The 115343-nt window shown below is 59.2% G+C and carries 105 protein-coding genes, 7 tRNA genes and 1 pseudogene (2 of these 113 cut by a window edge); 41 read left to right on the forward strand and 72 right to left on the reverse strand.

What is annotated here, in order from left to right; genetic code table 11:
* Positions 1 to 410, reverse strand: the 5' portion of a protein-coding gene (locus AC1DX3_RS01325; RefSeq protein WP_476987429.1) for a hypothetical protein. The gene continues 292 nt to the left of window position 1, outside the view; only the first 410 of its 702 coding nucleotides appear in the window; it begins with the start codon at positions 408 to 410; its stop codon lies beyond the left edge, outside the window.
* On the opposite strand from AC1DX3_RS01325, the gene AC1DX3_RS01330 reads away from it, so the two are divergent.
* Both AC1DX3_RS01330 and AC1DX3_RS01335 read left to right on the forward strand, forming a co-directional pair.
* The gene (locus AC1DX3_RS01330) at positions 409 to 666 is read left to right on the forward strand and encodes a sulfurtransferase TusA family protein (protein WP_476987430.1); all 258 of its coding nucleotides are present in this window, start codon (positions 409 to 411) and stop codon (positions 664 to 666) included. The two genes, AC1DX3_RS01325 and AC1DX3_RS01330, sit on opposite strands and share 2 nt — an antisense overlap.
* Positions 667 to 813: 147 nt before the next feature.
* Positions 814 to 2142: a diguanylate cyclase domain-containing protein gene (locus tag AC1DX3_RS01335; RefSeq protein ID WP_476987431.1), complete on the forward strand. Its 1329-nt coding sequence runs from the start codon at positions 814 to 816 to the stop codon at positions 2140 to 2142.
* Here the strand turns inward: AC1DX3_RS01335 and mfd are convergent.
* Positions 2139 to 5624 carry a transcription-repair coupling factor gene (mfd, locus tag AC1DX3_RS01340; protein WP_476987432.1) on the reverse strand — a complete coding sequence of 1162 codons (3486 nt, stop codon included), beginning with the start codon at positions 5622 to 5624 and terminating at the stop codon, positions 2139 to 2141. The two genes, AC1DX3_RS01335 and mfd, sit on opposite strands and share 4 nt — an antisense overlap.
* Positions 5621 to 5905 carry an FAD assembly factor SdhE gene (locus tag AC1DX3_RS01345; RefSeq protein WP_476987433.1) on the reverse strand — a complete coding sequence of 95 codons (285 nt, stop codon included), beginning with the start codon at positions 5903 to 5905 and terminating at the stop codon, positions 5621 to 5623. The genes mfd and AC1DX3_RS01345 overlap by 4 nt, the downstream gene beginning before the upstream one ends.
* Before the next feature lie 65 nt (positions 5906 to 5970).
* On the opposite strand from AC1DX3_RS01345, the gene recG reads away from it, so the two are divergent.
* Complete coding sequence (gene recG / locus AC1DX3_RS01350; RefSeq protein WP_476987434.1) at positions 5971 to 8037, forward strand: ATP-dependent DNA helicase RecG; 2067 nt, start codon at positions 5971 to 5973, stop codon at positions 8035 to 8037.
* Here the strand turns inward: recG and AC1DX3_RS01355 are convergent.
* The 3 genes from AC1DX3_RS01355 to AC1DX3_RS01365 all read right to left on the reverse strand — a co-directional run bounded on the left by AC1DX3_RS01355 (position 8034) and on the right by AC1DX3_RS01365 (position 10963).
* Positions 8034 to 9158, reverse strand: coding sequence for a DUF3089 domain-containing protein (locus AC1DX3_RS01355; RefSeq protein ID WP_476987435.1), 1125 nt, complete (start codon positions 9156 to 9158; stop codon positions 8034 to 8036). The genes recG and AC1DX3_RS01355 overlap by 4 nt on opposite strands.
* A gap of 108 nt (positions 9159 to 9266) precedes the next feature.
* A complete protein-coding gene (locus AC1DX3_RS01360) occupies positions 9267 to 10184 on the reverse strand; it encodes a lysophospholipid acyltransferase family protein (protein WP_476987436.1) in 918 nt (305 codons plus the stop codon).
* Positions 10185 to 10186: 2 nt separating this feature from the next.
* A complete protein-coding gene (locus tag AC1DX3_RS01365; protein WP_476987437.1) occupies positions 10187 to 10963 on the reverse strand; it encodes a glycosyltransferase family 2 protein in 777 nt (258 codons plus the stop codon).
* Positions 10964 to 11028: 65 nt separating this feature from the next.
* Between AC1DX3_RS01365 and AC1DX3_RS01370 the strand changes: the two are divergent.
* The 3 genes and pseudogenes from AC1DX3_RS01370 to sseA all read left to right on the forward strand — a co-directional run.
* A pseudogene (locus tag AC1DX3_RS01370) lies at positions 11029 to 11523 on the forward strand (deoxyribodipyrimidine photo-lyase); the annotation flags it as partial.
* 384 nt (positions 11524 to 11907) lie between these two features.
* The gene (locus tag AC1DX3_RS01375; RefSeq protein WP_476988019.1) at positions 11908 to 12444 is read left to right on the forward strand and encodes an FAD-binding domain-containing protein; all 537 of its coding nucleotides are present in this window, start codon (positions 11908 to 11910) and stop codon (positions 12442 to 12444) included.
* Positions 12428 to 13300 carry a 3-mercaptopyruvate sulfurtransferase gene (gene sseA / locus AC1DX3_RS01380; protein ID WP_476987438.1) on the forward strand — a complete coding sequence of 291 codons (873 nt, stop codon included), beginning with the start codon at positions 12428 to 12430 and terminating at the stop codon, positions 13298 to 13300. Before AC1DX3_RS01375 ends, sseA begins: the two co-directional genes overlap by 17 nt.
* A 61-nt stretch (positions 13301 to 13361) precedes the next feature.
* Here sseA and AC1DX3_RS01385 read toward each other — a convergent pair.
* From AC1DX3_RS01385 to AC1DX3_RS01395, 3 genes are all read right to left on the reverse strand, one after another.
* A tRNA-Arg gene (locus AC1DX3_RS01385) sits at positions 13362 to 13438 on the reverse strand.
* A gap of 13 nt (positions 13439 to 13451) precedes the next feature.
* Complete coding sequence (locus AC1DX3_RS01390; protein WP_476987439.1) at positions 13452 to 13757, reverse strand: ETC complex I subunit; 306 nt, start codon at positions 13755 to 13757, stop codon at positions 13452 to 13454.
* 297 nt (positions 13758 to 14054) lie between these two features.
* Positions 14055 to 14131 (reverse strand) — tRNA-Pro (locus AC1DX3_RS01395).
* A gap of 117 nt (positions 14132 to 14248) precedes the next feature.
* Here AC1DX3_RS01395 and AC1DX3_RS01400 point away from each other — a divergent pair.
* Complete coding sequence (locus AC1DX3_RS01400) at positions 14249 to 14707, forward strand: YaiI/YqxD family protein (RefSeq protein ID WP_476987440.1); 459 nt, start codon at positions 14249 to 14251, stop codon at positions 14705 to 14707.
* Positions 14708 to 14773: 66 nt separating this feature from the next.
* Here the strand turns inward: AC1DX3_RS01400 and AC1DX3_RS01405 are convergent.
* From AC1DX3_RS01405 to AC1DX3_RS01435, 7 genes are all read right to left on the reverse strand, one after another.
* A tRNA-Pro gene (locus AC1DX3_RS01405) sits at positions 14774 to 14850 on the reverse strand.
* Between the two features lie 377 nt (positions 14851 to 15227).
* Entirely contained in the window at positions 15228 to 15716 is a 489-nt protein-coding gene (locus AC1DX3_RS01410; RefSeq protein WP_476987441.1) for a DUF192 domain-containing protein, read from the reverse strand.
* Between the two features lie 123 nt (positions 15717 to 15839).
* On the reverse strand, positions 15840 to 16406 hold the full coding sequence (locus AC1DX3_RS01415; protein WP_476987442.1) for a cold-shock protein: 567 nt from the start codon (positions 16404 to 16406) through the stop codon (positions 15840 to 15842).
* Between the two features lie 260 nt (positions 16407 to 16666).
* Positions 16667 to 16741: transfer RNA gene (locus tag AC1DX3_RS01420), tRNA-Glu, on the reverse strand.
* Positions 16742 to 16816: 75 nt separating this feature from the next.
* Positions 16817 to 18676 carry a single-stranded-DNA-specific exonuclease RecJ gene (gene recJ / locus AC1DX3_RS01425; protein ID WP_476987443.1) on the reverse strand — a complete coding sequence of 620 codons (1860 nt, stop codon included), beginning with the start codon at positions 18674 to 18676 and terminating at the stop codon, positions 16817 to 16819.
* A gap of 1 nt (position 18677) precedes the next feature.
* Positions 18678 to 19652 carry a class II fructose-bisphosphatase gene (gene glpX / locus AC1DX3_RS01430; RefSeq protein ID WP_476988020.1) on the reverse strand — a complete coding sequence of 325 codons (975 nt, stop codon included), beginning with the start codon at positions 19650 to 19652 and terminating at the stop codon, positions 18678 to 18680.
* A 188-nt stretch (positions 19653 to 19840) separates the two neighbouring features.
* On the reverse strand, positions 19841 to 20338 hold the full coding sequence (locus tag AC1DX3_RS01435) for a hypothetical protein (protein WP_476987444.1): 498 nt from the start codon (positions 20336 to 20338) through the stop codon (positions 19841 to 19843).
* 155 nt (positions 20339 to 20493) lie between these two features.
* Between AC1DX3_RS01435 and phaC the strand changes: the two genes are divergently transcribed.
* Complete coding sequence (phaC, locus tag AC1DX3_RS01440; protein ID WP_476987445.1) at positions 20494 to 22392, forward strand: class I poly(R)-hydroxyalkanoic acid synthase; 1899 nt, start codon at positions 20494 to 20496, stop codon at positions 22390 to 22392.
* Positions 22393 to 22750: 358 nt separating this feature from the next.
* Here phaC and AC1DX3_RS01445 read toward each other — a convergent pair whose 3' ends face one another.
* The 20 genes from AC1DX3_RS01445 to AC1DX3_RS01540 all read right to left on the reverse strand — a co-directional run bounded on the left by AC1DX3_RS01445 (position 22751) and on the right by AC1DX3_RS01540 (position 41753).
* Positions 22751 to 24421, reverse strand: coding sequence for a ribonuclease J (locus AC1DX3_RS01445; RefSeq protein WP_476987446.1), 1671 nt, complete (start codon positions 24419 to 24421; stop codon positions 22751 to 22753).
* A gap of 3 nt (positions 24422 to 24424) precedes the next feature.
* Complete coding sequence (locus AC1DX3_RS01450) at positions 24425 to 25198, reverse strand: type III pantothenate kinase (protein WP_476987447.1); 774 nt, start codon at positions 25196 to 25198, stop codon at positions 24425 to 24427.
* A complete protein-coding gene (locus AC1DX3_RS01455) occupies positions 25182 to 25943 on the reverse strand; it encodes a biotin--[acetyl-CoA-carboxylase] ligase (protein WP_476987448.1) in 762 nt (253 codons plus the stop codon). The genes AC1DX3_RS01450 and AC1DX3_RS01455 overlap by 17 nt, the downstream gene beginning before the upstream one ends.
* 6 nt (positions 25944 to 25949) lie before the next feature.
* On the reverse strand, positions 25950 to 27383 hold the full coding sequence (gene nuoN / locus AC1DX3_RS01460) for an NADH-quinone oxidoreductase subunit NuoN (RefSeq protein ID WP_476987449.1): 1434 nt from the start codon (positions 27381 to 27383) through the stop codon (positions 25950 to 25952).
* An 11-nt stretch (positions 27384 to 27394) separates the two neighbouring features.
* Positions 27395 to 28897: an NADH-quinone oxidoreductase subunit M gene (locus tag AC1DX3_RS01465; protein ID WP_476987450.1), complete on the reverse strand. Its 1503-nt coding sequence runs from the start codon at positions 28895 to 28897 to the stop codon at positions 27395 to 27397.
* Between the two features lie 18 nt (positions 28898 to 28915).
* The gene (nuoL, locus tag AC1DX3_RS01470) at positions 28916 to 30994 is read right to left on the reverse strand and encodes an NADH-quinone oxidoreductase subunit L (RefSeq protein WP_476988021.1); all 2079 of its coding nucleotides are present in this window, start codon (positions 30992 to 30994) and stop codon (positions 28916 to 28918) included.
* Between the two features lie 17 nt (positions 30995 to 31011).
* Positions 31012 to 31320 carry an NADH-quinone oxidoreductase subunit NuoK gene (gene nuoK, locus AC1DX3_RS01475; RefSeq protein WP_476987451.1) on the reverse strand — a complete coding sequence of 103 codons (309 nt, stop codon included), beginning with the start codon at positions 31318 to 31320 and terminating at the stop codon, positions 31012 to 31014.
* The gene (locus AC1DX3_RS01480) at positions 31317 to 31931 is read right to left on the reverse strand and encodes an NADH-quinone oxidoreductase subunit J (RefSeq protein ID WP_476987452.1); all 615 of its coding nucleotides are present in this window, start codon (positions 31929 to 31931) and stop codon (positions 31317 to 31319) included. Before AC1DX3_RS01480 ends, nuoK begins: the two co-directional genes overlap by 4 nt.
* A gap of 11 nt (positions 31932 to 31942) precedes the next feature.
* Positions 31943 to 32434 carry an NADH-quinone oxidoreductase subunit NuoI gene (nuoI, locus tag AC1DX3_RS01485; RefSeq protein ID WP_476987453.1) on the reverse strand — a complete coding sequence of 164 codons (492 nt, stop codon included), beginning with the start codon at positions 32432 to 32434 and terminating at the stop codon, positions 31943 to 31945.
* On the reverse strand, positions 32431 to 33486 hold the full coding sequence (nuoH, locus tag AC1DX3_RS01490) for an NADH-quinone oxidoreductase subunit NuoH (protein ID WP_476987454.1): 1056 nt from the start codon (positions 33484 to 33486) through the stop codon (positions 32431 to 32433). Before nuoH ends, nuoI begins: the two co-directional genes overlap by 4 nt.
* A gap of 13 nt (positions 33487 to 33499) precedes the next feature.
* Positions 33500 to 35560 (reverse strand): NADH-quinone oxidoreductase subunit NuoG, encoded by a 2061-nt coding sequence (gene nuoG, locus AC1DX3_RS01495; protein WP_476987455.1) that lies wholly within the window; start codon positions 35558 to 35560, stop codon positions 33500 to 33502.
* 54 nt (positions 35561 to 35614) lie between these two features.
* A complete protein-coding gene (locus AC1DX3_RS01500) occupies positions 35615 to 36049 on the reverse strand; it encodes a TM2 domain-containing protein (protein ID WP_476987456.1) in 435 nt (144 codons plus the stop codon).
* A gap of 7 nt (positions 36050 to 36056) precedes the next feature.
* On the reverse strand, positions 36057 to 37370 hold the full coding sequence (gene nuoF, locus AC1DX3_RS01505) for an NADH-quinone oxidoreductase subunit NuoF (RefSeq protein ID WP_476987457.1): 1314 nt from the start codon (positions 37368 to 37370) through the stop codon (positions 36057 to 36059).
* Positions 37370 to 38050 carry an NADH-quinone oxidoreductase subunit NuoE gene (nuoE, locus tag AC1DX3_RS01510; RefSeq protein WP_476987458.1) on the reverse strand — a complete coding sequence of 227 codons (681 nt, stop codon included), beginning with the start codon at positions 38048 to 38050 and terminating at the stop codon, positions 37370 to 37372. The genes nuoF and nuoE overlap by 1 nt, the downstream gene beginning before the upstream one ends.
* Before the next feature lie 86 nt (positions 38051 to 38136).
* The gene (locus tag AC1DX3_RS01515; protein ID WP_476987459.1) at positions 38137 to 38559 is read right to left on the reverse strand and encodes a hypothetical protein; all 423 of its coding nucleotides are present in this window, start codon (positions 38557 to 38559) and stop codon (positions 38137 to 38139) included.
* The gene (locus tag AC1DX3_RS01520) at positions 38556 to 39770 is read right to left on the reverse strand and encodes an NADH-quinone oxidoreductase subunit D (protein WP_476987460.1); all 1215 of its coding nucleotides are present in this window, start codon (positions 39768 to 39770) and stop codon (positions 38556 to 38558) included. Before AC1DX3_RS01520 ends, AC1DX3_RS01515 begins: the two co-directional genes overlap by 4 nt.
* A gap of 12 nt (positions 39771 to 39782) precedes the next feature.
* On the reverse strand, positions 39783 to 40181 hold the full coding sequence (locus tag AC1DX3_RS01525) for a hypothetical protein (RefSeq protein WP_476987461.1): 399 nt from the start codon (positions 40179 to 40181) through the stop codon (positions 39783 to 39785).
* Between the two features lie 29 nt (positions 40182 to 40210).
* On the reverse strand, positions 40211 to 40813 hold the full coding sequence (locus tag AC1DX3_RS01530; RefSeq protein ID WP_476987462.1) for an NADH-quinone oxidoreductase subunit C: 603 nt from the start codon (positions 40811 to 40813) through the stop codon (positions 40211 to 40213).
* An 11-nt stretch (positions 40814 to 40824) separates the two neighbouring features.
* Positions 40825 to 41385, reverse strand: a complete 561-nt coding sequence (locus AC1DX3_RS01535; protein ID WP_476987463.1) for a NuoB/complex I 20 kDa subunit family protein — start codon at positions 41383 to 41385, stop codon at positions 40825 to 40827.
* Positions 41376 to 41753, reverse strand: a complete 378-nt coding sequence (locus tag AC1DX3_RS01540) for an NADH-quinone oxidoreductase subunit A (protein WP_476987464.1) — start codon at positions 41751 to 41753, stop codon at positions 41376 to 41378. Before AC1DX3_RS01540 ends, AC1DX3_RS01535 begins: the two co-directional genes overlap by 10 nt.
* Positions 41754 to 42062: 309 nt before the next feature.
* Here AC1DX3_RS01540 and AC1DX3_RS01545 point away from each other — a divergent pair.
* The 3 genes from AC1DX3_RS01545 (at position 42063) to AC1DX3_RS01555 (ending at position 46764) form a co-directional block, all read left to right on the forward strand.
* A tRNA-Asp gene (locus tag AC1DX3_RS01545) sits at positions 42063 to 42139 on the forward strand.
* Positions 42140 to 42519: 380 nt separating this feature from the next.
* On the forward strand, positions 42520 to 45777 hold the full coding sequence (locus tag AC1DX3_RS01550) for an autotransporter outer membrane beta-barrel domain-containing protein (RefSeq protein ID WP_476987465.1): 3258 nt from the start codon (positions 42520 to 42522) through the stop codon (positions 45775 to 45777).
* 84 nt (positions 45778 to 45861) lie between these two features.
* The gene (locus AC1DX3_RS01555) at positions 45862 to 46764 is read left to right on the forward strand and encodes an endonuclease/exonuclease/phosphatase family protein (protein WP_476987466.1); all 903 of its coding nucleotides are present in this window, start codon (positions 45862 to 45864) and stop codon (positions 46762 to 46764) included.
* Here AC1DX3_RS01555 and AC1DX3_RS01560 read toward each other — a convergent pair.
* From AC1DX3_RS01560 to clpX, 5 genes are all read right to left on the reverse strand, one after another.
* Positions 46761 to 47093: a GIY-YIG nuclease family protein gene (locus AC1DX3_RS01560; protein WP_476987467.1), complete on the reverse strand. Its 333-nt coding sequence runs from the start codon at positions 47091 to 47093 to the stop codon at positions 46761 to 46763. The genes AC1DX3_RS01555 and AC1DX3_RS01560 overlap by 4 nt on opposite strands.
* Positions 47094 to 47207: 114 nt before the next feature.
* A tRNA-Val gene (locus AC1DX3_RS01565) sits at positions 47208 to 47283 on the reverse strand.
* Positions 47284 to 47417: 134 nt separating this feature from the next.
* On the reverse strand, positions 47418 to 47693 hold the full coding sequence (locus AC1DX3_RS01570) for an HU family DNA-binding protein (RefSeq protein WP_476987468.1): 276 nt from the start codon (positions 47691 to 47693) through the stop codon (positions 47418 to 47420).
* A gap of 329 nt (positions 47694 to 48022) precedes the next feature.
* Positions 48023 to 50419, reverse strand: coding sequence for an endopeptidase La (gene lon / locus AC1DX3_RS01575; RefSeq protein ID WP_476987469.1), 2397 nt, complete (start codon positions 50417 to 50419; stop codon positions 48023 to 48025).
* A gap of 340 nt (positions 50420 to 50759) precedes the next feature.
* Positions 50760 to 52019, reverse strand: a complete 1260-nt coding sequence (clpX, locus tag AC1DX3_RS01580; RefSeq protein WP_476987470.1) for an ATP-dependent Clp protease ATP-binding subunit ClpX — start codon at positions 52017 to 52019, stop codon at positions 50760 to 50762.
* A 145-nt stretch (positions 52020 to 52164) separates the two neighbouring features.
* On the opposite strand from clpX, the gene AC1DX3_RS01585 reads away from it, so the two are divergent.
* Complete coding sequence (locus AC1DX3_RS01585; RefSeq protein ID WP_476987471.1) at positions 52165 to 52959, forward strand: HAD-IB family hydrolase; 795 nt, start codon at positions 52165 to 52167, stop codon at positions 52957 to 52959.
* On the opposite strand, the gene AC1DX3_RS01590 is transcribed toward AC1DX3_RS01585, so the two are convergent.
* Both AC1DX3_RS01590 and AC1DX3_RS01595 read right to left on the reverse strand, forming a co-directional pair.
* Positions 52946 to 53584, reverse strand: coding sequence for an ATP-dependent Clp protease proteolytic subunit (locus AC1DX3_RS01590; RefSeq protein WP_476987472.1), 639 nt, complete (start codon positions 53582 to 53584; stop codon positions 52946 to 52948). The genes AC1DX3_RS01585 and AC1DX3_RS01590 overlap by 14 nt on opposite strands.
* A gap of 129 nt (positions 53585 to 53713) precedes the next feature.
* Positions 53714 to 53902: a hypothetical protein gene (locus AC1DX3_RS01595; RefSeq protein ID WP_476987473.1), complete on the reverse strand. Its 189-nt coding sequence runs from the start codon at positions 53900 to 53902 to the stop codon at positions 53714 to 53716.
* Between the two features lie 122 nt (positions 53903 to 54024).
* Here AC1DX3_RS01595 and AC1DX3_RS01600 point away from each other — a divergent pair, with 122 nt between their 5' ends.
* Genes AC1DX3_RS01600 through AC1DX3_RS01615 form a run of 4 tightly spaced genes read left to right on the forward strand, consistent with a single transcriptional unit; the run spans position 54025 to position 55813 of the window.
* Entirely contained in the window at positions 54025 to 54366 is a 342-nt protein-coding gene (locus tag AC1DX3_RS01600; RefSeq protein WP_476987474.1) for an ArsR/SmtB family transcription factor, read from the forward strand.
* Complete coding sequence (locus tag AC1DX3_RS01605) at positions 54363 to 54839, forward strand: SRPBCC family protein (RefSeq protein ID WP_476987475.1); 477 nt, start codon at positions 54363 to 54365, stop codon at positions 54837 to 54839. The genes AC1DX3_RS01600 and AC1DX3_RS01605 overlap by 4 nt, the downstream gene beginning before the upstream one ends.
* A gap of 11 nt (positions 54840 to 54850) precedes the next feature.
* A complete protein-coding gene (locus AC1DX3_RS01610) occupies positions 54851 to 55315 on the forward strand; it encodes a GyrI-like domain-containing protein (protein ID WP_476987476.1) in 465 nt (154 codons plus the stop codon).
* A 3-nt stretch (positions 55316 to 55318) separates the two neighbouring features.
* Positions 55319 to 55813: an SRPBCC family protein gene (locus AC1DX3_RS01615; protein ID WP_476987477.1), complete on the forward strand. Its 495-nt coding sequence runs from the start codon at positions 55319 to 55321 to the stop codon at positions 55811 to 55813.
* 35 nt (positions 55814 to 55848) lie between these two features.
* On the opposite strand, the gene tig is transcribed toward AC1DX3_RS01615, so the two are convergent.
* A complete protein-coding gene (gene tig, locus AC1DX3_RS01620; RefSeq protein ID WP_476987478.1) occupies positions 55849 to 57189 on the reverse strand; it encodes a trigger factor in 1341 nt (446 codons plus the stop codon).
* Positions 57190 to 57451: 262 nt separating this feature from the next.
* Here tig and AC1DX3_RS01625 point away from each other — a divergent pair, with 262 nt between their 5' ends.
* The gene (locus AC1DX3_RS01625; RefSeq protein ID WP_476987479.1) at positions 57452 to 58246 is read left to right on the forward strand and encodes a hypothetical protein; all 795 of its coding nucleotides are present in this window, start codon (positions 57452 to 57454) and stop codon (positions 58244 to 58246) included.
* A 366-nt stretch (positions 58247 to 58612) separates the two neighbouring features.
* Here the strand turns inward: AC1DX3_RS01625 and AC1DX3_RS01630 are convergent, their stop codons facing one another.
* The 5 genes from AC1DX3_RS01630 to AC1DX3_RS01650 form a co-directional block, all read right to left on the reverse strand.
* Complete coding sequence (locus tag AC1DX3_RS01630) at positions 58613 to 59857, reverse strand: dicarboxylate/amino acid:cation symporter (RefSeq protein WP_476987480.1); 1245 nt, start codon at positions 59855 to 59857, stop codon at positions 58613 to 58615.
* A gap of 64 nt (positions 59858 to 59921) precedes the next feature.
* Positions 59922 to 61151: an NHL repeat-containing protein gene (locus AC1DX3_RS01635; protein WP_476987481.1), complete on the reverse strand. Its 1230-nt coding sequence runs from the start codon at positions 61149 to 61151 to the stop codon at positions 59922 to 59924.
* Positions 61148 to 61945: a DoxX family protein gene (locus AC1DX3_RS01640; protein ID WP_476987482.1), complete on the reverse strand. Its 798-nt coding sequence runs from the start codon at positions 61943 to 61945 to the stop codon at positions 61148 to 61150. The genes AC1DX3_RS01635 and AC1DX3_RS01640 overlap by 4 nt, the downstream gene beginning before the upstream one ends.
* A gap of 76 nt (positions 61946 to 62021) precedes the next feature.
* Positions 62022 to 62783, reverse strand: coding sequence for a GyrI-like domain-containing protein (locus AC1DX3_RS01645; RefSeq protein ID WP_476987483.1), 762 nt, complete (start codon positions 62781 to 62783; stop codon positions 62022 to 62024).
* A 196-nt stretch (positions 62784 to 62979) separates the two neighbouring features.
* Positions 62980 to 63064: transfer RNA gene (locus tag AC1DX3_RS01650), tRNA-Leu, on the reverse strand.
* A 496-nt stretch (positions 63065 to 63560) separates the two neighbouring features.
* Here AC1DX3_RS01650 and AC1DX3_RS01655 point away from each other — a divergent pair.
* Entirely contained in the window at positions 63561 to 64031 is a 471-nt protein-coding gene (locus AC1DX3_RS01655; protein WP_476987484.1) for a terminase small subunit-like protein, read from the forward strand.
* A 77-nt stretch (positions 64032 to 64108) separates the two neighbouring features.
* On the opposite strand, the gene AC1DX3_RS01660 is transcribed toward AC1DX3_RS01655, so the two are convergent.
* Positions 64109 to 64531 (reverse strand): hypothetical protein, encoded by a 423-nt coding sequence (locus tag AC1DX3_RS01660; RefSeq protein WP_476987485.1) that lies wholly within the window; start codon positions 64529 to 64531, stop codon positions 64109 to 64111.
* Between the two features lie 258 nt (positions 64532 to 64789).
* On the opposite strand from AC1DX3_RS01660, the gene AC1DX3_RS01665 reads away from it, so the two are divergent.
* Positions 64790 to 67123 carry a beta-L-arabinofuranosidase domain-containing protein gene (locus tag AC1DX3_RS01665; protein WP_476987486.1) on the forward strand — a complete coding sequence of 778 codons (2334 nt, stop codon included), beginning with the start codon at positions 64790 to 64792 and terminating at the stop codon, positions 67121 to 67123.
* A gap of 325 nt (positions 67124 to 67448) precedes the next feature.
* Here AC1DX3_RS01665 and AC1DX3_RS01670 read toward each other — a convergent pair whose 3' ends face one another.
* Positions 67449 to 68033, reverse strand: a complete 585-nt coding sequence (locus AC1DX3_RS01670; RefSeq protein WP_476987487.1) for a dihydrofolate reductase family protein — start codon at positions 68031 to 68033, stop codon at positions 67449 to 67451.
* A gap of 104 nt (positions 68034 to 68137) precedes the next feature.
* A complete protein-coding gene (locus AC1DX3_RS01675) occupies positions 68138 to 68719 on the reverse strand; it encodes a dihydrofolate reductase family protein (protein ID WP_476987488.1) in 582 nt (193 codons plus the stop codon).
* 214 nt (positions 68720 to 68933) lie between these two features.
* Here AC1DX3_RS01675 and pdxR point away from each other — a divergent pair, with 214 nt between their 5' ends.
* Positions 68934 to 70379, forward strand: a complete 1446-nt coding sequence (gene pdxR, locus AC1DX3_RS01680) for a MocR-like pyridoxine biosynthesis transcription factor PdxR (RefSeq protein WP_476987489.1) — start codon at positions 68934 to 68936, stop codon at positions 70377 to 70379.
* Between the two features lie 34 nt (positions 70380 to 70413).
* Here the strand turns inward: pdxR and AC1DX3_RS01685 are convergent, their stop codons facing one another.
* Together AC1DX3_RS01685 and AC1DX3_RS01690 are read right to left on the reverse strand one after the other, a co-directional pair.
* Entirely contained in the window at positions 70414 to 72066 is a 1653-nt protein-coding gene (locus AC1DX3_RS01685; protein WP_476987490.1) for a glycoside hydrolase family 9 protein, read from the reverse strand.
* Positions 72067 to 72078: 12 nt separating this feature from the next.
* Positions 72079 to 73770, reverse strand: coding sequence for a serine hydrolase (locus AC1DX3_RS01690; protein WP_476987491.1), 1692 nt, complete (start codon positions 73768 to 73770; stop codon positions 72079 to 72081).
* A 424-nt stretch (positions 73771 to 74194) separates the two neighbouring features.
* Between AC1DX3_RS01690 and AC1DX3_RS01695 the strand changes: the two genes are divergently transcribed.
* Together AC1DX3_RS01695 and AC1DX3_RS01700 are read left to right on the forward strand one after the other, a co-directional pair.
* Positions 74195 to 75574, forward strand: coding sequence for a hypothetical protein (locus AC1DX3_RS01695; protein WP_476987492.1), 1380 nt, complete (start codon positions 74195 to 74197; stop codon positions 75572 to 75574).
* Positions 75571 to 76896, forward strand: coding sequence for a glycoside hydrolase family protein (locus AC1DX3_RS01700; RefSeq protein WP_476987493.1), 1326 nt, complete (start codon positions 75571 to 75573; stop codon positions 76894 to 76896). The genes AC1DX3_RS01695 and AC1DX3_RS01700 overlap by 4 nt, the downstream gene beginning before the upstream one ends.
* Positions 76897 to 77060: 164 nt before the next feature.
* Here AC1DX3_RS01700 and AC1DX3_RS01705 read toward each other — a convergent pair whose 3' ends face one another.
* Both AC1DX3_RS01705 and AC1DX3_RS01710 read right to left on the reverse strand, forming a co-directional pair.
* The gene (locus AC1DX3_RS01705; protein ID WP_476987494.1) at positions 77061 to 78236 is read right to left on the reverse strand and encodes an alpha/beta hydrolase family protein; all 1176 of its coding nucleotides are present in this window, start codon (positions 78234 to 78236) and stop codon (positions 77061 to 77063) included.
* Between the two features lie 168 nt (positions 78237 to 78404).
* Positions 78405 to 80000 carry an amidohydrolase family protein gene (locus AC1DX3_RS01710; RefSeq protein ID WP_476987495.1) on the reverse strand — a complete coding sequence of 532 codons (1596 nt, stop codon included), beginning with the start codon at positions 79998 to 80000 and terminating at the stop codon, positions 78405 to 78407.
* Between the two features lie 75 nt (positions 80001 to 80075).
* Between AC1DX3_RS01710 and AC1DX3_RS01715 the strand changes: the two genes are divergently transcribed.
* Positions 80076 to 80537, forward strand: coding sequence for an Lrp/AsnC family transcriptional regulator (locus AC1DX3_RS01715; RefSeq protein ID WP_476987496.1), 462 nt, complete (start codon positions 80076 to 80078; stop codon positions 80535 to 80537).
* A gap of 149 nt (positions 80538 to 80686) precedes the next feature.
* Entirely contained in the window at positions 80687 to 82258 is a 1572-nt protein-coding gene (locus tag AC1DX3_RS01720; protein WP_476987497.1) for an SEL1-like repeat protein, read from the forward strand.
* Between the two features lie 10 nt (positions 82259 to 82268).
* On the opposite strand, the gene AC1DX3_RS01725 is transcribed toward AC1DX3_RS01720, so the two are convergent.
* Genes AC1DX3_RS01725 through AC1DX3_RS01735 form a run of 3 tightly spaced genes read right to left on the reverse strand, consistent with a single transcriptional unit; the run spans position 82269 to position 83594 of the window.
* The gene (locus tag AC1DX3_RS01725) at positions 82269 to 82676 is read right to left on the reverse strand and encodes a DoxX family protein (protein ID WP_476987498.1); all 408 of its coding nucleotides are present in this window, start codon (positions 82674 to 82676) and stop codon (positions 82269 to 82271) included.
* A 22-nt stretch (positions 82677 to 82698) separates the two neighbouring features.
* A complete protein-coding gene (locus tag AC1DX3_RS01730) occupies positions 82699 to 83238 on the reverse strand; it encodes an SRPBCC domain-containing protein (protein WP_476987499.1) in 540 nt (179 codons plus the stop codon).
* Positions 83235 to 83594 carry an ArsR/SmtB family transcription factor gene (locus AC1DX3_RS01735; RefSeq protein ID WP_476987500.1) on the reverse strand — a complete coding sequence of 120 codons (360 nt, stop codon included), beginning with the start codon at positions 83592 to 83594 and terminating at the stop codon, positions 83235 to 83237. The genes AC1DX3_RS01730 and AC1DX3_RS01735 overlap by 4 nt, the downstream gene beginning before the upstream one ends.
* A gap of 377 nt (positions 83595 to 83971) precedes the next feature.
* Here AC1DX3_RS01735 and AC1DX3_RS01740 point away from each other — a divergent pair, with 377 nt between their 5' ends.
* The 11 genes from AC1DX3_RS01740 to AC1DX3_RS01790 all read left to right on the forward strand — a co-directional run bounded on the left by AC1DX3_RS01740 (position 83972) and on the right by AC1DX3_RS01790 (position 96610).
* On the forward strand, positions 83972 to 84310 hold the full coding sequence (locus AC1DX3_RS01740; RefSeq protein ID WP_476987501.1) for a P-II family nitrogen regulator: 339 nt from the start codon (positions 83972 to 83974) through the stop codon (positions 84308 to 84310).
* Positions 84311 to 84375: 65 nt separating this feature from the next.
* Positions 84376 to 85782, forward strand: coding sequence for a type I glutamate--ammonia ligase (gene glnA, locus AC1DX3_RS01745; RefSeq protein ID WP_476987502.1), 1407 nt, complete (start codon positions 84376 to 84378; stop codon positions 85780 to 85782).
* 467 nt (positions 85783 to 86249) lie between these two features.
* On the forward strand, positions 86250 to 87650 hold the full coding sequence (locus tag AC1DX3_RS01750) for an ammonium transporter (protein WP_476988022.1): 1401 nt from the start codon (positions 86250 to 86252) through the stop codon (positions 87648 to 87650).
* A 270-nt stretch (positions 87651 to 87920) separates the two neighbouring features.
* Positions 87921 to 88574, forward strand: coding sequence for a TorF family putative porin (locus AC1DX3_RS01755; protein ID WP_476987503.1), 654 nt, complete (start codon positions 87921 to 87923; stop codon positions 88572 to 88574).
* A 367-nt stretch (positions 88575 to 88941) separates the two neighbouring features.
* A complete protein-coding gene (locus tag AC1DX3_RS01760) occupies positions 88942 to 89631 on the forward strand; it encodes a TorF family putative porin (RefSeq protein ID WP_476987504.1) in 690 nt (229 codons plus the stop codon).
* 133 nt (positions 89632 to 89764) lie between these two features.
* Entirely contained in the window at positions 89765 to 91891 is a 2127-nt protein-coding gene (parE, locus tag AC1DX3_RS01765; protein WP_476987505.1) for a DNA topoisomerase IV subunit B, read from the forward strand.
* 228 nt (positions 91892 to 92119) lie between these two features.
* On the forward strand, positions 92120 to 93631 hold the full coding sequence (locus AC1DX3_RS01770; RefSeq protein WP_476987506.1) for a DEAD/DEAH box helicase: 1512 nt from the start codon (positions 92120 to 92122) through the stop codon (positions 93629 to 93631).
* Between the two features lie 186 nt (positions 93632 to 93817).
* Positions 93818 to 94876, forward strand: a complete 1059-nt coding sequence (locus AC1DX3_RS01775; RefSeq protein WP_476987507.1) for a GGDEF domain-containing protein — start codon at positions 93818 to 93820, stop codon at positions 94874 to 94876.
* A gap of 143 nt (positions 94877 to 95019) precedes the next feature.
* Positions 95020 to 95763, forward strand: coding sequence for a lysophospholipid acyltransferase family protein (locus AC1DX3_RS01780; RefSeq protein ID WP_476987508.1), 744 nt, complete (start codon positions 95020 to 95022; stop codon positions 95761 to 95763).
* A 66-nt stretch (positions 95764 to 95829) separates the two neighbouring features.
* Positions 95830 to 96228 carry an STAS/SEC14 domain-containing protein gene (locus AC1DX3_RS01785; protein ID WP_476987509.1) on the forward strand — a complete coding sequence of 133 codons (399 nt, stop codon included), beginning with the start codon at positions 95830 to 95832 and terminating at the stop codon, positions 96226 to 96228.
* A gap of 1 nt (position 96229) precedes the next feature.
* Positions 96230 to 96610: a hypothetical protein gene (locus AC1DX3_RS01790; RefSeq protein ID WP_476987510.1), complete on the forward strand. Its 381-nt coding sequence runs from the start codon at positions 96230 to 96232 to the stop codon at positions 96608 to 96610.
* On the opposite strand, the gene AC1DX3_RS01795 is transcribed toward AC1DX3_RS01790, so the two are convergent.
* The 9 genes from AC1DX3_RS01795 to AC1DX3_RS01835 form a co-directional block, all read right to left on the reverse strand.
* A complete protein-coding gene (locus AC1DX3_RS01795) occupies positions 96607 to 97035 on the reverse strand; it encodes a Rid family hydrolase (RefSeq protein WP_476987511.1) in 429 nt (142 codons plus the stop codon). The genes AC1DX3_RS01790 and AC1DX3_RS01795 overlap by 4 nt on opposite strands.
* A gap of 19 nt (positions 97036 to 97054) precedes the next feature.
* Positions 97055 to 97444, reverse strand: coding sequence for a HesB/IscA family protein (locus AC1DX3_RS01800; protein WP_476987512.1), 390 nt, complete (start codon positions 97442 to 97444; stop codon positions 97055 to 97057).
* Between the two features lie 13 nt (positions 97445 to 97457).
* Positions 97458 to 97802 carry an SUF system Fe-S cluster assembly protein gene (locus AC1DX3_RS01805; RefSeq protein ID WP_476988023.1) on the reverse strand — a complete coding sequence of 115 codons (345 nt, stop codon included), beginning with the start codon at positions 97800 to 97802 and terminating at the stop codon, positions 97458 to 97460.
* Positions 97803 to 97864: 62 nt separating this feature from the next.
* Positions 97865 to 99079: an aminotransferase class V-fold PLP-dependent enzyme gene (locus AC1DX3_RS01810; RefSeq protein ID WP_476987513.1), complete on the reverse strand. Its 1215-nt coding sequence runs from the start codon at positions 99077 to 99079 to the stop codon at positions 97865 to 97867.
* On the reverse strand, positions 99069 to 100055 hold the full coding sequence (gene sufD / locus AC1DX3_RS01815; RefSeq protein ID WP_476987514.1) for a Fe-S cluster assembly protein SufD: 987 nt from the start codon (positions 100053 to 100055) through the stop codon (positions 99069 to 99071). The genes AC1DX3_RS01810 and sufD overlap by 11 nt, the downstream gene beginning before the upstream one ends.
* Entirely contained in the window at positions 100052 to 100801 is a 750-nt protein-coding gene (sufC, locus tag AC1DX3_RS01820) for a Fe-S cluster assembly ATPase SufC (RefSeq protein WP_476987515.1), read from the reverse strand. The genes sufD and sufC overlap by 4 nt, the downstream gene beginning before the upstream one ends.
* Positions 100802 to 100814: 13 nt before the next feature.
* Positions 100815 to 102281 (reverse strand): Fe-S cluster assembly protein SufB, encoded by a 1467-nt coding sequence (sufB, locus tag AC1DX3_RS01825; RefSeq protein ID WP_476987516.1) that lies wholly within the window; start codon positions 102279 to 102281, stop codon positions 100815 to 100817.
* Positions 102281 to 103375, reverse strand: coding sequence for a cysteine desulfurase family protein (locus tag AC1DX3_RS01830; RefSeq protein ID WP_476987517.1), 1095 nt, complete (start codon positions 103373 to 103375; stop codon positions 102281 to 102283). Before AC1DX3_RS01830 ends, sufB begins: the two co-directional genes overlap by 1 nt.
* Before the next feature lie 3 nt (positions 103376 to 103378).
* Entirely contained in the window at positions 103379 to 103882 is a 504-nt protein-coding gene (locus AC1DX3_RS01835) for an Rrf2 family transcriptional regulator (RefSeq protein WP_476987518.1), read from the reverse strand.
* A gap of 170 nt (positions 103883 to 104052) precedes the next feature.
* Here AC1DX3_RS01835 and AC1DX3_RS01840 point away from each other — a divergent pair, with 170 nt between their 5' ends.
* Positions 104053 to 104700, forward strand: a complete 648-nt coding sequence (locus AC1DX3_RS01840) for an alpha/beta hydrolase (protein ID WP_476987519.1) — start codon at positions 104053 to 104055, stop codon at positions 104698 to 104700.
* Positions 104701 to 104722: 22 nt separating this feature from the next.
* A complete protein-coding gene (locus AC1DX3_RS01845; RefSeq protein ID WP_476987520.1) occupies positions 104723 to 105214 on the forward strand; it encodes a hypothetical protein in 492 nt (163 codons plus the stop codon).
* Between the two features lie 79 nt (positions 105215 to 105293).
* Here AC1DX3_RS01845 and AC1DX3_RS01850 read toward each other — a convergent pair whose 3' ends face one another.
* A complete protein-coding gene (locus AC1DX3_RS01850) occupies positions 105294 to 105866 on the reverse strand; it encodes a hypothetical protein (protein ID WP_476987521.1) in 573 nt (190 codons plus the stop codon).
* A gap of 529 nt (positions 105867 to 106395) precedes the next feature.
* Here AC1DX3_RS01850 and AC1DX3_RS01855 point away from each other — a divergent pair.
* Entirely contained in the window at positions 106396 to 106917 is a 522-nt protein-coding gene (locus AC1DX3_RS01855) for a hypothetical protein (protein WP_476987522.1), read from the forward strand.
* Positions 106918 to 106924: 7 nt separating this feature from the next.
* Here AC1DX3_RS01855 and AC1DX3_RS01860 read toward each other — a convergent pair whose 3' ends face one another.
* Positions 106925 to 108061 carry an anhydro-N-acetylmuramic acid kinase gene (locus AC1DX3_RS01860; protein WP_476988024.1) on the reverse strand — a complete coding sequence of 379 codons (1137 nt, stop codon included), beginning with the start codon at positions 108059 to 108061 and terminating at the stop codon, positions 106925 to 106927.
* Positions 108062 to 108146: 85 nt separating this feature from the next.
* Between AC1DX3_RS01860 and tyrS the strand changes: the two genes are divergently transcribed.
* On the forward strand, positions 108147 to 109406 hold the full coding sequence (gene tyrS, locus AC1DX3_RS01865) for a tyrosine--tRNA ligase (protein ID WP_476987523.1): 1260 nt from the start codon (positions 108147 to 108149) through the stop codon (positions 109404 to 109406).
* 104 nt (positions 109407 to 109510) lie between these two features.
* On the opposite strand, the gene AC1DX3_RS01870 is transcribed toward tyrS, so the two are convergent.
* The gene (locus AC1DX3_RS01870; RefSeq protein WP_476987524.1) at positions 109511 to 109954 is read right to left on the reverse strand and encodes a hypothetical protein; all 444 of its coding nucleotides are present in this window, start codon (positions 109952 to 109954) and stop codon (positions 109511 to 109513) included.
* 27 nt (positions 109955 to 109981) lie between these two features.
* Positions 109982 to 114169, reverse strand: coding sequence for a YhdP family protein (locus AC1DX3_RS01875; RefSeq protein WP_476987525.1), 4188 nt, complete (start codon positions 114167 to 114169; stop codon positions 109982 to 109984).
* 197 nt (positions 114170 to 114366) lie between these two features.
* On the opposite strand from AC1DX3_RS01875, the gene AC1DX3_RS01880 reads away from it, so the two are divergent.
* Together AC1DX3_RS01880 and AC1DX3_RS01885 are read left to right on the forward strand one after the other, a co-directional pair.
* Positions 114367 to 114870: a peroxiredoxin gene (locus tag AC1DX3_RS01880; protein ID WP_476987526.1), complete on the forward strand. Its 504-nt coding sequence runs from the start codon at positions 114367 to 114369 to the stop codon at positions 114868 to 114870.
* Between the two features lie 234 nt (positions 114871 to 115104).
* Positions 115105 to 115343, forward strand: the 5' end (the start) of a protein-coding gene (locus tag AC1DX3_RS01885) for a M23 family metallopeptidase (protein ID WP_476987527.1). The gene runs 907 nt beyond the window's last position; 239 of the gene's 1146 nt are visible here — the first part of the coding sequence; the start codon lies at positions 115105 to 115107; the stop codon falls past the right edge of the window.

A 115343-nucleotide genomic window follows, 5' to 3' on the forward strand; every position in this document is an offset into this window, starting at 1 on the left:
AGGGTCGCTGAATTGGTCATGACGGATAGGTCGACCGGCAACGGGATGATGCCATCGGCGCGATCGAGCGGAAACACCAGGGCGACCCGGTTTTGCCCGGTCGCCGTCATGGTGATCAGAACCCCCTTTTCACGATCGGCGATGAAAGTTTGCAAGACGCCGCCTGTCGTCACGTCGAGGCGAATTTTCGCTCCGGATTGCCGCAGTTCCATCGGCGTAGCAAAGCCAGCGACCTGAATACGGGCGTAGAGATCGACGTGGCCGGCGGTGCCGGCGTTAACGAACGTCTGGGCGCTTGCGCCCGACGCTGCCAGGATCGCGGCCATGACTACCAAGCCGAAATAACGCGCTATCGCCACCAACACTTTCGGACTCCCATATTCGCGGCCGTTATGCCAAGATTCGGACATGACGCCTAATGATACCAAGAGCTCGCCGGAGAACACCGTCCTGATCGATGCCCGCGGCCATCGCTGCCCGGTGCCGACGCTCAGGCTGCGCAGGGCCATGGAAAATGCGCCGACCGGCACGGTGTGGCAATTGTGGGCCGACGATCCGATGGCGCAAATCGATGTCCCGCATTTCTGCAATCAAAACAGATACCTGCTTCTGTCTTCTGAAGTGCGTGACGCCGCTTGGATCTTCACTGTCCGCCGTATGCTGTGACGGCATTTCCCTATTACAACTATCTTTACTGTTCCTGCTTAAGAATCGCCTATAAAACGCGTCCAGCTCACGCCCAAAAAACCACACGAAAATCACAGATACCATAATGATAGTAACAGCCCGGGCGTTGACAAAGGAGCGGACATCTTGACCCTTCATGCGCGTCTGTTGTTGCTGTCCGCAGACGATATGTGGCTGCAGGGCTGGGGTGAAAGCCTCGATCGCCTGGGTTTGCGTACACTTGCCGCGTTGTCGTCCGATTCCGCCTGCGCCGCCCTTGCCGATCTGCAAATCGAAGCCGTCCTGGTCGACGATGCCTGTCACGAGCTGACTCCCGATCTGGTGAAAGACCTGCGCGTGGCATGTTGGCCGCGCCGCCTGCCGGTCATCATGATGCGTCATGACGACAACTACGCCATCCCAGCCGGCTGGGACATGGTGTTCACCCGGGACGCCCATCCCCAGCAGATTTTGCTCAATATCGAGCATATGGTGCGTGCCTGCGTAGCCGAAGAAGAATACGATACGCGCTGCGAAACCTTCAAGAGCGGCATGCAACCGCTTGACAAATTGATGGAAAGCCAACCGCCGCTGAGTATCTTGTCGGTTGGTCAGCCCGATCCGGAATATTTGGCCCTCACCCATACGCTGCGCGGCCAAGGTGTCGAGGTTTTTGCGGCTCTGTCGTCCTATTCCGCCTTCGATTATCTGCACGACAAGACATTCGATGCTGTCTTGCTGTGGGGTGGTGCGCAACCAGCCGAGGCATTGGCAATCGCAGCTGGCATGCGCCGCAATACACGGCTTTATCATACACCGGTTCTTTTGCGCCTGAACAAGCTGGTTGAACTCGATCTCGGCGACGCCTTTATGCGTGGCGTCAACGATATCGCCAATCCCAAGGCGTCGGTTGCCGAAATCAGCGACCGTCTGATCCGGTTGGCCGGCGTGCACCGCCGCCATCTGACGATCCGCAAGACGCTGGAATCGATGCGCCACAATCCGCAGATGGACAAGACGACCGGCCTGTTCGGCCGCGACCTGTTCGCCGCCCATCTGGCCCGCCTGTCGAAGGCCGCCAGCGACCGCAATCGCCCCTTGAGCATTTGTGTTTTGAAGATCGCCGAGACGCCGGACATCATCCGTGCCCGCCAGCGCAAGATGCTTGAGCGCGCCGTGCCGCAGATCGGTTCGATGATCGCGCGCCTGGTGCGCGCCGAAGATACCGGCGGTCGGTTGTCCAACGACGTCTTCGCCTTGGCCCTGCCGGCGACGCAACTGGAATCGGCGCGCAACGTTGGAGAACGTATATCGGCGGTGATCGGCTGTACGGCGTTCGATTCCGGCGGTGGCAAGCCACCCTATGTCGTCGAATTCGATGTCGGCGTCGCCCAGATGTTGGAAGGCGAGCCGGCCGGTGTCGCCCTGACCCGTGCGGCGGCGTCGATCAACAAGCAGAACCAGGAAGCGGTTTAAGCAGGCTCCATCGCCGCCAAGCGCGCCAGGTCGCGCATGACGCGTTCGGCTGCCGCCAGGCGTTCACCGGCATCCGGCCATTCACCCTTGACCATCAATTTCTGATCCGGACGCAGCCGCCAATCGGGCCGCGTAGGAATGAAACCGATCAAGGCCATCGGATTGGCGAAGCTGTCATTGCGGAAGGTGATGACGGCGCCTTTGGGCCCGATGTCGAGTTTCGAGACATTAGCCTGACGGCACAAGCCCTTGATTCCGACTACTTTTAGCAACTGTTCAGCTTCTTCTGGGATCGGCCCGAAGCGATCGATCAGTTCGGAGGCCAGGGCTTCGCGATCGTCGAGTTTTTCGGCTTCGGAGACGCGGCGATAGAGCGACAGGCGGATGTTGAGGTCGGGGATATAGCTTTCCGGGATCATGACGGCGACACCGGCATTGATCTGGGGCGACCAGCTGCGAGCATCGCTGGCGTCGGTGTTGAGGCGCAGTTCGGCGACGGCGTCCTCCAACATCTGCTGATAAAGCTCGACGCCGATTTCGCGGATGTGGCCCGACTGTTCATGGCCGAGGAGATTGCCGCCACCGCGGATGTCAAGATCGTGGCTGGCCAACTGGAAGCCGGCGCCGAGATTGTCGAGCGATTGCAAGACCTTGAGACGCTTTTCCGAGGCGATGCTCAAGGTCTTGTGCTGCGGCGTCGTCAGATAAGCATAGGCGCGGGTTTTCGAGCGGCCGACACGGCCGCGGATCTGATAGAGCTGAGCCAGGCCGAACATGTCGGCGCGGTGGACGATCAGGGTGTTGGCGGTCGGCACGTCGAGACCGGATTCGACGATGGTCGTCGACAGCAGAACATCGTATTGGCCTTCATAGAAGGCGTTCATAACGTCTTCGAGAGCGGTCGGCGCCAGTTGGCCGTGGCCGATGACGAACTTGACCTCAGGCACCTGGACACGAAGGAAATCAGCCACATCCGGCAGATCGCTGAGACGCGGCACAACGTAATAGACCTGGCCGCCGCGATACTTTTCACGCAGCAATGCCTCACGGAGAGCCACGGGATCATAGGGCAGTACATAGGTTCGAACGGCGATGCGGTCGACCGGCGGTGTGGCGATGATCGACATGTCGCGAATGCCCGACAGCGCCATTTGCAGGGTACGCGGGATCGGCGTCGCCGACAGAGCCAGCATGTGGACGTCGGCGCGGAAAGTCTTGAGCTTTTCCTTGTGTTTGACGCCGAAATGCTGCTCTTCATCAACGATTACAAGGCCCAAGTCCTTGAAGCTCACCTGCTCGGACAGCAGGGCGTGGGTGCCGATAACCACTTCGATCTCGCCCTTTTTCAAGCCTTCGCGGGTTTCGTCGGCGTCCTTACGCGGCACCAGCCGGGACAATTGGCGGACACGGATTGGCCAGCCCTGGAAGCGTTGGCTGAAGGTCTTGAAATGTTGGCGCGCCAGCAAGGTGGTCGGGCAGACGATCGCGACCTGTTCGCCGGACATGGCGACGACGAAGGCGGCGCGCAGGGCGACTTCGGTCTTGCCGAAACCGACATCGCCGCAGATGAGACGGTCCATCGGCTGGCCCCTGGCGAGGTCTTCGAGAACATCGGCGATGGCGTTCAGTTGGTCGTCGGTTTCTTCGTAGGGGAACTGGGCGCAGAACTCGTCATAGAGGCCAGCCGGCGGATCAATCGTCTGGCCTTGCTTCATGGCGCGCGCGGCCGCCAATTGGATCAGACCGTCAGCCATGGCGCGCAGGCGTTCCTTGGCCTTGGCCTTGCGGCCCTGCCAGGCGGCGGAACCCAGGCGGTCGAGTTGTGCGCTGTCACTGTCGGCGCCGTAGCGCGTCAGGAGGTCGATGTTTTCGACCGGCAGGTAAAGCTTAGCGTCGGCAGCATATTGCAGATCGAGACAATCGTGTGGTGCGCCGTTGACATCGAGGGTCTTGAGGCCGTCGTAACGGCCGATGCCGTGTTCGATATGGACGACAAGGTCGCCGGGCGACAGGGCCGAGGCTTCGGCGAGGAAGTTTTGCGCCCGGCGCCGTTTGCGTGGGCGCGCCAGGCGGTCACCCAGGATATCGGTTTCGGAGATGACAGCCAGGGATTCGGTTTCGAAGCCATGGTCGAGCGGCAGGACGGCGCGCTGGATCGGCTTGACCTTCGTGCCGGCGACGCCGAAATCCTGGGCGTCCTTCCATGAGGCCGCCAAGCGCAGGGCGCCGAGGCCGTGATCCGCCAGCATGATACCCAGACGATCCGAGGAGCCATCGGTCCATGAAGCGAAGATGACGCGCTTGCCTTGCTTGGCCAGCGCCTTGGCGTGGTCGGTGACGGCGGCGAAGAGATTGACGCTGTCGAGCAGGCGTTCCTGCGAGAAGTTGCGCCCCAAGCGCCCGCCGAGATCGACGACGTTGGCACCTTCGCGTTCGAACGGCTCGAAACGACGAACGCGTTGGCCAGACAGTGCGGCCTTCCAATGGGCTTCATCGAGATAAAGCCGCTGCGGCGGCAGGGCGCGATAGGCCGAGCCGCCCTTTTCTTTTGCCGCTTCGGCACGCAGGGCATAGGCATCGTCGACCGTGGCGGCGCGCTCGGCAAAGGCATTGTCGGCCAGAGCGTCGAGCATGATCAGGGTCTTGGCCGGCAGATAATCGAAGATACTGTCCAGGCCATCATAGAAGAGCGGCAGCAGGTGCTCGATGCCCTGGCGGCGGATGCCGGCCGACAGGGCGGTATAGAGCGGATCATCGCCGGCGGCGCCGAAGGTTTCGAGATAGTTCTGGCGAAAGCGTTTGATGCTGTCGGCATCCATGCGGACTTCGGAGACCGAAGTGAATTCCAGGCTCTGGATTTGTTTCAACGAGCGCTGGGTTTCTGGATCGAAACTGCGGATCGATTCCAAACTGTCGCCGAAGAAGTCGAGCCGCATGGGCTCGTCATGACTAGGCGAAAAGACATCGAGCAGCCCGCCGCGGACGGCGAATTCGCCGCGCTCGGCGACGGTGGAGACACGGGTATAGCCGTGATTCGCGAAATAGGTGTCGAGGTCGGCAATGTCCATGGTCATGCCGGGGCGCAGGCTAAGGCGCCCTTCGTTGATGACCTTTTGCGGCGGCACTTTCTGCATCATGGCCGAGGCCGTGGTCAGCATGAGGACCGGTGTCGCCGGCTTTTGCACCTTATAGGCCGCCAGGCGCGACAGGGCGTACATGCGTTGTGCCACGATGCCTGGCGTCGGGCTCATGCGGTCATAGGGCAGGCAATCCCAGGCCGGCAGGCTGAGGATCTCAAGTTCGGGCGCGAAGAATTTCAGCGCCTCGATGACGGCGTTCATGCGGGCAAAGTCACGCGCCACGAAGACGCTTAAACCGCCCGCTTTGGCGAGTTCGGCGGCGATCAGGCTTTCAAAGCCTTCCGGCGCGCCGCTGAGTGTGAGGGCGTGGTCGGCGCGGGCAAGATCAGGCAGGGATGTCATGTCAATTTCGTATGAGCAATTTTATAGAAGACATTGAGCTGCTTCATGATTTCCGACTGGAACTCCGGCGGAGTGGGGTCGCGCTCGATGATCCACCCATATAGGTCCTGATCAGGCACTTCCAACAGCACTTCGAAAATATCTAGGTCGGCATCGCTCATGGTCGGGAGATAGTCGTCGGCGAAATGGCCCAAGACGATATCGGCTTCCTTGAAACCGCGCCGCCACGCCCGAAACGACAGTTTGCGCAAGCGTGCTTCCCTTATCTCGTCCTTGCTCACAGCATTCACCTCATCAATCGCACGCCGGCCCTTCTCATAAAGCATTTTTGGTGCTTGATAAGCCCATGCGCCCAGAAATTTTGTTTCCCTATTTCGCCGATGTCACCAGCGTCAAAGGCGTCGGCCCGAAAATCGCGCCGATCCTTGCGCAGCATACGGGAACGCATCTCCGCGACCTGGCGTTTTTTCTGCCGACGGGGGTGATCAAACGGCCGCTGGTGCCGTTATCACGCGCGCGAATCGGTGAGATCCAGACCGTGGCCGTGACCATCGGCGGATACCCGCCCGCGCCGTCCAAGGGGCCGCAGCGCATCGAGACCTTCGACGACCATGATCGGCTGACCCTGGTTTATTTCCATCGCATCCGTGGTTTCGAGAACCAGCATCCTGTCGGCTCCAGGCGCTTGATCAGCGGGCGTGTCGAAGCGTTCAATCATAATCTGCAAATGGCGCATCCGGACTATATCGTCGCCGAAGACAATGCCGGCGATATTCCCGCGTGCGAGCCGGTCTATCCGGCGACACTCGATCTCGGTTCCCGGACGATCCGGAAGCTGGCGCAGACGGCTCTTCACGTCCTGCCCGAACTGCCGGAGTGGCACGACAAGGCGATCATCGACAAGTACGGCTGGGTGACGTTCCATCAGGCGCTTGAGATGGGGCATAATCCCCAGAGCGAGTATGAGTTGGCGCCGGAAGCGCCGGCGCGGCAACGCCTGGCCTATGACGAGGCCCTGGCGCATCAACTGGCGCTGAAAGGTCGTAAACAGTACCGTCATGATTCACCGGCGCGGGTAATCGATTTTCGTGCCTTGGCCGACAAGGCCCTGACCGCCCTTCCCTTCGGTTTGACCGGCGCTCAGGTTCGGGCGCTCGACGATATTCGCGGCGATTTGCGGTCGGGCCATCGCATGAATCGGCTGATTCAGGGCGATGTCGGCGCCGGCAAGACACTGGTCGCGCTTCTCGCCATGATCGACCTGGCGGAAGGTAACTTTCAGAGCGTCATGATGGCGCCGACGGAAATTCTGGCGCGCCAGCATTTTGAAAAATCCCTGGCGATTCTGGAGCCTCTGGGTATTTCCTCACTGATCATGACTGGGCGCGACAAGGGCCAGATCCGTGAACGCAAGCGCGCCATGGTCGCTTCCGGCGAAGCGCAGATCATATTCGGCACGCACGCGGTGTTTCAGGAAGGTGTCGATTTCCACGCCCTGCAATTGGCCGTTATCGACGAGCAGCACCGCTTCGGTGTCGGTCAACGTCAGAAGCTGTTTAACAAGGGCGACGCCGTCCATTACCTGTCGATGTCGGCGACTCCGATCCCGCGCACCCTCGCCCTCACCCAATATGGTGAGGCCGATCTCAGTGTGCTGGACGAAAAGCCGCCCGGGCGTCAGCCGATCCACACGGCCGTCATTCCGCGGCAACGCCTACCCGATGTGATGGCGCGACTAGCGACGGCTTTGGCCAGCGGATCGCAGGCCTATTGGATATGTCCTCTGGTCGAAGACACGGCCGAATCCGATTTGATCGCCGTCGAGCTGCGTCATAGCGAATTGCAGGACGCCTTGGGCATCGAGATCGGTCTGGTGCACGGTCGTATGGCGTCGGAGGACAAGGATTCGGTCATCAGTCGTTTTGCCGCCGGCGAGTTGAAGATTCTGTGCGCCACGACGGTCGTCGAGGTCGGCATAGATGTGCCGACGGCGTCGATCATCATCATCGAACAAGCCGAGCGCTTCGGCCTGGCGCAACTGCATCAATTGCGCGGCCGGGTCGGGCGAGGTCGCGACAAGAGCGCCTGTATCCTGCTTTACGATACGCCGTTGTCGAACAATGCCAAGACGCGCTTGGAACTGCTGCGCGACACCGAAGACGGCTTCAAGATCGCCGAAATGGACTGGAAACTGCGTGGTGAAGGCGATATTTTGGGGGCTCGGCAATCCGGCTTTCCCGATTATCGCTTCGTCGATCCGGTCGCTCACACCCATCTCATCGCCATGGCGGCGCGCGATGCTGTCTATATTCTGACCCATGGCGAGGCCCTGCCGGAAACCAGGCGCAAGGCGATCGAGATATTGAGACAGCTGTTCGACTGGCGCGCCGACCACGTCGACAAACAGGATTAGCTTGGCTTGGCTGCTTGAAAGGCCTGCCAGCGCGTCTGGACATCGGCCTGAAGATCCCCGTAGAACAGGTTGTAGGGATTGACTTTTCTCTGATCTTCCCAGGTGCCGCCGTCGCGGAAGGACGGTGACGATGGCTTGTCGACAAATAGCAGTCCGCCCAGGCAGCGCGCCGATACCTTACGGGCCATCAAGGCGGGTTCCGTGCCCCATTCCAGGCCGGTAGCGTTGGTGGCGCCCAGCGATTTCTTGGCCTCGATCTCGCCGGCATCGGCACCGCCGCTCAACGGGTTAACGCAGACCGCTTTTTGTGTGCCCAGAGCCTGGAGATTGTCGCCATCCCAATAGACGGCCTTCTGCAGGACCTGCAGCGCCAGGTCCGGGCGGCCGGAATCGACCGTGACATAGGCGACGACACAGCCGATCTGTTGCCGCGACAGACAGGCCGGCGCTATGACCGCAGGATTGCCGAACTGGCTTTCCGGCACCCGCGTTTCGAGCATATAGGCTGCGACCAGTTGCGCCTTCAGCTCCGGGTCCGGCACCACGACGTCGCGGATCAGACGTTCGGCCAGCAGACCGCCCTGCTCGACCCCGACAATGACGAAACCGCGCCCGCCGCGCCGCGTCTTGAGAAAACGCTGAAACGCCGCCAAGGCATCCGTATAGGCAAATTGCCGGGCTTCGCGCGCATCGTCGCGCAGGGTCAACTGGGTATAAAGGCTGGCCTGGCGGTATTTCGGCGCATAGATATTGCCCATGATGCTGAACGGCGCGGCATAGTTAGGTAATTGTTGACGTTGGACTTCGTTTGCCACCGCATTACTGTCCGTCGCCCCGAGCCAGGCCTTGCCACCATCATAGCTGGTGGCATGGAGGAAAAAGACGTCGACCTTGCGCGGGTCGGCATAGTAGCGGGCAATCGCCGGGTTGAGGTACCAGGCGTCAGCCTTGGTATAGTCGGGCGCCTCGGGCGGGCGGTAGACTTGGAACGGTATCTTGGGGTCGAGATAGTTGAGGTGGATGTCGTTTTGTAGATAGAGAAACGCCAGGGTCAGGAACGCCCCAATGGCAAAGCCGATGGCAATGCTCAGCTTGCGTTTCTGTAAGATCTGTTTCCACATCGACAAGGGTATTTCCTTAAGCGCGATAACCTAAGGGCACACACGCCGGATGCAAAGGCCCACGGTGTGGCGCGGCTTCACTTTTTGTGACCCAACATAACAGCCAAGTCAGATGTCCAACGCCTTGTAAACTTCATTGGGCCAGCGTTTATGCACCCAGAACCATTCTTCCGGATTGTCGCGCACGGCCTGCTCGATGAAAGCGCTGATCTTACATACGGTCGTTTCGATATCGTGGGCCTTATGGCCGGTGTCGTCGACCGTGATCGGTTCATGCACCGTCACCTTGAAACGCGCCTTGTGGAGACGGCGAATGGTGAGCGGCTGCAGAACCGTTCCGAAGCGCTGGGCCAGGCGGGTCGGTCCCGGCGCGGTTTCGGCGATATGGCCGAAGAACGGGGTCGGGACGCCGCGATTGAACTTTTGATCGTTCATCAGGCCTACGGATTCACCCTTTTGCAGAGCGATCAACAGCTCCTTGGCGCCGTCGCTGCCCTTGGGTGCGAACATGCTGACGCCATAGGCGGCGCGGCCGGCCTTAATGCGAGCGTCGACATAAGGATTATTCGCAGCACGGTAGGTGATGAGATAGGGCACTTTCGCCGACAGGATAGCGGCGTTCATGACCTCCCAGTTCGACAGGTGACCGGAAATGAAGATGACGGGTTTGCCGCTGGCAGCTATCTCTTCGAGGCGCGCGAGATTTTCGATCTCGACGCGCGTGGGATCAAAGACGATGCGATCCATGATGGGGAATTCGGCGGTGGTGCGGCCGGTGTTTTCCCATTGGCGTATGATTAGTGCGCGGCGCGAGGCCTCATCCATGTCGGGAAAGGCCAGTTTCAAATTCCGCGTCACCGTCTTTTGCGTCGAGGTCAAAGGCCCAAACGTGCGAAAAAACCAGCAACCGAGATCCGAAGCCGTGTCGACCGGTAGGGCTCGCATCAAGGCGACGATGGCGTCGTAGGCCAGGGCTTCGCAGCGCCACCCGAAATCCTGCCAAAAGGACGGTTTGGTATCGGTCATGATCAGGCGGCTTTGGCAGTCTTCTGGGCGTCAAGGATTTTGACCAGGCGTTTGACCCGGGCTTCCGCCGCCAGATGGCTACTGTAGAGACCGTCCCAACCGCCAGTGAAATGACAGCGAAACAGAAAATAGCGCGTGAAGACGAAGGGATATTCGAACGGCAAGCGCAGCCATATCGACCAGGCCGGCTTGGTCAGGACCTTCGCCTGGAGATTGGTGTAGGAATCCAGCTTGGAACGGATATGAGCATAGGAGCGCGCTGAGAAGTGCATGACAGCGCCATCCAACTGGCCGACCGCCTCGTCCCTGGTGTCGACCGTGTCGTGGACCAGGCTTTCGCGGAAACGCACAACGCGACGATCATAGAGACGGACATAGTTGTGATAATCGGCCCACAGCCGCGGCTTGGTTTTGCCGGGATAGACATTGCGAATCTTGAAACGATAAGCGTTCAATTTCGGCCCCGAACGCATCAATGCGCTGATCTCTTTGTAGAGTTCGGGCGTAACAATCTCATCGGCATCGAGATTGAGGATCCAGTCATGTATAGCACAGTCTTCGCTGTACCGCTTTTGTGGTCCGTAGCCCGGCCAATCGTGATGAATAACGCGGGCACCCAGGCTTTCCGCGACCGCGACCGTATCATCGGTTGAACCGCTGTCGACGACGACGACTTCGTCGACCAGGCCAGCCACCGCACGGATACAGTCGCCAATACGATCGGCTTCGTTCCGGGCGATGATACAGCAGCTTAGAGGTGTCGAATGTGGCTCGTCCATGCTAGCCTTTGTGCCGAAGACGCCTTGATCAAGCAAGATTTTTTAACAAATATATTATGAATATAATGCCACGCCCCGACCAAAACGACGACCGCGCCTCGCCTGTGATCCTATGGTTTCGTAACGATTTACGTTTACGTGACCATGCCGGTGTTGCCGCGGCCCTGGCCACAAAACGGCCGATTTTGCCTGTTTTTATATGGGATGAGCAGGCTGGCACACGCGCGCTGGGCGCCGCTTCAAAGTGGTGGCTACATCGCTCTCTTCATGTTTTGGATGAGGAGCTCGGAAAATTTGAATCAAGATTGATTGTAGCGCGCGGCCGATCTCAGGTCATCCTGGCATCTATTGCAATAAAAAATCATGTAAAAACAATTATATGTTCCCATACATTTGACCCTGTTACTGAGGAATTTGACCGAGGCTTAGCGGACGAGCTGCGCCATCTCGGAATCAAGCTCGAACGACATAATACGACCTTATTAAGTGAGCCAGGCTCGCTGAGGACCAAGGACGATAAGCCATTCCGCGTATTTACGCCGTTTTACAAGGCCCTGCAAACATCGGGAAGGCTTCATGTTGATTCCCCGATTCCGCTGTCAACCCGGGTCTGGCCCAGACCCCCATCATGGCCGCAATCCCTGGCGATCGACGACCTTGGCCTCGACAAAACCCTAACCCCGTCAGGCCAGGACTGGGCGAAAGGCTTTCAAGGCTTCACGCCGGGTGAGCGTGGCGCTCGCGGCGCGCTAAGGCATTTTCTCGGCCATATTCTGGAAACCTATGAACATGACCGTGATCGCCCGGATCTTGATCGGACGTCACGCTTGTCGCCACATCTGCGCTTTGGGGAGATCAGCTCGCAGCGCATATTGCTGGAACTCGATAAGGCCGTAACCGCCAGTCCCGCTCTCGAGACATCGGCTGCCAAGTTTCGCGCTGAACTGGCCTGGCGTGAATTCTCTTACAGCCTTCTCGCTCAACAGCCGCGCCTCGATTGCGTGAACTTCCGTCACGACTTCGACACCTTTCCTTGGCGCGATGACGACAACGAATTTCGCGCCTGGTGCCGTGGTGAAACCGGATACGATCTGGTTGACGCCGGCATGCAGGAGCTGTGGCAGACCGGCTACATGCATAACCGTGTCCGCATGGTCGTCGCGTCGTTTCTCGTTAAACATCTGCTGGTCGACTGGCGCCGCGGCGAGCAATGGTTTTGGGACTGCCTGGTCGATGCCGACCCGGCCAACAACCCAGCCAGTTGGCAATGGGTCGCCGGTTGCGGCGCGGATGCGGCGCCCTATTTCCGGATATTCAATCCAATCACCCAAGCGGATAAATTCGATCCTGACGAAGCCTATCGCAACCGCTATAACCGCGGCCGACAGTTCAAGCCGATTGTCGAGCACGGTTTCGCCAGAGACCGCGCGCTCGCAGCCTACAAGTCCCGCGGAGACGACCACCATGACCACGCAGATTGAACCCGAGATGCTCTACCGCCTCATAACGGCCGCGGATGTGAAAGTCGTCGATGCCAGCATCGAGAAACAGACCGTCAAGGTTTTGGATGCCAGTTGGGCGCTCGACGGCACCGATATGCACGGCTTGTTTCTCCAGGACCATATTCTAGGCGCACAATTTTTCGACATCGAAGCGGTCAGCGATCATAGTACCGACCTGCCCCACATGGCGCCGTCGCCTGAGCAATTTGCCGAAGCGGTCGGTGCCCTCGGTATCGCTGCCTCCGACCACGTCGTCATCTATGACCGCCAGGGTCTTTTTTCCGCCGCGCGTGCCTGGTGGACGTTCAAGCTGATGGGGCACGCGTTTGTTCATGTCTTACGCGGCGGATTGCCCGCATGGAAGACAGCCGGTTATCCGTTGTCATCCAAAGTGACAACACCTGTTGCGACGACCTATACACCTCATCCCCACCCAGAAAAGATTATATCTTTTGATGAGTTACGCCGTCATGTTGACATGCAACGCGATATCATTCTCGACGCCCGGTCGAAGGCGCGGTTCGAAGGTACGGCGCCGGAGCCGCGCGCTGGCCTGCGTTCGGGTCACATGCCCGGCAGCCGCAGCCTGCCCTTCAACGAACTGATCCAAGACGGCGCCCTGAAGCCGCGGCATGAGTTGGAGGTCGTCTTTTCGGTCTACGGCGTCGCGCCGAATCATACCGTCATCACGACCTGCGGCTCCGGTGTGACCGCGGCGATCATCAGTATGGCTTTGGAGGAAATCGGCCATACCCAGGCCCTACTCTACGACGGTTCGTGGTCGGAGTGGGGGCAAGCAGACCGGGACGCACCTGTCATTACGGGCGCGGTTTGATGCAATGAGATTAGGTGGAATAGGACAATGAAGCGTTAATCGCGCAGTCGATAGGCGAACGTGGCGACTCCGACAGGGCTCGAACCTGTAACCGTCCGCTTAGAAGGCGGATGCTCTATCCAGTTGAGCTACGGAGCCTTAAGCGAGTGGCTTAGTGCGTCCAGCTTTGTCTGCGGCCGAAGGCGAAATTATCGGCATAGGCCTTGATGATCTTTGGCGGCGATTCGGGCTCGATCAAACGAAACGGAATGCCATGGTGCTCGGCATAGGCCATGGCCTGGTCCTTGGTCTCGAAGGTCAAGCGCACCTGGGCGTCGGTATCGGCGCTGGAACTCCAGCCCATCAGCGGATCGGGCGTGCGCGCGGATTTCGGTTCGAATTCCAGGATCCAGTCGTGAGTCTTGCCGCGGCCGGACTGCATGGCGGATTTGGAAGGTTTGAAAATACGCGCGAACATGAAGAGCTCCCAATGTGGCAAGGAATCTCGCAAGCCTTACCTGTCTTGTCTGTTACTACCAAATGCAAGGCAAAGGCAATATCGACCTGCGCTTTGCGCAGGACATTATCAGGCGGGGCGAGAGGATTGGCTTCACCGAACTCGCAACTTGCCAAAGCAAATTGCTCGTTTGGCTTCGCTATGCTCCGCCGAACTCATGATTTGCCAAGGCAAATCATTCGTTTCGAACCTAGGTCCAAAGTCCGGTCGCTCCAGACATTTAAAAAGCCCGAGGCCAAGGGCCTCGGGCTTTTTAAATGGTCGGGGCGAGAGGATTCGAACCTCCGGCCTCCTGCTCCCGAAGCAGGCGCGCTACCAGGCTGCGCTACGCCCCGACACTGGAAGAGCGATGCCTATAGCGGCTACATCCGGGGCGGTCAAGGAAAGCCGCATAAGAAAATTGCGAAAAAGTCGTGGTGTCCTCAAGCGCCGCGATCTGCTAACACGCCGACATGACCATTACTGTCTATATCGATGCCGACGCCTGTCCGGTGAAGGACGAAACCTATAAGGTGGCGGCGCGTTACGGTCTAAAAACCTTCGTGGTTTCAAACAGTTTTATCCAAATTCCACGGTCAGAACTGATTGAGCGGATGATTGTCGACTCTGGGCCAGACATCGCCGATGGCTGGATTGCCGATCAGGTTGTCGCCGGCGATGTGGTCGTCACCAACGATATCCCCCTCGCCGGTCGGGTGCTCGCCAAGGACGCCCACGCCGTCGCGCCCAACGGCCGGGCTTTTACCAAGGATTCGATCGGTGCCGCCCTGGCGCAAAGGTCGATCATGGAGCACATTCGATCGACAGGGGAAATCACCGGTGGGCCTCCGCCATTTTCCAACGCCAACCGGTCGCAGTTTCTGCAGACCCTGGATCAGGTGATAGTGCGAGAGCAGAGGGTGAAGAGGTAGGCGATGGATCCGCTTCGACCAGACATAAAAAAAGCCCGAAGCCAAAAGGCCTCAGGCTTTTTTTAATGGTCGGGGCGAAAGGATTCGAACCTTCGACCTGCTGCACCCAAAACAGCTGCGCTACCAGGCTGCGCTACACCCCGACACCTCCCGTCTCCGGGAGGCGCGCTTCATGCCATGCATCGTTCATCGCCGCAAGCCCCGGTGTCGCGAAAAGCCGGCAAACCTCGACTTATCGCTCATGTAAGGTGGATAACCTCAAAATAGGTATGGGGCCAACCCAGAAAGTAAAGGACTCGCGGAGCCTCGGGGCGAGGATTGGCTGCGCTACGCTTCGCCGAACTCGCGATTTGCTAAAGCAAGTCACTCGTTTCGAACCTTTGACCTGCCGCACGCAAAACAGTTGCCCTACCAGGCCACGCTAAACCCCGACATCTCCCGTCACGGTGACGCGAACTTCACGACCTGCATCGTTCACCGCCGCAAGCCCCGGCCTGACGAAAAGCGGGCAAATGAACGCTTAGTGGAAAAAGGGGTGGATAACCTGGTCACCAGGCTTTAGCCCCAACTCGTCGCTAAGGCCCGCCCGCACTTCCAACACGCCGTTGGCAACGCCATTCGATGGCAGAGGCGTGCGGTCGAGCGGCTTGGCGTTCTTGGCGATCGAGACGATTTTGCCGTCAGGCGCGATATAGATGATGTCCAGGCCCAATAGCGTGTCCTTCATCCAGAAGGTCCGCGTATCGATATCCTGAAATTCGAACAACATGCCTTGATCGTCGGCCAGCTTGGTGCGGCACATCAGGCCCTGCTCGCGCGTCGCCTCATTATCGGCGATCTCGACGGTGAAATGCGCCGTTTTTTGCGGTGAGATGGCCACGTCCAGGTTCTGCGGAGCCGAATAAGGCGTCAAATCCATGTTCAGGCATTCAGCCGGCACACCTGCAGCCGGTACTTGCGCCATCGAACAACCAGCCGCGCCGCCCATAAGCAGCGTAGCCAGGGTCACAACGGCCCCTTTGGTGATAAGTTTATAAGACGCCAACATGAGGACCCCACGATTCAGCCACAATCGACCGGACCATGAGCGTCCTCAATGGCGTTTTCAAGGCAAAAATGGCAGCCTGTGGCTTTAGACCAGCGCCCGGGGGTGGACCTCGGTCACGACCAGGCCTTTGGGCCCCTCGCCGAAGCGCACCATGATGGTGTCGCCCTGCTGGACATCCTCAAGGCCATAGCGACGCAAGGTCTCTATGTGAATGAAAATGTCGGTCGGATCGTTGCCGCGCACGACGAAGCCGTAGCCCTTGGTGCGGTTGAACCATTTTATGGTTGCCGCCTCCAAGTCGCCGACGCGCACGCCTTCCACGGCAGCCCGTGGCGGTCGCGGCTGTGCCGCGGCCTCAGCGCGCACATGGACGGCATCGGCGGTCTGTTCGAGATTATCGATCTCGATGACCTGCCAACCCTTGGCGCGCTTGGCGATTTTGCAAGTGATCCTGGCACCCTCGTGGGCGCTGTCGCGACCCAGATCGCGCAGGCTGGAAATGTGAAGCAAAACGTCACGCATACTGGTCAGCGTGGAATCTTGCGGAACGATAAAACCGTAACCCTTGGCAGCGTCAAACCACTTTACATGACCTGAGATCGTTACTAATTCGTCGGCTTCGTTTTTATTATTATAATCAAACAAACTCATCTATCCTCACCATGTCGCATGAACTTTCAAGTGACATCTGCAATCATAACACGGATATCTCGTTTTTCGAGCGAAAATTAAGAGATATTCGCATTTATTGCGAAATTTACGCCGAAAAATCACTTATAGCGAGCACTATTGTGATCACGACAGTAGGTGAGACCGCTACCACACCATAAAAAGATGTGGATAACCCCGCGACCGCCAGCCAAGCAGAGAATTGTTCATGAAAATGTAAGGAAGCAATGTGGTTCATTGAATGGCAGTCCCTAGGGGAGTCGAACCCCTCTTTTCAGGTTGAAAACCTGACGTCCTAACCGATAGACGAAGGGACCGCGTTCAAGAGGTGCGCTAGTTAGCCGTTCTGATTTAGCTGTGCAAGCGCTAATTTGAAATTTTTCACAGGGATGTCACGAAGCCAGGGCGATATCCTCGATTTCTAGCTGAACACCGCGCCGGCCCATATAATCATCCGCTTTCAGACGCCCCAAAACGTGCACCAGACCGGCCGGACGCAGCAAGACGTCGCCGATCGCCGTGCCTTCGGCTCGCCAGACGATGCCTTTCAGCTTAGCCCCCGAATCGTCGCTGAGCTCGAAACGGACGTGCCCGCCCTTCATCACCTGGGCAAAACCGATACGCACCCCTGCAAAAGCCAATAAGGGTTCCGGATTACCCTGGCCGTAAGGTGCCAGCAGGTCGAGGCGATCGTAGAAATCGCGCGATGCCGCTTTCACACTCAATATCGCATCAATATCGACAGCTTCGAGTTGGTCCGCCTCCGGCACGTGGGTCGTGACATAGGCATTGATAAAGGCGCGCAATTCGCCGATCCGTTCACGCTCAACGCTCAAACCCGCGGCCATGGCGTGACCGCCCCCGGACAGCAGTATCCCGGATTCGAAGGCCGCGCCGACCGCCTCGCCCAGATTGACACCGGCTTGGGAACGGCCGGAGCCCTTGCCCATGCCGCTGACCGGATCGACACCTATTATAATGACGGGGCGATGCCAGCGTTCGCGCAGGCGGCCAGCGACAATGCCGATGACGCCGGGATGCCAGTCGTCGCGCGACACTATAATAACGGGATCGTCGCTGGGCCACAGACCCTGCGTCTCGGCGGTCTGCATCGCCTGATCGAGGACCTCGGTCTCAACCTCACGGCGCAGGCGGTTCAGCTCGTCAAGTTCAGCGGCCAGGCTGGAAGCTTCTTCGGAATCGTCGGTCGATAATAGGCGGACGCCGAGGTCCGACCGCCCTACCCGTCCGCCGGCATTGATACGCGGGCCGATGACGAAGCCGGAATGGAAGGTGCTCATCAGCGAGCCGATATCGCCCTTGTCGCCGGCGACATGCATTAATGCTTTTATGCCGGCATTGCCGCGCTGCCCCATGACCTTCAGGCCTTGGGCCGCCAAGGCGCGATTGAAGCCTGTCAGGGCCGTGACATCGCAGATAGCGCCCAACGCCGACAGGTCCAGCCATTGTCTCAGGTCGGGCTTAGCCAGATCCGTGAATAGCCCGCGCTTCTCAGCCTCACGGTTCAGGGCAGCGAGAACGACGAACACGACGCCCGCGGCCGCCAGGTTGCCTTGAGCCGATGTGCAACCCGGTCTATTGGGATTGACGACGGCCAGGGCCTTGGGCGGTTCCTCGCGCATCAGGTGGTGGTCGATCACCACAACGTCCAAGCCGATATCGGCCGCATGATCCAAGGCCTTATGCGCCATGGCGCCGCAATCGACGGTGATGACGAGATCGGCTCCCGATCGTTTCAGGCTGTCGAACGCGGCATTCGAGGGACCGTAGCCTTCTAAGACACGATCCGGCACATAGACCGTCAGATCATGGCCCATATGGCGAAACCAGCGCACCAGCTGAGCGGCGCTGGTGGCGCCATCGACATCATAGTCGGCGAAAATGCATATATTCGCCCGCCGTTGCAGCGCGTCGAGCATGGCGGTAACCGCCTTGTCCATATCCATAAAGGACGATGGTTCAGGGAACAGGGCTTTTAGGGTCGGGTGGATAAAATCCTGCAGCTGCTCGGGCAAGATGCCGCGACCGGCGATGAAGCGCGCCAAAGGTTCGACAAAGGCGTCTTCAGCGACCTTCATCAGGCCCAGGCGGTGGGTAATGTCACGCAGGGTTTCGGGCGCCACGCCGATGCCCGCCATACGCTCTCGCCAAGCCCGGCCTGTCAGTGACGATGTAACCCCGAGATAAGGCGGCACATCGGCGGCGGGCGCGGACTTGGTTAAGGCGCTCATCTTAAGCTTTTAGGGGGCGGCGCATAGACAATTTGCGCACTGTCTTGGTCTTGGACATCATAACCAGGCTCTCGGTCGTGACGAAAACCTCGCCACGGGCTGTCGTTTCCTTTTGCACGCCACGCAGCAGGGCGCCGTGCGTCACACCGGTGGCGATAAAGACGGCGTCGGAGCTGACCAGGTCGTCGAGATCGTATTTGCGGTCGAAATCGGTTAGGCCGAGGCGCTCGGCGCGGCCACGCTCATCGGCATTGCGGAAGACGAGACGCCCCTGGAACTGACCGCCAACGCATTTCAGCGCGGCGCAGGCCAGGACGCCTTCAGGCGCGCCGCCTTGTCCCATATAGATGTCGATGCCGGTTTCAGGTTGCGCCGTGTGAATCACGCCGGCGACGTCGCCATCGGTAATCAGGTGGACGCGGCAGCCTGCTTTGCGCAAGCCGGTGATGATGGCGTCGTGCCGCGGACGGTCGAGTACGCAGGCCACGATTTCCGATACGTCGACTCCCTTGGCCTTGGCCAGGGCGCGGACATTCTCTTCCGGCGTCCAGTCGAGATCGACCACACCCTTGTCATAGCCGGGGCCGATGGCCAGCTTGTCCATATAGGTGTCGGGCGCGTGCAACATGCCGCCGCGCGGCGCGAAAGCGATGACGGCCAGGGCGTTGGCCATGGCCTTGGCGGCCAGGGTTGTGCCTTCAAGAGGGTCCAGCGCGATGTCGATCTGCGGCCCCTTACCCGTTCCAACCTTCTCACCGATATAAAGCATCGGCGCCTCGTCGCGTTCGCCTTCGCCGATGACGATGCGGCCGTCCATGTCGATGGCGTTCAAAGCTTTGCGCATGGCGTCGACGGCGGCCTGATCGGCGGCTTTTTCGTCGCCGCCGCCAACCTGGCCGTAACAGGCGATAGCGGCTTCTTCGGCAACGCGGACGATGTCGAGGCTGAGGTCGAATTCAGTTGAATTTTGGGGCATGATTTTCTGTGCGAAATCCGTTGTTTCTGGCATGGCTCTCTCTTGCGGCTTTAAGTTCAGGTGATGACGGTCCGCCTTGTTATAAAGCTGGCAAATCCGGTCGTGGTGAAAATTCTCGCCCCTTGTGGCCAGGGGTTCAAGAGTTTGGTGTTAACAGACGCGGGGCGCTGTGAACAGGGTTGGTCCGGTCAGTCCTTGACGATCGGTGGCGGAACAAAGTGTTGGTTCAGCACAGCCTGCGTATCTTTTTGTGCCTGCGCGACATCAACCTGTTTACTGAATTCTGGGTCCATCCGGCTGCGCGTCGCTTCGGCGTAAGGTTCCGGCACGTCCTTGTCCCATACCAGAGCCTTGACCTCGGCATTGAACGTCTTGCCCTTGTCGTTTTCTACTTTTACCCGCTGGGCGATTTCCCGAGGCGTCGGCACATTGGTCGGCGGCACCGGAAATTCCGACCATTTCGGGAACGGCAGATTATCGACCTTGGCCGCTGGCGCGGATATGGGCGGGGCCGGCACGACCGGCGGCATATCGACAGGCGCCGTCACAGGCGGCGGCGTCCAGCCAGCTGTGTCAGGATTGGGAGGCTTTTTCGCGGTCTGAGCCAAGGCTTCGCCGGCGAAAAGAACAGCTGCGCAGGCCGTGACGGCGAAGACAGGAATGGTAATTCCGTATCGGATGGTCATGAATCCCCTCTCCGCGGGACGCTTTGCAAAAGCCAGTTCACATTTAAATTTACGCTTCCGGGGTAATGAAACACAAGAAAAATATAATGTGAATTGATTCCATACGCCAAAATATCGCACTGCGGCACCATGCTTTTTGACCGACGAGCCGAAACATGACGAAAACGCCGAAAAAGAACGCCTCTGCCGCCTCCAAGGCGCCGGCCAGAAAAACCACACCGCGCACGTCGGGTAAGACCGCTAAGCCGGAGACCAAGCCTATCCCGACGGAGCCGCCCTTTGACACCGAAAGCCTGCGCAAGCTTGAGTCGTTGTCGGTCAATATCGCCAAGGCGACCATGACGGCGCAAAGCGCACTGGCCAAGACTGTGTTCAAACAGCCTGACCTCGACTCAGGACCGGCGCCAGTCGACCCTTTCCAGGTTGGACCGGCCATGACCGAGATCATGAATTCTCTGGCGGCCAAGCCGGATAAGTTGATCGAGGCGCAGAACGATCTGCTGACCGGCTATATGGAGCTGTGGGGCCAGGTCGCGCGGAAAACCCTTGGGGTCGAAACGGCGCCGGTACAAAAGGCGCCGGATAAGCGCTTTGCCGATCCGCGCTGGGAACAGAATCTCGTGTTCGACGTCATGAAACAAAGTTATCTGCTGTCGTCGACCTGGCTCAACAAACTGATCAGCAGCGTCGACGATGTCGACCCCATCGTCAAACGGCGCGCCGAATTCTTCACCAAGTTGATGACCGACGCCCTGTCGCCGTCCAACTTTTTGATGACCAATCCGGCAGCGCTGCAAACCCTGTTCGACACCAAAGGTGAAAGCCTGGTGAAGGGTATGGAACGCTTCGCCGACGATATGGCGCGCGGCGACGGCAAGTTGATGATTTCTCAAGCCGACAGTGCCCGCTTCAAGGTCGGCGAAAACGTCGCCACCACACCCGGCAAGGTCGTCCACCGCGGCGCCTATTTTGAACTGCTGCAATATAGCCCGACGACCGAGCAGGTGCGCGAAATTCCTTTGCTCATCTTCCCGCCGTGGATCAACAAATTCTATATCCTCGACCTGCAGGCCAAGAATTCGCTCATCAAATGGCTGGTCGATCAGGGATTCACCGTTTTCGTGACGGCTTGGGTCAATCCCGACGTGTCGATGAAGGACACGACCTTCGAAGACTACATGTTCGGCGGCATTTACGAAGCTGTCGCCAAGGTCAAGGAACAATGCGGCGTCGATCAAGTGAATACGGTCGGCTATTGCATCGGTGGGACTCTGCTGGGCGTCGCCCTGGCGCACATGGCGGAAAAGAAAGACAAATCAATTGCTTCCGCTACCTTCTTTACAGCGCAACACGACTTTTCGGAAGCTGGCGACCTGCTGTTGTTCACTTCGGAGACCTGGCTGAAGGAGCTGGAGCGTCAGATGGACGCCGCCGGCGGCGTTTTGCCTGGATCGGCCATGGCCGACACCTTCAATTCTCTGCGCGCCAATGATCTGATCTGGTCTTTCTTCGTCAATAACTACCTGATGGGCAAGGATTTGACGCCGTTCGACCTGCTGTGCTGGAATGCCGACCAGACACGCATGCCCAAGGCCTTGCACATGTTCTACCTGCGCAGGTTTTATGGCGAAAACGCCCTGACCAACCACAATCTGACTCTTGGTGGCGTCGATATCGACCTGAAGAAGGTCAAGATTCCTATCTATGAGCAGGCCGGGCGCGAAGACCACATCGCCCCGCCCGCTTCCGTCTATAAGGGCTCGAAACTGTTTGGCGGACCTGTGACCTTTATGCTGGCCGGTTCCGGTCATATCGCCGGTGTGGTCAACCCTCCGGCCGCGCACAAATACATGCACTGGCTCAATGATAGGCACCCCGACACCCTACAGGATTGGCTGGCTGACGCAGTTGAACACCCCGGCTCGTGGTGGCCGCATTGGGCCGGATGGCTCAACGAACGCTCGGGCGCCATGGTCCCTGCCCGCGACCCGTCCAAGGGTAAGCTGAAGCCTTTGATGGACGCGCCTGGTTCCTACGTCTTGGTCAAGTCATAAGCAAATTCGCCGAACGCGATAAAATTAACCAATTCAAAAGGCTAATTGAGATTTTTGATCTCTTGGGGCAGAAATTTGAATCATTGCGACTTGGTTAATCAATGTTGAAATTGCCTACGAAGGCCACTATTTATCAATTAATTTCAATAACATATTTGGTTAATATCAATTAACCAGTTAATCGTGCCAATTTTTGACCAAATTTCACAATCAACATTGAAAAGACATGGATCTCTGGCCGTTTTCACACAGAAACACACATCGGCTGCGCGAATCAGCCTTTTTGTTCATCACGGGAAATAAAAAAAGGGCACCGGCTCTCACCGATGCCCTTCCCGGATGTTTACTTGAACGATTTTCAGGTGCGCAGAACGATCGTCTCCACGATCGGCCGGCGGCTCCAGATCGCCTGCGCGGCCTTCTTGACGACGCGGGCGACCACGATCTCAACGGCCTCATCATTGTCGCGATCTTCGTAAGATAGTCCCTTGATCGCTTTTTCGACGCTCTGGCAAATGGCTTCGAGCTGATCCGAAATGATGTCGTCGTCTTCATAGGCCAGGCCCAGGCCCCTCACCTCGACGATCGAAGCCAGCCGATTCTTGCTATCCAGGGCGAATGACACAAACATCATGCCGTTGTGGGCGGCATGACGACGTTCGCGCAAGGCGTCTGAGGCTTCCGGAACCAGATGGCCGCCGTCGACGAAAAGACGGCCGGACGGCACTTCGTCGATGATCTCGGCGCGACCGGGCGCCAAACGCACCATGTCACCGTTCCGAGGCGTGATCTGTTCATCGATGCCGATTTCAGCAGCCAAGGCTGCGTGTTTCAGCAAATGACGACGTTCACCGTGGGTTGGCACGGAAATGCGCGGTCGTGCCCAGGCATACATCTCCTTCAATTCGTCTCGGCACGGATGGCCAGAGACGTGGATGCCAGGGTGATCGCGTTCGGTATGAATGCCGACACCGAGTTCCGACAGGCGGTTCTGCAGCGAACGAATAGATATCTCGTTGCCTGGAATGACGCGCGAGGAGAAGATACAGACATCGCCCTCCTTCAGCTTGACGCCCGGGTGATTGCCGTCGGCGATGCGCGATAAGGCGGCGCGCGGTTCGCCTTGGCTGCCTGTGCACAAGTAAAGGACTTCATTGGCCTTCAAATGTGCGGCTTCGCCTTCGCTGATCGGATCCGGAATCCCGTGCAGCAGCCCGACATGACGAGCGGCGGCTGTGATACGATGCATGGAGCGGCCGACGAGGCAAACCTGACGGCCGCACACCATGGCAGCGCGCATGACAGAATCAACGCGCGCCACGTTGGAGGCGAAACAGGCGACCGCGACGCGCTTCTTCATCGTCAGAATCAGTTTTTCCAATTCGATGCGGACGTCGTTTTCAGAGCCGGCGCGGCCTTCGACGAAGACATTGGTCGAGTCGCACACCATGGCGAGTACGCCCTCGTCGCCAAGTGCCTTGATGGCGGTAACGTCGGTCGGCTTGCCGGTGATAGGCTCGTCGTCGATCTTCCAGTCGCCGGTGTGGAAAATGGTACCCAGTTCTGTCCGGATCGCCAGGCCATTGGGCTCGGCGATCGAGTGGGTTAGCGTAATATAATCAATGTCGAACGGCCCCAACTTGACGTTCCCATTCAACGGCACTTCGGTCAGGTTAACATCATCGAGCACGCCGGCTTCGCGCAATTTCTCGCGCACCAGGAAGGCGGTGAAAGGTGTGGCGAAAACGGGCGCCTTGATTTTGTCCCACAACCAGCCGAGAGCACCGATATGGTCTTCATGGGCGTGGGTCAGGACGATGCCCAGGATATTTTCGCCGACAAGGAACTCTGGATCCGGGACGATAACTTCGATACCCGGTGTCGTCAGGTCGCCGAACGTCACACCGACGTCGACAATGATCCATTGGCGATTGTCCGCCGGCCCGAACCCGTACAGGTTCAGGTTCATGCCAATCTCGTTCGATCCGCCAAGAGGCAGAAAAACCAATTCGTTGTTGTTTTTTTTCATGTTTTACAGGTTAGCCAGGGTACGCTTATATATTTCCAGCAGACCACGAAGCGTAAGATCGTGGTCAAAATGATCGATTTTATTGGTGGCGCCTTCGAATAGCGATGCCACACCGCCGGTGGCAATGACGCTCATCTCTTGACCGTATTCGCTCCTGATAGACTCGATGAGGTATTCAATCAAGCCGACATAGCCCCAAAAGATTCCCGCCTGCATGGCGGTGACCGTGTCCTTGGCAATCTTGCGCGGTGGCTTTTCGATGGCGATGCGCGGCAATTTCGCCGCGGCCTGATGCAAGGCCTGCATGGACAGGTTGATGCCGGGGGCGATGGCACCGCCTTCGTAACCACCGTCAGCCGCCACGACATCGAAGGTCGTAGCCGTGCCGGAGTCGATGATGATCAGGGCGCCGGGGTAGGAGATATGGCCGCCGATGGCATTGACGATACGGTCAGCGCCCAGTTCCTTGGGCTTGTCGATGCGGATATCGACACCTAACACCGTATTTTCGCCGACGACATAGGGCTGTTTATTGAAATAACGCTGGGCAAGCTTGCGCAGATTGAACAAGGACTGAGGCACGACCGACGAGATGATACAGTCGCCGATCAGCTTGAAATCGAGATCGTGCATCTGCATCAATTGATACAGCCACGCCGCATATTCGTCGGCCGTCCGCGTCGTTTCCGTCGCTACGCGCCATTGCGCGACCCAGGTTTCGCCGTCATGTATGGCGAACAAGGTGTTGGTATTGCCCTGCTCAATGGCCAGCAGCATGCGGTGCTCCATACGTGATGTCGCCGCCGGTCACGCTGTAGACCTGGCCGTCAGAGCTTTGGATTTGCAAGGCACCGAATTCATCCAACCCCTTGATTGTCCCGGAAACCTCAACGCCTTCATGGGTCAGGCTGAGCGTGCGATCACGGCCATAGGCGCGCTTGAGCCAGGCCTTGGCGATGTCGCTGAAATCCTTGCTGCGCCACAGATCGAGCACGCCATCGAGATGACCATTCAGCTTATGCATCAGGATTTCGGCGTCAATCTTCTTGATGGCCTCCGGATTGATGTCACGCAGGGCAACGGTCAGATAACCTTCGATGATCGGCGCCACACGTATATTCATGCCGATCCCGATAACGACGCCCAATTTGTCGGGCTCGGGCGTTGCCTCGGTCTGGACCAGGATACCGCAGAGCTTGCGACCGCGGTGCAGGATGTCGTTCGGCCATTTGATCCGCATCGACTCGTCGGTATCCGGGATCAGCGGCCGCAGCATCTCAAACACCGCCAGGGCTGTGACGAACGACAATTGCGGCACCGAGCGGACATCGACATCCATGACCTCGTAACGCGACGCCATCAGATTGCCCTTTTGGCCGATCCAACTGCGGCCATGACGGCCGATGCCTTTGGTTTGCTCGCGGGCCATCACCCAGCCCGGCCCCTGCTGACCAGCCCGCAAGCGCTCAAGACACAGGTTTTGCGTGGATGGCAGCGTGTCGAAGATTTCGAACCTGGCCAAGAGCGTTTAGTGCCCGAAGGCGGCGGCAGCCGTCTTCGCCACCGGATAGGCGAGGATGAGGAACAGGATGACGCCCGGGAACGAGAAGGCGGTCGCCGCATAGGTGACCCATTTGGCTTCGGCCGGTGCCTGATCTATATCTCCGCTTGGAGCGTCGAACCACATCAGCTTGATCATGCGCAGATAGTAGAACGCGCCAACAACCGAGGCGACGAGGCCCAAAGCTGCCACCCACCACAGACCAGCCGAAATGGCGGCACCGAAGACGAAGAACTTGCCCCAGAAACCGGAAAATGGCGGCATACCCAGCACCGACAGCGACAGAACGGTCAGACAGACGGTCAACGGCATGTTGGTCTTGGCGAGGCCGGCGAACTGATCGATGCGCGATACTGGCTCACCCTTACGGTTAAGCGCCATCGAGAACGAGAAGAGGCCGAGCGTATCGATCATGTACATGACGAAGAACATCAGCAGAGCCTGGACGCCGACGACGGTACCGGCCGCGATGGCCAGCAGGGCATAGCCCATATTGGCGATCGACGAATAGGCCAGCAGTCGCTTGAAATCCTTTTGCATCAGGCCACCAAGCGCTCCGACCAGGAAGGACAGAACAGCCAGAACCAGGATAACCTGGCGCCACTGATCGATCTGATGAGCGAAACCGGTTTGTAGAAGGCGTGCCAGCAGCACCATGGCGGCGAATTTGGGGGCGCCGGCGGCAAATGCGACGACTGGGGTCGGTGCGCCTTCGTAAACGTCCGGCGTCCACATATGGAAGGGCGCCGCAGATACCTTGAAGGCAAGGCCCGAGATCACGAAAACGAGTCCGAAAATCAAGCCGACATTGAGATTGCCCTGGGCCGATGCGGCGATGTCGTGGAAGTTCATCGAACCGGCAAAGCCGTAGACCAGTGAAGCGCCGTATAGCAGTAGACCAGACGACAAGGCACCGAGGACGAAGTATTTCAAGCCGGCTTCCGAAGACTTGGCGTCGTCACGACGGAAGGCCGCCAGGACGTACAGCGACAAGGACTGCATCTCCAAGCCGATATATAGAGAAATCAGGTCGCCTGCGGACACCATCATGCTCATGCCCAGAGTCGCGAGCATGACAAGGATGGGGAATTCGAAACGGCGGCTGCCGACACGGTCGAAATACCCCTGCCCCAGTGCGATTACCAATACACCGGCGGCGTAGATGGCGACCTTGGCGAATAGGGCGACCTGGTCGACGATGAAGGATCCGTTGAAGACCGTGCCGTAGCCGGTGAAGAAGGCCGCCGCGAAGGCCGCCGCGATCAGGGCTGCACCGGACAGGGCACTGACCGAGGTCATGCCCTTGTCGCCACGGAAGGCGCCGAACACCAGGATCACCAGGATGGAGATCGACAGGATCAGCTCCGGCATGTCCAGTTTAAGAGCGAGGTTGAAGTCCATAAATCTCGTCCTTATCCGCCGATGACCGCCTGATAGGTCGCGACGACCGTATCAACGCTGGCAGTGGTAAAGTCAAAAACACAGGCCGGATAAACACCCAGCAGAATGGTACCCACGACCAAGGGCACGAAGATGATGATTTCGCGCACACTCAGGTCGGGGTATTTTTTCAGTTCGTCATTTTCGACAACGCCGAACATGACACGCTTGTAAAGGTTGAGCGCGTAAACCGCCGACAGAATGACGCCCGAGGTGGCGACCAGGGCAACCCAGGTTCCCCAGGCATAGGAACCGGTCAAGGTTGTGATTTCGCCGATAAAGCCCGACGTGCCCGGCAGACCGACATTGGCCATGGTGAACAGCAGGAAGACGAAGGCGTAATGCGGCATCAACTTGGTCAGGCCGCCGTAGAAGGCGATTTCACGCGTATGCCAACGGTCATAGACGACGCCGACGCAAAGGAAGAGCGCGCCGGAGATGACGCCGTGGCTGATCATCTGGAAGACCGCGCCCTGAACGCCCAGTTGGTTGCCGGCGAAGATGCCCATGGTGACAAAGCCCATGTGGGCAACGGAACTATAGGCGATCAGCTTCTTGATGTCGGTCTGGCGGAAGGCGACCAGGGACGTATAGACGATCGCAATAACCGACAAGACCATGACCAGGGGCGCGAACATTTCGGACGCATAGGGGAACATCGGCAGGTTGAAACGGATGAAACCGTAGCCGCCGAGCTTCAGCAGAATGCCGGCCAGCATGACCGAACCGGCGGTCGGCGCCTGGACGTGGGCGTCCGGCAACCATGTGTGGACTGGCCACATCGGCATCTTGACGGCGAAGGAGGCGAAGAAGGCCAGCCATAGGAAGGTCTGCGCTTCCTTTGTGAAGGCGAATTTGCTGAGCAGCGGGATGTCGGCGGTGCCGGCGATATTGACCATGTATAGCATGGCAGCCAACATCAGGACGGACCCCAACAGGGTATAGAGGAAGAACTTGTAGGCCGCATAGACGCGGTCCTTGCCGCCCCAGATGCCGATGATCAGGAACATCGGCACAAGGCCGCCTTCGAAGAAGATGTAGAACAGGAACAGGTCTAGCGATGTGAAAACGCCGATGACCAGGGTTTCCAGCACCAGGAAGGCGATCATATATTCGGTGATACGGACCTTGATCGAGTCCCATGACGCCAGGATACACAACGGCATCAGGAAGGCCGTCAACAGGACGAACAGGATGGAAATGCCGTCGACACCCATATGGTAGGAGATCGGTCCAAACCATTGATATTGTTCTTCGAATTGATATCCACTCAGCTTGGTATTGAAACCGAGCAACAGGACGGCCGACAGGGCCAGGGTGATCAGCGTGGTCCACAGGCTGATCCATTTGGCATTACGCGAAATCGCAGCCTCGTCGTCTTTGCGCGCCATGGCGCGCAAGACCCCGATCACAACCGCGCCGAACAGGGGCGCGAAGGTGATGACACTGAGGAGGTTTGGAATGGCAGGTAGCATTGTAAGTTCCATCTCCCCTTAACGTACCAACCAGAAGACATAGGTCAGAAGACCCACGACACCGAGGAACATCGCGAAGGCGTAATGATAAACGTAACCGGTTTGCGACTTGACTAACCGCTTGGCCGACTTCAAGGCCGCCCAGGCGGCGCCGTTGGGCCCCAGACCGTCGATAATCTTGACGTCGCCGATCTTCCAGAACAGGTCACCGAGAAGCTTGGTGAGCTTGACGAAGGTCGCCTGATAGATCTCGTCGAAGAACCATTTGTGGTACAGGAAGCTGTAGATCGGCCCGTTGTTGGCGGCCATGCGCTTGGGCAGGTCAGGACGCTTGATGTAGTAGTACCAGGCCATGGCGAAGCCGATCACGGTTACGGTCAGGGGCGCATAGGCCACCCACCATTCCTTGATATGCTCGCGTTCTTCCATGACGTGATTGTCGGCGCCAAGGAAGATCGACTGGCCCCAGAAGGCGGCAAAATGCTCGCCGACGAAATACGGTGCGAAAGCAAAACCTGCGAAAATGGCGCCGAAAGCCAGGATGCAGATCGGCATCAGCATGGTCAGCGGGCTTTCATGCGGTGTATGGGCATGGCCATGGTCGTGACCGTGGTGATCGTCATGATGCTCTTCGTGAGCCGCCATGGCCGTATCAGCTTCGGCATCGTGACCGTCGACGATTTCGTGGGCATGATGATGGTCGGCCTGGCTGTGTTCCCAATGCTTCTTGCCGTGGAAGGTCATCATGATCAGGCGCCAGCTGTAGAAGGAGGTCAGCAACGCGGCCGTAATCCCCATGACGAAGGCGAACATGCCCTCCGGCGTATTGTGGCCGGCCCAGGCGGCTTCGAGGATCGCGTCCTTGGAGAAGAAGCCGGCAAAACCAAGTTCCGTATGTGGAATGCCGAGGCCGGTGATGGCGATCGTGCCGATCGTCATGACGCCATAGGTGACGGGAAGGTACTTGTAGAGCCCGCCCATTTTGCGCATGTCCTGTTCATGGTGCATGCCGTGGATGACCGAACCGGCGCCCAGGAACAACAGGGCCTTGAAGAAGGCGTGGGTGAACAGGTGGAACATGGCCATGGGATAGGCCCCTACCCCCGCGGCAAAGAACATGTAACCGAGCTGCGAACAGGTCGAATAAGCGATGACGCGCTTGATGTCGTTCTGCGTGAAGCCGATCGAGGCGGCGAAGATGGCGGTGATGGCGCCGATATAGGCGACAATCATGCGTGCTGTCGGGGCGTGTTCGAACAGGGGCGACAAGAGGCAGACCATATAGACGCCGGCGGTGACCATGGTCGCGGCGTGAATCAGGGCGGAGACCGGTGTCGGGCCTTCCATCGCATCCGGCAGCCAGGTGTGGAGGAAGAACTGAGCCGACTTGCCCATGGCGCCGATGAACAGGAGGAAGGCTGCCAGGTCGAGCGCAGAGAAATAGTGGCCGGCGAACAACCAGGCTTCCCCTTGGTGTGCCGCGATCAGCGGGAAAAGTTCGCGGAAATTGATCGTACCAAACTGCCAGAAGACCGTCATGATGCCGAGTGCGAAACCGAAATCGCCGACGCGGTTGACAACGAAAGCCTTGATGGCCGCCGAACTGGCGCTGTCCTTATAGTACCAGAAGCCGATCAACAGATAGGACGCCAGCCCCACCCCTTCCCAACCGAAGAACAGCTGCATGAAGTCGGCGGCGGTCACCAGCATCAGCATGGCGAAGGTGAAGAGCGACAGATAGGCGAAGAAGCGCGGACGCGAGTCGTCTTCGGCCATATAGCCCCAGCTATAGAGGTGAACCAGAGACGACACCGAGGTGACAACGACCAGCATAGTCGACGACAGGCCGTCGACGCGCACGGACCAGGCCGAATGGAAGGCGCCGATATTGATAAAAGGCAAAAGCTCGACCGTGAAGTCCTGCATGCCACCCCAAGTATGCTGGATAAAGGTATCCCAGCCCAAGGCGCACGACAGGAACAGCAGGCCCGTAGTGATAGCCTGAGACGGAATATTGCCGATGCGGCGGCCGATGGCGCCGACGATCAGCGCGCCGACGATGGGCGCGAAGACGCAGACTGTGACCACGGTAGACATAGCGGAAAGCACGATGTTTATCCTTTCATCATGCTGGCGTCATCGACGGCGATATCGCCACGATTACGGAAGAAGGTCACGAGGATGGCCAGGCCGACGGCAGCTTCGGCCGCGGCGACGGTCAGAACGAACAGCGCCATGATCTGGCCCTGGACATTATGCAGGTAGCTGCTGAAGGCGACGAAGTTGATATTGACCGCCAGCAGGATCAGTTCGATCGACATCAGGATGATGATGACATTGCGGCGGTTGAGGAAGATACCGAGCGTCCCGATGGTGAACAGGATGGCCGAGACCGTGAGATAGTGGGCGAGACCTATGGTCATTCCGAAATTCCTTCTCCGGTTTTGGCCGGCACGACTTCCACGGCGTCCTTGCGGCGGCGCGTAACCTGGCTGAAAATATCCTGACGCTTGACCGACGGGCGGTGGCGGAGGGTGAGGACGATGGCGCCTATCATGGCGACCAGCAGAACGAAGCCGGCGGCTTCGAAGAGATAGGCATAGGTCGTATAGAGCACGTGGCCTATCGACTTGATGTTGCTTTCGTTGGTCGTGAAGGCCTGCGGCAGGTTCCCCGCGGCCGCCCCCCGGTCAGCAACGGCATAACCGACGAAGATCAGTTCGCCCAGTAGAACAACACCGACCACCAGCCCGATGGCGAGATAGTTGGCGAAGCCCTGACGGAACTTGGTGAAGTCAACGTCCAGCATCATGACGACGAAGAGGAACAGCACCGCGACGGCGCCGACATAGACGACCACCAGCAGCATGGCGAGAAACTCAGCGCCCAGAAGGACGAACAAGCCAGCCGCCGAGAAGAAGGCCAGGATCAGGAACAGGACGCTGTGGACCGGGTTGCGCGCCGTGATGACGGCCAGGCCCGCGACGGTCGTCACGGCGGCCAGCAGGTAAAAGGCGATATCTATCAAAGTCATTCCATCACCTCTTAACGATACGGCGCATCGAGTTCGAGCGAACGAGCGATTTCGCGTTCCCAGCGGTCGCCGTTGGCCAGAAGCCGGCTCTTGTCGTACAGCAGCTCTTCGCGCGTATCGGTCGCGAATTCAAAATTCGGCCCTTCGACAATGGCGTCGACCGGGCAAGCTTCCTGACACAGGCCGCAATAGATGCATTTTACCATGTCGATGTCGTAGCGCGTCGTGCGGCGGCTACCGTCGTCGCGCGGTTCGGCTTCGATGGTGATGGCCTGGGCCGGGCAAATCGCTTCGCATAGCTTGCAGGCGATGCAGCGTTCCTCACCGTTGGCATAACGGCGAAGCGCGTGCTCGCCGCGGAAACGCGGGCTGATCGGCCCCTTTTCGAACGGGTAGTTGATGGTGGCCTTGTGCTTGAACATGTACTTCACGGCCAATCCAGTGGCGCCGATGAAGTCCAGCAGCATCGCCCCCTTGATTCCTTCAACGATACGACGGATCACAGGGCACCTCCATAAACTCGGTAAGCGGCAACAAGGGCGACAGCAAATAGCGACGCCGGCAGGAAGACCTTCCATCCCAGGCGCATCAATTGATCGTAGCGGTAGCGCGGGACGATAGCCTTGGCCAGGGCGAACATGACGAACCAGAAGACGACCTTGACGATGAAGGTCAGGACCTGGATCAGGGTCAGCCAGCCACTACCCTCCTTGAGCGGCAACGGCACGGGGAAGTCCCAGCCGCCGAAGAACAGGATGGTGATCATGGCGCACATCAGGACGATATTGGCATATTCGCCGATCATGAACAGAAGATAGGGCGTCGACGAATATTCGACCTGATAACCGGCGACGAGCTCGGATTCTGCGTCGGGCAGGTCGAAAGGCGGACGATTGGTTTCGGCCAGGGCCGAGATGTAGAACATCACCATCATCGGGATCATAATGGCCGCGAGCAGGATGTGGCCGCCGCCCAGAACATTCCAGTTCCAGAAGCCCCCGGATTGATGATTGACGATCTCGCTCAGATTCATCGACTGACAGATCAGGATAACCGTGACGATGATGAAGCCGATCGAGACTTCGTATGACACCATCTGCGCCGCCGAACGCAGGGCGCCGAGGAAGGGATATTTCGAATTGGACGCCCAACCGCCCATGATGATGCCGTAAACGCCGAGAGACGACACAGCCAGCAGGTAAAGAATGCCGACATTGATGTTCGACACGACCCAGTTGGGTGCAAACGGGATGACCGCCCAGGCAGCGAAGGCGATGATGAAGCTGAGCAGCGGCGCCAGCAGAAAGACGAATTTATCGGCGCCGGCAGGAATGATGACTTCCTTGAACACGAACTTGAAGAAGTCGGCGAAGGATTGGAACAGGCCGAACGGACCAACGACATTGGGGCCCTTGCGCATCTGTACGCCGGCCCAAACCTTGCGGTCGCCCCACAACAGGAAGGCCAGCGACACCATGACGCCCATGATGACCGCGAGCGCTTCACCAATGGTGATGATCGTCCAACCCCAACCTGATGACCAGAATGTATTCATCTCTAACTTACCTCTACTCGGCCGCAGCGCTCAAAGCGGGCTTGCGCGCCGCCGAGCACTCCGCCATGGCCACCGAGGCCCGGGCGATGGGATTAGTCATGTAAAAATCTCGGATCGGCGAGGCAAAGACCTTATCCTTGACATCGCCCTTGGCGCCGAGCGCCTTGACATCGAAGGTCTTGGTCGCCGGCCTGACGTCGATACGGCCGAAGACCGGGTGATCGGTGATCAGCTTTTCACGCAGTTGCGCCAGCGAGTCATACGGCAGGACCTGACCGAGATGGCCCGACAGGGCGCGCAGAATAGCCCAGTCTTCCTTGGCGTCGCCTTTCGGGAAGACGCAACGCTCGGCGATCTGCACGCGGCCTTCCAGATTGGTATAGATGCCGGACTTTTCGGTATAGGCGGCACCCGGAAGGATGACGTCCGCCGCGGCTGCACCGACATCGCCGTGCGAACCGATATAGACAACGAAAGAGTTTTTCAGGCCAGCAGTATCGATTTCGTCGGCGCCGAGCAGAACCACGACATCGAGGCCGCCCTTTAGCATGGTGGATGCGTCAAGCGCTTCACCGACCGGCACGAAGCCGAGATCGAGGCCGGCGACGCGCGAGGCCGCGGTATGGACGATATTGAAGCCGTTCCAGCCGTCCTTGATGACGCCGCAAGAGTCGGCGACATCGGCGATATCCTTCAGGATAGCCGCGCCGTCGTCACCGGAAATGGCGCCGGAACCGATCAGGATCGCCGGCTTCTTGGCGTTCTTCAGGACGTCGCGGAAGGCGTGTTTCTTGAAATCTTTCAAGGCCTTCGGACCGACACCTAAGTGGGTATAGTCATAAGTCAGATCGCAGGCTTCACCGACGACACCGACGCTGACCTTGCCCTTGAGCCACGACTTGCGGATACGGGCATTTATAAGGCTGGCCTCGTGACGCAGATCGGTGCCAACCAGAAGAATGGCGTCGGCGTCTTCAATGCCGGCGATACCGGTGTTGAACAGCCAGGATTCGCGCGGGGTCGATTGGGTGACGGGGCCGATACGCGCGCCGTCCTGGCGGCAATCGAGATTGGTCACGCCAATGCTGTAAAACAGATCCTTGGCCGCCTTCATGGTCTCGGCATCGCACAGGTCACCGGCGATCACCCCGACCTTGGACGCGTCCGCGCCCTTGATCTGGCTGGCCACGACCGACAGGGCCTCGTCCCACGACACGGCTTGCAGCTTGCCGCCCTTACGGACATAGGGCTTGTCGAGACGTTGACGCGACAGACCGTCGACAGCATAGCGCGACTTGTCGGTCAGCCATTCCTCGTTGATATCTTCCTTGAGACGCGGCAGGGCGCGCAGCACGGCGGGGCCACGGTTGTCGATGCGGATATGGGCGCCCAACGCGTCCATGACGTCGATGGTTTCGGTTTTGGTCAATTCCCACGGACGGTAGTTGAACGACCACGGACGGTGAGTCAGTGCGCCGACCGGGCACAAATCATTGACATTACCGGACAGTTCCGACGACACGGATTGTTCGAGATAGGTGATGATCTCGGCGTTTTCGCCACGCGAAATCATGCCCATTTCCGTGACGCCGGCAACCTCTGTGGTAAACCGGACGCAACGCGTGCATTGGATACAGCGCGTCATGAAGGTCTTGATCGTCGGCCCGAGGTTCTTTTCCTCGACGGCGCGCTTGTTCTCGGTGTAGCGCGAATCTCCCTTACCATAGGCGACGCTCTGATCCTGGAGATCGCATTCGCCGCCCTGATCGCAGATCGGACAATCGAGCGGGTGGTTGATCAACAGGAATTCCATGACGCCTTCGCGGGCCTTCTTGACCATCGGCGTATTGGTGAAGATTTCCTGGCCTTCGGCAGCCGGCAGGGCACACGAAGCCTGAGGCTTCGGCGGTCCCGGCTTTACTTCGACCAGGCACATGCGGCAGTTGCCGGCGATCGACAGGCGCTCATGATAACAGAAGCGCGGAATCTCCTCGCCTGCCAGCTCCGCCACCTGAAGCACGGTCATGCCGGGATCGAACTCGACCTCCACACCATTGACTTTTGCCTTAGCCATGCTCAGCTACACCCTTAACTTGATTAAACAAACGCCGGAATTTCATGGAATTTTTCAAAACCATGATTTGTTTCCGACGACGTAGTCTTCGTAAAAACTTTGATCGGATTTGACCAGGTAAATGATCAATTCGATGAACGAGATAAAGGCGACGACCAAGCCGGGGATCAGGATGACCCAACCGACCGTGCCGCAAATCGCCATAATGATCCCGGCCGTTGTCTTGCCGAGGTAGAACTTATGAATGCCGCACCAACCGAACAGGAAACAAAGGATAATGGCCACCCACTTGTTCTTGTCGCCCGTCGATGCGCTGATCAGATAGATACTGCTCGCCGTATCGCCCTCGGGCTCGAAATCGACTGTAGATCCAGCAGGCATATAGGCCGTTTCTCCCATGACATCGGACACGCTGAACGAATAGCGGCGACCATCGTCGCCACTGATAAGTCCGGTCGAACCGTTGAAGGAGAGTACCCTGCCGCGCATGATGTCCCTACTCCGCCGCGATAACGTGGCCGGTATGAAGGGCCTTGCGTGAACGATACAGACTGATGCGATCCTCGATCTCGCCACGGAAGTGGCGGATGAGGCCCTGGATCGGCCAGGCCGCCGCGTCACCGAGCGCGCAGATGGTGTGACCTTCGACCTGAGTCGTCACTTCCAACAAGATGTCGATCTCCGCCGGATCAGCGTCGCCCTTGACCATGCGTTCCATGACGCGCCACATCCAGCCGGTGCCTTCGCGGCACGGCGTGCACTGGCCGCAGGACTCGTGCTTGTAGAAATAACTCAGGCGGGCGATAGCGCGGATCAGGTCGGTCGACTTGTCCATAACGATGACGGCCGCCGTGCCCAGGCCGGATTTCAGCGCGCGCAGGCTGTCGAAATCCATGGGCAGGTTTTCGCATTGCTCGGCCGGGATCAACGGCACCGAAGCCCCGCCGGGAATCACGGCCTTGAGATTGCCCCAACCGCCACGAATGCCACCGCAGTGATCTTCGATCAGCTGGCGGAACGGGATCGACATGGCTTCTTCGACATTGCAGGGCTTTTCGACATGGCCTGAAACGCAGAACAACTTGGTGCCGGAATTGTTGGGCGCGCCGAACGAGGTGAACCAGGCGGCGCCGCGACGCAGGATGGTGCCGACGACGGCGATCGATTCGACATTATTGACCGTGGTCGGGCAGCCGTAGAGACCCGAGCCGGCCGGGAACGGCGGCTTCAGGCGCGGTTGGCCCTTCTTGCCTTCCAGGCTTTCCAGCAGGGCGGTTTCTTCACCGCAGATATAGGCGCCGGCGCCGTGGTGGATATAGACGTCGAAGTCCCAACCATGGATGTTGTTCTTGCCGATCAGCTTGGCCTCATAGGCCTGCTTGACCGCCGCTTCCATACGCTCGCGTTCCAGCACATATTCGCCGCGGAGATAGATATAACAGGCATGGGCCTGCATCGAATAGGAAGCGATCAGGCAGCCTTCGATCAGCAGGTGCGGATCGTGGCGCATGATCTCGCGGTCCTTGCACGTACCGGGCTCGGATTCGTCGGCATTGACCACCAGGTAGTGCGGGCGATCCTTGACTTCCTTGGGCATAAACGACCATTTCAGCCCCGTCGAGAAGCCGGCGCCGCCACGACCGCGCAGCCCGGAATCCTTGACATTGGTAATGATCCAGTCCCTGCCATAGGACAGGATGTCTTTGGTGCCGTTCCACGCGCCGCGTTTTTTCGCGCCTTCCAGGCCCCAGTCATGGAAACCGTAAAGGTTGGTGAAGATGCGATCCTTGTCTTCCAATAGCCCGACCATTATGCCTTGACCTCCGGCTTGGGGGCCTCGGCGCCCGGCGCATTGGGAATCTTGATCTTCTTGGCAGCCGAACCGTCATAAAGCTTGGTATCGAGCAGGGTCTTGGGCCCGCCGATCGGTTCCGAGGTATGACGGCCATTGTAGGGGCCGGCTTCCGGCTTCTTGCCGGCAATGAAGTCGTCGATGATCTGGACCATGTTCTCGGCCGTTAGGTCTTCGTAGAAATAGTCGTTGATCTGAGCCATCGGCGCATTGCAGCAGGCGCCCAGGCATTCAACTTCCTGCCAGGTGAACAGGCCATCGGCCGACAGCTTATCCTTCGGGCCGATCTTGGCCTTACACACCGCCATCAGAGCGTCGGAACCGCGCAGCATGCAGGGCGTCGTGCCGCACACTTGGATCAAAGCCGCCGAGCCAACCGGCTCAAGCTGGAACATGGTGTAGAAGGTGGCGCATTCGAAGACGCGAATCTGCGGCATGCCCAACAGCTTGGCGATCGCGGAGATGGCAGGTTCTGATACCCAACCTTCCTGCTTCTGGACCAGCCACAGCAGGGGGATCACCGCGCTTTGGCGGCGCGATTCAGGGTATTTGGCAATCCACCAATTGGCCTTTTCCAGGGTCTCTGGCAAAAAGGTGAAACTGGCCGGTTGTTCCTTGGCAAGACGACGTAACGACATCAGGCCCCTCTACTAAATGACAGTCAGGCGGGGCTTTACACCCGTCGCCCGATAAAGACAGTCGAAAAAACAAAACTTCACAGAAATCATACCGCCGCCCCATCCTTGGCCCCCCGCGCCTTGGCCCGCGCACCATCGATCCGGGCGCCGATTTCCTTCACATGCGGCAACAGGCCGGACAGGCGACGGAAAACGAAGACCGACAGATAGAGGGCGATCAGATAAGGGGATTCGACATATTCCGGATGGTAGCGATAGATGTAATAACGCACCGCGACCATGACGACAGCGAACGGCAGCCAGATCGAGGCATAACGCATGGCCTCATCGCGTAAAAAGCCTTTGGCCCCACCGGGGTGGTAAGGCCAGGCGCTCTTGCTCATCGACCAACGGACAAGCACGACGATGGAGATGATAACGATCGCGAAGACTAGCGGAAAGGCAGACATAGCCAACGGATGGGCATGTAGCCACGCCTCTTGCCCGGCAGCGCGCGAATTACCCATCATCGGTCGATCTCCCCGAACACGATGTCGAGCGAGCCCAGGATAGCCGAGACGTCCGCCAGCAAATGGCCGCGGTTCATCCAGTCCATGGCTTGCAGGTGCGGGAAGCCCGGCGCGCGGATTTTGCAACGGTAAGGCTTGTTGGTGCCGTCGGAGACGAGATAAACGCCGAACTCGCCTTTGGGCGCTTCAACGCAGGCATAGACTTCGCCTTCGGGTGTCTTGAAGCCTTCGGTGTAAAGCTTGAAGTGATGGATGAGAGCTTCCATCGAATTCTTCATTTCGGCGCGACGCGGCGGCGTTACCTTGTGATCCGGCGAAAGAACCGGACCAGGCGTTACCTTAAGTTTTTCAAGGCACTGCTCCATGATCTTGACGGACTGCTTCATCTCCTCGATGCGACAGAGATAGCGGTCCCAGCAGTCGCCATTCTTGCCCAGCGGAATATCGAATTCCAGCTCGGCGTAACATTCGTAGGGCTGCGACTTGCGCAGATCCCATTTAACGTTCGAGCCGCGCAGCATGACCCCGGTAAAGCCCCAATCAAAGGCCTGGTCTTTCGACACTACCCCGATATCGACATTGCGCTGCTTGAAAATGCGATTTTCGGTGACGAGGCTCTCGATGTCTTTCAGTGCCGGCAGGAATTCCTTGCACCACACCACCATGTCGGCGATCAGTTCCGGCGGCAGGTCCTGGTGAACGCCGCCCGGGCGGAAATAATTGGCGTGAAGACGCGCGCCACAGGCACGCTCATAGAACACCATCAGCTTTTCGCGTTCCTCGAAGCCCCACAGCGGCGGGGTCAAGGCGCCAACGTCCATGGCCTGGGTGGTGACATTGAGGATGTGCGACAGGATGCGGCCGATTTCCGAGAACAGGACGCGGATATATTGTGCGCGCTTAGGCACTTCGAGACCCAGCAGCTTTTCGATCGCCAGGACGAAGGCGTGTTCCTGATTCATCGGCGCGACGTAATCGAGACGATCGAAATAGGGCACGTTCTGCAGATAGGTCCGCGACTCCATCAGCTTTTCGGTGCCGCGGTGCAGCAGGCCGATATGCGGGTCGACTCGTTCGACCATTTCACCATCGAGGTCGAGCACAAGGCGCAGCACGCCGTGTGCCGCCGGGTGCTGCGGGCCGAAATTGATCGTAAACTTGCGATCGTCGTCGCCCTTGGGGGCTACAACCGCTGAAGGATCATCCGCCATTCTCTAACCGTCCTACTCGTCTGCGTTCGATTCGCTCTTGCGGATAAACGCAATGAGCAGACCGAACAACAAGGTCAAAAATCCGAAGCCCGAAACCACGGCCGTGGACATATTCCACGTCGCGGTCAGGACTGCCGTCGCCACCGGAGTCGCCAGCAGCACCGCTGCCGCTCCCAGGAGCGCCGATTGCATCTCGGCCGCCGTTAACCGCCGTATCCCGGCGCCGACGATCAAGATCGCCACGCCGATGATGATCGACAGGCCGACCGATTGCAGCCCCTGCGCCGGAACCTCCGGCGCCCGGGTAAAGCCGCCAGTCAAGCGTACCCCGATGGTGAACAGGTAGGCCGTGGAAAACGTCATCAGAAAGAACGCGATCGCCGACCGCAACGCCTTGATATCTTTTTTCATAGCCAACCCCTCCAGTGTGCCAAGCTTTATTAAGTCTTGGCCTTCTCGTCACCCGGAAGCACATACTGCGCTCCCTCCCAAGGCGACAGGAAGTCGAACTTGCGATATTCCTGAACCAGCTTCACCGGCTCATAGATAACGCGTTTTTGCTCTTCGTCGTAACGGACCTCGACATGGCCCGTCATCGGGAAATCCTTGCGCAGCGGGTGACCTTCGAAACCGTAATCGGTCAGCAGACGGCGCAGATCGGGATGGCCCGAGAACAGAACGCCGTACATGTCGAAGGTTTCGCGCTCATACCAATCGGCATTGGGATAGACGCTGCGAATCGACGGCACCGGCACGGCCTCGTCGGTCTGGACCTTGACCCGGACGCGGATATTTTTGGTCAGGGACAACAGGTGATAAACGACGTCGAAACGGCGCACCCGCTTCGGATAATCGGCGCCGCAAACATCGATCAACTGATGAAAGCGGTAGGGCTCGGCCTTGAGCTTGGTCATGACCTCGACGATGCGCTCGCGCTCAACCGTCAGGGTCAGTTCACCAAAAGCGAACACGCTCTCGACGATGGCTTCCTTGAAATCCGCCTGGGCTTTTTCGGCAAAGGCCTGCAATTTTTCCAATGACATGTGCCCTCCCCTTAACGACGAATGCTGCCGGTACGGCGAATCTTCTTCTGCAATTGCAAAAGGCCGTACAACAGGGCTTCGGCGGAGGGCGGACAGCCCGGAACATAGACGTCGACCGGCACAATGCGATCGCAGCCGCGGACGACGGAATAGCTGTAGTGATAATAGCCGCCGCCATTGGCACAACTGCCCATCGACAGGACATAGCGCGGATCCGGCATTTGGTCGTAAACCTTGCGCAGGGCCGGCGCCATCTTGTTGGTCAGGGTGCCGGCGACGATCATCAGATCCGATTGACGCGGTGAGGCGCGCGGCGCCATGCCGAAGCGTTCCATGTCGTAACGCGGCATCGAGGCCTGCATCATCTCGACCGCGCAACAGGCTAGGCCGAAGGTCATCCACATCAGAGAGCCGGTACGGGCCCAGGTGATGACGTCGTCGGCAGAGGCGACAAGAAAGCCTTTTTCGTTCAGCTCGGTCGACACGGCTTCGAAAAACTTGTCGTGGACGGCGGGATCATAGCCCTCGACGCTGGAACGCGCTCCCGAGCCCGCGGGTAAGATTACTCCCATTCCAGGGCTCCTTTTTTCCACACATATATATAGCCGAGGAACAGTTCGGCCAGGAAGGTCATCATCGACCAGAAAGCATAGTGCATATTGCTGGCCGGCATATCGAACAAGGATACAGCCCACGGAAACAGAAAGGACGCTTCCAGATCGAAAACGATGAACAGGATCGACACCAGATAGAAGCGGACGTCGAATTTCTGCCGTGCCGAATCGAAGGCATTAAAGCCGCATTCATAGGCCGACAACTTTTCGGTATCCGGCGCTTTCGGCGCGACGACCAGGGCGCCGATCATAAAGCCCAGCCCCAGGACCGTAGCGATCGCAAAGAAAATGATGATGGGGAGGTATTGCAGCAGGAATGCGTTCATCAAAGATCACCTCAACTCGGCACAGCCCACGTATTAACTACACGCGGACGGACTCATGCTCAGCCTATTAGACCAGTCTGTGCCGCGCTTCAAACCATTGCGCTGCAAAAAAAACGATTTTTCACCGCTTTCGGTCATTTTTTACGGCGACAAGTCTGCTTTTGCAAATCACTCTCACGTCAGGGAGGTGCTCCACACATTTTGTTGTTATTTGTCGTCATAGCGCTTGACACCGCCCTATCCCCCGACATATCAAGCGCACCTCTCGCCGCCGGGGCCGACCAGCCAAGGCGCGCAAGACAAGGGAATGCGGGTGTAGCTCAGTTGGTTAGAGTGCCGGCCTGTCACGCCGGAGGTCGCGGGTTCGAGCCCCGTCACTCGCGCCACCCCTGCCTGGATACAGGCATCGGTGGCCCCGCATTTTCCTCTGTTTTTCTTATCTCCGACATCGTTGAAATATTCGCCCCAGAGGCGGCCCGCGCGCTTTACGTCACAGGCGCCGCCAATCCGCCTGCCCGCTTATGATTCATGGCGCTTGTGACGGTCACCGGACATAATTAAGCCCTCTTTTTTTTTGACTTTGCGCCCCGAATGCGGCGAGAGATGTTACGTGCCTGACGCAAAGTGCGCGCATCCCCTTTTCTGCGCGCCAATTTAAGGTTAAGACGTGACGCAAGATCGAATGAAAAACGGCAAAATTTTAAACGGCGCAACCGCTCCGACCTCCATCCTCAGTGACGAAAAGCATCCCAGGGAAGCCTACCTTATGCGAAAGACCAAACTCCTGTCCGCTACCGCGCTCAATGCGACGCTTGGCCTTTTGCTGGCCGGCGCCGCGATGATCGGCATTTCCGGGCACGCGTTCGCCGCCACTACCATCTCGACCGCGACGACAACGCCGGTCCTGACCTCGGTGACCGGTGACCTGACGGTCGCCGCCGCGGGCTCGATCAAGCTGACCACCGGTACGGCAATCACGGTCGATTCCGACAATACTGTGACATTGAATGGTCCCATCGACATGTCGTCGTCGGCTGACGGCTCAACCGGCATCCTCATCAATGGCGGCCATACGTCGGGCCTAACCATTGCCGCCAACATTACAGTGACCGATAACTATACGGCGACCGACACCAAGAATGTCGGTGATGGCGTGCTTGACCCTCCATTCTCCGATGGCAAGGTCCGTTACGGTATTCATTCGACGGGAATCACTCCCTTCATTGGCAATGTCGGCGTGACCTCAGCCAGCACCATCAAGGTCGAAGGCGACAATTCCTATGGCATCCGCTTCGAAAACAATATCCAGGGCAATTTCAGCTTCGATGGCGCCTTGACCATGGAAGGCGACAACGATACCGGCATTTCGCTGGAAAACGGTGTCACCGGGTCGACCTACCTCAGCGGATCCATCAGCACACATGGCCAGAACAGCTCGGCTGTCAACCTGGCTGGAGATTTCGGCGGCATGGTCGAAATCGACGGCACCTTTGCGTCGACCGGCTACGCCACGATCAACGCCCTCACCGCCGACCAATTGAAGGCCCTGCTGAATACGCCACAAGACCTGTATCAATCCGGTCCGACCGTCAGCATCTCGGGTAATGTCGCTCATGGCATCCTGATCAATGCGACCCCGACCACGGACACGACCAAGCCCGACAACAAGGATCAGGATGGCGATGGGGTCTTGGACGCGACTCAGAGCACCGCTTCCATCACGAGCTATGGCGAGGCCCCTGCCCTGCGTATCGGATCCGCGACCGGCGACATTGCTATCGGCGGCCTGACCTACGGTTCGACGGCCCTGACGCCCCCGACGATCAATTATGGTCTGTTGATCCGCGGTCAGGTGAATAACAACGCCATCTATTCCGGCCGTAACGGCACCGGCGTGCAAATCGGCGGCATGGGCCATAATGTGACGATCGCCAATGGTATCGGCATTGTCGGCGCGACGACTTCGACCGCTTACGGTGGTGTGGCAACAGCCTTTTTGGTTGGTAGCGGCACAACGACGCCGTTGCTAGACGTTACCGGCAGCATCAATGGCACTGCCGTCTCGGCTACGACGACGGACACCACGACCACACCGACAACCTACCCGACGATAGCCGCTACGGCGCGGGGCCTGGTTATTGCCAACGGCGCAGACCTTGCCACGGTTCACGTCGGCAAGGGCGGCGGTATCTTTGCGGCGGCTACGGGTTACACCAGCAACGCGACGGCCATCCTCGACCAGTCGAACAAACTGACGACAATTACCAACAATAACGTCATTAGCGCCACGATCACTTCGTCGGACCATGACGCGGATGGCGTCATCGACACGGTCGCGAATCGCGCGATTGCGATCGACACACGTTCCAACACGGCCGATCTCACTCTGACTCAGGTAGACCTCAATCCGACCGATAGTGACGCCGACAAGGCAATCGCTGCCCCCTATATTCTGGGCGACATCCTGCTCGGCTCGGGTAATGATACCGTTCTTTCGAATGGCGGCATCCTGTCCGGCAATATCGATTTTGGCGCCGGCGCCAACAGTTTCACGCTTAAAGGTAGCGCGCAATTCGTCGGCAAGATGACCAATGGTACCGGGGGAACGGTCGCCTTCAAGCTGGAAGGCGGCAACGCTGCGCTCTTGGTCGACTCCGCCCTTAATGTCACTACATTTAATGTCGACGCGACCAGCGACCTCGTCCTGACGCTGAACACAGACCATCCTCTGAACGCTATCTTTACCGGTACGGGTGCTGCGACCTTTGCCAGCGGCGCCAAGTTGGAATTGACCACCAACAATTTGATCGTGGCACCCACACGCTTCAAAATCCTGACGGCCTCGTCGATCGATATGGGCGGCATGAACTCGGCTTCCCTGGAAGGCCGCGTTCCCTACCTTTATCACGCAGACCTGGTCAACGACGCCGGGACGACCCTTTATGCCGACTTCCGTTTGAAGAACAAGGAAGAAGGCGCTTTCTCGGACAACCAGTATTCCGCCCTCGCCCCGGTCCTGTCGGTCGTGGCGCATGATCCCGGCGCTACCAAATCCTTGTTGAGCACGCTCGACAAGGCCACCTTCGATCAAATCTACAACCAGTATTTGCCCGATTATTCCGGTGAAAACCTGATCAACCTGTCCCTGGGTTCAGCGTCGTTGAACAAGTCATTGGGTTCGCTAACACTTGTTCCCGACAATGACGCCGGGCAATGGTGGCTGCAGGAATACGGCTACAAGACTCAGCGCAAGTACGGCGAAACGGCCGGCTTCGATTCGACCGGCTTCAGCTTCGCCGCCGGCCGTGAACGCGAAATGTACGGCAACCAGATGGTCGGTCTCTATCTGTCTTACACCTCGGCGACACCGCTCGACACCTTTGCCATCTCCAAGGAGGACATGGTCAATAGCGACATAACCTTAGGCGGTTACTGGCGTTTGAAGAGCGGGCCTTTGAAGGCATGGGCCCATGCCGGCGGCGGTTTCACCACTTTCGAAACGACGCGTAACCTGCTGACCGTCAATGTCACCCACGTCGCAACGGCGAAATGGAACGGTTATTCGTACAGCGGCGGCTTCGGTGCCTCGGTCGACTACAAGATGGGCGCCATCGGCATCACGCCGCAGGTCCTGGCCGACTATTATGCGCTGAGCGAAAACAAGCACAGCGAAAAAGGTGGCGGTGATTATTTCGACCTGGATGTCGCCAAGCGCGACGGTCACCTACTCAGTTCGACGGCCATGATCAACATCAACTACAACAAGATGTTCATCAAACCGGAGCTGTGGTTCGGTTATAAGCAAAACCTGTCGGCGACCATCGCCGATACCGTGGCGAACTTTGTTAACTCCCCCAATCCGTTTAGCCTGAACGGCGGCGATCTGAAGGGTGGCGGCCCGATCGCCGGCTTCCGTATCTCGGCCGACAATCAGTACAGCTACTTCTCGCTGGAAGGCGACTACGAGAAGCAGGACGCCTATACGAACGTTTCGATGGCCCTGCGCGCCCGCTTCCAGTTCTAACGGCCTCCACGGCCTTTAAATCGACGTGTAAGGCCGCTATGGTTTCCATGGCGGCCTTTGTCTTGGTCTCTGTTGGGGGGAATAATGACGACCTTGCGCATCCTGATAACTGTGGGCTTGATCGCGGACTTGGCCCTGGCGTTGGGAAGCTTTGTCAGCCACTGGCCGGGCGACATGATCACCCCCTTTCGCCTCTACATGGTGGCGCCTGCCCTTCTCGCCCTGTTGCTGGTGCGAGCTTTGGAGCGGCCATGGCTGATGCTGCTGGCAGCTGTCGTTGCCGTCCTGACCGCCCTGCCCATGACTGTGCGCTTAATCGAGCGGCCCGTCCTCAAAGGGCAGGCAATAGGGGCGCCAGTGAGTCTCGTTTTCAGCAATGTGCTATGCGACAACCGCGATTACGAGCGCGTCGTCACGCTGGCGCGAAGCGAATCGCCCGATATCTTTGCAGCGGCCGAGACCACGCCAGAATGGCTGGATCATCTGAGTGCTTTGAACAGCCTCTATCCCTACCGCTTTACGCCGGATCACCTCGGTAATTTCGGTGTCGCCCTCTACGCCAAACGGCCATTCACGGCGGAGGTTTATCGTATTGGCCGCCATCGCATGGCCATGGCCCGGGCCGATTTCGGCGACTATATCGTCTATGTCGCCCATCCCATGCCGCCGGCCAATAGCGACCTGGCCGAAGACAATCGCATCTATATAGAAGACCTGGCCGCACGGGTCGCCATGGAAACGAAACCAGTCATGGTGGCTGGGGATTTGAACGCGACCCTGTGGTCACATGATCTGGCCCCGTTGATTGAGCAGAGGATGCAATGGCCACGGGGGTCAGGCCTGGCCTATAGCTGGCCGGCACCGCGATCGTGGCTGCGCATCCAAATCGATCAGATTTTGACCAAGGGCGCGCGGGCAGGAAGTTTTCGTGTGTTGTCGGACGTCGGGTCGGATCACTTTCCGGTTCGGGCGGAGATTTGGTTTTAAGCCGGCCAGAAATGGCGCTTGGCAACGGCTTGGCCGGAACCGCATTTGAGGTAGGTTTCGAAGTCCTGGGCGGGCGCTTTGTTGTCGAAGACGGTATAGGTGATGAACGTCCAGGGTATGAAGTTGGCTGTATGTGGGGATCCGCCGGCGTTATCGGTCTTGAGGCGCGTTGTGAGGTCTTCAGTGAAGCCGATATAGGTTTGGTCGGGCGCGGAGGAGGTACACGTAGTACAAGGCGTTCTCCGTGTGGCTGGGGTGATCTCGGAAGTTCTTGTATGAAAGAGTCCAAGGCCATCAGCCCCCGCAACGCCTGCTGTTTCGGGCGGCACGCCTTCGCCGAAGGAAGTCTCCGGGGTGGCCGTTCCGAGCTCGGCATGTCTGCAGGGTTCTATTTTTTTTGGGACTGTGCGCAGCTTGCCACCCGAAGCCTTGGCGAAGGGTGGTGGTGGGCGATGACGGGATCGAACCGCCGACCTACTCGGTGTAAACGAGCCGCTCTGCCAGCTGAGCTAATCGCCCTCTCAAGGGAGGGCACGATGTGCCAAGCCTGCCCCCATAAGTCAAGAGGCGTTTCCACTTCCAGCGCAAATGCCGGGGTGGAAACGCCTCTGATCTCGTCATCAAGGTCCGCTTTTGACGGATCTTGAATGGGCTTAGCCGTTCAGCGCGCCCTTGAGGCCTTCACCGACGCGGAAGCGCGCAGTGACGCTGGCGGGGCGGGCGACCGATTCGCCGGTACGCGGATTGCGGGCAGTGCCGGCTTCGCGCTTGACGGCGAGGAAGGTGCCGAAGCCCACGAGGCGCACATCGTCACCCTTTTTCAGGGCGCCTACAACGCTATCGGTGAAAGCGTCGAGCGCCTTCTTGGCTTGATCCTTGGTCAGACCGGCGCTATCGGCGATGGCGGCCACGAGTTCAGCTTTCGTCATTAGTCTCTCTCCCTTACCCGTCTGGGGGCAGTTGCAAAGTACCTTGCTGGACAACCGGCTCTAAACCTTGAGTCGTCAACAGGTGAAGCCGATAGAGACTACAAAAATTAACGGAGGTCAAAACATAAAACGTCATATATTGCGCTGCAAACCGTGTTTTTTAAAGGGTTTGAGCGTTTTCCACACATTTTGCATCCGTTAAGACGACAAAGGGGCCGGAATTGAACCGTCCCGTACACCTGGGAAGGTCCGATTCCGGCCCCAAAGCCTTGTCCACCAAGGGACTGATTCGTTGTCTCCGAGCCGCCCCGAGCGGTCCGGACACGGTATTAATGCGCGGTGGCGCTGTCGATCTCGTCGGCACCGGGCGTCACCGCCGTGGCGGCGATCACCGGCTCGATCCACTCGACCGGCACCAGCGGCTTGGTCAAGGCGTGGCGCAGGGCCTCCTCGACCAGGGACACCGGAATGATCTCCAGGCCCGACTTGACGTTGGCGGGCAGTTCGATTAGGTCCTTCTCGTTTTCCTTCGGGATCAGCACGGTCTTGATGCCGGAACGCAGGGCCGCCAGCAGCTTTTCTTTGAGCCCGCCGATCGGCAGGACACGACCGCGCAGGGTGATTTCACCCGTCATGGCCAGATCCTTGCGCACCGGAATACCGGTCAGCACCGAAACCATAGCAACCGCCATGGCGACGCCGGCGGACGGACCGTCCTTGGGCGTGGCGCCTTCCGGCACGTGGACGTGGACGTCGGTCTTGTCGAACAAAGGCGGCAAGATGCCGAACTTCGGTCCCAGGGCCTTGACGTAGGAATTAGCCGCCGAAACGGATTCCTTCATGACGTCCTTCAGGTTGCCGGTGACCTTCATCAGGCCCTTGCCCGGCATGCGGATGGCTTCAATGGTAAGAATATCACCGCCGAATTCGGTCCATGCTAGCCCCGTGACGATGCCGACCTGGTCAACTTCGTCGGTGGCGCCGTAGTGGTACTTCTTGACGCCGGCATATTTGGCCAGACGCTCGTCGTCGATGGTGATCGTTTCCGCCTTTTCACGGACCAAATCCCGGATCGTCTTTCGGGCCAGGTTGCCCAGTTCGCGCTCCAGCGACCGCACGCCGGCCTCACGCGTATAATAACGAATGAGATCGCGGATAGCGGCTTCCGGCACGACGAACTCGGCCGTCGTCAGGCCATGTTCCTTCATCAGGTTCGGCAGGACATGGCGCTGGGCGATTTCGACCTTTTCATCCTCGGTATAGCCGGGGATGCGGATGATCTCCATCCGGTCGAGCAACGGCTGCGACATGTTCAGGCTGTTGGCCGTGGTCACGAACATGATCTTCGACAGATCGTAGTCGACTTCCAGATAGTGGTCGGCAAAGGTCGAATTTTGCGCCGGATCGAGGACTTCGAGCAGGGCCGAAGCCGGATCGCCACGCCAGTCAGCGCCCATTTTGTCGATTTCGTCGAGCAGGAAGAAAGCGTTGGTCGACTTCACCTTCTTCATGTTCTGGATGATCTTGCCGGGCATCGAACCGATATAGGTACGACGGTGACCGCGGATTTCGGATTCGTCGCGCACGCCGCCAAGGGAGATACGGATGAATTCGCGGCCGGTCGCCTTGGCGATTGACTTACCCAAGGATGTCTTGCCGACACCCGGAGGGCCGACCAGGCAGAGAATCGGGCCTTTCAACGTGCCCATACGCGCCTGAACCGCCAGGTGCTCAAGGATGCGTTCCTTGACCTTCTCGAGGCCATAGTGATCCGCTTCCAGGATGTCTTCGGCCTTTTGCAGGTCGATCGGCTTGATCTTGGCGGCGCCCCAGGGAATCGACAGCAGCCAGTCGAGATAGTTGCGCACGACGGTGCTTTCGGCCGACATCGGCGACATATGGCGCAGCTTATTGAGCTCGGCTAAGGCCTTTGTGCGGGCTTCCTTGCTGAGCTTGGTGGCCTTGATCTTCTTTTCGAGCTCGGCCAGTTCGTCCTTGCCCTCGTCTTGCTCGCCGAGTTCGCGCTGAATGGCCTTCATTTGCTCATTCAGATAATATTCGCGCTGGGTCTTTTCCATCTGGCGCTTGACGCGTGAACGGATCTTCTTCTCGACCTGGAGGACGCTGATTTCGCCTTCCATCAGGGCGTAGATCTTTTCCAAACGCTTGGTGACGGACAGTTGTTCCAGCAGGGCCTGCTTATCGCCGATCTTGACGACCAGGTGGGCCGAGATCGAATCGGCCAGGGTCGCCGGGTCGGAGATTTCCGCAATGGCGTTCAGGGCTTCCGGCGGAATCTTCTTGTTCAGCTTGATGTAGTTTTCAAACTGTTCCGAGACGGCGCGCACCAGAGCTTCGGTATCCGGGCCTTCCGACAGGTTGGCTTCCAAGACATAGGCTTCGGCCTCATAATAGGTCGCGGTCGAAACGAAACGCTTGATGCGAGCGCGCGTCTTGCCTTCGACCAGCACCTTGACGGTGCCGTCGGGCAATTTCAGCAATTGCAGGACATTGGCCAGCACGCCGATTTCATAAATGGCGTCGGCATCGGGGTCGTCATCGGAAGAATTCTTCTGGGTGGCGAGCAGGATCTGCTTATCGCCGCGCATGACTTCGTCAAGCGCCTGAACGGATTTTTCCCGCCCGACGAACAGAGGCACGACCATATGGGGGAACACCACGATATCGCGCAACGGCAGCACAGGAATGGTCAAAACATCTAACATGGAAACTCCTATACAGACTCAGCCGCCGCTTACATTACCACTTTAAAAGCGTATGCCCGCAGGCTCAACAGAGTCTTAACGTAATAGCGCCTCGTCAGGGACTTTGCGGAGGATAACTCCGTCGTGTCCAGCCTTATCGCCTTAAGAGCAATGTGGGTAGAGTCGCCGGACTTTCAAGGCGACGGCAATGCTGCACCTCTAAACCCTTATAAATATACCAACCTTGTCCGGTAAATGAATATACAACCACGGTTGAATGTCGGATGAATGGGCCACTTAACGAAAAACGCGGTCCCGTTTCCGGAACCGCGTTTTAGACTATTGCACTCGGTAGCGCGGATCAGGCAGCGCCGCCGGAGCGTTTTTCGGCGTAGATAAGTAAGGGCTGAGCGCGTTCTTCGATGACTTCGCCATTGATGACGACTTCCTCGACGCCCTGCATGGTCGGCAGTTCGTACATGGTGTCGAGCAGGATGCCTTCCAGGATGGAACGCAGGCCGCGCGCGCCAGTCTTGCGCAGGATAGCCTTCTTGGCGACGCCCATCAGGGCCTCGTCGGTGAAGTTGAGGCTGACGTTTTCCATTTCGAACAGGCGCTGATACTGCTTGATCAGGGCGTTCTTCGGCTCGGTGAGAATCTTGACCAGGGTGACCTCGTCGAGGTCTTCCAGGGTCGCCAGAACCGGCAGACGGCCGATGAATTCCGGGATCAGGCCGAACTTCATCAGATCGTCGGGTTCGACATTGCGCAGGATTTCACCGGTGCGGCGATCTTCCGGATCCTTGACGGTAGCGCCAAAGCCGATCGAAGTGCCCTTGCCGCGGCCGGAAATGATCTTTTCCAGGCCGGCGAAAGCGCCGCCGCAGATGAACAGGATATTCGTGGTGTCGACCTGCAGGAATTCCTGCTGCGGATGCTTGCGGCCGCCCTGCGGCGGCACGGAGGCGACCGTGCCTTCCATGATCTTGAGCAAGGCCTGCTGAACGCCTTCGCCCGACACGTCACGGGTGATCGAAGGATTGTCCGACTTGCGCGAAATCTTGTCGACTTCGTCGATATAGACAATACCGCGCTGGGCGCGTTCGACATTATAGTCGGCGGCCTGGAGCAGCTTCAGGATGATGTTTTCGACGTCTTCGCCGACATAACCGGCTTCGGTCAGGGTCGTGGCGTCGGCCATGGTGAACGGCACATCGATGATGCGCGCCAGGGTCTGGGCCAAAAGCGTCTTGCCGGAGCCGGTGGGCCCGATCAGCAGGATGTTCGACTTGGCCAGCTCGACGTCATTGCCCTTTTGGGCGTGGTTCAGGCGCTTGTAGTGGTTATGCACCGCGACCGACAGGACCTTCTTGGCCTGGTTCTGGCCGATGACATAGTCATCGAGCACTTCGCGGATTTCCTTCGGCGTCGGGACGCCGTCCTTGGACTTGACGAAGGCGATCTTGTGCTCTTCGCGGATAATATCCATGCACAGTTCGACGCATTCATCGCAGATAAACACGGTCGGCCCGGCGATAAGTTTGCGCACCTCATGCTGGCTCTTTCCGCAGAAAGAACAATAGAGTGTGCTTTTGCTGTCGCCCGTCGCGGCTTTGGTCATATGCTTCTTCACCTCACGTCGCGAATGAACGGTCCCGTCCGGGGACTCGAAAATCGCTTTATACCGATACCTTAAGGGCCTAAGCCTTAACAAAGGCTAATTTTGGCACAGGCACCCACTCCAATGGAGACACGAACCGGCATTTATGCACAGTTTAGGCCATGCCTCAACCTCGCTGCCATGCCGATGTCGTCCTTCCGTTCTTATATGGGATAAAAGACACGGAATGAAAGCCGAACATTCCAATTTACGAAGATTTGAAGCCGCCATGCCGCTAAAACCCAAACTGCCGAAGGTTTCCATTCCAGTCGAGGCCCGCAAGATCGTCGCCTTCGATTTCGATGGCACCTTGACCTATAAGGATAGCTTCACGGCGTTTCTGCGCATGCAGTGCGGCGATGCCCGGATCGCCGGGGGCCTGGCGACAAAGCCCGGCATCCTGCTCGACTATGTTCGCACGAAAGATCGCGGCGCCCTGAAATCGCGCTTAATTTACAATCTATTGGGCCCCTTGGCTCAGGAAGAGCTTGAAACGCGAATCCAGGCGTTTGTGACTAAGACCGGCCGCCGGCTATTCCGCCCGGACGCGTTGAAAGCATGGACTGAGCACAATCAGCCCGACCGGCTGCGCGTAATCGTCACCGCCTCGCCCGATATCCTGGTGCGGCCGTTCGGCCAGATGATCGGCGCCGATCGGGTCATCGGTACGAAGCTCGGATTTTCCGCCGACGGACGATTGCTGCCCGATCTCGATGGCGTCAATTGCCGCGGCGAGGAGAAGATGTGCCGATTGCGGGAGGCGTTCGGCGAGGACATGGTGCTGGATTCGGCCTATGGAGACACAAAGGGCGACCGCGAGATGATCGCGGCCGCCCAAAATGGCTTTTATCGGGTGTTTAAAGAGAGGCCTAGATGGCCTTGCAGTCTTAAACAGCCTTAACCGGCGAATCGGTGTCGGCGCGCTTTTCGTAGACGTGGTCGATGAGACCGAAATCCTTGGCTTCTTCGGCCGTCAAGTAACGGTCGCGATCAAGCGTCTTTTCGATGGTTTCGTAGGTTTGACCGGTATGCTTGACGTAGATTTCGTTAAGCAGCTTCTTGGTCTTGCGCATGTCTTCGGCCTGAATTTCGATGTCCGACGCCATGCCGCGGGCGCCACCCGAAGGTTGGTGCACCATGATCTTGGAATTGGGCAGCGAGATACGCTGGCCCTTTTCGCCGGCTTGCAGGATCAGCGATCCGGCCGACGCCGCCATGCCCATGCACACGGTCGAAACCGGCGAACGGATATATTGCATGGTGTCGTAAATCGCCAGCGCCGAGGTCACCTGACCGCCGGGGCTGTTGATGTACATAGAGATTTCCTTCTTCGGGTTTTCCGATTCGAGGAAAAGAAGCTGGGCGCAGATCACGGTCGACATGCCGTCCTCAAAGGGACCGGTCAGGAAGATGATGCGTTCTTTCAGCATGCGCGAAAATATATCGTAGGAACGCTCGCCGCGGCTGGATTGCTCCACCACCATCGGGATGAGGTTCATGTTCAGATGTTCAACGGGGTCGCGCATCACGGGTCCTTTATGGAATCAAATTAGCCAGGCTGATCGCAGCTATAGGGCTAAATGTCTTAACCTTATGTGGATGCGTCCCTGCCGGACTCCAACTTGGCAATTTACCCACAGGATTTCAAGGCCCAACTAAGCCTGACCGTGCGGTGCCCTGGAATCCTTGCCCGTTTCATCGACGCCCTTGCCGTGCGGCGTCGGGTTCTCGATTCGATCATCGCTTACATTTGCGCCCTCGGACGGATCGTCTTTTTGTTGCCGATGGGCCGCATCGGTCGGCGCCGCACGATGATTCTGATTGGCCTGTTTCGCTGTCGACATGGTTAAACCTCCTTATGCAACGGCATGATCCGCCTCACCGCATCAAAATAAAATACGGTCTTGACGCAAACATGCTCGCAGATTAGATAACTTTCAGGTTATATGAACTCGGAGTTATCGCCTTGGCCTTCGACAGTCTTGACGCCACATTTGTTGCCCTGGCCGACCCGACCCGCCGCGCCATCCTGGCTCGCCTGTCGGGCGGCGAGGTGTCGGTGATGGACCTGGCCGAGCCGTTCGCCATGAGCCAGCCGGCGATTTCGAAACATCTGAAGGTACTGGAACAGGCCGGACTGGTGTCGCGCGGGCGCGATGGCAAGCGCAGGCCCGTACGCGCTGAGCCCGCGCCGCTCAAGGCAGCCACCCGGTGGTTGGAAAACTATATCGAGGCCATGGAGAGCCAATATCAGCGCCTCGACGCCCTGCTTGAAACCATGAAAGCCGCTCAAGGAGAGACACAATGAGGAATACCGGCACTTTAAAGGTCACGACACCGACCGATACCGACATCCAGATGGTTCGTGTTTTCGACGCGCCGCGCGCCCTGGTCTACGACGCCTTCACCAAGCCGGAATTGCTCAAGCAATGGTTCGGACCAAAGGGATGGCATTTGACGAGTTGCGAGGTCGATCTACGCGTGGGTGGCAACTGGCGTTTCATCATGGCCGGCCCGAACGGCGAGGTCATGGGGATGTCGGGTACGTGGCAGGAGCTGAACCCGCCCGAACGCAGCGTCCATATCGAACGTTTCGACGACTATCCCGGCGAATCCGTCGTCACCAGCGTGCTGACCGAGGATAACGGCAAGACGATCATGACCGCCACGGTCCGCTATCCGTCGAAGGAGGTCCGCGACCTGGTCGTCCAAAGCGGCATGGAACACGGCGCCGCCGAAAGTTACGACAAACTTGCCGACCTCTTGGCCACCGTCAACTGAAAGACAATAACATGATCGACTCACCCGAAATCGTCGACGCTCCGGCGCAAAAGACCGCCATGATCCACCTCGTCGTCCCCAGCAGCAAGATCATGAAGGTCATGGGCCCGGGCGTCCAGGAAGTTCGCGAAGTGTTGGCGGCGCAAGGTATTGAGCCCACGGGGCCATGGTTCACGCATCACCTGAAGATGCCAGGCCAAAGCTTCAATTTTGAAATCTGTTTACCCGTCGACCGGGACGTCAAGCCGCAGGGGCGCGTCGTGCCCGGCGAGATCCCCGCCGCCCGTACGGCACGCACCGTCTATCTCGGCGGCTATGAAGGTCTGGGCAATGGCTGGGGTGAATTCATGGCCTGGATCAAGGCGCAAGAACTCGATGCCGCCGAGGATTTGTGGGAGGTCTATGTCACCGGTCCGGAATCCGGCGACGACACCTCGAAATACGCCACGCAACTCAACAGACCCCTGAAAGGCTGAGCCATGTACAAGATCGTTAAAAGCGTCGGCGGGCTGTCGGCCTCCCTGCCCTCCGATCGCGATATCCGCCTGACGCGCAATTTCAACGCGCCGCGCCAAATGGTCTGGGACGCCCACACCAAGCCGGAGTTGGTGAAAAAGTGGCTGACCGGCCCCAAGGGTTGGACTATGCCGGTGTGCGAAATCGACCTACGGGTCGGCGGCTCCTATCGTTACGAGTGGCACAACGATACGGGCCTGGCCATGGCGCTCAGCGGCACCTATCGCGACATCGACGAACCCAGACTTATCGCCGACACCCAGATGTTCGACGACAACTGGACGCAAGGGCCGGCCGACACGATCCTGACGCTGGAGGAACAGGCCGGCAAGACGACCCTGGTTCTGGTCATCACCTATGCATCGAAAGAGGCGCGAGACTTCGCCCTGTCTATCCCGATGATGGAAGGTATGGAAGCCGGCTACGTCCAATTGGAAACCGCAGCCGTGGTGCACTGACAAAAAAAGAGGCTCCTTGCGGAGCCTCTTCGTTTCTATTCTTCGTCTTCTTTCAGCAGGTCTTCCTTGCTGATCGGCTCGTCCGTGACCTTGGCCAGGGTGAAGATCAGGTCGCAGACCTTTTCTTCGTAGATCGGCGCGCGGATTTGCGCCGCAGCGGCCGGGTTCTGGCGGTAGAAGTCGAACACCTGCTTTTCCTGGCCCGGATAGTTGCGGGCTTCCTGCATGATCGCCTGGTTGACTTCCTGGTCGGTGACCTGGACGTTCTGGCGGGTGCCGATTTCGGCGAGGACCAGACCTAAACGCACGCGGCGTTCGGCGATCTTCATATATTCGTCCTTCAGTTCGTCGTCGGACTTGTTGGCGTCTTCTTCGGCCAGTTGGCCGTTGGCCTTGTCCTGCTGGACCTGGCCCCAGATACCCTGGAATTCGGCGTCGAGCATGCGCTTGGGCAGTTCGAAATCGTGCTTTTCGTCGAGGACGTCGAGCAGGGCGCGCTTCATCTTGAAGCGGGCAGCGCCCTTGTATTGTTGTTCCAGCTGGGTCTTCAGGATGTCCTTCAAGGCCTGCAGGCTTTCGAGACCGAGGCTCTTGGCCATCTCGTCGTCGGCTTCGCCTTCCTTCGGCGACAGGATGTCCTGGACGGTCGTCTCGAAGGTCGCGGCCTTGCCGGCCAGATCCTTGGAACCGTAGTTTTCCGGGAAGGTGACGTTGAGCGTCTTGACTTCGCCCTTCTTGGTGCCGATCAACTGCTCTTCGAAGCCGGGGATGAATTGACCGGAACCGATAACCAGTTCGGCGCCTTCGGCCGTGCCGCCTTCGAAGGCGTCGTCGCCGATCTTGCCGACGAAATCGATGACCAGCTTGTCGCCGTCAGCGGCCTTCGGGGTCTTGCCCTTCTTGGGCTCAAACGACTTGGTTTGCGAGGTGACCGTCTTCAGGGCTTCGTCGATATCGGCTTCGGTCGGCTCATAGACCGGGCGCTTCAGCTCGATTTCGGCCGGGTCGACCGGCGTGAAGATCGGCATCATTTCGACGGCGATCTGATAGGCCAGGTCGGCCGTGCCCTTGATGACGTTTTCGATGTCGCCGATTGGGGTCAGTTCCGGCTGGCTGGCCGGACGGATCGAGGCGTCGTTCATCGCCTGCTGGGTGGTTTCGTTGAGCGTGTCCTGAATGATCTCGCCCATCAATTCCTTGCCGTACAGCTTACGGACGTGGGATTGCGGCACCTTGCCCGGACGGAAACCCTTGATGTTCATCTTGGGGGTGATTTCCGCGATCTTGGCGTCCAGCTTTTGATTCAGCTGATCCTTCGGGATCGTGACTTCGAGGACACGGCTCAGGCCTTCATTCAGTTTTTCAACGACTTGCATCGATCAGTTACCTTATGCTGCAGAGTTGCCCGACATCGCGTCCGGTCCCCACAGGCAGCTAAAAATAGAAACAAGCGCCCCAACACAGGCCGGGACGCCAAAAGATGTGCCCTTATGGCATGATTGCGCGACAGGTCAACTTTTATGTCGGTTGAAAAAGCTTGAAGGTGTGAAAATTCACGACAGCTTGGTTAAGGACCGTATTCCGCACAGCTTTTTGAGTTTTCGCCCGCTAGACTTTGGCGAGTCACGGGAGGCCGGTGTGCGCATTTTTATTCCAACTCTGCTGGCGACCCTGTGCCTGGCGTCGTGCGACAAGCCCAAGCCCGTGGCGGCGCCGGAAGGGATCAATGCCGACGTCGTGGACGCCGTCCGGCTGCAGAAAGTACGCGAGAACGAGCGGACGCTGTTGGCCCAGTACCCTCAGTTGGGAGAACGCAGCGGGCACGCATTGCAGATTCGCTACCGCGGCGAGGAAATCACGATGTATACCGACGACAGCAATGGCTGCTCGCACTATGCCATTCTGAAAGTCCTGCCCATGTACGACAAGGACACCGGCAAGCAGGAACCAATCGCAGAGATTAATTGCCGCTTCGGTTACCTCGACAATAATTACCTGGTGCTGCCGACCAGCGACAAATACACCATCGTGGCTGATGTCGCTGCGTCTACCGACGGCAGGATGCTGGTCATGGACGACAATTCGATCGCCGGCAGCCGCGGTGACCTGACCGTCGTGTCGTGGCCAGACATGACGAAGGTGGCCCGTTTCGATGCTCGCTGCGTCGGCATGGTGTGGCGTGACGATCGCAGCCTGAGCGCGGTGTGCTCACATGTTGTCGGACCGGATCCCAATGACGAGTCCAAGGCCCAGGTCTTTCGCGCCCATATATTTGAAGACAAGACAGGTCATTGGCAAATGAAGGGTGTCGAATGGCTGAAACCCATCACCGATGCGCCCCTGCCCGTCTTTGTTGGCGTCACACCCGAAAACTACCGCGATCCGTTGCAGATCACCGATCCGAAACAACTTGCAAACGACACGTCAAAATAGGTTGCGGCTTGCAAGACGAATTCACCCGAAAATCAAATGCCTGACGTGGAGCAGAAATCGTGCGAACTCAGGCCCCCAAATGATCAGGGCCGCGATTTGGAGGCTATAAACGCCGGTTAGCAATACCCCTAACTGCCAGCGCTCAAACAAGGTACTAACCGCAGTGGGCACGGCCGGAGTAAGGGCCGCCGCAACCATCTGGTAAGTAAGAAGACTTTCGGACGCGTGCGGGCGAAAGAGGCAATATCCAGTCGCGACGAGCAGACCGAGACAAAAGGGCAGTCCGCCAACAAAGATGTAAACGGCGCTGGTCAAATCCTCTTGCTGCCAAATATACTTTGCCTCAGAGATAATCCTTCGTTTCACTCAGGTGTTCCTTGCAACCTCTTCGTCGACGTCCAGTTGGCCTTCCCATTTGGCGATGATCGCCGAGGCCACGGAATTGCCGACGACGTTGGTCGCGGAACGGCCCATGTCGAGCAGGTGGTCGACGCCGAGAACGAGGGCGATCCATTCCGACGGCAGCTTGAAATAGGCCAGGGTCGCCATGATGACGACCAGAGATGGGCGCGGCACGCCGGCGATCCCCTTCGAGGTAATCAGCAGCAGGAACAGCATCATGGTCAGCTGTGCCGGGGTGAACTGAACGCCATAGGCCTGGGCGATGAACAGGGTCGCGAAGGTGCAATAGATCATCGAGCCGTCGAGATTGAACGAATAGCCGAGCGGCAGGACGAAGGAGACGATCTTGCGCGAAATGCCGACGGTCGGCAGGCCGGCCAGGAGCTTGGGGTATGCGGCTTCCGAACTGGCGGTCGAAAAGGCCAGCAGGGCCGGCTCGCGGATGACGCCCAGGAGGCGCAGCATGCGGCCGCCGAGGAAAAGGAAACCGAGCACGATCAACAGGGCCCACAGGATGCCCATGGCGGCATAGAATTCGCCCATGAACTTGGCATAGGTGATGAGGATGGGCAGCCCTGCCCCCGCCACGGTCTTGGCCAAGGCGCCGAAGATGGCGAAGGGCGCGAATTTCATGACGATTTCGGTCACCTTCAGCATGATGGACGAGGCTTCCTCCGCCAGGGCCAGGACCTGGGGCGAGCGCTTGTCCAGCATCGAAATGGCGGTGCCGACAAAGACGGCAAAGACGACGATCTGGAGGATTTCGTTGTCGGCCATGGCCTTGATGATCGAAGTCGGAATCAGGTGGGTGATAAAGGCCTCGAGCGTAAAGCCTTCGGTCGACGGCACCTGGGCGGCCTCACCGGCGACTTGGAGATGCATGCCGACGCCGGGTTTCAGCCATTCGACCATGCCCATACCGATCAGCAAAGAGACGACGGACATCAGCAGGAACCAGCCGAGCGCCTTGATACCGACGCGTCCGACGGCGGCGGCGTCTTCCATATGGCCGATGCCGGCGATCAGGGTGAAGAGCACCAGCGGCGCGATGATCATCTTGATCAGGGTGATGAAGATGGTGGTCAGCAGGCCGAACACCGTCACAGCCGTCTTGGCCTGATCCGGCGCCAGATATTCGTGTGTCGCCCACCCCGCGGCCACGCCCAGCACCATGGCCAGCAAGATAAACAGCGCAAATGTCTTTTTCATAGAGCAGGTTCCCTGATCGGCCTCTTGCGACTATCGAAGAAATGCGGACGCGGCGCAACGTCTTTTAAGGCTGCAATTTCAAATCGCCGATAATGACCGGGCCGTGGTCGCCGGCCAGGGGTTTGCCATCGTCGTCGAAATCCGACCATTGGCTGCGGGCGATGAAGATGAAATCGTCGCCGACGACCTGGCCGCCGGTCGGCTGGTCGAGGGCGCCGGCACGCAGCAAAACCTCAACTGACTCAATCGTCTGCCAGTCATGGCTCATGTGGAGGCGCAGGACGCGGCCGGGATTGATGCCGTTTTGAATGGCGATCAGGTCGTCGCCATATCTGTCCATGCCGTCGATGCCGACGAGAGAGGCGTCCGCCGGCACGGCCAGGGTTGTGACGGCGCCGGTCGTGAGATCGATACGGTAAAGGCCCGAGGTGTAGTCGGCGACCATCAGGGCGGTGGCATCGGCGTTTTCGACCATGTCCTGGGGCGATCCGAGGGTATCGGGGGCGATCAGGTCTTGCCAGGAGCCGCGCGAGTCTTCCAGGCGATAGACGCCGCCATGGCTGCTATAGACATCGGTCTTGCCAGTGGCCATGTCGCCGAAATTGCGGGCGACAGTGTCGGCCGGGAAATGCGTGACTTCCCCGGTTGTCGGGGTCAGTCGGATCATCTCCGGCGGCAGGGGTTTGGCCGGATCGTAGCCTTCGGACACGGCATTCGAGGCGACGGCCAACCAGAGCGTTCCGTCGCGGATGGCGATGCCATAACCGCCCTGCCCCGGTTGCAAGGTCAGGATCGGTTTGATGTCGCCGTGGGTGACGGCATTGATGGCGCCGCGGTGGATGGAGCTGGCATAGATCTGGCCCGTGGCGTCGACGGCAAGGCCTTCGACCAGAAGCAGGTCTGGCGATCGCGCGACTTCGGCAAAGGCGCCAAGCGGTGCGGCATTGGCGTCGAGTTTGGCGGTCAGGCCGGCGTCGAGGAGAGGCGCGAGATCGGCATAGCGGGTGCGGTCGAACCACAGGCCGCGGCCGATATAGTCCTGAAGGAAAGCCTTTGCGGCATCGGGTTTTCCGGCGGCGGCTTCGATTTGCGCGCCCAGCAGCAGGACGGATGGCGCCCATGGCACCATGGCACGGGCTTCGGCCAGTTTGGCTTCGGCGGTGGCGAAGTCGCCGGCATTGACGGCCTTCACCGCGGCAGACCGGGCGGCGCGGAAGTCGGCGGCATGAAAATCCTGGGCGGCGACGGGGCCGCACAGACTTAGTCCTGCAAGGATCGCGGCAAGGGCTCTCATGCCGGTTTATCCATGGCGATTGGCTTGAGGCCCCACGGCCGGTCGCGCACCGTCCAGGCGATGGCAAAAGCCGATCCGGTCAGGGAAATGGCGACGAACAGCAAGGTCCAGTTCAACTGGATATGCGGTGACGGAAGCAGCGGAAAGTGCACCACCACAACAAAAATGGCCATCATGACGCCTTCCAGGGTGGCGGCCAGGCGCGGCAAAATACCGGAGATCAGGGCGAGGCCTGCGGCGACATGGCCGGCGCCCGTGATATAGGCCATGGGCAAAGGCGCCGGCACCCAGTCGGGAATCATGTGGGCGGTGAAGTCGGCATAGACGAAATGCGCCCAACCGAAGACCAGGCAGCAAATGCCGAACAAGATTCGCGCGACACGCAAACCGTTGTCACTGGTCAGGAAACCGATATCGAACCCAACGCCGTCACGGGCGACCGCGGCGAAGACCGACCACAGTCCGCAGGTCATGGCGAGATCTTCGGCGACACCCAACCAGGACACGGCTTCAAGCGGTTTGGCGGCCGCCAGGGGCAATTTCAACAACACGACCCAGCTCAGCAGGAACAGGGTCAAGGCCAGCGCTCCCAGGGCGCCGGCGGCGCGGAACAGCAGGCTTAAACCACCGGCAAACAGGATGGCGCCGGATATCGTCGCGAGGATCTGGCGGGCACCGACCCAGGCCGGGACGGGCTGCCATTGCAGGGCAAAATCGTGATAGACCAGGCTGATTGAGCCCAATCCCATCATACCCAAGGCGAGACAGACCTGTCCCAGGTTCACAAAACGCATCCGCCACCCCAGTCATTCGTTTACACGGGGCAGTAATCGCCGGGAAGGCTGTTGAGTCAAGCCTCGGCGTTTGCGCTTATTGGGGGGCCTTGACCGGTACCCAGACTTCCAGCCCGCCTTCGCCGGTGCGGCCATCGAAGGACGGGCCGTATTTTTCGAAGAACGGCGCCGGCAGGACCTGCAAACCGCTTTCCGGCAACCACGTGTCCCAGATGGCGGCCCAGGTTGAGCGCAGGCCGGAGATATGGCCCGTGTGCGGGAAGACGGCATAGGTCTGGGGTTCCAGGCGGACGGGGGTAAAGGCCGGCGGCAGGTCGGCCCCTTCCCTGACTTCGACGGCGCAGAGATAGTCGAAAGCGTTGTCGCTTTGGTTATAGCAGACGCCGTAGGTGGTATAGGCCGGACCGGTTTGGTACGGCATGTCGCCGAGATAGGGTACGAAGCTTTGCCATAGCGACGGGATGTCGGCGCTGGTCTTCGGGGTGTAACGGCCGTGGATGCCGGCCAGCAGCTTGGCGCCGTCTTTTTCGAGATGGTGGGGGCTGGCGGTGTGGAGTTTAACCTGGTCCATGAGAATGGCTTCCTGAAGCTTGAGTTGGTTCAGCAAGTCGCGGTCGCGCACAGCTTCGGGCGTTAGATTGAAAGCCGCCACGAAGGCCCGGGTAAAGGCTTCGTGGGAGCCGTAGCCGGCGTCCAGGGCGACGCTCAGTATATCCGGCGCGCCGGCCGCCAAACGCTTGGCCGCCACCGCCAGCCGCCTGGCCCGGACATAGGCCATGACCGGCATCCCCATGCGCGTATCGAAGACACGCGTCATGTGGAAACGGCTGACGCCCACGGCTTAGGCGATATCGTCGAGCGAGATATCGCGGTCGAAATGGTTTTCGATAAACCACAGGGCCTTGCCGGCGGGGTGGACGGGGATCATGCGTAACCTTGACTTGCGGGTCAGAGCTTAACCGGCTGTGGAGGGGCGCATTTGATCAGGATTGCGGTCGGGGCGCAATTTACAAAAAATTGCTTTGCGCGGGGCATGGTGCGGATGAGAGGACTCGAACCTCCACGCCTTGCGGCGCTGGAACCTAAATCCAGTGCGTCTACCAGTTCCGCCACATCCGCAAGGTCCGCGGCGGTCATGGCGCAAACCGGGCGGCAGGTCAAGAACAGGATGCGGCAAGGCTGAGAGGAATGTCGTTTTTGCCCTGGATATGGCGATGGGGCAGCAGGTCACTGCCGAGATTCGGAGTGGCTGTGGTCGGATTGGCGGAAAACCGACGCTCCGAATCTCATTATGGCAAAATTGTAGAGGTAAAATGTTGCCGTAATAAATGGGTGAAATTACGATTTGTAAATTTTATTATCATATTTCGTATTTTATCATTGACATGGCAGGGCAAGCTTGGTAGGCTTTCCTCAGCATCCAGTGTTGCGAACGAAATCAACCCCACGGTTTTTGACCGGCGGGGCTTTTTATGCTCGGGCAGGGTGATCAAGCAAGTGACCCCTCCGTCAGCGACTTCGCGCGAAGATGCGCGAGCGCGCTGACACCTCCCCATTTCTGCGAAATAGGGACGAGAAGTGGGTTGTAATCCTTTGAAATTTAGGAGAAATGAAGATGACCACAGAGACCAAGACAGAGCGGCGTCCGCGCAGCACCTATTCGGAAAAACTGGCCGAACGGGTTTGCCAGCTGATCGCGGTGAGCACGGTCGGGTTGAAGCGGATGGTCGCCGCCGACATGACGCTGCCGAGCGAAAGCACCATCTATCTGTGGGTCCAGCTCTATCCCGACTTCCACGATAAGTATCATGCGGCGCGGGAAGCCCAGGCCGAGGCGCGATGGGCGGCGTGTCAGGTGATCGCCGAAGACTACCAAAAGGATGTCAAGGTCCTGGTCGATGCGAGCGATCCGCAGTTGGCGGCCAAGACCAAGGCGCTGAATGAGGCCGCCAAACTGGTGATCGATGTGCAGTGCCGAATGATTGCCTGGCTATCGCCGAAGAAAGCGAGCGAAATTGTCAGCAAGCCGCCCAAGCGCAAGAGCAAGCCGTTTATGTACAAGACCCTCGACGACCTGATCTGCTAAGGCGGCATACCGTCTGTCAGGCCTGAACCTGTGTGCGGCCGGACGCTGGCGACAGGTTTATGACGCCGATTTAACGGTCAACCGGCGCCGATATCTTTGCGGGCGCCGATGGTGGTGATGATAAATCCGCCGAGCACATCGAGCGCGGTCATCACCATCAGCAGGAAAAAGGTCGAGGTGGCGAAGGGGTGCAATAACAGGAATTCGACCAGGGCGACGATAAACAGAACCATGCTCAGGGCGTGATTGAGAATGATCATGTTGCTGGTGTTGGTGGATCTGAGGATTTCGAAAAACAGGCAAATCAGGCCGCCCAGCAGGATGATGTCGCCGGCGCTGATCACCCAGTGCGAGTCGGCGGCCTTCATTGGAATCGTGAACCAGGGTTGGGATAGGGCCGACAGATCGCTCGCGCCAAAGGCGCCGGCGATCATGGAGACGATCGCGATCAGGTTATAGGCGCCGATCGGCAGCGCGAGGAGCGGGAATCGACTGTCCAATTGACCGGCCTTGAGGGAATGCGGTTGAGCGGTGAGATCAGGAGGTCAGGCGTATCAGGGTGCGCGTAAAAATACCATGGTGTTGCGGTGGTTGTTGGGTGACTGAATTGAACGCCATATATGAGATTTATAAGGCGTTCCGACACCACCCTCGCCCGCAACGCCTCAATTGTATGAGTATTGACTATCGACCCCGGCTATGATCGATAGAAGGCCATAGACGGCGCGCAATGACGCTGCGTTCAGGGAGTTTCGATCATGCCTATCTCACGCCGTTCGGCACTGGTTTCGGTTGCGGGCCTGACCGCCGCGGGACTGGCCCGCCCCGTTTGGGCGGAGACGAGCAGCGACGTGGCGGCAGTCACGCCTTTTCCGCTTTCGCAGGTGCGATTGAACCCCTCGCCTTTCCTGACGTCGATCGAGGCCAATCAGCGCTACCTGCTGGCGCTCAGCGCGGATCGTTTCCTGCACAATTTCCGGCTTTATGCCGGGCTGGCGCCCAAGGGCGACCTCTATGGCGGCTGGGAAGCGCGCGGTATCGCCGGCCACAGTCTCGGTCATTATCAGTCGGCGCTCAGCCTGATGTACGCTCACACCGGAAAGCCTGAATTCCGCGAGCGGGCGCTTTATATCACCCGCGAACTGGCCCTGGTCCAGGGCGTTAATGGTGACGGTTATGCCGGCGGGACGAATGTCGACCGGGACGGCAAGACCGTCGACGGCAAGGTGATTTTCGAGGAAATCCGCCGCGGCGATATCCGCACGCAGGGCTTCGATCTTAATGGCGGTTGGGTGCCGCTCTACACCTATCACAAGGTGCTGGCGGGCGTGCTGGATGCCCACCATTATTGCAACGACCCGGCCTCGCTTCAGGTGGCGCTCGGTCTTGCCGGCTATCTCGGCGGCATTTTCGAGGGGCTGAGCGACGCCCAGATCCAAGAAATTCTGCGCGCCGAACATGGCGGACTCAATGAAGGCTATGCCGAGCTTTATGCCCGCACCGGCGACACACGCTGGCTGACCCTGGCGGAGCGCATCCGCCATCGCGCCGTGCTCGATCCGATGGCCGAGGGCCGCGACGAATTGGCCGGCAAGCACGCCAACACCCAGATACCGAAGGTCATCGGACTCAGCCGAATCTACGAGGTGGCGCCGACCGACCAGCACCGTCAGGACTGCGCCAAGGCCGCCCTCTTCTTCTGGGAGGCGGTGACGAAGGATCACTCCTATGTCATCGGCGGCAATTCGGAATATGAACATTTCGACGCGCCGGACAAGTTGGCGAAACATTTGGGGCAGCAGACCTGCGAGGCCTGCAATACCTACAATATGCTGAAACTGACCCGCCATCTTTACGGCTGGTCGGGCGATGCCCGCTATTTCGATTTTTATGAACGGGCGCACCTCAATCACACCATGTCCCAGCAGGATCCGCAGACGGGCATGTTCACCTATTTCACGCCGCTGGCTTCGGGTTACGGCCGCGTGCATTCGTCACCGGACAACGATTTCTGGTGCTGCGTCGGGTCGGGCATGGAAAGCCACGCCAAGCACGGCGAAAGCATATGGTGGCGCAAGGGTGACCGGGTCATCGTCAATCTCTATTACGCTTCGACGCTCGATTGGGCGGGAAAAGGCGTGCGGCTTGATATGAAAACCGCCTTTCCCGACGATGAGAATGTCGCGATCAGGGTGGTGAAGGCGACGCAGCCGGTCGAGTTGGCCCTGCGCGTGCCGGCCTGGTGCGCCGACCCGGGGGTGACGGTGAATGGCCGCGCGGTCGCCGCCAAGGCGCAGGACGGTTATGTCGTGCTGGCCGGGCTCAAGGCCGGGGATGTGGTGAAACTGTCCCTGGCCATGGCCGTCCATGCCGAGACCATGCCCGATGACGACCGGCTGGTGGCCTTCCTGAACGGCCCGCTGGTGCTGGCCGCCGACCTGGGTCCATCGGACAAGCCGTGGGAAGGCGCCGACCCGGCCGTGGTCGCCGACGGTAATGACGGCGTCCTGGTCCGTTCCGGCGAAACCTTTAGCCTGGGCGCATCCGGCCGGCCGCAAAACCTGACCATCAGGCCCTTCTATAGCCAGCATCATAACCGCACGGCGGTCTATTTCCGTCGTTTCACGCCGGCGGAATGGCCGCAGATCGAGGCCGGTTATGCCGCGGCGGCGGCCGAAAAGGCCGATATCGAGCGGCGCACGCTGGATTCGATCCGGCTCGGCGAACAGCAGCCGGAGACCGACCACGCTTTCCAGGGCACACCCAATACGGCTGCGATCACCCATATCGCCGAACGCGGCCGCTTGATGAACCGGGGGTATTTCCAGTTTGAACTGGCGGTGAAGCCGGGCCCGCTCGATCTCCAGGTCAGCTATAATGGCGCCGATCACAACAAGGATTTCAATATCCTGGTCGATGGCGTGGTTGTGGCGCATGAAACCCTGCCGGGCGCGGCGACGGTCGAGCGCAATGTCATCACCTACAGGCTGCCGGACATGGGCGGGAAGTCCAGGATCACGGTGCGTTTCGAGGCGGAGAAGGATCAGTGGATGACGGTTTACGAATGCCGTGTGATCGCACGGAAGGCGTGATCGGCGTTTGTTTGGGCGTGGTTTGGGCCGCGAAATGGGCGCAATGTGCCGGTTTTATCCGGTTTGAACGATTAAAGTGACGCTAAGCGGTGATTGGCGGGCCTAAATCCGCCTTCGCCGGTTGCGTGGTTTGCTGCAATTTGACCCGCCGAACGGCCGAATGACCGAAAAAGTTATCCAATTCTGTCCAATTATTCTGCCGGCGTCTTGTTCTGAGCGAAGGATGCGCCTGCGGTGCACCGTGAAGGCATGGTCGAGGGCTGAGCGCAGGCATGCGCCATCGGTGGTTATATTTATGCAATTCATAAGGCGTGCCCGTAATCCGCTAAGGCTTCTTGACCACTCTGTAACGAACATGCGTAGCAAGGGAGGTGTCGACGACATCTAGCGGCTGCAATTGAATATGGCGGCCAAAGTCACGAAAGAAGGATTTGCCACTTCCGAAAATCACCGGAACAATATTGATCGCAATTTCGTCGACAAACCCCGCCTCAATGGCCTGTTGACCAATATCCGGGCCACCCATGATACAGACACCCTTTTGCGCCGCCATGGCTTTTGCATCTTCAATTGCGGCTGAGAGGCCTTTTGTAACGAAACGATAGACGCCATTCTTCGGCGACGTCTCTGGAGCTTCGTGGGTAACAACGAAAACAGGCAACCGTAGCGGTCCGGTTGGTCCATCACTGTGCCAACTTGGCAAAGACGTGTCATAGGTTCGCCGGCCGGTGATAACAGCACCTATAGTACTTATGGCGTCTTCGAGATATTTGGCGTTTTGCGGATCGCCCGGAAAAGCCCACTCATGAAGGCGCTCTCCGCCAATTCCAAGGGGCTTTTCTGGAGTGGCATGTGCAGCCTCTACGAAGCCATCAAGCGACATGCTCATGGTTAAGGTAACGATCGTCATTTTGTTATCGTTTCTCTGTTGGTTTTCTGCATCGGTTTCATTGGATCATTATTTGTGGCTGCCCAACTTCAGGGAGTAGTAGACCGCCGCCGTCTCGTCAGGCCTTAGGCATTGGCCCGGTGACGGACACGATAGCGGATGTGTGTTGCCTGCGGCGTGTCGATGACCCGGACAAGCTCCAGCTCGATCTCTGACGGCAAAACATCGAACAGCCGGCGGCCGCGACCGAGCAGTACCGGGATCAGATGGATCTGGATCTCGTCCAGCACCCCGGCCCGGAGGGCTTCTTGCGCCGTGTAACCACCCCGCAGCTGTACGTCACGATCGCCGGCCGCCGCCTTCGCCAGCGCCATCGCGCTCTCGATTCCGTCGTTCACGTAGGTCACCAGCGGATAACCCCAACGGGCGGCGGGCGGCGGAGGCCGGTGACTGGGCACGAAGATCGGGGCACCGCCATGACTGCCGCCCCAGTGATCCATGAGCTCGGCAGTCCGCCGTCCGGCAAGGACGGAACCGGCCGCGTTCCATTCGGCTTCAAATTCACCGATGGGACCGGGTTGATCGGATGCCTCGTCCGCGCCCATCCAGCGGTGCAGGCGCTCACCATCCTCGCCGCCAAGATAATCGTTTTCGTCGGCGATGTAGCCATCGAGTGACATCGACATGTCGAGGATGGATTTGGACATTTCGTTCTCCTGTGACGACTTAAGGTCAAATGTGCGAAGGGGGCTGCCGGCAGGTGACGTGGGCGCCGTGCCGGCGTAGACCTATTCACGGCGAGCAGGGTTGCACAGAGATTGGACTGTCGAAAGGACCGATTGTCACAAAATCCATGGAACCAATCTTCGTGATGCGGTAGAGGTACTTAACGCAGCCCTTCAGACTTGGTGGAGACGCAACTTGGTCCTCGCGCTGGAGCTCGATATCCGGCTGCCCGACAAAAACTCGGGCCAGCTTGTCAGTCAGTTGCATCGACAATTGAGGACGGCGATTGTCAGCGGCCGGTTGCGCGCTGGGACGCAGTTGCCCCCTACCCGGAAGTTGGCGCTGGAGCTCGGAATTTCCCGCAATACTGTTGTCGCCGTGTACGACCTGCTGCTCAGCGAGGGTTATCTGAGCGGCAAGGCAGGATCCGGGAGCTTCGTCAATGAGATGCGGGGGCTTCGTTCCGATCAGGGAAGACGTCCCGACCTGGATTTCACCTCGCGCATTGCGCCGTTCTGGCGACGCCCGCCGACCGTTCCGAGCTTCAACGTGCCGAAGACCATCACGTACGACTTCAGGTTCGGACACCCGGATGTGGCGCAATTCCCTCATCACATCTGGCAACGGCTATCAGGTCGCGCGATGCGACAGGCCATTCGGCGGGGTGAAGAGGCCGGCCCGTCAGAAGGCCTCCAGGTGTTGCGTGAGGCCGTCGTGCACCATGTGTCGTTTTCCCGCGCCGTGTCCTGCCAATCCGAGAACGTCGTGATAACCAACGGTGCGCAACAAGGCTTTTCGCTGCTGGCGCAAGTCCTGGTGCAACCCGGCAAGACCGTCGTTGCGATTGAAGACCCCGGCTTCCGCCCGGCGCGGATTGCGTTCGCGGCCGCCGGCGCAAGGATCAGGCCGGTGCCCGTCGATGCCGAGGGCATCGTCGTTTCGAAACTGCCGCCAGACACGGGTGTGATCTATGTCACGCCGACGCACCAATCTCCACTGGGCGTGACCATGTCCGCCAGGCGGCGAACCCAGTTGCTTGCCTTTGCCGAAGCCCATTCGGCCGTCATCATCGAGGACGACTACGACAGCGAATTCCGATACGGCGACCGCCCGCACGACGCCCTGCAGACTCTCGATGATTCCGGGGTCGTCTTCTATGTTGGCACGTTTACGAAGAGCCTGTTCCCCAGCTTGAGGCTGGGCTTTGTGGTATCGCCGCCCTGGGCAACCGAGGCGCTGATGGCCGCCAAGCGCGTGGCGGACGGACAATGCGCGGCCGTCGTGCAAGCCACGTTGGCGGAGTTCATTCTGGAGGGCCATCTGGCACGCCACGTCCGAAAAATGCGCAAGGTCTACAGCACCAGACATGATGCCGTGCTCAAATCAATGATCGAGCATCTCCCTGACGTGCTGGAGCCAATTCCCACCTCGGCCGGGATACACTGTGCCGCCTTTTTCCGAACGCCGGTCTGCATAAATGATGTGATCAATCGCGCTGCGAACGCAGGTATCGCTATGGAAGATCTTGATCGGTTCTGGGTTGCGCCTCCATCCAGATCCGGCCTGGCTTTCGGATTCAGTGCCATAGACGAAAGCCGGATCGAAGACGGTATCGCCTTCCTGGCAAAGACCTTGACTTAGGGCCGCGACGGGCGAGCGAAAAGCATTCGAGCCCCTATCCCAGCATCCCCGCCACGAACACCAGGGCGGCGTTTTCCGACGTTTCGCCCTCGTTCGAGGCATATGAGCCTTCGTTCTCGCAGGCATCGACGAAACATTTCGCCGGCGGCGTGCCCTGGTCGATGACGGCTTTCAACAAGGCGTCGGCACCTGCGGCCTGACCGTTGGCGCCACCACTGGCCCAGCCGGGAATGGCGATGCCTTCCATATTGCAGATCCAGTGGAACGGCCGCTGCGTCGGCCGCGCGCCGTGGCCGGTTACGAACGCATGATCCAGGCTGTTTCGGCCCAACAGGTAGTCGAACAGGCTCTGGGCCGCGATCCGCAGGCCCGCCTCCGGGGCCAGATGATCGGCATAGAGGCAGACCGCGGCCTCGTTCAGCGCCATTTCGTTCGAACCCCATGCGTAGCTTTCGGCCAGGGGTGAGAAGCCATAGGCGTCGCCTTGCGTCCGTGCCACGATCTGCCGCGCGCCGGCGACGATCATCGCCCGGGCCTGGTCGTGTCCGCGCAAGGCCAGCGACATGATCCCCAGGACCTGGGGCGACGGCCAGTAGAAGGGCACGATCCCCATCTCCGGCAGGACGATCTGACTGTTGTCGACGCCTTCCAGGATAGCTATTTCGCACATGGCCCATACCGTCTCCTGGCGCGCATCCGGATCGAGATAATAGCTGTCCGAATGGCCAACGTCTGGATGTTGCGCCAACCATCCCCATGCCGCCTGCGCGGCCGCCTTGCACCGACCGGCAAAGGCCGCGTCGGCGGGTGCGAATACGCGTGAGGCATGGCCCATGACGCCGGTGAACACGCCGGCATCGATGCTTGAGGCCGCCATGGCCGCGCGCGGATTGGTGTCGTCCGCCGGCAGCTTGCCCCAGGTCAGCAGCGGCTGGCTGTCGACCTTGTGCAACACGCTGCCGTCGGCGTTCTGCATCCTGAGCAGCCATTCCAGCCCCCAACGCGCCGTCTGCAAAAGGTCCGGCAGCCCGTTATACAAGATCGGCGTGTCGAGGCGGAGATCCGCGATCCCGGGCCTGAGTTCGTACAGGCGCAACATATGGCTCACCGACAAGGCGTGCATATGGGTATATTTGCCGAAATCGCCGGCATTGTACCACCCGCCGCTGAGATCGCGCTTTTGACCCTCGACCATCACGGCCGCATCGCCCGCGTGCCCGGCCTTATGCCGGACGCCGGTCAACGGATCGTCGATATCGACATTGGCCCGGATCAGGTAAAAACACCGCGCCGCATCGCGCAGCAGGTCGTTATAGACGCCGTCGCCGATGACGAACGGATGCGATATCCCGCGCCCGGCGCGCACGCGGTAACGCCCGGCATGGGTCAGCGCGCTGAAGTCGCCGCACATGGCATAGTCCCCGGCGCTTTTGCGCAGGTCGAAAACCTGGCTGCCGAGCTGGCCCGTGAAGACGACGTTGTCGCTTTCATCCAGGATATCGAAAGCCTTAAGTGGCTCGTTTGGTTTGACGGTCATGGCGAACTGCTTCGCCGACGCGGGGGTAAATCCTATCTGGTTCAGCCTGGGCGTGGCAAGGCCCGCGTTGGCGTCCGCCGCCCGGGCCGCGGCGCCGAAAGAGACGAGCGGCAGGGCGGCCCCGCCGACTATGAAATGTCGCCTGTCCATCCCCTACCTTCCCTATTGCCGGACGCCAGGAACATCCTGGCCGCCCTGATGCAGGATGCAGCCGATCTTGCCATCCTTGTCACGCACAAATTCCAGCCTGGCCTCGACCGTCTTGGCGAAAAACATCGTCGCGGATTCCGGATAGGCCCTGACCTTGTCCTGGCCCGTGGCCTGCACGACCAGATGGTTGCCCTCCACGCTTACGGTCAAGCTCAGGTCGGGCATCAGCACATAGGTTCCGGTATATTGCGCCAATATCTCCGGTGCCACCTCGATCGCCTTCGGCAGAGGGACAACCTCGGCCGGGAAGCCGTGGGCGATGCTCGTCAGGGCCCGCGATATCCACACCGGCGAACTGTTGTCGAGATTGCCGAGGACAATGACCGAAAGCCCGCCTTCCGGCTGATAGGCCGCGTCGCTGACATAGCCGGGCAGATGGCCGCTGTGGCTGTAAAGGGTGTGGTCATCCAGCGTCATGCGCGCAATGCCTAGACCCTGGGTCTCCATCTCGGCAAGGGCGGCTTTCGAGATCAGTCGCCCGCCGAACAGGGCTTCCTGCCATGTCAGCAGATCGTGCGTGGTCGAAACCAGACCGCCGGCCGAGAAGCTGTTGGTCAAATCGCGGTGCGCGGCGGCGACCGGCACGTCATCGCCCATCTCGTAGCCGATCGCATCACGCGGGCCGACCGGCGGATTGTAGCCTGTGGCGTCCATATGCAGGGGCACGAAGATGTTGTCGCGCAGGAAATCGCCATAGGTCTGGCCGCTGACCTTTTCGATCACCAGGCCGAGGATCGAGTAGCCGGCATTGCTGTATTGGTATTTTTCACCGGGCCGGGAGCCGAGCGGCAGGGTGCGGATGATCCCCCATAGCCTGGCAGGGGTGAAAGGCTCGCCGAAATGCCCGGCCAGCAGGGGATTATGATCGCCAAGGCCCGAGGTATGGGCCAACAGGTGGCGCAGGGTGACGCCTTGCCAGGCGGTTGGGGCATCGGGGATATATTTTGTGAGCGGATCATCGAGGCTGAGCCGGCCGCGATCCCGCAACATCAGGATGGCCGTGGCGGTGAAGGGCTTGGTGATCGAGGCGATATGGTAGCGGGTGTCCGGCGTGTTGGGTGTTCCGGCCGACCTGTCCGCCAGGCCGTACCCCTTGTCGATCAGGGCATGCCCGCCCTGCGTGACCAGGATGGTTCCGGTAAAGCGATCGTCCCGGGCATAGCCGTCGATAAGCGCTTCCATCGCGGCGCTTTCCTCGGCGGGGCTGGCGAAAGCATGCGGCTTCTGGGAGTCGGCCAATGCGTCTGTCAGTGTCGCGGCATCGGTGCGCCGCAGGTTGAGAGACGATGTATAGCCGTCCTTGCCCCACTGGAAGGTGCCGGTCCACTGACGACCGGCTGCATCCCACTTGCCGTCGAAAAGCGCGCCACCGATCGCCGGCACTTCGAAATTCAGATGGTCGGGCGTGGCCGAGATATGGGTTAGCGGAGCGTCGATGACGGCATGGGCGTCCGGGGTGTCGAGCGGCCGTTCGTGGCTGGAATAGGTGCCGGTATAGGTGCCGTCCGGCGCCTTGACGATACGGATGAGCGACCAGAGGTGGTTGTCGATAGCGCCGGTCCAGGCGCCGTCGGCTTGCTCGGCCCAGGCAGGCATGGCAACGAGGCCGGCCATCATGACCGACAAGCCAAGGGTTTTGGCCAAGCCCGAACTGCAAAACTTCAAAATCGGCCCCCTTTAGTGACCCGTCCCGGTCCGATCATTTGACACACTGATGACTTAGACTTGCAAGTCTGAACCGTGCGTGAATGCTCATATTCGAGCTGGGCTTCGGCCTTATCGGCCACTATCAGCCCTGTTATGATTTATGAGGCCGCGGGTTCCCTTCATGGTTGAGACGTGTTAGGTTGGTCTTCTTAAGCTATGGTTGCAGGATGCGGTAAGCCCTGGAACCCCGATGATGAGACTGCGACGGTCACGAGCCTCAGGCCCTGACGTCGAGATTGTAGTCAGTACCCGCGTTGGGCACCCGCCCCGACTTTCCGACCTGGTTAGCTTTGTTTTGAAATTCCCGGCGCGCTTTGCCGGATGTTCAGCATCATTTTGTGGATATTTAAGGGGAGACGTCATGCCGAACGTAGCGGATATCGCGGTCGACACGAACGACAGTCTGGGACAGAAAATCATCATTCTTTACGGCCGCAACGGGCGGGAATTCTGCGTCTACGGCGTCGAGAAGCGCGTGATGATCTGTTTCGCCGACGACGTCGAGCGCAACCACCAGCAACGCAAGGACTTATCGGTCCTGGCGCCGTTGCGGGGCGAGATCGACGGTCTCATCGACGGCTGGCGGGACGGCACGGAGCGGTCGCTTTTCGGCTTTGCCCAGTCTTCGCGCCTGCTCGCCAAGGCGGCGGGCTATAATCGCCGGGTCGCCGATGCCCTGGTCCTGGCGCTGGAAGGCGATGTCGGAACCGCGGGCACGCTGCTGTCGACCATCAAACAAAACATCATCGACGAGCGCGTCGCGCGGGCGCGGTTCGAATATCTGATCGCGGCCTTTTTGACAGCCTTGGGCCTGATGTTCGTGGGTTGGCTGGTCACCGCCACCTATGGGCTGGTCGCCGACACCCATTGGGCGCCACGCCGGGCGGCGGCCGGTTGGGTCGTGCTGTTGTTGGCGGGTCTGGCCGCGAGCGCCTTCTTCTACCTGCGTTGGGTATGGTCCGGCAAGGATGCTGCGCAGGCCAACACCGCGGCCGCCGGAGCCAAAACCTATATAGAGCGGTTTTGGGCCAGCCTGTGGCCGGCGGTGTTCGTGTTTGCCGCCATCGCCATTCCGATTGTGGCCTTGATGATGAAGCCGGTTTTCGAGGCCGCGGTTTCCAGCGGAAAACGCATGGATTTTGCCGACGGCATCGACGTGTGGCGCGCCGCGGCGGCCGGGTCGGTCGGTGCCTTTTTTTCGATCGCCATCGGCATTCGCGGACGCACCGTTCTCCCCGACCTGCAGCGGACGTCCAATCTCATGGACGCGGCGTTACGCGTGACGATCGGCTTTATCGGCGCCAGCGTGCTGATGGCGCTGGTCAAGCTTCAGCTGATCAATGTCGCCATCGGTACAAGCCAGGCCCTGGGGGGCGAAACCCTGCTGAGCGTGCTGATCATCGGCTTCATTGCCGGTTTCAGCGAACGCATGGTCCCCGACCTGCTCGGGAAGGCCAGCGCCCAGACGGCGCCGCCGCGCCCTGCCCCGGCACGCCCCGCCGACGGCAAGGCGGATGGCGGACAGAAGGATGGCGGTGGCGGTGGTGTCGGCGGTGCTGGCGGCGGTAATGGCGGGGGCGGCGCCAAGGGGCCCGCGGCCGCCGACGATCCGCCACCCGACGCCTATGAGGACGGCTGCGTTTGCGACCATGAGTTGGAGGACGAGAACGTCACGCACGACACCGACCTGCCGCCGGCATCCGGCGGCGTCGCGGCCAAGGCAGAGGAGACGCCGCAATGACTTATGCTCTCACCTGGCTACCTGCCGTGCTGGAAAAAGCCGGCCTCAAGGTCGCGGAAGTGCCGGGATGGCGCACGCGCGGCCGGCGCGAAATGGGCACGGTGGAGGGCGTGATCTGCCACCATACGGCCACCAATAAACCCGGCAATATGCCGACCCTGCAAATGCTGGTCGACGGCCGGTCGGACCTGGCCGGTCCGTTGTGCCAGCTGGGGCTGGGGCGCGACGGGACCTTTTATATCGTCGCGGCGGGCCTGGCCAATCATGCCGGAAAGGGCAGCTGGGAAGGCTTCACCGATACGGGCAATACACATTTTATCGGTATCGAGGCGGAGAATAGCGGTCTCCCCGGCGATCCGTGGCCAATCGTGCAGATGGACGCCTATCAGCGCGGCGTGGYGGCGATCCTGACCTTTATCGGCGCCAAGTCGAACATGTGCTGCGGGCACAAGGAATATGCCCCCAGGCGCAAAACCGACCCCAGTTTCGACATGCCGACTTTCCGCAGCGCCGTGCAGACCTTCATGTTGGGCAAGACGCCGAAGCCGCCGATCGCCGCCAGCGACAAGAAGGACCGGCCAACCTTGCGTCGGGGCGCGCGCGGACCGGATGTCGAGGCCTTGCAGCGGCTGATCGGTGTCGATCCCGACGGCGATTTCGGCGCGCGTACCGAGGCGACGCTGCGGGAAAAACAGCGCGAGCTCCATATCGTTCCGGATGGAATCTGCGGGCCGAAGACCTGGGCCATTCTGTACGAAGAAGAAGCGCCGCCGGTGCCGGAGCCGGTTGTTTTGGTCACGCCGCCCGTGGTGCCTGAGCCAGCCGTGCCCGATGATGTGGCCCCCGCCCCCTCCGCCCAGATGGAGATCGGCGCGGCGGGATTGAAGCTCATTCAATATTACGAGCATTGCGAGGTCGCTCAGGGCGGTGGCAAGTTCAAGGCCTATCCCGATCCGGGCAGCCATAACGGCTTGCCCTGGACGATCGGCTGGGGATCGACGGGCGACGACGTCAAGCGGGACACGGTGTGGACGCAGAAGCAATGCGACGACAGGTTCGCCGCGGACATGAAGATCTATGCGAAGGAAGTCCGGGCGGCGATCGGTGATGCGCCGACCACGCAGAACCAGTTCGACGCTTTGGTGTCGTTTCATTACAATACCGGGCGGATCAGCACCGCGACCTTGACCAAGCGGCATATCGCCAAGGATTATGCCGGGGCGCGGGAAGCCTTCGGGTGGTGGATCAAGAACGACGGCAAGGTGCTGCGCGGCCTTGTCCTGCGGCGCAAGGCGGAAAGCGATCTCTACGCGACACCGTGATGGGTGGAATTTATGTCGCGGCGAGCCGCCTCCCACGGCGTCGATCTATGGTTTACCATTCCAGGGCGAGGCATATCGGTGATGCCGTCGGACTATTCAGATTGTCGTCCGGCGCCTGAGCGTGAGAGGGAATCGCCCTGCCCGGCTTTAGCGGCTGCGATGGATTAATGTCCATCCTGAAGCGGATGGGAGCGTCCGTATGGGCCGCCCGTCCTGCCGAGACTCCAGTCCCCTATGAGTTTGAAATAGCCGTCCGTGACGCGCGTATGCGTGCGAGTGCCATCCGGGCTTTCAACGAACTCGTACATGCCGTGGTCGGTGTCCGGAAATATATAAACATCAAAGGGTTTTTCGTGTTTTTTAAAGTCGCTTAACGACGCGACCGTTTCAGCTATCGGCGCTTCGCGATCCTTCCCGGCGATCGTCCACAGCAGCGGAACGGTCAAACCGTTCAATACGGACTTTGAATCGTAATCCCAGATGAGTTCGAGATTATCGAAGACAGCGCGGCCGACGCGACGCAGATCGCTGTCGCTCATGCGCAACATGTCTCCGCTATATTCCCCGTTAATCGCGCGGACCCATTTTTCATCGCGGGCGTCTTTGCGCAGCGCGTCCAAGGCTTCGAAGCCGGCGGTAAAGTGAGACGAAGCGATCCTTGCCGTGGCTTGCGACAATCGTATTATCTGCGCCTTTTCACGATCGCTGAGCCCCAGGGTTTGCGCTTCCAAAAGCATTTGGTCGCGATCTTCGTCAATCGGCGACGCGACCAAGCCAAAACCGACGGCGACAAAATCGACTTTTGATCGCGTCGCCGCCAGGGGCGCCACCCAACCGCCCTGGCTTTGCCCCCAGTATCCGGACCTGTCGAAATGGCCGGCGGCCAAGTTTTGGGCATGCGCCATGGCCGCCGCGGCGTCGTCAGCCAGCAGCTCGAAGTTTTGCGTGTAAAACCCGCCGGACTGCCCCGTGCCCCGTTTATCGTAGGTGAAAACGCTCACCCCCTGCGCGGCCAGCACATAGGCGCGATTATTGTCGATGGCAGGCTCGGTATCGGAGCCATGAACCATCACGACCAGAGGCCGGACGGGGGAAGTGCCTGGCCCCGTCGGCTCGAGCAAATCTCCGACAAGGACAGCGCCGGGCACGGGGATCTCTTCGCGCGTGCGTTTAAAGTCTCTCTTCTCAAGGCGGATCTGTTCAGAGTTCTCCGCCGTCAGGAGGACATAGCCGGCCCCGCACTTGACCGGGCTCTCCGGGGACAGGGTACTTCCGTATCGGCCGTCCAAAATCAAATAACCCATACCGGGGGGCGCTATCCAGTCCTTCGGCGTCAGCACGACAATGTCCTGATCCGGCGCACCATAGGCCCCGGCTTCGCATGTGGCTTCGGCGGAATGGGACGATGTGGCGATTGCCAGGACGAACCATGCGGCCGTCATGGCAAGGCGCATATTTTTTATGGAATGGTGCAAGATAGAATACCCCTGTTGACGCTTTTAGGCGCTTTAATTGGCGATCGAGTCCTTCGCCACCCTGGCCAAGCGCAATTTCAAATCTTCGTCGGAGTACCATTTCCCGTGGGTGAAAACGCCGCGCACATCCGCGGCATTCTGGATATCGTCCAGCGGGTTCGCGCCAAGCAGGATGAAATCGGCGCGTTTGCCGACTTCGATCGTGCCGGCGTGATCGTATTCTCCCAGGTATTTGGCCGGGTTGACGGTCGCCGCCTTCAGGGTTTCATAAGGCGTCAGTCCGGCTTTGACGAAGAGTTCCATTTCCTGATGTTGGGCAAAACCCGGAACCAGCGCGCCGAAGGCATCGGAACCCGTCAGCAGCGGAACGCCCGCATCATGAAGTTCTTTCGTCAAGGTGAGCAAGGTCGTCACGTTATGATCGAAATGATCCTTCAAACTTGATGGATCGCCGATGGACTTAAGGAAGGACGAAAAAACAGGGACAAGGCCGACACGGTATTCATTTTTGTCGTTGTCGAGAGTCTCGTGACGCATGCCTTCCGGCAGATAGTTGAGCCGGGGATCGTTCGCGAGCGCCGCAAACGACTCATCCGAAATATAGGTCGGTATGATGGCATAGATGACGATTGTCGGGTCCCAATAGACACCGGAGTCGGCAATATCCTTCCCGATTTCAGCGCGATAGGCATGATCCTGCAGGTGGGAGATATTGTGATAATAGGCCGTCATGAAATGATGGTTATTGCCATTTTCCTCTACCCCGAATTTCGCCTCTTCGCCGAAACTTGCGTCGCGCGAGATGTACAGCAATTCCTCGACGTGCTCGATGCAATCCATGCGCAGGGTTTGGGCCAGAGGCATCATGTGCTGGCCATGGCCCCTGATGCGAAAACCGCGTTCGCGTGCGCCGGTAATCAGGGCTGTATAGAGTTCGGGTGATAAATCACCGTGAACTTTGATCGCGTCGTAATGGCGGTCGGCGGTTTCCTGCAAGGTCTTGTTGACATCATCCAGTGATTTAAGGTTCCAGCTTTCGAGTTGGGGACCGCTGACCAGATAGCGCGGACCGTCCATCGTCCCGGCCTCAATGCTGGCGCGCAGGGCGAGGTGGTCGATTTTACCGTCGCCGTCGCCTAGCCCCATATTGAAGACCGTCGTGACGCCGGCGGCCAGGTTCAGATCGAAAAAATCCTGCGGCGGCATGCGCAAATGGACATGCATGTCCGACAGTCCGGGCATCAGGAACTTCCCGCTGCCGTCGATGTGCGTGGCCGAGCGATAGCGGCCGGATGCCCCATCCGTAATCGCGACAATCATGCCGTCACGCACGACCACCGATCTGTCGCGCTGCACGATGTCCCGGTTCATTGGCACGACGGTGACGTGGTCGAAAACAAAATCGGCGTCCCGTAAACCCGCCGCGTGGGCGCCGCCCGAGAGGCTCCCGATCGCCAGAAAAAGAACAGCCATTTTCAGCGTGTGAAACATCTTTAGCCCCCCTGTTGTTGTCGTTTTTAGATGCGGCCATCGCCGGACCAACCTCTCATCCCGGGCGTGCCGAGCGCGGCCGGGGCCGATGGAGGGAATCCGGGAAAGACATGCGTCACAGGGTAAGGTAATAAACACGACGCTTCTCGGCGAAATTTGCTATTCGGATGACGATAATGTTCGCAAGAGCAGAATAAACAGGCGGAATACACCATGGATGCATTCGACCAGCGGTTATTGGACATCATGCAACGCGATTGCACCTTGTCTCACGCCGAGTTGGGACGGCAGGTTTCCCTGTCGGCATCCGCCGTCCGCCGCCGTCTGGAGGCCATGCGCGAAACTGGAGTCATTGCGGCGGAGGTCGCCATCCTGGGCAATGTCGCGGCCGCCGGCATCACAATCGTGACCAGTCTTTGCTTCGGCGAAGAATCTGTAGCGGCATACCAGGCCTTCCGCGAAGCAATGCGATCGGACCCACATGTCCTGCAATGCTACTCGGTCGCCGGGCAGTACGATTTCATCATGGTCGTCGCCGCGCCGTCGCTGGAAGCCTACGAGGTTTGGGGAGAGGCGGTGCTGATGTCGAACCCGGCGATCCGGCGCTATGACAGCTATGTCAGTTGGTCAACTGTCAAGTTCACGACGCACCGCCCTGTCTTTGCGGCTTCGTAAGCCGGCGGGTTTTCGGGACTCTTGACAGACCCCGGCCTGCATAGGACAACAGTACGCGGGGAAAGTTTCCATGAAAAAACAATCGAATTGGCCCCTGCGTATGGCTGGCCTCGTTTTCGTGCGCGGCTTGATTCAGGGGGAATATTGATATGCGTACGAAAACAGTCTTGATGACCGGTCTGGCGGGGCTGGTCCTGTCGGCAGCCCTGCCCGCGATGGCGCAGGACCTGCCGGCGTCGATAGGGGCCGGTGACAATCCGTCCGGGGCCGCCTTGAGCGCGGCCATGGCGGGTCAGGTGAAGACGTCGGCGGATTCCATCGGCAATCCCGAGGCCGATGACGGCAAGGCTGCCTATGATGCCGGCAGGTACGGCGACGCGTTACGGCTGTGGATGCCGCTGGCCGAAAAGGGCGATCCGTCGGCCCAGCTCGACATGGGTTTGCTCTATGAATACGGCAAAGGCGTGCCTCAGGATTACGCCAAGGCAGCGGAATGGTATCGAAAATCCGCCGACCAAGGGCATGCCAGCGCGCAGTATCGTTTAGGGCTGTCCTATGTCGATGGCCAGGGCCTTGCTCAGGACTATGCCGCCGCTCTGAATTTGTATAGAAAAGCTGCCGACCAGGGCTATGCCCCGGCACAAAACGATCTGGGCATGCTCTATTCGCGAGGTCAAGGCGTTCCGCAGGATTATGCCATGGCCAGAACTTGGTATCAGAAGGCGGCTGACCAGGGGTACACGCTTGGGCAATACAATATCGGTGTCGTCTACGACCTGGCGCGCGGCGCCCCTCAGGACTACGCCGCCGCCGCGGAATGGTACAGAAAAGCCGCCGACAAGGGGTTTGATCGGGCGGAATATAATCTCGGTGTTTTATACGATCAGGGCAATGGCGTCGCCAGGGATTACGCGGCCGCCGCGGGTTGGTATCAAAAGGCCGCTGACCAGGGACTTGCCGAGGCGCAATATAATCTGGGCGTCCTGTATGAACAGGGGCATGGCGTCAGCCGCGACTATACGGCGGCGGCCGATTGGTATCAAAAGGCCGCCGACCAGGGATTTGCCGAGGCGCAATATAACCTGGGCGCGCTTTATACCAGCGGCAAGGGCGTTGCCAGGGATTATGGTGCGGCCGCAACATGGTACCAGAAAGCGGCGGACCAGGGATATGTGCTTGCGGAATATAATATGGGCGTAGCCTACGACCTGGCTCATGGCGTCCCGCAGAATTACGCCACGGCCGTGGCCTGGTACAAAAAAGCCGCCGCCCAGGGTGACAGTCAGGCGGAATATAATCTCGGCGTTTTGTACGAACAGGGGCTGGGTGTCAGCCGGGACAGTGCCGTCGCTGCGGAATGGTACCGGAAAGCCGCAGCCCGGGGATATCCTCAGGCCCAATGCAATCTCGGCACCATGTACGCCGAGGGGCAAGGTGTCGCCCGGGACGACGCCGCCGCCGTCGGCTGGTTTCGAAAAGCAGCGGCGCAAGGCCTGGATCAGGGGCTGTACAATCTTGCCCTGATGTATGCGCGCGGTCAGGGTGTACAACGGGATTATGTTCAGGCCTATAAATGGCTCAACCTGTCGCTCCTGCATACGGACAGTGCCGAGATGCGCAAGGCGACAACGCACGATATGGGGATCGTCGCTGGCGCGATGACGGCGGCGCAAATGGCTCAGGCCAAGGCGTTAGTGAAGGCGTGGAAGCCGGGAGCCTAGGCGCAAGCGCTTAACTGCGCCAGGGGAACAGGGCGCGCAGGCGGGCGTCGCGCAGATAGAGGCCGCCCCAGACGAACAGGCCGAGATAGACGCCGAACAGGTCGTGCGAAAACAGCGGGCTGCCGACGCGGAGGTGTGTGGCGACGGCACCGCCGAGATAGCCGGTCAGAAGGACTGCGCCGAGCACCGAGGTGCGCGGGAAGACGTAGAGGATTGTGCAAATCAGCAGGATGACGCCGAGGGTGCGCGCCATGGCGGCGGACGGCGGCCAGCCGAGCTGCTGCGAGGTCTCAAGGACGATCGGCAGGGCCAGGAGCTTCATGGTGATGTCCATGATCAGGAAGAGCACGACCAAGGCGCTCAGGCCGTAGCCGATACGGGGAAGCCATTTGGATTCGGTGGGATCGGTGGCGGTCATGTTGGCGTTTCCTCCTTTTAAATTACTTGCTGGATGCAAGTGGCCAATTTTCGATGCGGCTGATGCGCGGCGTCATCAGGCTGACCAGGGGGCCGAGAGCCATGACCATGGCGCCGCTGAAGGCCGGCTTGCCGGTCTCGACGCAGGCCTTGAGGTTTTCGACGATGAAGGGGCCGCTGGCGACCATCTTGCCCATCTTGGTGCCGGGGATGGCGTCCGAGATCAGGGTGAGCTCGGTGCCTTCGGGCACCTCTTTCAGTTCATAGGTGGTGCGGGCCGGCTGTTCGCCCTCGACCTGGGTGAAGGAAATCGTGTGGGAATAGCGATAGGGCGGATCGAATTCGAGGACCTCTCCTACCGCGATGGCGAACTTGCCGTTTTTCGACACCATGCGCATCGGTTTGCCGGGTTTGAGGCCATCCCCGGTCTGGCACACGGCGCCGAAGACGAACGGCAGGACGGTGTCGGTCTTGACGATGGTGTTCCACACCGTCTCGATCGGGGCGTTGATGGTGACCTTCCACATCTGGCGTTGCCCATAAGGATTGGTGTCGTCGGTCATGTGTCCCTCTTCGTGGTGGCTGCCAAATCGGCGGCGTATTCAGCGGCGTATTTGATGTCGGTGAGGCGGCGGGCCCAATGGGCGCTGTATTGCGAATTCCAGCGGTCGTGGATGAACTGGATCGGCACCGTATTGAGGTAAAGCCGGCGGCTGCGGCCATCCTTCTGGCTGAGGATGAGCCCTGCCCGCTCCAGCACGTCGAGATGATTCATCACGGCAATGCGGCTGACGTCGAAGTCCTGAGCCAGTTGGCCGACCGTGACGCCCGGCCGGGCGTTGACCAGATCGAGCATGCGCCGCCGGTGTACGTGGGCCAGAGCGTGAAAGACCGAATCCATGTCGTCATCTGTAAACATGTAATTACATTATTACATATTATCCGGCTGTCAAGCGGGGTATGTATGCCGCAGCGCAGCAAGTTCGCCACATTTTCGCTTGATTTCCGAATCGTCCATGGCAATATTGATTGCAATTGAGACCGGATAACGCCCCCAAAGCGAACCCAGCCTGCCGAGTCGCGTTAATTTTCCCTTTATGCACCGCGAATCTGGGTTACAGGTTATTTTCCTTTTGAATTTCGCACCCTGCGGGTCTAAACGCAGGACTCTCAACGTTCACGTCTCGTAAACAAATCTTTCAGCCATGTGAGCAGGTGCAATGCAAAACGGCTTGCATTCTTGCGCAATGCAAACAAGTTAACGAACTGAACGGTCTGCTGTTTTATGGATTGCTCATGAAAAAGATAGAAGCTGTCATCAAACCCTTTAAGCTCGACGAAGTGAAGGAAGCCCTTCAGGAAATCGGGGTGCAAGGCATGACCGTGCTGGAGGCCAAGGGATATGGCCGCCAGAAGGGCCACTCCGAGCTTTATCGGGGTGCCGAATACGTTGTTGATTTTCTTCCGAAGATCAAGATCGAACTGGTTGTGGCCGACGATCTGGCTGCGACCGCCCTGGAAGCTATCCAGACGGCGGCGCGGACCGGCAAGATCGGCGACGGCAAGATCTTCGTGAGCGACGTCCTGGACGTCGTTCGCATCCGAACCGGAGAGTCAGGACCGCAGGCGGTTTAACCCGCGGGCGCTTCCCAACCCTTCTTCCCTACTCACTTACCTACGGCTCAATGGGGCGTCAAAATATGACTTCAGCTGACATCTTAAAGCTCATCAAGGAAAAGGACGTCAAATATGTCGACGTTCGCTTCTCCGACGTGCGCGGCAAATTGCAACACGTGACCTTCGACATCGACCTGGTCGACGAAGACTTCCTGGACGACGGCACGATGTTCGACGGTTCGTCGATCGCCGGCTGGAAGGCCATCAACGAATCCGACATGAAGCTGCGTCCGGACCTGAAGACGGCCTATATCGACCCCTTCTATCAACAAACCACGCTGTTCCTGTTCTGCGATGTCGTGAACCCCGACACCAACGAGCCCTATAACCGCGACCCGCGCTCGATCGCCAAGAAGGCCCTGTCCTTCGTGCAATCGTCCGGCGTTGGCGACACCGTCTATTTCGGCCCCGAAGCCGAATTCTTCATCTTCGACGACGTCCGTTGGTCGATCCAGCCGGACAATACCGGCTATGCCTACGACGCGTCGGAACTGCCGCACAATTCCGGCAAGGTCTATCCGGAAGGCAATATGGGCCATCGTCCGGGACCCAAGGGCGGCTACTTCCCCGTCAACCCGATCGATTCGGCGCAGGACCTGCGCGGTGAAATGCTGGCCGTCATGGGCGAACTGGGCATGGAACCGGAAAAGCACCACCACGAAGTGGCGCCGGCCCAACACGAACTGGGCCTGAAGTTCTCGGACATGCTGACCATGGCCGACCGCCTCCAGCTCTACAAGTACGTCGTCCAGAACGTCGCCCATGCCTATGGCAAGACCGCGACCTTCATGGCCAAGCCGATGTACGGYGACAACGGTTCGGGCATGCACGTCCACCAGTCGATCTGGAAGGCCGGCAAGCCGCTCTTCGCCGGCGACAAGTATGCCGGTCTGTCCGACCTGTGCCTGTGGTACATCGGCGGCATCATCAAGCACGCCAAGGCCATCAACGCCTTCTCGAACTCGACGACCAACAGCTATAAGCGCCTGGTTCCCGGTTACGAAGCCCCGGTCAAGCTGGCCTATTCGGCCCGCAACCGCTCCGCCTCGATCCGTATTCCGTGGGTGTCGTCGCCGAAGGGCAAGCGCCTGGAAGCTCGCTTCCCGGATCCGATGGGCAACCCCTATCTGACCTTCACGGCTCTGCTGATGGCCGGTCTTGACGGTATCGAAAACCGTATCGATCCGGGCGCCCCTGCCGACAAGAACCTGTACGATCTGCCGCCCCAGGAACAAAAGAATATCCCGGAAGTGTGCGGTTCGTTGCGTGAAGCCCTCGAGAATCTCGACAAGGATCGCGCCTTCCTCAAGAAGGGCGGCGTCATGGACGACGACTTCATCGACTCCTATATCGAACTGAAGATGGAAGAAGTCATGAACCTCGATCTGCGTCCGCACCCGATCGAATTCGAGATGTATTACAAGTGCTAAGCTGAATAAGCTGACGTGATGTAATAAGGCCGCCCGGCGACGGGCGGCCTTTTTTGTGCCGATGGGTTGGGTTGACAACGCAACAGCCCCTCCCCACTTCACAGGCGGATGAGGCCCTCATTTATCGCTCGCGACGATCAGCCGTGGAGGCCGGTCTGTTTGGAATGCCCGGCCGTACGGTAACCGCTGAATTGTAGTATATATTATAGTTGCATATGCAACCAATGTGGTTTCTTGCGCAACCATGGCCAATCGGGTTAATTCCGCCCTCATTCCCCGCATTTCGACACATAAATGACGCAAACGGGCGCGCGCTATCTCTTGACGCCCCGTTAACCGCACAATCCCCTTTGCGAAGATTTGAAGTCACGGCACTGTGAGCAGGTGCAATATCCGCTCAACCCAAGGGGGATACCTTGAAAACCTGGATTAAATTTTCACGAGGACTGGCCGCGGCCATGACCCTCATGCTGGCGGCCCCCGTCGCCGGCCTTGCCCTGGCGCAGGATGCGGCCCCGGCCTCGGCCGAAGCTACAGTCGCGTCCGCCGACGAATCATCGGCGGCAGCGCCCGCCGAAGCGGCCCCTGCGGAAGCGGCGCCGCTGCTGGCGTCCCAAGTGCCCCTGGCGCTTGATACGTCGAACACCACCTACCTCATCTTCTGTACCGCCATGGTGCTGATGATGACCCTGCCGGGCCTGGCCCTGTTCTACGGCGGTATGGTCCGTCGCAAGAACCTGGTCGCCACGGTCACCCAGTCGGTCGCCGTGACCTGCGTCGTCTCCATCGTCTGGTGGCTGATCGCCTATTCGATGGCGTTCGGCAAGGTCGATGCGCCGATCGCCGGCCTGCCGTTCGATGCCGATACGCTGAACAAGTTCTTCGGCGGCTTCAGCAATTTCGCGCTGTTGAAGACCAATTCGGGCACGGCCTACTCGGCCACGCCGAGCGTCCCGGAAATGACCTGGATTTCGTACCAGCTGACCTTCGCCGTCATTACACCCGCGCTGATCACCGGCGCCTTCGCCGAACGCGTCAAGTTCTCGGGCCTCCTGTTGTTCATGGTCCTGTGGAGCATCCTCGTCTATGCCCCGATCTGCCACATGGTGTGGGGCGGCGGCATCATGTCGCAATGGGGTGTCCTCGACTTCGCCGGCGGCGCTGTCGTTCACTGTAACTCGGGTGTTGCCGGTCTGGTCGCCGCCCTGTTCCTCGGCCGCCGCAAAGGCTACGGCACCGAACAAATGGCGCCGAACAACGTCATCTTCATCATGATCGGCGCCTCGCTGCTGTTCGTCGGCTGGATTGGCTTCAACGCCGGTTCGGAATGGTCGGGCGACGGTATCGCTTCGGCGGCCTTGCTGAACACCATCCTCTGCACCTGTATGGCGGGCGTTTCCTGGAAGATCGTTGAGTGGATCTTCCGCGGCAAGCCTTCGCTGGTCGGTATCTTGTCGGGTATGGTAGCCGGTCTCGTTGTCATCACCCCGGCTTGCGGCTTCGTCAATCCGATGGGCGCCATGATCTGCGGCGTTCTCGCCGGCCCGGTGTGCTACATCTCGGCCACCTGGATCAAGAAGCTGCTCGGCTACGACGACTCCCTGGACGCCTTCGGCATCCACGGCGCCGGCGGTTTCCTGGGCGCTGTCCTGACGGGCTGGCTGGCCGATCCGGCGATTAACTCGCTGGGCGCCAACCACAATGTCATCACCCAGCTGCAAGGCTTGGCCCTGACTATCGCCTGGTCCGCGATCGGCACTTTGATCATCCTGATCATCTGCAAGTTCACGACCGGTCTGCGCGTCTCCGAAGCCGATGAAGAAGCCGGTCTCGACGCCTCGCAGCACGACGAAGTCATGGATCACTAAGCTACCCGTAACTGTTGCACAAATGAGACGGAGCGCTTCTCACGAAGCGCTCCGTTTTTTGTTGTCTTACTAAGGCTCAGCGTTCCGGGGTTGGGAGCGCCGTTTCAGAAAAATTGCAATTATGACACACATCGGGGTAATCTCAGCACACCCCTTGGAGCCTTGTCATAATTATGCAAATCTTCTTGCACTGCAATAAACACCGACAAAAAACGGCGCAGGGGAAACGCTTCGGACGGGATGGCACACACCCTTTCTGAGGACACGATAATGAAAAAATTCCTGCTTACAGCCGCCGCGGCCGCCGTCATTGGCTTCGCCGGTTCCGCTTCCGCCCATGACCTGCTGGGTGGCACGATATCCTACAATGTCGACGCCACCAGCGACTATGTCTTCCGCGGCATCACCCAAACCGACGGCGACGCGGCCCTGCAAGGCGGCATCGATTTCAGCAAGGGCATGTTCTATGCCGGCACTTGGGCATCCAACGTCGCCTTCGCCGATTACGAGCTCGACGTCTATGCCGGCATCAAACCGACAGCCGGCGATTTCTCCTTCGATCTCGGCGCCATCACCTACCAATATAACGATAGCGCGTTGAACACGACGGAACTGAAGGCCGCCGTCAGCCACCCGTTCTACAAGGGTAGCCTTGGCGCCGCCCTCTATCACAACATCGATTTCGGCGACACGGACTACTACGAAGTGAACGGCTCGTACCCGCTGACCGGCAAGCTGAGCGTTTCCGGCGCCGTCGGCGAGCAACGTCTGGGCAGCCTGCGCTACACGACCGAGAACCTGGGTCTGACCTATGCCTTCTCGCCCATCGTTTCGCTCGACGTCCGCGCTTCCGACACAAATATTCCGGAATGGATCAAGGCGTCGAAGCCGCGTTTGGCCGTCACCCTGAAGGCCACTTTCTAGTCTGTTGCGGGGCCGCTTTGGAAACGAAGCGGCCCCGGTTTCTTTCGCAAGTGCGATAATGGCGCGCTCGCATTTGTCTGATTTAATTGAATTTTTGAATTATTTATCCCAGGTTTGTGACAACACGATGGTGCGGAAGTCGCGACGAAAAGTCCGGCGGCAGATCGTCAAAAGTGAAATAATCCTTCTGCAACAAGGCTGTAACAGCCGTGGCAATTTTACATCAAAGCGTGGCTAAGTGACAAATGGGGTCTTTGCTACACCGCAAAACTTGCTACATTAACCTAGGTTTTACCGACACACCTCCAAACGATTCAAAAGCCGGTTTTTTGTTTTCCGGCGCTAACCAACGAACTGGGATATTCACATGAAAAAGTCGCTTCTTGTCGCCRCTGTCGCCATCAGCGCACTCTTCGCCGGCGGCGCCGCCATGGCTCAAGACGAAGCCGGCAGCGTCAGCTACAACATTGCCGTCACGTCCGACTATGTCTGGCGCGGCATTTCGCAAACCGACGGTGACGCTGCCCTGCAAGGCGGTATCGACTACAAGAAGGGCATCTTCTATGCCGGCGCCTGGGCGTCCAACGTCGACTTCGGCAAGGACTCGACCGGTGACGACGCCGCCAGCACCGAACTGGACCTCTATCTCGGCCTGACGCCGACCTGGGGCAATTACAGCTTCGATTTCGGCGCCATCGCCTACACCTATCCCGGCCAATCCAAGGAATCCGACTTCAACGTCGGTGAACTGAAGGCCGGCGTCAGCCACCCGATGGGTGCCGGCACGATCGGTGCTTCCTTCTACCTGCCGACCAAGGAACTGGAAGACCCCTATTACGAAATCAACGCCTCCTATCCGCTGACCGACAAGTTCTCGATCTCGGGCGCCATCGGCAACTGGGAACTGGAAGGCGCCAACTACACCAACGCCAATATCGGCGTCACCTATGCCATCAACGACACCCTGTCGCTCGATGTCCGCGCCACCGACGCCTCCAAGGGCTATGACGGCGAACAACACAACTATCTTCTGGCCACTCTGAAGGCTGGTTTCTAAGCCTGACCAAGGTAAAGGAAACATCTGGCCGCAAGTCCTTCACGGGACTTGCGGCCTTTTTTTATTCCCCGGGGGATGATGCGGGCAAAGTTTCGCTTTATTTTCCCGCCGCGAATCACCACATGCTAAACCTATGACCTCGAACACATCGCAACCCTCGTTCTTTATGGGTGACGAGCCCGAAAAGCCGCAAACAACGCCTGCCCAGACCCAAGCTGCGGCGAACGAAACTCCCGTCGTTCCTCAGGCCTTGTCCGGGAAACCCCAAGCCGAAATTATCCCAGTACCCGTGAAAACGCCCGACAAGACACCGCCTTTGCCGCCCGCTGATTCGGGTTACGACGCCTCCAGCATCGAAGTGCTGGAAGGCCTGGAGCCCGTACGCAAGCGACCCGGCATGTATATCGGCGGCACTGACGAAAAGGCGATGCACCACCTGTTCGCCGAGGCGCTCGATAACGCCATGGACGAAGCCGTGGCCGGCCACGCCAAGGCGATCTGGGTCGAGCTCGATGCGGACGGTTATTTGTCGGTGCGCGACGATGGCCGCGGCATTCCCGTCGGCCCGCACCCGAAATATCCCGGCAAGTCGGCTCTGGAAGTCGTCATGTGCGTCCTGCATTCCGGTGGCAAGTTCTCCGGCAAGGCCTACGAAACCTCAGGCGGCCTGCACGGCGTCGGTATCTCCGTCGTCAACGCCTTGTCGGAACGGCTGGATGTCACCGTGTGGCGCGACGGCTTCGAATGGCGCCAGAGCTTCTCGAAGGGCCTGAAACTGACCGATGTCGAGCAGGTCGGGCCGTCGAAAAAGAAGGGCACGCTGGAGCGCTTCCTGCCCGATCCCGAAATCTTCGGCGAAGGCGCGCATTTCAAGCCCGCGCGCCTCTATCGCATGGCCAAGGCCAAGGCCTATCTGTTCCGCGGCGTCCAGATCTACTGGAAATGCGCACCGTCCCTGATCCACGATTCTACGCCGGCGGAAGACAAGTTCTACTTCCCCAATGGCCTGGCCGATTACCTGGCCGAGCGCGTCAAGGACACCGAAACCCTGTCGGACATCTTTTCCGGCCGCGTCGAGCGTAAGGGCGAAGCCGGCGCCGTCGAATGGGCCGTCGTATGGTCCAATGCCGGCTTCGGCGAGCATGACGGCTTTTGCCAAAGCTATTGCAACACCATCCCGACGCCCGATGGCGGCACCCACGAAGCCGGCCTGCGCGCCGCCCTGACGCGGTCGCTGAAGACCTATGCCGAAATGACCGGCGACAAGCGCGGTGGCTTGATCACCGCCGAAGACGTCGCCGCCTATGCCGGCATCGTCATCTCGGTCTTCATCCGCAATCCCGAATTCCAGGGCCAGACCAAGGACCGCCTGTCGTCGACCGACGCCGCGCGCCTGGTCGAAAAGGCTCTGGCCGACCCGTTCGACCATTGGCTGACGGCAGCGCCCAAACAGGCGGCGCAGATCCTGCAGTTCATCATCGAAAAGGCCGAGGACCGCCTGAAGCGCCGCAAGGACAAGGAAGTCCAGCGCGCTTCGGCCACGCGCAAACTGCGCCTGCCCGGCAAGCTGGCCGACTGTTCGCGCCAGGATGCCATCGGCACCGAACTGTTTATCGTCGAAGGCGATTCCGCCGGCGGCTCCGCCAAGCAGGGCCGCAACCGCAACACCCAGGCCATTTTGCCGTTGCGCGGCAAGATCCTCAACGTCGCCTCGGCCACCGGCGACAAGGCGCGCGCCAATACGGAGCTGTCCGACCTCGGTCTAGCCCTGGGCGTTCAGCCCGGCGCCCGTTTCAAGGACGCCGATCTGCGTTATGAGCGGATCATCATCATGACCGATGCCGATGTCGACGGCGCCCACATTGCAAGTCTCTTGATCACCTTTTTCTACCGCACCATGCCGGCCATGATTCGCAACGGCAACCTGTTCCTGGCCTTGCCGCCCCTGTACCGCATTAGCCACGGCGGCAAAACCGTCTATGCCAAGGACGAGGCGCATCGCGCCGAAATCCTGGCCCGCGATTTCAAAGGCAAGAAACCGGAAATCGGCCGCTTCAAAGGCCTGGGCGAAATGATGCCGGCGCAGTTGAAGGAAACCACCATGGATCCGAAGACACGGACCCTGGCGCGGGTGACCTTGCCGCACGATGAGGAAGATGTCGAAGCTCTGGTCGAGACCCTGATGGGGCGTAAACCGGAGCTGCGTTTCCGCTATATTCAGGATCACGCCGAGTTCGTGGCCGACGATCTTGATGTTTAACAGCCGCTCGACAGAGCACTTGCAATAAAAACCTGTTAATTACTGGAAATTCTGTTATCAGACACGCGCGAGCCGAAATCCGACTCGTGCTTGTCTGTGTACGGCTGGGCCGCGCCCGCTCGACAGACGGCGGCCGCCCATCCTTGGCGCTGAGATTGGCGCCCTCCATATCACCTCCCCGCAAGAAGGCTTGCCCGGTCCGTGATAGTATTTGAATCAAAGAGTGCCATGACGAAATTTACGGATCTCGGTTTAAGCGAACAATTGCTGCGTGCGATTGCGGACACCGGTTACGACACCCCTACCCCCATTCAGGAACAGGCCATACCGGTCGCCATGGTCGGGCTCGACGTCCTGGGCATCGCCCAGACCGGCACCGGCAAGACCGCCGCCTTCACCCTGCCCATGATCGAGAAACTGGCCGCCGGCCGCTCACGCGCCCGCATGCCGCGCGCCATCGTGCTGGAGCCGACGCGCGAACTGGCCGACCAGGTGTCGGAAGCCTTCGAAAAATACGCCAAGTACCACAAGCTCAACTGGGCCCTGCTGATCGGCGGCGTCTCCATGGCCGACCAGGTCGCCAAGCTCGACAAGGGCGTCGACGTGCTGATCGCCACGCCGGGCCGCCTGCTCGACCTGTTCGAGCGATCCAAGGTGATGCTGAACGGCGTCACCATGATGGTCGTCGACGAGGCCGACCGCATGTTGGACATGGGCTTCATTCCCGATATCGAGCGTATCTTCAAGCTGACCCCACCGACGCGCCAGACCCTGTTCTTTTCGGCCACCATGCCGCCGGAAATCACCCGTCTGACCGAAGCCTTCCTGAAGAACCCGGTGCGCATCGAAGTGTCGCGTCCGGCGACGACAGGCGAAAACATTGCGCAATTCGTCCTGCGCGTGCCGCACAAGGACCCGCGCGCCAAACGTATCGCGCTGCGCGCCCTGCTCAAGACCCTCGACATCAAGAACGGTATCGTCTTCTGCAATCGCAAGACCGATGTCGATATCGTCGCCAAATCCCTGGTTACCCACGGCTTCAACGCAGCGCCTATTCATGGCGATCTCGATCAATCCCTGCGCATGAAGACGCTGGAATCCTTCCGCAAGGGCGATCTGACCCTGCTGGTGGCGTCCGACGTCGCCGCCCGCGGTCTCGACATTCCGGCCGTCGGTCACGTCTTCAATTTCGACGCCCCGATCCATGCCGATGACTATGTCCACCGTATCGGCCGCACCGGCCGCGCCGGCCGGACGGGCGAAACCTATCTCCTGTTGTCGCCGGGCGATGAGAAAAATTACGACAAGGTCGTCAAGCTGATCAAGAAAGAGCCGGCAACGCTCGAACTCGACGTCGACTATGCCGCCTTGGCCGATGCGCCGCGCACACCCCGCGGTTCCAGCCGTGATTCCGGACGTCGCGATTCCGGTAAAACCCGGGGCCGTCCGGAACGCGATCACAAGCCGCGCACCGTTGCGACGGAAAAAGCGAGCCAGGAGCCGATCGAGAAGCCGGTTCCCGCTCCGCGCCCGGTGGCTGAACCTGTCGCCGAGGCCGTGACCCAGCCTGCCGCGGCGGCCGAATCGCCCCGGCGCGAGCGCCGGCCGCGCAATGATGACCGCAAGGCCAAATCGTCAACGAAATCTCACGAGACATCGACGACAAAGCCCGTCGAGGACACCCCGTTCGGTGAGCATGTGCCCGCCTTCATGATGCGGCCGACCGAGGTCAAGGCGTAGCAGACGCCTGAATCCCTTGTAAAATAACACCTTGCGTATCGATGCGAAACCCTCCGAAAGCTGTCTGATAACAATCGGCATAACGTTGCGATTTTTTAAAGCGCGTTAACCGCCTGTCAGAGAAATTCGATTAAGGTCTCTCTGTCACGCAGAATCAGTGACAGGGGACCGCCAGAGAAACGCATAATGAACAATGACATAGAGATCAGCGTCAGAAGCCCAAGCGCCTATGCCCTCGCGGGCGAGGCTCTGCGTCTGATGCAGGAACATGGTGTGTGGCCGACCCCCCTGAACTACGAGCTCTGGCTCTATGTCGCCGGCGATCCCGACTGTGCTCTTGCCCAGGAAATCTTCCGCCTCATCACGGCCGGCGAAACCATTACCGAAGACGTTTCCGAAAGCCTGGCCGGCAAGTTCATCGCCCGTCTTAAGCTCAATGACGAAGTCCGCGATGCCGGCCTCAAGCTGACGCGCGAGCTGGCCTCCATCACCGAAGTCATTGTCGACGCCCAAAAGGCGCAGAAGACCTATGGTGAGACCCTGGAAGGCGCCAAGAAGACCATGAGCGCCGTCGACGCGGCCGCCCTCTCCGGCCTGATCGAAAGCCTTACCGAGGCCACCAATACGGTCCTCAACCAGCATGGCCTGCTGGAAAACCGCCTGTCCGAATCCTCACGCGAAGTCAGCCGCCTGCGCAAGCACCTCGACCAGGTGCGCATGGAAGCCATGACCGACGCCCTGACCAACCTGGCCAATCGCAAATCCTTCGACGAAGCCCTCGACAGTCATTGCGAAAGCGACGACGTCTCGAAGCCCTTGACCCTGGCCGTCATCGATATCGACCACTTCAAGCGCTTCAACGACACCTGGGGCCATCAGACCGGCGATCAGGTCCTGCGCTATGTCGCCTCGGTCCTGGCCCGTATCGGCCGTCCACCGCGCCTGGCCGCCCGCTACGGCGGTGAAGAATTCGGCCTGCTCTTCCCTGGCGAAACCTGCTTCAATGTCGAGCGCCTGCTCAACGAAGCCCGGGTAGAAATCGCTTCGCGCGTCCTCAAGCGCCGCTCGACCAACGAAGACCTCGGCACCGTCACCATCTCCGCCGGCATCGCCCAGCGCGAATATGGCGAAGACGCCTTCGACCTGCTCGACCGCGCCGACAAGGCCCTGTACCTGTCGAAGAATAACGGCCGCAACAAGGTCACCCTGGCCCCCGGCCAAGCCGCCGCCACCAACGCCGCCTAACTAGGGGCAAGCCCCTAGGACCGAAATGACGCTCTCAGACGCCTGTTCACGCTAAGAGTCGGGTGTGGGTGCGGTTCACAGGTTTACTCTGGCTTGACTTTATATTTGAACGATGTTCAAATAACGTATCGCTGGGGAGTGTCATGCGCAATTTTCTGTTCGCCGCCGCCTATTGGGTCCTGTCGGTCCTGTATGGGCTGACGGCCGTGGTGGTGAGCCTGTTTCCGGGGCGCAAGGCGGTGAATTGGGTCATCCGGCGCTATACGCGTCGCATGGTCCAGGCCATGGGGCTGTTGGCCGGCATCAAGTTGGAAGTCCGCGGCCGCGACAATATCCCAGACCGTCCGGTCATCTATGCCTGCAAGCATCATAGCTGGGGCGACGGCTTCTGTATCTATTCGCAGATCCCCGACCTCGCCTTTGTCACCGGCGATCACCTCGAAAAATTCCCGCTGATGGGCCAGCTTCTGACCAAGCTGGGCGCCATTGTCGTCAATAACTGCGGCGGGCACGAAGCGCGCAAGAACCTGGCTTCACGCTCGGCCGACGCCGCCAAGGACGGACGCAGCATCCTCATCTACCCCGAAGGCCACCTCAACGCGCCCGGCACCTATCGCCGCTATCGTTCGGGCGTGTGGCACATGATGAACAATTTCGACATGCCGGTGGTGCCTGTGGCGACCAATCTCGGCCTGTTCTGGCAGGAAGAGCATTACAAGAAAACGCCGGGAACCGCGATCCTGGAATTTCTGCCCATGATCGAACCCGGTATGGAAAAAGACCAATTTCTCAAATTGTTACAAGAAACAGTTGAGACGCACTCACAGAAGTTGATCAGTGAAGCCACCGGCGCGCCTTTGGCGCCGTCCGTCCTGATTCGCGATTAAACCGTCCTTAAAGACATCGTGGTATGTTGAAGGCCTTATACACCCGTTCGGGGCGGAACAGGCATTATGGACAGTGTTGGCGTAGCGGTCGATAGCCGCAAGAAAATCATCATCTTCCGCTTGCGCGGCAATGCCAGCAGTGGCGAAATGGCCGATAAGGCGCAGGTCGCCTATGATAGCCTGGAGGCGCCGTGGGAGCATCATCGCCTCATCGACCTGCGCAATTTCACCAGTCTCCTCGCCTATGAAGATATCGAGCGCATGGCGGAGCAATGGGCCGAGGTCTGCCACGGCCGCGAGAGCCTGACCAGGACCGCCGTCGTTAATCCCGACATCTTGTCGTCGGCGCGCGCCAAGGCCTATGGCCACCTCTTCCCCAATGTCGAAATCCGCGTCTTTACCTGCTTCGACGAAGCCCTTGACTGGCTGACGCCGGCAGCGCCGGCCGTGGCAAAAAGGGCGTGAGGTGAGGAAACCTTATCGTCTCAATGTCCAGGTCGATGAGGAGCGCAAGACGGTGATCGCCCGCGTTATCGGGCCGATGCCGAGCTCAGTCGTCACCACGGAATTCATGATGGCCTATCGCAAGATCGATCAGGTGTGGGATTACAACCGCATCATCGATTATCGCAAGTTCACCGGCACGATCGACTACGAAGATGCGCAGGACTTCGTGCGCCAGTGGCAGGAGATGGCCGGGAGCGCCACCTACAGCTCGAAGGTGGCTTTCGTCACGGATGACGCGCTGGAACTGGCGCGGGCCACGACCTATGATCATATGACGCCGGACCGCGTTCGGTCGTTCAATACGATCGACCAGGCGCTGGATTGGTTCGCCGAGGTTTAGGGTTTAAGAGCGACCTCGACTTCGATCTCGATCAGATTGTCTTCATTATAGAGCCGCTGGACCTGCACCCAGGTCGCCGCGGGATAGATCTCGCCGGTATAGAAGGTCTTGCGCACCGGGATGGCGGCCTTCAGGGCCTCTATGTCACAGGTATAGATGGTCTCACGTACAATGTCGCTGCTGTCGGCGCCATAGGGCTGGAGGAGCTGGCCGATCTCGCCATAGATGGCCGCCATCTGGTCGGCCAGCGTCTTGCCGTCGGCGACGGCGCCCGAAATATAGAGGCGATCGCCGTGGCGGACGATCTGGGCATAGCCGATCTCCTTTTCCCACGGCTGGGTATAGGTGCGTTCGATCTTGGACGTCTCCGCCAGGGCAAGCGATGGCGACAAGGCCAGGACGGCGAGACAAACGGCGAGTTTCATGAACGCCCCCGCGGCAGGATTAGTCCGGTTTGACAGGAACGATGGTGACGCTTTCGCCGCAGCCGCAGGCATCGGTCTCATTGGGATTGTTGAAGACGAACTTCGAGGCCAGCTTGGTGGTTTCATAATCGATGACTGTGCCGACCAGGTAAAGGACGGCCTTGGGCTCGATCAGGATGGTGACACCCTTGTCTGTGACGACTTCGTCGATCGGCCCGATTTCGTCGGCATAGGACAGGACATATTCCTGACCGGCGCAGCCGCCCTGCTTCACGCCGACGCGCAGGCCAGCATACGGCTTTTCGGCGCGCGCCATGATGGCCTTGACCTGTTCGGCCGCGGCATCGGTCAGGCTGACCACGGAGGGACGCGGGCGGCGGGGACGCGGAGCGATACTGAGGGCTTCCATATTCGTGATGTTCCTAGAACATGTTCAGTTGCAGCTTGGCTTCGTCGCTCATCTTCGACGAATCCCAAGGCGGTTCGAAAACCAGATTAACATCGCAGGTGTTAACGCCCTTGACGCCCATGACGGCATCCTTGACCCAGCCGGGCATTTCGCCGGCAACCGGGCAACCGGGCGCCGTCAGGGTCATGTCGACCACGACATTGCGGTCGTCAGAAACGTCGACCTTGTAGATCAGGCCAAGTTCATAGATGTCGACGGGGATTTCCGGGTCGAACACGGTCTTAAACGCGGTGATCAGGTCATCGGTCAGGCGCGTCAATTCGTCCTGGGCCAGGGCCGACGGCTGATTGGCGCCCATATCGTCGAGGCTGAAAAGCGATTCTTGTTCATTTACAGCGGCTTCGGTCATTATGCTCACACTCAGGCGAAGAAAGATTGGGCTTTGGCGACGGCCTCGGCCAGGGTATCGATCTCGGCATCTGTATTATATAGGGCGATGGAGGCGCGGACGGTAGAGGTCACGCCGAGACGGGTCATCAAAGGTTCGGCGCAGTGGGTGCCGGCACGGACGGCGACATTGTAGCGGTCGAGGATCTGGGCGACGTCGTGGGCGTGGGCTTGTCCCAACGAGAAGGTCAGGATCGCGCCCTTGCCCGGCGCTTCGCCGTGAATGCGCAGGGAATTGATCGATTTCAGCCGGTCGTGGGCGCGTTCGTAGAGGGCGTGCTCGTGGGCGGCGATGTCTTCGCGGTCGAATTGGTTCAGCCAGTCAATGGCGGCCTTCAGGCCGATGACTTCGAGGATGGCCGGGGTACCGGCTTCGAAGCGATGTGGCGGCACGTTCCAGGTGATCTTGTCCTTGGTGACGTGCGCGATCATCTCGCCACCGCCTTGCCAGGGCGGCATGGCCTCGAGCAGTTCGGATTTACCGTAGAGGATGCCGAGGCCGGTCGGGCCGTAGAGTTTGTGGGCCGAGAAGACGTAGAAGTCGGCGTCCAGCGCCTTGACGTCGACGGGCATGTGGACGACGCCCTGGCAGCCGTCGATCAGGACCTTGGCGCCGTTAGAGTGGGCCTTGGCGATGATGGCGGCGACGTCGTTGATGGTGCCGAGCACATTGGACATATGGGTGACGGCGACCAGCTTGACGGCCGGGGTTAACAGCGCGTCGAAGGCGGCCATGTCGAGGCTGCCGTCGTCGAGGATCGGCACATAGGTCAATTTTAGGCAGCGGCGCTGCGCCAGCATGTACCACGGCACGATATTGGCGTGGTGCTCCATCTCGGTGACGAGGATCTCGTCGCCCGCGGACAGGCTTTCGCCCCAGGTATTGGCGACGAGATTGACCGATTCCGTGGCCGATTTGGTGAAGACGATTTCATCGGTTTGGGCATTGATGAAACGGGCGACGGTTTCGCGGCCAGCTTCGTAGGCGTCGGTGGTCTCGTTGGCCAGGCGATGCAGGCCACGGTGGACGTTGGCGTAGCTATGGCGCATGGCGTGCGACATGGCGTCGATGACGGCATTAGGTTTTTGCGCCGAGGCGCCGCTGTCGAGATAGACCAGCGGCTTGCCGTCGATGATGCGCGACAGGATGGGGAAGTCGTCGCGGGCCTTTTGGACATCAAACGGCATGAATGGTCTCCAGATGAAAGGAGGCCGATGTCTTCTCTAAGAAATTCAGCACTGTAGCGCGCAACTCTTCATCCTCTATGGCTTCGGCGACAGGCAAGACGAAGGCGTGCATGAGCATGGCGCGGGCTGCGTCTTCGGGGATGCCGCGGCTCATGGCGAAGAACATGGCGTCTTCGTCGAGGGCGCCGATGGTATTGCCGTGGGCACATTGCACGTCGTCGGCATAGATTTCGAGTTCGGGTTTGGCGCGGACGTGGGCGCCGTCATTGAGGATCAGAGCCTGGTGGCGCATGCGGGCGTCGGTGCCGTCGGCGCCCTTTTCGACCAGGATGCGGCCCTGGAAGACGGCGGTGGCGCTGTCCTTGACGAGGCCCTTGATCAGTTGGGCGGTGGTGCCGTCGATTTCGCCATGGGTGACGCGGGTGGTCAGGTCGAAATGTCGCTTGTCCTTAAGGAGATAGGCGCCGTTGAGCTCGACTTCGGCGCCGTGGCCGGCATGCTGGACGTGGGTTTCGAAGCGCTGGAACTTGGCGCCGGTCGAGAAGACATATTGCTTGAAGACGCTGCCAGGGGCGGTCTCGACGTTGGTGCGGCGAATGGATATGTCGTCCGCGGATTCATCGAGGATGATGATGCGCGTGAGCTTCGCGCCCTCGCCCAGCTTAATGCCTTTGGTCGCATGACTGACGGAGGCACCGCGGCCTTCATAGGTCTCGAGCGTGATGAGTGAATCACCTGCGTCAACAACCAACTCATCCTGACCCTGGGTGCCGACCAGGGGATCAGTGTGGCCAGAGATGGAATATTGGTGGATGGCACGTCCCGGCGCCCGGATATGGGTTGAACCCGCGGCCGTACCAAGTTCCTGCTTGGCAGGCGCCTCGCGCAATACACGGCTAAGGTCGGAATATTTCCATTCCTCCTCGCGGCGCGTCGGGTAGGACGATGGGTCGAATATGTCGAGCGCTGGCTTCACGCCGGTTCTCCCACATATTGATCGTAGCCGTTGGCTTCGAGTTCGAGGGCCAGTTCGGGGCCGCCGGAGCGCACGATCTTGCCCGCTACCAGGACGTGGACGGCGTCGGGCTTGATATGGTCGAGCAGACGTTGATAGTGGGTGATGACCAGCATACCGCGATCCGGGGCGCGCAGGGCGTTGACGCCGTCGGAGACGACCTTCAGGGCATCGATATCGAGGCCGGAATCGGTTTCGTCGAGGATGAGGAATTTCGGCTGCAGCATGGCCATTTGCAGGACTTCCATGCGCTTCTTCTCGCCGCCGGAAAAGCCGACATTGAGCGGACGCTTCAGCATGTCCATGTCGATCTTCAGGGTCTTGGCGACTTCGCGGACACGCTTGAGGAAATCGGGCGCCGACACTTCGGGCTCACCGCGCAATTTATGCTGGGCATTCAAGGCTGTACGCAAGAAAGTTAAGGCCGGGACGCCGGGGATTTCGAGCGGATATTGGAAGGACAGGTAGAGGCCGGCGGCGGCGCGTTCGTGGACATCCTTGTCGAGCAGGTCCTCGCCGTTGAAGGTCGCGGTGCCGGCGGTGACATTGTAGTTCGGCCGCCCGGCCAGGGCATAGCCGAGGGTCGATTTACCGGCGCCGTTGGGGCCCATGATGGCGTGGACTTCGCCCGCGGGCACGTCGAGTGACAGGCCCTTCAGGATGGTCTTGGTGTCGACGGCGACGGAGAGATTTTGGATGGAAAGCATGGTCGTCATATTCCTAACCCACCGAGCCTTCGAGGCTGAGGGCAACTAATTTTTGTGCCTCGACGGCGAATTCCATCGGCAGTTCCTGCAGGACGTCGCGGACAAAGCCGTTGACCAGCAGGGCCACGGCTTCTTCTTGTGAAAGGCCGCGCTGCATGGCGTAGAAGAGCTGGTCTTCCGACAGCCGGGTGGTGGTGGCTTCGTGCTCGAACTGGGCCTTGGCCGTGTCGGCTTCGATATAGGGCACGGTATGGGCGGCGCAGGTCTTGCCGATCAGCAGGCTGTCGCATTGGGTGAAGTTGCGGGCGCCGGACGCCTTGGCGTGCGCCGAGACCAGACCGCGATAGGTGTTGGACGAACGGCCGGCCGAGACGCCCTTGGAGATGATGCGCGAGCGGGTGTTCTTGCCCAAATGGATCATCTTGGTGCCGGTGTCAGCTTGTTGGGCGCCATTGGTGACGGCGATCGAGTAGAATTCGCCGACGCTGTCGTCGCCGCGCAGGATGCAGGACGGGTATTTCCAGGTGACGGCCGAGCCGGTTTCGACTTGGGTCCACGACACCTTGGAGCGGGCGCCGCGGCAATCGGCGCGCTTGGTGACGAAATTGTAAATGCCGCCCTTGCCTTCGGCGTCGCCGGGGTACCAGTTCTGCACGGTCGAATATTTGATCGAGGCGTCGTCGAGCGCAATCAGTTCGACGACGGCGGCGTGGAGCTGGTTTTCGTCGCGTTGCGGCGCCGTGCAGCCTTCGAGATAGGAGACATAGGCGCCTTTGTCGGCGATGATCAGGGTGCGTTCGAATTGACCAGTATTTTCGGCATTGATGCGGAAATAGGTCGACAGTTCCATCGGGCAGCGCACGCCCGGCGGGACATAGACGAAGGAGCCATCAGAGAAGACGGCGGCGTTCAGGGCGGCGAAATAGTTGTCGGAGACCGGTACGACGGTGCCGAGATATTGCCGCACCAAGTCAGGATATTCGCGCAAGGCCTCTGAAATCGCACAGAAAATGACGCCGTGCTTCTTCAGTTCTTCCTTGAAGGTGGTGACGACCGAGACACTATCGAACACGGCGTCGACGGCATAGCGCGGGGCACCGACGACGCCGGCCAGGACTTCCTGTTCGCGCAGGGGTATGCCGAGCTTGGCGTAGGTTTTCAGCAGTTCGGGATCGATCTCGTCAAGCGACTTCGGGCCGTCCTTCTTTTTCGGCGCGGCGTAATAATAGAGGTCGTTATAGTCGACCTTTTGGTAGTGCACCTTGGCCCAGTCGGGCTCTTCCATGGTCAGCCAGCGTTCATAGGCGGCCAGGCGCAGTTCCAGCATCCATTCCGGCTCGTTCTTCTTGGCCGAGATAAAACGCACGATATCGGCGTTCAAACCCTTGGGGGCGAACTCCATTTCGATATCGGTGACAAAGCCGTGCTCATAGGTTTCGAGCTGGGCGACCGTGTCTATGGTTTCCTTGACCGCGGCCATTACGCCACCTCTTTCGCATGACGCTTTAAGTACACTTCATAACCTTTTGACCAAATGTCGAAAAATGCCTGCCAGTCGGCGGGTGTCGTCGTCCAACCCGACGAGATACGCAGGACTTTGTCGGCCAGATCCGGCCGGCCCATGGCTGTAACGACGCGGCTGGACTTGACCTTGCCGGAGGAACAGGCCGAGCCGGAGCTGACGCAAATGCCGGCCATGTCCATATGGATGAGTTGCAGGGACGAGACCCAATGGGGCTGGGCGATGCATAGGATGCCGGGTACGCGGCGGGCGCCCTCACCTATGATGGTGACACCGAGCGCCTTTAATTGCTTTTCCACGCCGGCCTGGGCGGCGATATCGACTGCATGGGCGGAGCGAACGGCGGCAGCGAAGGCGGCTATGCCTGGGATATTTTYGGTACCCGCACGCATACCTAATTCCTGGCCACTACCGGAAATCAGGGCCTTGATGGTGCGTTCGCGGTTATAGACCAGGGCGCCAACACCTTGCGGGCCGCCGACCTTATGCGCGCTCAGGCTCATGGAATCCGCGCCCAACATGTCGAAGTCGACCGCCATCTTGCTGAGCGCCTGGACGGCGTCGACGTGGAGCCAGCCGCCGCGGGCATGGATCAAGGCTGCTACATCGGCAATGGGGTTGATGACGCCGGTTTCATTGTTGGCGAGCAAAACGCAGACAAACGGCCGGCCGTCCCCGCTCAGCAGGTTTTCCAGCGCCGCCACGTCGATATCGCCATTGTGGGTCAGCGGCGCGATAACCGCATCCTTGATCGCGCCGTAAAGACTATCGTGCTCACCGGCCGACAGGACGACATAGTCGAACGCCGATGCTTGATGCAGGGCCAGGGCGTTGGCTTCGGTGCCACCGGACGTGAAGACCAGGCCGCCAATGCCGACGGCGCCCACGGCCGTTAGAATCTCGTTGCGCGCCTCTTCCAGGACCAGCTTGGCCTTGCGGCCGATACTGTGAACCGAAGACGCGTTACCGCCGATCTCGGACGCACGCAAAAAGGCCTCGCGCGCTTCCGGGCGCAAGGGCGATGTCGCGGCATGGTCGAGATAGATGGCCAAGGCCTAAGCCTCCATCATTTGTGGTGTTGATATCTGGACCTTCTTGCGCGTGCGCTTTTCGATAACGTCGCGCAAGGACACCTGGGACAGATAATCGTGGATTGCGACGCCCAGATCTTCCCACAGATTGTGGGTCAGGCAACGTTGGCCGCCCGGCATGCAGCCGATTTCGCGCACGGCTTCGTCCTTGGAGAGGCGCTTATTGGCACCCAGCTTGTTGGAGGTCAGTTCGCAGCGTGTCGCCTTGATCGGCTCATCGACCGCCAGGACGATTTCCGAGACGAACATGCGTTCCGATGGCCGGGCCAGGGAATAGCCGCCGCCGGGGCCACGCGCGCTCTTGACCAGGCCGGCCTTACGCAGGCGCGCGAAAAGTTGTTCGAGATAGGACAGGGAAATTTGCTGGCGCTCGGAGATTTCCGACAGCGAAATCGGCCGCCCCTGGGCATTCAGCGCCAGGTCGGTCATCGCCATGACGGCATAACGTCCTTTGGTCGATAAGCGCATGCGGATCCTTCTTCGGAAAAGTTGCAAAAACCTGCGCAAAGAGAAATCTTTGTGCTAAGAGGCGCGTTCACGCCGTTTTACAGGCTGTACTGGAATGTAATAATTCCGACTAACGCAGTCAAGTATTATACGGTGCAGCGCACAAGATTCTGATTATACAAGGTGATTGAATGCCCGAAGTCATTCTGGCCGGAGCCGCAGGTCGCATCGAAGCCCGCTACAGCGCGGGTAAAACCGAAAATGCGCCGATAGCCCTGATTCTGCACCCGCACCCCAAGGCGGGCGGCCATATGAACAATCCGGTGACGGTGCAATTGTTCCACCTGTTCATGACGCGCGGCTTCTCGGTGCTGCGTTTCAACTTCCGCGGCGTGCAAAAGTCGCAAGGCGAATTCGATGCCGGTATCGGTGAATTGGCCGATGCCGCGACGGCTTTGGACTGGTTGCAGGCCAAGAACCCGACGGCGTCGCAATTCTGGGTCGCCGGCTACGATTTCGGCGCCTATATCGGCATGCAACTCTTGATGCGCCGGCCCGAAACCGATGGCTTTATTTCGGTGTCGCCGCCGACCAATGCCTATGATTTCAGCTTCCTGGCGCCCTGCCCGGCTTCGGGCATGTTCCTGCATGGCGGCAATGACTCGATCGTGCCGACCGCCGAAGTCGACCGCGTGGTGGCCAAGCTGCGGACGCAAAAGGGCATCACGATCGACCACGAAGTCGTCAACGAAGCCAACCACTTCTGGAACGAACAATTGCCGGAAGTCGAACGCCGCGTCGGCGCCTATATCGACCGCCGGATGAGCGAACGCGGCTAGAGTAATCGCGCAAGGAGCTTTGGTGAACAAGAAACCCGCATACTTGCAAGAAGGACGTTTAGCTGACGTACTGGCATTAATACAGGTGTTAGCTTACGATAGGGATTCATATAGGTCTGAGGATGGCTTGCAGAGAGAACTGCAAAGGCTGCCGGCAACTCGGAACACGTGGATGGATTTGGCATCACAACATCCCGAATTCTTCCGCGTAACCAATGAACCCAGCAAGTTGAGGATCGCTTTGTTAGCGCGATATGTGCTTCAAAGAGAAGAAACTGAAGACGGTATCAAAAAGCCACCATTAAAAATTGCTGTTACAAACAAATTGATGGAATTGGCGATTACCTTACACGACAAACAATTGGAACGCCATGATCGGTGGAAAACGTGGGCACCAATGATAATCGCGATCATCGCGGCAATCGCTTCAATCGTGGTCGCATGTGTAAATATCGGTGGAAAGCAAATGCCTCCGATTGCTCGTCCAACCGTTTCCTTTACTATCGACCGCTGAACAATCTTTCGTGAGAAAACGAAGGATATTCTTCACCATGATATAAAGGGTCAGCTTAGCCTTCAGCCCTGCTTCTGACCTACTTCTGAATGGGTAGGGCCAGCGCCTGCTCTACCGCGTATCGCATGATTTTGCCGGGAGCGTATTGAGTGTGTCGGAGTCCAATTGCCGTTAAATGCCGATGGGCGAGTTGATACTCGCGAACCTCAAAATTTGTATCCCCCAAACGCATTTTCTGATCGGCGTTTAGATCACCTGGTGGCAGTGCCGACCATGCTTTCGCACTGAACACCAATAGCTTGTCTAAAGACTGCTCGCGGACGATGCGCAACACGCGACCCCGACCAGCAGCCGCTTGATCAGGTGTCGCAACGGCGTAACGCTCACCACCACCACCTATGGAGCAGGGCACAAACTCAAAGAAAACCACGCGATTGTAAAAGTCTTCCTTTCCCATCCCAAAATATTTCGGGATGGAGTTGAAAAACTGAACCTTGGGCCATTTTCCTGAAATAACGTTTGAAATTGACTCGACCGTAAAGTCGGCATGATCGTCATCAGTCCATGCCGAGTAGCCCATAATGCCAAGGCGCTGACCACCGATGCCCTCGACGTTATATAGTGGCCCTACCCAAGGAAAATGCTCTATCATTACTCGTGGCTCTGCAGCTATCTGATACAACTCTTGCGCCACCTTATCGCGATTAAATCAAGTCCCCAACAGTTATAGCTTTCATAAACCCGCCGCTGTCGTTGAAGCCAAATACATAGGTGTGACATCCAAGCCCCTCTCATCGTGAGGATTACTTCGAACTTCGACGTGCTCTCGGCAGAGAGTCTCAAATCTCCTTCAGCAAGGAGGTAACCATTTTAAGTTGCATTTATCAAAAATTTATGTAGCCTTATCCACAGAAGCCAATAGGGACCCGGCTTTGAAAACCGTTAGATAGGCCAACGCTTATGCAAGAATTTCTAAGCAAAACATATACGACAGCCTTCGTGGATTGGGCCTTTATACACTTTTCTTTGGTGCTGCGGCTTTAATATTCTTTTTGTTCTGCCGAATACTTGTGTCCGCAAGCAAGAAACTTACGTGGCCAGAAAAAGAAATAAGAGAAATAATCGTAATTTTTTTTGGTTTCACAACCCTCTATATTGCCTACGCAAGTATGCGGAATCAATTGAGACTGGCAGCCGAAGCCGATATAAATCAAGAAGGATTCGTCATATACAATATTGAAATGTCCGATCCAAATGTGCGTTGCTTGTATGGAAATTTTGGATTTGACGATCCAAATAATTGCTTAAATATAAATACTTCCAACGCTGGCAGTTATTCAAAAGCTGAGTTTTATGTAGAAGAATCTTTATATGCACTACACAAATCTGTACAGGACGCAAAGACTTGGCACTCACATTATGAAGACGATATATTTTATTGGCAACAGGACGTTGAGCAGGACCCAACAGGGCTATTTTCATACTACATTGTATCAAGATACGGATTGGAAAAAGGAAAAAAATATTTTTCCGATGCAAACCTGTGCATTGTGAATATTTGCAATAAATATGAAAGTGTTTACAATAGGTTATCTCACGTTGACAAAAATTTTCAGTCAAGGAATTCAAATCGGTGTTTGATTTCAAATATACAAAATAACGATAGAACGATGCAACATTGCACCCCACGGCCTTTTGATTGACCCATGATCACCTGAGCATTGAATAGTTTTTCGCTACGGCGGGATAGCTGACGGCGCCGCCGGTCAGGGGGGCTTTGACGCCAGTGGTGCCGGGGAAGGAGATCGGCAGCCCCCTCAGCGAGCGCACGGCCATATAGGCAAAGGCCTCGGCTTCGATGGCGCCGCCGCGCCAGTCAAGGTCCTCGGCCAACATGACCTTGGCCGGCGCCAGGGCGGTCGTGATCTGTTTGACCAGGTGGGTGTTGTGACGGCCGCCGCCGGCCAGGACGATGGTTTTCGGCGTGACGCCGACAGAGCGGATGCCAAGCAGCAGGCTTTGCAGGGTGAAGTCGCTGAGCGTCGCCATACCGTCCTCAAAGCTTAAGGAGTCGATACGATCGAGCGTGAAGTCGTAACGATCGAGCGATTTTGGCGCCTTGGCTGAGAAATACGGATGGGTCAGGTAGGCGGTGACAATGTCGTTATGGATGGCGCCCGAGGCGGCAATGCGGCCTTCGTGGTCGAAATCGCCGCGGTTATGGCGGCGCATCCATTGGTCCATCAGGCCGTTGGCGGGACCGGTATCCATGGCGACGAGCCCGTCTTCGGCCAGGACGGTGATATTGGCGACGCCGCCGAGATTGACGACGACGAGCGGCAGGTCGAGCCCGGCATTTTGCACCAGGGCGCGGTGATAGACGGGCGCCAGGGGCGCCGCCTCACCGCCAGCTTGAATATCGGCCTGGCGGAAATCACAGACGACGGGCACGCCGGTCAGGTCGGCGAACATCTGACCGTCGAACAGCTGCACGGTGCGGCCGGCGACACCGTCCCTCGGGCGTTCATGGAGTACGGTTTGACCATGGACGCCAAGGGCATCAAAATCGCTAAATTTCAGATGGTTATGATGGAGAAACTTACGTGATGCCTGAAGGTGGTAGTCGACCAGCAGCCGGCGGGCGCGGTCGAAAATAGCCGGTTCCGACGTGCCGCGCGGCCAGGCCAGCGCCGCCTTGACGGTGTCTTCGAGGACGGCGCGGGTGTCGGCCGGCATAGGCATTTCCGCCCACGGTCCGAAGGCCAATTTGGCCTCGCCGTCGGTTTCGAGCACGGCCATATCGACGCCGTCGAGCGAGGTTCCGGTCATAAAACCAAGGACTTTCATCATTTTCGCTGCTCCCGCACTTGACGCATAGGCGTTTATAGAGGCACACAAGCCACCCAAATCAGCCAGATACTGCACCCAAATCATGACCGATCAAAGCTTCAAATCCGATTTTCTGCGCACCCTGCAAGAGCGCGGCTTTATCCATCAGTGTACCGACGCCGAAGCGCTCGACACATTGGCGAGCGCAGGCATGATCACGGCCTATATCGGCTTCGACGCCACGGCGTCGTCGCTGCATGCCGGCAGCCTGGTACAGATCATGTTGCTCTACTGGTTGCAGCAGACGGGCCACAAGCCGATCGTCCTGATGGGCGGCGGTACGACCAAGGTCGGCGACCCGACCTTCAAGGATACGGCGCGGCCTTTGCTGAGCGACGAGCAGATCCAATCGAATATGGACGGCATCAAACGCGTTTTCACCAACTTCCTCAAGTTCGGCGAGACCGGTAATGACGCCGTCATGGTCAATAATGACGACTGGCTGTCGGGCTATGGCTATATCGAATTCCTGCGGACGTTCGGGACGCATTTCACCATCAATCGTATGCTGACCTTCGACTCGGTCAAGCTGCGGCTGGAGCGTGAGCAGCCGATGACCTTCCTCGAGTTCAACTACATGCTGATGCAGGCGGTCGATTTCCGCGAGCTCAACAACCGTTTCGACTGCGTCTTGCAGTTGGGCGGCTCGGACCAATGGGGCAATATCGTCAACGGCGTCGAGCTGACGCGGCGGATGAACACCAAGGCGGCGTTCGGTTTGACGACGCCGTTATTGGCGACGGCTTCGGGCGCCAAGATGGGCAAGACGATGAGCGGCGCCGTGTGGCTGAATGCCGACATGCTAAGCGCCTATGACTACTGGCAATATTGGCGCAACACCGAAGACGCCGATGTCGGGCGCTTCCTGCGTTTGTTCACCACCCTGCCGTTGGATGAGATCGCGCGGCTTGAGAAGCTGGAAGGCGCCGAGATCAACGAGGCCAAGAAGATTCTGGCCGATGAAGCGACACGCATGGTGCATGGGGCGGAAGCCTCGGCTTTGGCCCGCGATACGGCCCAAAAGGCGTTCGAACAAGGCGTGTTGTCGGCCGATTTGCCGACCGTCGAGGTCGAGGCTTTGGTGTTGGATGAGGGTATCATGCTGGCGGCTTTGGCGACGAAGATCGGTTTGACGGCCTCGAATGGCGAAGCCAGGCGTCTGGCCCAGGGCGGCGGTTTGCGCGTCAACGATGTGGCGATCACGGACGGCAATCAATTGGTTGGCAAGTCGGACCTGAATGCCGAAGGGGTGATCAAGATCTCCCAGGGCAAGAAGAAGATCGTCTTGGTGAAGCCGGTTTAAAGCGTGGCCAAGCTTAAGTAAGAACCCCTCACCCGGCATGCTAAAGCCTGCCACCCTCTCCCCTTGAAAGGGTAGAGGGGAAAGAAGCAGCGCTCCAAATGGGTTTAAAACCCAGTGTCGCCGGTGGGGCCGGTTTTGACGAAATGGCGGGCCTGTTTGCCGGCAATCATGACGTCATAGCCGTCGGTCGTGATGTGCCAAACGAGCTGCGGCGTTGCGTTGACGTCGGCTGTTTCCGGAAAGCGAATATCGTCGCCGGCACGATAGGCATAGCCCGGCAACAGGTCGCCCAGACTGTTGTAATAGGCATAGGCCAGGACACCCGGATCGCCGGCATCGCGATAGACCGTGACGCCCTCATAGACGACATTGTCGCCCTTGCGGACCTTGTGGATGTCCATGACCGCTTTGCCGCCCAAGGTAAAGCAATGCGTGTCGGTGGTGCCATCGGCGATATCGGCGCGGTAGCAGGACCCGGTAAGGCCGGCAAAAACGTCGGCGGGTTGTGCGATGGCAAGGGTGGCGGTCAACAGGACGGCAGTCAGCATGGCGATCCCCGGAATGAAGTGTTGCGCTTATTTCTTTGACTTTTTGGGCTTTTCCGGCCGCATGTCGTCGAGCATATCCTTGTAGTTCGGCAGGTCCAGCGGCGGAATGGCGTCCTTGCGCTCGCTGTCGAACGCTGCCTTGATAAACCCGGGCAGGACGAGCGACAAGGGATTCACGTCGACGAGCGGCGTCTTGTACGTGCCCTTGAGGTTATATTTCAGGCCGATCAGGCCCAGCCCCTTCGACTTCACGTCGCCGAACAGGGCGTTGATGCTGTAGGCCGGGATCAGGGTGCCGTTGAAATTCATCGTCTTGGCGTCGAGATCGGTCGTGCCCCAGACATTGATGCCGAGCGCCTCGCCCTTGGCATAGCCGTTGCGGATGAACAGCTCGTGGCCCTTGTAACGGACGGGGAAGTCGAAGTCGGAGAACAGGATGCCGTCGCCGACCAGGGTGTCGTTCAGGCCTTGCAAGGAGGCGACGGTCAGCAATTGGCCCAGCAGTGGGATCTGCTTGACGCGGATATCCTCTCCCTTGACCGAGGCGTCGACCTGGCCGTCCTGATAGACGCCGGCGATGGTGGCGTCGCCGCCCTTGACATTGGGAACACCGCTGAAGGTGCGGATCACGTCGCCGAGATCGCCTGTGTCCAGGCTGAACAGGCTGTAGGTGCCTTGCGATTTCAGCGCCAGGGTCATGGGACTGCCGTCGATGCTCAGGCCGGAGCCCTGGCCCTGGATGCCGCTCTTGCCGTCCCAGTTGACGTCGAGCTTGATCTGACGAAAGGCACCTTCCGGCGAGGTTTGCAGATTGGCCAGGTCGACGACCAGATGGGTGGGCTGGGTTTGGCCGGCCTCGGCCTGGGCGGCCTGGGTTTCGGTCGCCTTGACGGCCGAAGTGACGGCATCGGGCTTGCCGCCTTTGCCGTTGGAGGCATCCAGCCACGGCCGCAGATCGAGCTGCTGGCCGCTGATGGCGATGACGTTCGACGCCTGGTCCTTCACGGCGTAGAACTTGAAGTTCACATCGATGAAGTCTTTGAGGTAGAGGTTTGAAAAATCAGCGAATTCCAGGTCACCGCCCGGCGCGAACGAAGCCCGGCCATTGATGCGGATGCGGTCGCCGTTGCCTGTAATGCTGGACAGATTGAGGCCGTGGGCCACGGTGACATCGGTGCCCGGAGCGCCGCTGGAATCATCGAAGGACACCGCGAACTGCGCCGTCTCTCCCTCGGGTTTCTTCCAATCGGTCGCCTTGACGCCCATTTCGGCGCGGGAAGCGTCGAGACTGAGGACGGCGGCAGGCTGACCCGGCAGGTCGTAGAGGCTGAAGACCAGGCCGACGGGGCCGGCCACGCGCACGGGATCGTTGGTATAGCCGAGGACCGACAGGATGTCGGGGCTGACGTCGCCGCGCACCTGCAGCGTATAGGGCATGACCTTCCCCGGCACGACCATGGGGGGCGGTTCGGCTATACCGTGGGTGAACGGATGGATCGGCATGTCGAAGGCGATGGTCTGATCGAGCAGTTGCATGGTGCCGCTGAGCAGGCGGTCGGTCTGGCTCCATAGGACGGTGACCGGAACCGGCCGGGTGGCATGGAAGAATTGCGCCGGCAAGCCGAGCGTCGTCCAGTCGTCGGGCTGGACCGTCATGTCGAGCCGGCGGGCGACCTCGTCGCTGCCCGGAATTTCGCTCCAACCCAGGACGGCGTTCATCTTGTCGAGCTTCAGCAGGGCTTCCTTCGAGGCGCCGTCGAGCGAGATATTGACCGTCAGGTGGCGCGGCACGTTAAACATCGGCAGGGCGCCGTAGCCGATTTCGCGCGCTTCGTCCGGCGTAATGGTCGATTGATAGACCAGGCGCGGATGGGTGCCCTGGACATAGGCGATGTCGCCTGACAGGCTTTCAGCGTCGATTTCGCCGCTCCAGATGTCGCCGGAGCGCAACAGGGAAATGCGGGTCGGCAACTCGGCCTTCAAGTGTTCGAAGATCGGCAACCCTTGCGCCTCCATGCCATCGCGCAGGGTAAAGCCGTCGATGACGATCTGGGACGGGCGGTCGTCGCCTGCGCCCTGACTGGTATCGTCGCCGGTCCAGGTGACGGTGCCCTTGAAGATATCGGCGGTCACGGTCCCTTGCCCCTTGCCGTGCGCCATGGTCATCTGGCCGGTGATCGGCACAGGCACCTTGGGCGAGCCGCCGAACTGGGCGGCGTTGAAACTGCCCTTGAAATCTATGGCCTGGCTCTTCGGATTGAACTGGGTGTGGTAGCCGATATCGCCGGTATAGGGCCCGAGCTTGCCGGGACCGGTGACATCGAGCTTGTCGGCATGCATGTCGCCGGTGACGGTCACTTCGCCGTCCGTCARGTCCCAGCCGAGGGCCGCCTGTTTGAAGCCGCCCTGTTGGACGTGGCCGGTGAAGACGAGGCCCATAGTGCGTTCGTTGACCGGGCCCATGGTCGGAATATCGATATCGACATGGCCTTGCGCCGTGCCGCTGAGGCGCTCGCGCGTCAGGCCGTGCTTGCTGAGTTGGCCATCGGCCAGGGGATCGACGGCTTCGACGACCGCGACGACCTCGCCGTGGGCATCGATGACGATTTTGATGTGGGTATTCGGATTATGGAAATCGGCGATGTCGATCGTGCCGTGATCGAGGGCGACCTCACCCAATTGTCCGGTATTGGCGACCATGGAGAAGCTGTTGCCGAGGAGGATGCCGTGCCCCTGCAATTGGGTCGCGTGCTTCATGCGGTCCTCGATGGCGATCTCGGCGGCACGATAGTCGAAATCCAGGCGCAGATCGGCATCCTGCATCTGGTCCTTGGCGAAATGCCCCGGCGGCGCCTTCAACACGAAGTCGGCATTGGAAAAGTCGCCGGCGACAATGCGCTCGATCAGGCTGTGGCGCGTATTGGGCGCCATGTCTTCGGGCCAGAAGGCGAAAATCTCGCTCTTGCTGAAGTCGCCCTTCAGGGTCGCTGTCAGGTCGGCGCCCAACTGGCCCTTGTCATTGGTATAGAGCAAACCTTGGGTTTGCAGGGCAGCGCCGTTCATCTTGCCGCTGCCGCTGTCGATGATCAGGCGGTGGCGGTCCGGCACATAGGCGCCGCGGAAATGGGCCTGGGTCAGGGTCTGTTCAGCAAAGTCGTCGGCCAACCGACCGGTGACACGCGGGCCGCTGAAATCGTAGCGCACGGTGAAATCGCGCTTGGTCTTCTCGTCCGGCGCCTCGAGGCGGACCGTGCCCGAGAGGTCGGTATCGATCAGGTGCGATTTGACACGGAAGGTTTGGAATACGGCCGTGTGCTTGGCCGAGGCATAGGTCGCCTTGATGCGCGCTTCGTTGAAATCCTGACGGCGGCCGCCGATGCTGATATGGCCAGCGCCGGCATTGAGATCGAGCCACGCGCCCTGAAAACCCGGGCCCAGGGCGTAATCGATGCGTGCCAGCCCGTCGACCGGGGCGTCGAGCATGGCGAGGAAGCGCGTCGGGCCGACCGATGGGAAGACGCGGGCCGGATTAAGTTGGCCGACATTAGCGTTGATGAACGCGGTCTTCAAGCCGACGGCGGCATTGGCGTGGGCTTTCAAGGTGGCCGTGCTGCCGGCCGAAGCGCCCCCGGCAGGCGTAATCGCCAGGTCGATATGGGCTTCGACCTTGCGGCGCAGCTTGCTGAAATCGATGGTGGCAACCTTGGCTGTCCAGTCGAGCGGTGCACCTTCCTGGCTCAGCCGCAATTCGCCGTTTTTCAGGCTGACTTCACGGGCGAAACTGATCGGGCGGCCGAGTTTTTCCGGACCGACGAGATCGGCGAAGTATCGCCCCATGTCGGACGCTCCGCCGGGCGCACCGTGGGCGTCGAAACCGAGATCGTACTTGCCTTGTTTCGAGACGGAGGCGGCGACGAAAAAGTCCTCGGCCGTCAGGCGCGCCGGCGCCAGGTGCATCAAAAGGAGACTGTCGGCGGCGAGCGCCGTTTCCATCTTGCCGGCACGGGCAATGATGCGGTTGTGGCTGTCGCGGATCATCAGGTCCTGGAAGCGGAACCCGACGGCGCGAGCATCGCCGAACCAGACGAGGTCCAGGTGTTTGATACTGGCATGGGTATGCGGCAGCTTGTCCTCCAGACGCGACACGATGATCGAGCGCATGGCGTCGACATTGATCGGCCCCTGCGCCAGGCGCACGCCCAGGACGAGGAGCATCAACACCACCCATCCCAGCACGAACAGTCGCAGGCGCGATCTTATGAGGTCGAAAAGTCTCTTCACTTATCCTGGACTTGAGATGCCGGTTCTAGGAACCTTCGTGTTCTTGTGACTATAGACGCGCGGCAACAAAACAGCGTTAAGATGCCACGACTCCTTCCATCTTTCTTTAGTCACTTAAGCGAGGCAATGTCATGGCGAAATCGCCAAAAAGCGTATCCAATCCAGTAACATCTTTCGTTTCCTGGCCGGCGCCGGATTTCACCTTGCCAGCGAGCGACGGTACGAGCGTGCATCTCGCCGATCTGCGCGGTCAATGGGTGGTGCTGTTTTTCTACCCTACCGACAATACACCGACCTGCACTCAGGAAGCTTGCGCCTTTTCGGAGGCCGCGGGCGAGTTTAAAAAGCTGGGCGTGCGGCTTTACGGCCTGTCGAAGGACAGCCTGAAGGATCACGACAAATTCATCCGCAAATATGGGCTCAGCATGCCTTTGCTGTCCGACGAAAGCACAGCGACGATCGCCGCCTACGGGGCCTGGGGCGAGAAAAGTCTTTATGGCCGGGTCTATATGGGCACGGACCGGTCGACCTATCTGATCGATCCCGAAGGTATTGTCAGATATGCCTGGCGCAAGGTTAAGGTTAAAGCGCACGTTGAGGAAGTCTTATCGACCCTGAAATCCCTGATGAATTGAAAAGAGCAAGGTTAACAGAACTGTTATGTAACATAAGTGTGACGGCATCGATCTTGAAAAGGCCATGTTCGTGAACTTCAAATTGGGACACGCGCATGATGCCGATATCAAACCTGCTGTATCTGTTAATTTTTTTGATTTACATGTCGGCCACCGTCGCTACTGTGAGAGTTAGACCTTGCACAGTCCGCCTCACAAAGGCATAATTAACAAAAGGTTTAGGTGCTGGCGGTGATGCGTAATAAAAGCTCTGAAAGCGAAGGCGATTGGCTGGATCATGTCCTGCCGGAACGCCAGCTTTTCATACGCTCGGGTGGGGAAACCAAGGGTATTATCCTCAGTCCGGGCAAGCAACTGGTCCTGATCGTCTTCTTCTCTGTGCTGATCACCTGGCTGGCGATCAGCACGGGGTTCACCATATTTTTCGCCGCCGCCCACGGCACAAGTTCCGAAAACCAGATCCGCATGATGAA

The sequence above is a fragment of the Asticcacaulis sp. P2_B1 genome (assembly GCF_056404915.1).

Bases quoted from the DNA above. Each gene is read 5' to 3' on its own strand.
- AC1DX3_RS01720 (WP_476987497.1), top strand. From the start codon at position 80,687: ATGCGTACGAAAACAGTCTTGATGACCGGTCTGGCGGGGCTGGTCCTG.
- AC1DX3_RS01740 (WP_476987501.1), top strand. From the start codon at position 83,972: ATGAAAAAGATAGAAGCTGTCATCAAACCCTTTAAGCTCGACGAAGTG.
- AC1DX3_RS01750 (WP_476988022.1), top strand. From the start codon at position 86,250: ATGCTGGCGGCCCCCGTCGCCGGCCTTGCCCTGGCGCAGGATGCGGCC.
- AC1DX3_RS01465 (WP_476987450.1), bottom strand. From the start codon at position 28,897: ATGCTACCTGCCATTCCAAACCTCCTCAGTGTCATCACCTTCGCGCCC.
- AC1DX3_RS01670 (WP_476987487.1), bottom strand. From the start codon at position 68,033: ATGACGATCGTTACCTTAACCATGAGCATGTCGCTTGATGGCTTCGTA.
- AC1DX3_RS01450 (WP_476987447.1), bottom strand. From the start codon at position 25,198: ATGCTGCTGGCCATTGAGCAGGGCAATACCAACACCTTGTTCGCCATA.
- AC1DX3_RS01810 (WP_476987513.1), bottom strand. From the start codon at position 99,079: ATGCCGTTTGATGTCCAAAAGGCCCGCGACGACTTCCCCATCCTGTCG.
- recJ (WP_476987443.1), bottom strand. From the start codon at position 18,676: ATGAGCGCCTTAACCAAGTCCGCGCCCGCCGCCGATGTGCCGCCTTAT.
- AC1DX3_RS01685 (WP_476987490.1), bottom strand. From the start codon at position 72,066: ATGGACAGGCGACATTTCATAGTCGGCGGGGCCGCCCTGCCGCTCGTC.
- AC1DX3_RS01415 (WP_476987442.1), bottom strand. From the start codon at position 16,406: ATGAGTTTGTTTGATTATAATAATAAAAACGAAGCCGACGAATTAGTA.
- AC1DX3_RS01390 (WP_476987439.1), bottom strand. From the start codon at position 13,757: ATGTTCGCGCGTATTTTCAAACCTTCCAAATCCGCCATGCAGTCCGGC.
- AC1DX3_RS01595 (WP_476987473.1), bottom strand. From the start codon at position 53,902: ATGTCGACAGCGAAACAGGCCAATCAGAATCATCGTGCGGCGCCGACC.
- AC1DX3_RS01590 (WP_476987472.1), bottom strand. From the start codon at position 53,584: ATGCGCGACCCCGTTGAACATCTGAACATGAACCTCATCCCGATGGTG.
- AC1DX3_RS01515 (WP_476987459.1), bottom strand. From the start codon at position 38,559: ATGATGGGTAATTCGCGCGCTGCCGGGCAAGAGGCGTGGCTACATGCC.
- nuoH (WP_476987454.1), bottom strand. From the start codon at position 33,486: ATGAATACATTCTGGTCATCAGGTTGGGGTTGGACGATCATCACCATT.
- sufB (WP_476987516.1), bottom strand. From the start codon at position 102,281: ATGGCCGCGGTCAAGGAAACCATAGACACGGTCGCCCAGCTCGAAACC.
- AC1DX3_RS01555 (WP_476987466.1), top strand. From the start codon at position 45,862: ATGACGACCTTGCGCATCCTGATAACTGTGGGCTTGATCGCGGACTTG.
- nuoL (WP_476988021.1), bottom strand. From the start codon at position 30,994: ATGTCTACCGTGGTCACAGTCTGCGTCTTCGCGCCCATCGTCGGCGCG.
- AC1DX3_RS01785 (WP_476987509.1), top strand. From the start codon at position 95,830: ATGGACAGTGTTGGCGTAGCGGTCGATAGCCGCAAGAAAATCATCATC.
- AC1DX3_RS01610 (WP_476987476.1), top strand. From the start codon at position 54,851: ATGATCGACTCACCCGAAATCGTCGACGCTCCGGCGCAAAAGACCGCC.
- sufC (WP_476987515.1), bottom strand. From the start codon at position 100,801: ATGCTTTCCATCCAAAATCTCTCCGTCGCCGTCGACACCAAGACCATC.
- AC1DX3_RS01480 (WP_476987452.1), bottom strand. From the start codon at position 31,931: ATGACTTTGATAGATATCGCCTTTTACCTGCTGGCCGCCGTGACGACC.
- AC1DX3_RS01805 (WP_476988023.1), bottom strand. From the start codon at position 97,802: ATGGGCGCCAATCAGCCGTCGGCCCTGGCCCAGGACGAATTGACGCGC.
- AC1DX3_RS01520 (WP_476987460.1), bottom strand. From the start codon at position 39,770: ATGGCGGATGATCCTTCAGCGGTTGTAGCCCCCAAGGGCGACGACGAT.
- AC1DX3_RS01330 (WP_476987430.1), top strand. From the start codon at position 409: ATGACGCCTAATGATACCAAGAGCTCGCCGGAGAACACCGTCCTGATC.
- AC1DX3_RS01360 (WP_476987436.1), bottom strand. From the start codon at position 10,184: ATGACCGATACCAAACCGTCCTTTTGGCAGGATTTCGGGTGGCGCTGC.
- AC1DX3_RS01615 (WP_476987477.1), top strand. From the start codon at position 55,319: ATGTACAAGATCGTTAAAAGCGTCGGCGGGCTGTCGGCCTCCCTGCCC.
- mfd (WP_476987432.1), bottom strand. From the start codon at position 5,624: ATGACATCCCTGCCTGATCTTGCCCGCGCCGACCACGCCCTCACACTC.
- AC1DX3_RS01860 (WP_476988024.1), bottom strand. From the start codon at position 108,061: ATGAAAGTCCTTGGTTTTATGACCGGAACCTCGCTCGACGGCGTCGAT.
- clpX (WP_476987470.1), bottom strand. From the start codon at position 52,019: ATGACCAAAGCCGCGACGGGCGACAGCAAAAGCACACTCTATTGTTCT.
- AC1DX3_RS01780 (WP_476987508.1), top strand. From the start codon at position 95,020: ATGCGCAATTTTCTGTTCGCCGCCGCCTATTGGGTCCTGTCGGTCCTG.
- lon (WP_476987469.1), bottom strand. From the start codon at position 50,419: ATGTTAGATGTTTTGACCATTCCTGTGCTGCCGTTGCGCGATATCGTG.
- AC1DX3_RS01605 (WP_476987475.1), top strand. From the start codon at position 54,363: ATGAGGAATACCGGCACTTTAAAGGTCACGACACCGACCGATACCGAC.
- sseA (WP_476987438.1), top strand. From the start codon at position 12,428: ATGACCACGCAGATTGAACCCGAGATGCTCTACCGCCTCATAACGGCC.
- AC1DX3_RS01725 (WP_476987498.1), bottom strand. From the start codon at position 82,676: ATGACCGCCACCGATCCCACCGAATCCAAATGGCTTCCCCGTATCGGC.
- AC1DX3_RS01755 (WP_476987503.1), top strand. From the start codon at position 87,921: ATGAAAAAATTCCTGCTTACAGCCGCCGCGGCCGCCGTCATTGGCTTC.
- AC1DX3_RS01640 (WP_476987482.1), bottom strand. From the start codon at position 61,945: ATGCGTTTTGTGAACCTGGGACAGGTCTGTCTCGCCTTGGGTATGATG.
- AC1DX3_RS01840 (WP_476987519.1), top strand. From the start codon at position 104,053: ATGCCCGAAGTCATTCTGGCCGGAGCCGCAGGTCGCATCGAAGCCCGC.
- AC1DX3_RS01850 (WP_476987521.1), bottom strand. From the start codon at position 105,866: ATGATAGAGCATTTTCCTTGGGTAGGGCCACTATATAACGTCGAGGGC.
- AC1DX3_RS01835 (WP_476987518.1), bottom strand. From the start codon at position 103,882: ATGCGCTTATCGACCAAAGGACGTTATGCCGTCATGGCGATGACCGAC.
- AC1DX3_RS01570 (WP_476987468.1), bottom strand. From the start codon at position 47,693: ATGACGAAAGCTGAACTCGTGGCCGCCATCGCCGATAGCGCCGGTCTG.
- parE (WP_476987505.1), top strand. From the start codon at position 89,765: ATGACCTCGAACACATCGCAACCCTCGTTCTTTATGGGTGACGAGCCC.
- AC1DX3_RS01795 (WP_476987511.1), bottom strand. From the start codon at position 97,035: ATGAAACTCGCCGTTTGTCTCGCCGTCCTGGCCTTGTCGCCATCGCTT.
- AC1DX3_RS01695 (WP_476987492.1), top strand. From the start codon at position 74,195: ATGCCGAACGTAGCGGATATCGCGGTCGACACGAACGACAGTCTGGGA.
- tyrS (WP_476987523.1), top strand. From the start codon at position 108,147: ATGACCGATCAAAGCTTCAAATCCGATTTTCTGCGCACCCTGCAAGAG.
- nuoK (WP_476987451.1), bottom strand. From the start codon at position 31,320: ATGACCATAGGTCTCGCCCACTATCTCACGGTCTCGGCCATCCTGTTC.
- AC1DX3_RS01870 (WP_476987524.1), bottom strand. From the start codon at position 109,954: ATGCTGACTGCCGTCCTGTTGACCGCCACCCTTGCCATCGCACAACCC.
- nuoN (WP_476987449.1), bottom strand. From the start codon at position 27,383: ATGGACTTCAACCTCGCTCTTAAACTGGACATGCCGGAGCTGATCCTG.
- AC1DX3_RS01535 (WP_476987463.1), bottom strand. From the start codon at position 41,385: ATGGGAGTAATCTTACCCGCGGGCTCGGGAGCGCGTTCCAGCGTCGAG.
- AC1DX3_RS01530 (WP_476987462.1), bottom strand. From the start codon at position 40,813: ATGTCATTGGAAAAATTGCAGGCCTTTGCCGAAAAAGCCCAGGCGGAT.
- AC1DX3_RS01355 (WP_476987435.1), bottom strand. From the start codon at position 9,158: ATGTGGAAACAGATCTTACAGAAACGCAAGCTGAGCATTGCCATCGGC.
- AC1DX3_RS01585 (WP_476987471.1), top strand. From the start codon at position 52,165: ATGCACAGTTTAGGCCATGCCTCAACCTCGCTGCCATGCCGATGTCGT.
- glpX (WP_476988020.1), bottom strand. From the start codon at position 19,652: ATGCCCCAAAATTCAACTGAATTCGACCTCAGCCTCGACATCGTCCGC.
- AC1DX3_RS01655 (WP_476987484.1), top strand. From the start codon at position 63,561: ATGACCACAGAGACCAAGACAGAGCGGCGTCCGCGCAGCACCTATTCG.
- AC1DX3_RS01540 (WP_476987464.1), bottom strand. From the start codon at position 41,753: ATGAACGCATTCCTGCTGCAATACCTCCCCATCATCATTTTCTTTGCG.
- AC1DX3_RS01365 (WP_476987437.1), bottom strand. From the start codon at position 10,963: ATGGACGAGCCACATTCGACACCTCTAAGCTGCTGTATCATCGCCCGG.
- tig (WP_476987478.1), bottom strand. From the start codon at position 57,189: ATGCAAGTCGTTGAAAAACTGAATGAAGGCCTGAGCCGTGTCCTCGAA.
- AC1DX3_RS01800 (WP_476987512.1), bottom strand. From the start codon at position 97,444: ATGGAAGCCCTCAGTATCGCTCCGCGTCCCCGCCGCCCGCGTCCCTCC.
- AC1DX3_RS01445 (WP_476987446.1), bottom strand. From the start codon at position 24,421: ATGAAAAAAAACAACAACGAATTGGTTTTTCTGCCTCTTGGCGGATCG.
- AC1DX3_RS01525 (WP_476987461.1), bottom strand. From the start codon at position 40,181: ATGAAAAAAGATATCAAGGCGTTGCGGTCGGCGATCGCGTTCTTTCTG.
- AC1DX3_RS01500 (WP_476987456.1), bottom strand. From the start codon at position 36,049: ATGCGCGGCAGGGTACTCTCCTTCAACGGTTCGACCGGACTTATCAGT.
- AC1DX3_RS01715 (WP_476987496.1), top strand. From the start codon at position 80,076: ATGGATGCATTCGACCAGCGGTTATTGGACATCATGCAACGCGATTGC.
- AC1DX3_RS01630 (WP_476987480.1), bottom strand. From the start codon at position 59,857: ATGAAAAAGACATTTGCGCTGTTTATCTTGCTGGCCATGGTGCTGGGC.
- AC1DX3_RS01550 (WP_476987465.1), top strand. From the start codon at position 42,520: ATGCGAAAGACCAAACTCCTGTCCGCTACCGCGCTCAATGCGACGCTT.
- nuoG (WP_476987455.1), bottom strand. From the start codon at position 35,560: ATGGCTAAGGCAAAAGTCAATGGTGTGGAGGTCGAGTTCGATCCCGGC.
- AC1DX3_RS01635 (WP_476987481.1), bottom strand. From the start codon at position 61,151: ATGAGAGCCCTTGCCGCGATCCTTGCAGGACTAAGTCTGTGCGGCCCC.
- AC1DX3_RS01775 (WP_476987507.1), top strand. From the start codon at position 93,818: ATGAACAATGACATAGAGATCAGCGTCAGAAGCCCAAGCGCCTATGCC.
- AC1DX3_RS01665 (WP_476987486.1), top strand. From the start codon at position 64,790: ATGCCTATCTCACGCCGTTCGGCACTGGTTTCGGTTGCGGGCCTGACC.
- AC1DX3_RS01435 (WP_476987444.1), bottom strand. From the start codon at position 20,338: ATGACCATCCGATACGGAATTACCATTCCTGTCTTCGCCGTCACGGCC.
- recG (WP_476987434.1), top strand. From the start codon at position 5,971: ATGCGCCCAGAAATTTTGTTTCCCTATTTCGCCGATGTCACCAGCGTC.
- AC1DX3_RS01880 (WP_476987526.1), top strand. From the start codon at position 114,367: ATGGCGAAATCGCCAAAAAGCGTATCCAATCCAGTAACATCTTTCGTT.
- AC1DX3_RS01770 (WP_476987506.1), top strand. From the start codon at position 92,120: ATGACGAAATTTACGGATCTCGGTTTAAGCGAACAATTGCTGCGTGCG.
- phaC (WP_476987445.1), top strand. From the start codon at position 20,494: ATGACGAAAACGCCGAAAAAGAACGCCTCTGCCGCCTCCAAGGCGCCG.
- nuoE (WP_476987458.1), bottom strand. From the start codon at position 38,050: ATGTCGTTACGTCGTCTTGCCAAGGAACAACCGGCCAGTTTCACCTTT.
- AC1DX3_RS01730 (WP_476987499.1), bottom strand. From the start codon at position 83,238: ATGACCGACGACACCAATCCTTATGGGCAACGCCAGATGTGGAAGGTC.
- AC1DX3_RS01675 (WP_476987488.1), bottom strand. From the start codon at position 68,719: ATGTCCAAATCCATCCTCGACATGTCGATGTCACTCGATGGCTACATC.
- AC1DX3_RS01735 (WP_476987500.1), bottom strand. From the start codon at position 83,594: ATGTTTACAGATGACGACATGGATTCGGTCTTTCACGCTCTGGCCCAC.
- AC1DX3_RS01400 (WP_476987440.1), top strand. From the start codon at position 14,249: ATGACCATTACTGTCTATATCGATGCCGACGCCTGTCCGGTGAAGGAC.
- nuoF (WP_476987457.1), bottom strand. From the start codon at position 37,370: ATGGTCGGGCTATTGGAAGACAAGGATCGCATCTTCACCAACCTTTAC.